The sequence below is a fragment of the Thiohalocapsa halophila genome (assembly GCF_016583825.1).
GTDB classification, from domain to species: Bacteria; Pseudomonadota; Gammaproteobacteria; order Chromatiales; family Chromatiaceae; genus Thiohalocapsa; species Thiohalocapsa halophila.
The window spans coordinates 1-111,859 of record NZ_NRRV01000008.1 but is presented as its reverse complement, the minus strand read 5'-3'; the positions used below and the strand labels follow the sequence as shown (position 1 = coordinate 111,859).

Genomic DNA, 111,859 nt, shown 5'->3' with positions numbered 1-111,859 from the left:
CGCTGTCCCCCGCGAGCCAGCGCCCCACCGCCAGCAGCGCGACGCCCGCCAGCGGCAGCGCCACCAGCACCAAGGCCTTGGTGCCCGGCTCCGCCAGCCGGTCGCCGGCGTCCGTCGGCTGGCGCTGCACGACGCGATTGACGGCGATGCTCAGTGGAAACAGCGGCAGACACAAGCCCGCCAGCAAGAAGAAAGGCAGCGCCAGCATCGACCCCAGGACCCCGCCCATGGCTCAGACCCAGCGCAGCCAGGCATTCAGCCGCCGGGAGGCCGCGAGCAATTGCTCGGCCAGGCGACTGTAGAAGTCCGCGACATAGAGCTCCCGCGACAGCAGCGCATAGAGGCGCAGATGCAGCTCCCGGAAGCGGCGGGTGAGCGGCTGCTGCGCCGCCTCCGAACGGAACACCACCAGCCAGCCGGCGGAGATCAGCACCATCAGCAGCACCAGCACCAGTGCGAAGGTCGTGGCATTGACCGAGGCCGCGCGGTACAGCGCCTCGCGGAAGGCGGGGTCCGGGAACAGCAGGGCATCGAAGGCATGGCCGACGACGACATAGGTGAGAATCACGGCGGTGAAGGACAGCGCCACATAGAGCAGTACCGTGAAGGGCCGCTCGCCGCCGATCTTGTAGACGAAGAACAGGGTCTGCGCGCCGGTGATCCAGCCGAACAGGAGCAGGATCAAGGCCCCCTGGTGGTGCAGAAAGCCCTCGTCCACCAGCTGGTGCGCCCCGAACACGATGATCAGCGGCACGGTGATGGTGATGGCCGCGAACACCACCCAGGACAGGGGCGGATGCGGCACCTTGCGCTCCACCATGAACTTGTAGATCTCGCCCTCGGGGATGTTCGGGTCCTTGCGGGCGTTGGCGATGATGGCGCCCGAGCCCAGGAACAGCGTCGCCTTGAACACACCGTGGGCGATGAGGTGGTAGATGGCGAGCGAGAAGGCCCCGAGCCCGCACTCCATGACCATGTAGCCCATCTGTCCCATGGTGGAGTAGCCGAGCGCCTTTTTGATGTCGCTTTGCATCAGCATCATCAGCGAGCCCATGATGGTCGTGATGAGACCCACCGCAAAGGCCAGCAGCAGCACCGACTGGGTCTCTACGAACAGCGGCGCGAAGCGGTTGATGAGAAACCCGCCCGCGTTGACGATACCCGCGTGCATCAGCGCCGACACCGGCGTCGGGCCGTCCATGGTGTAGGGCAGCCAGGTATGCAGCGGAAACTGGGCGGACTTCGCGAAGGCCGCCAGCAGCACCAGCAGCCCGAGCGTCTCCGCCAGGGGCAGCCCAAGCAGCGTCGTCTTGTCCGGCGCGGCGGCGACGGCCTCGAACACCGCCGGCAGGCTCAGCGTGCCATAGGCGTGGTAGATCAGCGCAATGGCGGCGAGCAGCGGCAGGTCCCCCACCCGGTGCGTGAACAGCGTCCAGAAGGCGTAACGGTTCGCCGCCGGGCGGCGCATGTCGTGGTTCAGCAGGAAATAGAGACACACGCCCAGCAGGTGCCAGCCGAGCAGCAGCGTCAGCAGGTCCCCGGCCAGCACCATCAGCAAAATCACGCCGATGATGGCGTCCAGCAGCACGAAGAAGCGGGTGTAGGCCGGGTCGTCCTGCATGTAGCGCACGCTGAACACGTGCACCACCAAGCCCACCGCGCTCACCAGCACGGCCATCAGGGTGCTGAGCGCATCCACGTAGAGCGTGAACAGCCCAAGGCCGATGCCGAACAGCTGGGCGTCCCCGGTGCCGAGCCGCCAGGCGAACAGCACCACGGCCAGGGCGAAGGTCACGGCGCTGGCGGCTACGCTGATGCGGGCGATGCCCTCACCGAGCCGCGGCGCGCTCAGCTGCACCGCCAGTGCGGAGCACAGCATCAGCAGCACGAGGACATAGGCGAGCAGGGCCATAGTGGGAAATCAGTCCTCGACGATGCTGCCTATCACGGGCCAAGCGGCGCGCAGGGCATTTTTCCCCAGCGCCAGGGAGGATATGGGAGCGCGGAGCAGTCTAGCAGGAAGCCTGCGGCGCTTGACGAGTAGGGCGCCGTCGAGGACTCGATCAAGATCTGGATGCCGGAGCGCTTGCCGGCATCGCCAGCACGGACGAGGGCTCAATCCCGGCCACGCTCCCGCCGCAATCGCGCGAGCGACTCTTCCGCGGCCCGCGCCCTTGCCTCGGCTGCGAGGCGTGCACGCTGCTCTTCGGCGGCCCGCTCTGCCTCCGCGGCAGCACGCTGTTCCGCGGCGCGCCAGCCGGGCAGCACGAAGTCGGCATAGACCGGGTCATCGCGCAGATCGCTCGGCGAGGGTTGGGTGAGCAAGTCTGCGATGCGGAAGCGAAAGCCCGGCAGCACGCGGGAGGCGATGACGTCGTCCACGGGCTCCATGGGCTGGTATAGGCCATCATCGCCGCGTGCGAAGAAGGCCATCCGCCCCCGCTCGCGATGCACAATGTAGTACTCGGGCACGCCGCCGGCGGCATACTCTTGCTTCTTGGTGACCGCGTCGCGCTCGATGCCCTTGCGCTCCAGGTCCGAGAGTGCCTCGATGCAGAGATCGAAGACGCCCGGATAAGTGTTGTCCCGCGGCTGCAACGGGCGTGCATTGTCGAGCCGCACTACGCCGAAGTCCGGCTTGCGGATCACGACCTTCTCCGGCAGCGCCAACCGAAAGCCCATCTCCAGCGCGATGGTGGCAGCAATGGGCTTGACCTCCAGGAAGTGCCCCAACAGCGCGATGAGCCACCGGTACACCAGGTAGGTCGCGTAGTCCGACACCGGCTTCTCCTCCAGGCGGCCGTTGTTCCATTCGTAATGGATGTCCGAGAGGTCGTAGTAGTCGCGCCAATAGACATCCTCCGACACCGGGCGGCCGTCCTCCGAGACCGGCTCCACCACCGGTGCATCGTGCGCCGACGAGTGCGAGTCGGCCGAGGGCCGGTGCTCCTCGGCGACGGCATCGCGAGACATGCTCATGATTCGCCTCGAAAGTCGCTGATCGACAACAGGTTAACCCACAAACGCCTCGGGTGTCGGGCTCAGGACGCCGACGTCGGACCAAAGATGGCGGCGTCTGGAGGGTGGGCTGCCGAAGCCACCGGAAACAGTGCTGCCTGTGGCAGACGCGCGTCAGCGAGCTGCGCTTCCTGGCGCCGCTGCCGCCGCCCCCGGTTGCAGGCCTGGAGACGTTCGGTATACCGTCACCATTGATTGCAGTTCAGTCGCGCATGCAGCGCCGCCGAGGTGCCGGCGGTGAGCGCCGGCGGCGCGCAGTCTTCCCCGGCGTCGGCAGCGCGGCCGGCGGCCGAGATGATCAGCAGCAGCGCGGCGGCCGCCAGTCGCGTCAGACCTTGGCTGGTTGTGCTTGGGTCAAGGGCAGCAGACAGGGGAGCAGGATGCGCGGTCGGCCACATGGGCTATTCTATATACTGTCACCGTATCTTTGTGCTGCGGGCGCTGACGGCTGTGCACTAGTTGCTCGGCACCGGCTCGGCCTTGCCGCCGAGGCGCTGGATCAGACCGTGCGCGCTCTCGTGCATGGACAACAGCGACGGGATGACCAGCAGCACCAGTACGGTCGCGAAGGCGAGGCCGAAGGCGATAGAGGTAGCCATCGGGATCAGGAACTGGGCCTGGTAGGACTGCTCGAAGAGCAATGGTGTCAGACCCGCGATGGTGGTGAGGGATGTCAGCAGCACGGCCCGCAGGCGTTGGCAGGCGGCCTCCACCAGGGCGTCCTTGGTGGACATGCCGGCGGCGCGCAGGTGCTTGTAGAAAGTCACCAGGATGATGCTGTCGTTCACGACGATGCCGGAGAGCCCGAACATGCCGAACAGCGACAGGATGGTGAGGTCGATGCCCATGGCCCAGTGGCCGATCAAGGCGCCGGTGAGCCCGAAGGGAATCACGGCCATCACCACCAGGGGCCAGCCGTAAGACGAAAACACCCAGGCCAGGATCAGATAAATCAGGATCAGGCCCAGCACCAGGCCCTTGCGCATGTCAGAGAGCGTGTCGCGCTGGTCTGCCGAGCGTCCCTCGAAGGAGTAATCAATGCCGTACTCGCGGGCCAGTGCCGGCAGGGGCCCCTCTTCCAGCGACTCGATAACGCGGTTGGCGTTATTGACCTCGGCATTGACGTCGGCCGTCACCTCGACGGCCAGCTGCCCGTCGGCGTGGCGCAGCACCTCGAAGCCGCGCCGCGAGCGCCATTCTGCCACGGCTGTCAGCGGCACCGACTCGCCGGCCGGGGTACGAATATTGACTCGGTAGAGGCTGGCCAGGCTCGCGCGCTCGGCATCCGGCAGGCGCACGCGGACCTCCACCTCGTCCGCCCCGTCCTGGAAGATCTGCACCAACTGGCCGTCGAAGGCGGTGCGCAGCTGCCGGCCGAGGTCGGCCACGGTGAGTCCGAGGGCTTCGCCGGCGGGCGTCAGCGAGTAGATGAGCTGCTCGCGGCCGTAGGCCATGTCGTCTTCCACCTCGCGCACCCCGTCGATGCCGGAGATAGTCTCCGCCAAGTCCACGGCGGCGGCCTTCAGCTGCTGTGCATCGCCGCCGCTCAGCCGAATGGTGAGGTCGCGCCCCGGGGGGCCGACACGGCGGGAGGCGATGTTCAGGTTCTCGAGCCCCGCCGGCAGCTCGATGCGCTCGCGCCAGGCGCGGATGAGCTCGGTGTTGCGCACATCGCGCAGGTCGCCGTCGATGAGCTCCACCGTCAGCCCGCCGAGCTGATCCGCGTTGCCGCCCCCACCCGTCTTGGTGCCTTGGTAGGCGACGACGGCGTTGATCAGCTCGCCGTCGGTTGGCCGATGATCCAGCGCCTCTTCGGTGGCATAGAGGGTGTCCTCCAGGTGTAGCAGGAAGCGGTCCACGATCGCCCTGGGCGTGCCGGCGACGAAGGTGACATTGGCGTTGATGATCTGCGACTCGGGGGTCGGGAAGAAGGTGAAGCCGATGCGCCCGCCCGCCATGAGACCCAGCGCGAACAGGAGCATGGCGACGGCGGCCGCCACGGTGGTGAAGCGGTTGACGATGGCGACACTGGCGAAAGGCCGGAACACGCGGTCGCGGAAGATCTCGAAGCCGCGGTCCAAGCGCGCACGGATGGAGCTCGGCTTGATCTTGTGCGTATGGACGAAGGCGTTACGCAGGTGCCCCGGCAGCACCAGAAAGCTCTCCACCAAGGAGGCCAGGATCACGCAAATGATCACCAGCGGAATGGCGCCCAGAATATTGCCGATGCGACCGCCGACGAGCATCAACGGCAGAAAAGCCGCGATGGTGGTGAGCGAGGAGGCGATGACCGGCGCCAGCATGCGTCTGGCACCGCCTTCGGCCGCCAATAGCGGGTCCTCGCCCATCTGGTAGTGGGCCATGGCGTCCTCGCCGACGACGATGGCGTCATCGACGATGATGCCGAGCGCCATGATCAACGCGAACAACGTGATCATGTTGATGCTGCCGCCGGTGAGATACAGGATGAACAGAGTCGCGGCGAAGGACACCGGGATGCCCCAGGCCACCCAGAAGGCCACCCGGCCGGTCAAGAACAGGTACAGGATCATCACCACCAGCACCAGGCCGCCCAGGCCGTTTCGCACCAGCAGCATAATGCGCTCGCGCACCAGCTCCCAGGAGGCATCGTACACGCTTATTTCGACACCCGGCGGCAAGGTCGGCCGAGTCTCGGCGAGCCAATCGGCCAGCGCGCGGGCGGCCTCCAGGGTGTCTCCGCTCTCCGCCCGCCGCACGATCATCTCCACCGCCGGCTCGCCGTCGACAGTGACCTCGACGGTGTTATCACTGGGGCCGCGGTCGATCTCGGCGACATCGCCCAGGTTGATCCGCAGTTGCTCTTCGGTCTTCACCGGCAGGTCGCGGAAGGCGAGCGGGTCGCGGCGCTTGTCCAGGCTGCGCAGCTCACGGGCCCCTTCGCCCCGGCCCACAGACCCCGCCGGCAGGTCGCGACTGAAGGCGCCGACGCGCTCGCCCAGGTCCTGCAAGCCGAGCTCCAGCTGCTGCAGGCGCTCAGTGGGCACCTGGATGGCGATTTCTTCCTCCGGCAGACCCTTGATGTCCACCTTGTCGAGGCCGCGGTCCAAGAGCTCGGACTCGAAGCGGCGCGCGAGCTTGCGCATCTCGTCGGGGTCGCCGAGGCCGGTGATCAACAACCGCGCCACCTGTTCGTAGCGGCTCAGCAGCGACACCTCCGGCTTTTCTGCATCCTGCGGTAGGTTGCGGAACTCGTCCACGAAGCGGCGCACCTGATCCAGCGCCAGCAGCGGGTCGGTGCCCTCATCGAGCTCCAGGGTGATCGCCGAGACACCTTGACTCGACGTGCTGGTCATCTTGTCCAGGTTGTCGACGGTGCGCAGCCGCTGCTCCAGGGGCTCGGTGATGCCGTCTTCGATATCCTCGGCACTGGCGCCGGTCCAGATCACCCGTACCTGGACGATGTCCAGCTCGAAGCTCGGAAAGAACTGCACATTGAGCCTGTCCAGCGCGAAGGCGCCCGCCAGGATCATGATGATCATCAGCAGATTGGCCGCCACCTTGTGGTGCGCAAAGAGGCCGATCAGGTCGCCCCGATGCTGCGTCTGCGGCTGCTGACGGTTGAAGGTCTTGGGCGCATCACCGCTGTGGTCCGCACCCCCCACCGACCCTGTCTCCGGCTCGCTCATTGCACCGCCTGCGTCTGTGCCGAGCCCTTCGCGCTCGCGGCGCCAGCTCCTTGCGCGCCGCCGCCGGGCGCCTTCGCCATCCGGCCCTCGTCCAAGGTCTCCACGCGCAGCCCGTCCATGGCATTGGGCATGTGGGTGGTGACGATGAGGTCCCCGGCTTTGATCTGCGGTGAGCGCACCAGCAAACGCTCCACCTCGTCCTTGCCGCCGCGGTGCTCGCCGAGGGTCTCCACATCGACGCCTACCATGCGCCCGTCTTCGAGCTTGTAAATACGCCCGCCGCCATAGACCGCGCGGAAGGGCACCGCGATCACGCCGTCGCGTGCCGGGCGCTCCAGGCGCACGGTCAACATCTGACCGAGGCGCAGGGCGGCGGGATCGCTCGCCACGTGGAACAGCCCGTCGACGCCGCTGGGGCCGGCCTCGCCGGCGATGCGATCGAGGGTTAGCGCCACCGCGGTATCGCCGATCTCGGCCGCGGCCGGCAGTGTGCCCGCCTGGCGCAGCGCCGTGAGCAGCTCGGCCTGATAGGGTGCCGGGATGCGTGCGCGAACCTGGAGACTGTCGAGCGCGAACATACGCGCAAGCACTTGGCCCTTGGCGACCTGATCACCTGGGGTCACCTCCACGCCGGTGACGATGCCGTCGTAGGGCGCGCGCAGCGTGGCCCGCTCGTACTCCAGCTGCAGCTCTTGCAGGCGCGCCTGGTTACTGGCGAGCCGGGCCTCCAGCGCGCGCACGCGGGTTGGATGGTCGGCCAGGCTCATTTCGCGGTTCGACACCGCCAGGGCCTGCTGCACGGCGGCCCGCTCGGCCTCGTCGAGGGCCTGCTCGGCGCCCACCTGCTGGGTCTTGAGCCGCTCCTGGCGGGCCACGGCGTCGCGGGCGAGGTCCAGCAAGCGCTTTTCTTTCTCCAGCGCAAGCTTGTCGGTCTCGTAGCGATTGCGCTCGCTCTCGATCTCTGCCTCCAGCTCCGCGATCTGCGCCTTGGCTTGCTCGATGCGTGGCAGGAAGTCCCGCTCATCCAGCCGCACCAGGACATCGCCTTCTGCCACCAGCTCGCCGTCACGCACGGCCACGTCGGTGACCCAGGCGCTCGCCGAGGCCGTAGCCCGCAGCAAGTCCGGGGTCTCCACCCGGCCGTACAGCGTCAGCTCCGGCGCCAAGCGTTGCGGGACGGCGCGCTCCACGTCGACGCGCCAGACGCGCTCTTGGACTTCCGGCGGCGTCTGCTCGGGCTTTGTGGACTTGAGCACCCGGAAGGCGCCGATGCCGATGGCGACCACCAGGATAGGGAGTAGGATTTTGAAGGCTGTACGCACGGACGGGTTCTGCTTCGTTTGCGGTCACTGCGGTTGCGGTCACTGCGGTTTCGATAACTGCGGCTGCGGTGACTGCGTTTGACGTGGCTTGACTTGGGGCGGGTCGCTGCTCGCGGTGCGCGATCAGGGTGGGCGAAGGACGGCCACCAGCGCCCGCCGCCGCCAGAGGGAGAAGGTCGGGGTGAGCGGCGCGAAGAACAACGCGCGCCGGCAACGAGGCAGCGGATAGCTAGTGAAAGGCGACTTATCAGCGGCACCAAACAACCGACATGACGTGTTCAAAAAGACTCAGCAATGTCACTGAGGCAGAGTACAATTCCCGGACCTGTGCAACGATGCGCCGAGACGTCTCTCGCGTGCCCCGGAGTGGCCGCGTGCGATGCGTCGCGGACTCGGCGACTCGTCCAACCCCTCAGGCAAGGTGAGCACGCATGTTCGGAAAGACCGGCTCCATCCTAGTATCCATCGGCAATTTGCCCCCGCAGGTATCCCGCAAGGACCTAAAATCACACGTTCGCTCCGTCATCGACGGCCTCGGCGACAGCAGTTTTCGGCTTTCGCCCGCCATCTGTAGCTGCAGTATCCTTCGTCTCACCAACACCAAGACGGGTGTGGTATTTCACCGAGGGCTCGTCTCCATCCAGCCCGCTCGGCTCGCCTTCCGGGTCATGGAGGCCCTCGAGCAAAAGCCGCTCAGGGGTCTGAACCTCCAGGTGAGCCGCTATCGCCACGGCAGCTTCCCGGTCAGCTCGTGTGGACCGGTCGTCTCCATGAGCGATCTCCTCGGCAACGCCGACCCTGCCGGAGAGGCGGATCACGCCGGCTATACGCTGGAGCTGGTCGCCGACACAGGCCTGCACAAGGGCGCCGCTCAGCACAAGGTCCAGGGGCAAACGGACGAGCTCTTCGCCCGCTCCATCGCTACCGCACAGCGCTAGCCGAAGCACAGCTCGGCAGGACGCACCGAAGCCTCAGTCGGCACCATCCGTCTGCGCTCCCGAGGCGGCCTCGGCCCGGGGCGGAGGCGGTGCCAGCGAGCCGACGCGCAGATGAAGCGCGGTCTTGGCCAGCAGATGGGCGCTCACGGGCGCGGTGATGAACAGGAACACCGTGACCAGCACCTCGTGCAGGCTCACGCCCTCACCCCGGGTGCTGAAGTGAATCACCGACGCGATCAGCAGCGCACCGACCCCCAAGGTGGTGGCCTTGGTGGGCCCGTGCAGTCGGGTGTAGAAATCCCCGAACCGGGCCAAGCCCAGGGAGCCGATGAAGGTGAAGGCGGCGCCGATGACGATCAGCACCGAGATAGCGATCTCCAGCATGCTCGCACCTATTCGATGATGTCGCCGCGCAGCAGATACTTGCACAGCGCGACGGTGCCCACGAAGCCCATCATGGCGATCAGCAGCGCCGCCTCGAAGTACAGTGCACTGCCGAGCAGGATGCCGAGCAGCACCAAGAGCGCAATGGTGTTCACGTAGAGCGTATCCAGCGCCAAGATCCGGTCCGGGTGGTCCGGGCCCGCCAGCAGCCGCCATAGGCTCATAGCCAGGGCCGCGCAGACGAGCGTGAAGGCGATGATCAGGGCGGTGCTCAACATAGTGGGCTCAGCGTAGTGGGGTCGGGGTCATGGCGCCAGGGGCCCGGACTCAGCCCGAACTCAGCAGGGCGGCTCGAAGATATAGATCAGGGGACGCTCGTAGCGCGTCTTGATCTCCTGCACCAGGGCCTCGGGGTCGCTCACCCGCAGGCCATGCACCATCAGGGTTTTGCGGTCCGGGCTCAGCCATGCCGAGACGGTGCCCGGTGTTAGCGAGATGGTATTGGCCAGGATGCTGATGGCCAGCTCGGTGCGCAGCTCCAGGGGCACGGGCACGAACGCCGGACGAGCAAAGCGCCGACCGCCCAGGATCAGCGCCGCCACGGCCACATTGGCGACGAGGATGTCCCACAACACCTTGATCAGGAAAAACACGAGCCACCAGGGCCGGGCAATGCGCACGCGGTCCGGCCAGAAGCGTCGCGTGAACACCGGAATGGCCCAGCCGAGCAGCAGACCCACCAACGCCTGCCCCGTGGTGACGCTGTTCACCAGCAACAGCCAAGTGAGCGCGAGCGCAACGGTGAGCAGCGGATGCGGCAGCAGTCGACGCAGCATGCTCAGCGTCCTCCAACCACGCCGCCGAGCACGGCCTCGATATAGCGCTCGGGCGCGAGCAGGGCATCCGCCGTGGCGGCGGTGAACGCCGTCACCGGCCCGGCGGCGGCCACCAATACCAGGCACAGACCCGTCAAGGCCAGCACGGGCGCAAGCCGCTTCCAATCCGGACCGGCGCGCATCGCCGGCGCGCCGATGTCGCAGCGCCAGCCGTCGCTGCGCTGGCTCGGATCATCCCGCCCGACGGCGGACGCGAGGCCCGAGACCAAGGCCAAAGCGCTGGCGTCCCCGCCGCCCGCCGCCGCCCGATAGAACAGCATGCTGCCCGTGCGTGCCAGTGCCACGATGGTGAGCAGGCCCGCAGTCAGCACCAGCGCGAATATCCAGGGCATCGCCGGGCGCTCCAGGGCCGCCTGCAGCAGCATCCACTTGCCGAGGAAGCCGGACAAGGGCGGCAGACCGGCGATCAGCACCGCCGCCAGGAAGAAGAGCCCGCCCACCAGCGGCGCCGCCGGCACCGCAGGACCGGGCTCCAGGCGATCGCCCATAGCGCCGCGCCCGCGGGCAATGACGTCAGCCAGTAAAAACAGCGCCGCGGCGGCGAAGGTGCTATGCGGCAGGTAGTAGAGTCCGGCGGCGATGCCGTCCCGGGTGCCGAGGGCGAAGGCGGTGAGCAGCGTGCCGACCGAGAGTACAACCAAATAGGCGGTCTGCCGGCGCAGGCCTTGGGCCGCCAGCACGCCCAGCACGGCGACCCCCAGGGTCGCCAGGGCCAACGGCAGCAGCACCGGCTCGATGAGATGGGCCAGGGGGCCGGCGGTATCGCCGAAAATCAAGGTCTCCACCCGCAGAATGGCGTAGGCGCCCACCTTGGTCATGATGGCGAAGAGCGCGGCCACCGGCGCCGAGGTCCCGGCATAGGCGGCCGGCAGCCATAGATACAGCGGGACCAGGGCCGCTTTCAGCGCGAACACGGTGAACAACAGCAGCCCGGCGGCGCGCACGATGCCGACATCCGCCGGCGCCGTATCCGCCACCCGGCTGGCGAGATCGGCCATGCTCAGCGTGCCCAGAACGCCATAGAGCGTTCCCACCGCAAACAGAAACAGCGTGGAGCCCGCCAGGTTCAGCACCACGAAATGCAAACCGGCGCGGACCCGTGCGCGGCCGCCGCCGTGCAGCAGCAGCCCATAGGACGCCAGCAGCAGCACCTCGAAGAACACGAACAGGTTGAACAGATCGCCGGTGAGAAAGGCCCCGTTCAGCCCGAAGAGCTGCAGCTGGAACAGCGGATGGAAGTGGCGGCTGCCGCGGTCGGTGCCCTGCACGGCGTAGTAGAGGGCACAACAGGCCAGCAAGGCGGTGATCAGCAGCATCCAGACGCTGAGCCGATCGGCCACCAAGGAGATGCCGTAGGGCGCCGGCCAGTCGCCCACCTGATAAACCAGGATGCCCTCGCCGCTGACCAGCACCAGCAGCCAGAGCACCGCGAGCAGCTCCAGCACGGAGACGCCCAGGTTGAGCCCTCGGCGCACCCGCAGCGAGATCCGCCGCCGGGTCAGCAGCAGCAGGATCGCCGCCGCCAGCGGCAGCAGCAGCGGCAAGATCACGGCTTGGCTCACGCCTCCTCCTTGCCGGCGTGGTCCCGGTGGGGCAGCGGGCGGTCTGCGCCGCCGTCGTCCGGGCGACCGTCCACATGATCGTTGCCCAGCGCCGCGCGCGCCTTCAGTGCGAGCATGATCACAAAGGCGGTCATGCCAAAAGCGATAACGATTGCGGTCAGCACCAATGCCTGCGGCAGCGGATCGGCATAGCCGGGGGCATCGGCGCTGATGACCGCCGGTTGGCCGACAGTGAGCCGGCCGGTAGCGAACAGAAAGAGATTCACGGCATAGGACAACAGCGTCAGCCCCAGTACCACCGGAAAGGTGTAGGCACGCAACAACAGGTACACACCACAACCGGTGAGACTAGCGATGATGCCGGCAAGAAGGGCTTCCACGGCGTTGCAGCTCCGTCAGTCGGCGGGCTCGAGCGTCGGCTCAGGCGCCGGTGCGCGCGCTGGATCACGAACTGTGGCCGCGTCTGCTCCCGAGTGCGAGCCGGGGCTCCCGGCGGGCCCGGACACCGCGCCGGCACCGGCGGCGGCCGGTGCGTGGCTCGCGCCGTGCAGTAGGCCCATGTGTACCAGGATCAGCAGCGTTGCCCCCACCACCACCAGGTACACCCCCAGGTCGAAGGCGATGGCCGACGCCAGCTCGAAGTCGGCGAAGGGCCAGTGCACATGGGTATACGCCGAGGTCAGGAAAGGATGGCCTAACAACATGCTGACGGCGCCCGTGGCCACGGCGATGAGCAGCCCGATGCCGATGACGGGGTGCAGATTCCGCGGCATGCGCTCGTGGGTCCAAACCACGCCGTTGGCGAGGTACTGCATGATCAAGGCCACCGCCGTCACCAGCCCGGCGATGAAGCCGCCGCCGGGGAGGTTGTGACCGCGCAGAAAAATGAACACGGCCACCAGCAAAGCCAGGGGCAGCAGCAGGCGCACCAGCGCCGCCATGATGGGCGGATGGATGTCCCAGTTCCAGAGCCGGCCCGCGATGTCATGGGTGGGCCCGTCCAAGCGCAGGTCCTTGAGCAGGGCATAGATGCCGAGCGCCGCGAGCGCCAGCACCGTGATCTCGCCCAGGGTGTCGAAGCCGCGAAAGTCCACCAGGATGACGTTCACCACATTGGTGCCGCCGCCGCCGGAGACGCTGTTGTCCAGAAAGTATCCGGAGATTGGATCGTGCGGGCGCGTCAGCATGGCCCAGGACAGGATGCCGGCGCCGCTGCCGGCCCCAAGCGCGATGAGAAAATGCCGCAGCCGCCGGCCGGTGTCGGTCTCCACCGGCGTGCGCCGCGGCAGAAAATACATGGCCAGCAGCAGCAGGACGATGGTCACGATCTCCACCGACAGCTGCGTCAGGGCCAGGTCCGGCGCCGAGAACTTCACGAAGATCAACGACACCAGAAGCCCCACCGCGCCGAGCACGATGAGCGCCGTGAGCCGGCGCTGGTGGATCAGCGCGGCCGCCAGCGCCACCGCCACCAGGGCCGCAGCCACCAGCACACTGGCGGCGTCCGGCATGCTGATGGGCACGGAGCCCGTAATGGGCACATGCGGCGGGATGATGCCCATGGCACCCGCCGCCAGCGCCGTAACGATGAGCACGGCGAGCAGGCGCTGCAGGGAGCCCACATCCAGCAGCCGGGTGACGGCGCGCGCCAGCGCCAGTATGCCCCGCAGCAGCCACTGGTAGAGCGCGGGCGCATCCAGCACACCATGCCAGCGCTGAGCGAGCTTGAACAACGGCCGCCGCCCGAGGTAGACCAGCACCCCCCCAACCAGGGCGACGATGCTCATGACCAGCGCGGCGTTCACGCCGTGCCAGATGGCCAGGCTGTAGTAAGGCGGCTCCGCCTGGAGCACACCGGCCACGGCAACCTTCAGCAAGGGCCCGACGGTGTAGGCCGGCAAGATGCCCACCAGCAGGCAGAGGGCCACCAGCACCTCCACCGGCACTTTCATCCAGCGCGGCGGCTCGTGCGGCTCGCGCGGCAGGTTCACCGGCTCGCCGTTGAAGAAGACGTCGTGGATGAAGCGCAGCGAATAGGCCACCGCGAACACGCCCGCCGCCACCGCGGCGACCGTGAGCGTCCAGTCCCAGGTGGTGTACTTGGCGAAGTTCACCGCTTCATGGAAGAACATCTCCTTGGACAGGAAACCGTTGAACAGCGGCACGCCCGCCATGGACGCCGCCGCGACCATGGCCAGCGTGGCGGTGTAGGGCATGTAGCGCCACAGGCCGTTGATGAGCCGCATATCGCGGGTGCCGCACTCATGGTCGATGATGCCCGCGGCCATGAACAGCGATGCCTTGAAGGTGGCATGGTTGATGATGTGAAACACGCCGGCCACCGCCGCCAGCGGCGTGCCGATGCCAAACAGCAGGGTGATCAGCCCGAGATGGCTGATGGTGGAGTAGGCCAGAAGGCCCTTCAGATCGTGCTTGAACAGCGCGAAGTAGGCACCGATCACCAGCGTGATCAAGCCCGCCCCCATCACCAGGACGGACCAGGCGTCGGTGCCCGAGAGCACCGGGAACAGCCGCGCCAGCAGGAAGACGCCTGCCTTCACCATGGTCGCCGAGTGCAGATAGGCCGACACCGGCGTCGGCGCCGCCATGGCCTGCGGCAGCCAGAAGTGGAACGGGAACTGGGCGGACTTGGTGAACACCCCGAGCAGGATCAGCACCAAGGTAGGCGTATAGAGCTGATGCGCGCGGATGGCATCGCCCTGGGTCAGGATGTCAGAGAGCGCGTAGCTGCCGGCCATGTGCCCCAGCAGCAGAAAGCCGCCCAGCATGGCGAGCCCGCCGAGTCCGGTGACGGCCAGCGCCATGCGGGCGCCGTTGCGCGCATCGCTGCGGTGCTGCCAATAGCTGATGAGCAGGAAGGACGACAGGCTGGTCATCTCCCAGAACATCAGCAGCAGCAGGATGTTCTCGGCCAGCACGATGCCGAGCATCGAGCCCATGAACAGCATCAGATAGGCGAAGAAGCGCCCGGTGCTGTCGGAGTCGCTCAGGTAGTACCTGGCGTAGAGGATCACCAGCAGGCCGATAACCAGAATCAGGATCGCGAACAGCATCGCGAAGCCGTCCAGCCGAAAGGCCAGACTCAGCCCCAGGGCGGGCAGCCAGGGGATGCTGGTCACCAGAGTCTCGCCGGCGAACACCGCCGGCATGGAGGGCACCACCACGGCGAGCGCCAGCGCGGTCAGCAAGCCCGCCGCCCAGGCGGCGTGATAGCGGCCGAAGTGGGCGGCCCAGGCGACCAAGGGCGCACCGAGCAGCGGAATCAGGACAGCGACGAGAAGATTCATGGGCAGGCAGGCTACTGCGAGCTGCGCAGTCTACCGCAAGCGAGGCTCGCTCGGCAGGGGCGTGTCCACGCTCATGTCCAGATCTGGTGCGGCGGGGCCGGCTTGGCTGGCGGGGGTCGTTGGCGCTGACCGGCTACCCGGCGTCGGCAGCATCCTGCCCGCTACACAGCAGATGCCTGAGCAATGCCGAGGTCGCGGCCCCGATGCCGGGCACCTGCGATCACAGCTCACGCAGGCTCCGCGATCGGCCGCCGCCCCCATATCCGAATGGGCAGCCCCTTCAAGAGATAGCGCAGCTCGATGAGCCGGCGCCGCAGACGATAGCGCCAGCGCGGATGCAGCCTGTTGTTGTGCCATTCCACCAGCAACCGCTCGACGCGCCGGCAGCTGTCGTGGCGGGCCAGCCTCTCCAGCACGTCGAACTCCGCACCCTCGATGTCCATTTTGACGGTCAGCCGATCCTCCGGCTGGGTGTTGCGCTCGATCCAGCCCGCGAAATCCACGGCCGGCACCATGGCCGAGCGTTCCCGCGAGAGGTTGCCGGTGCGCTTGTTCTCCAGCACGGAGGACTGCTCGTCGAGCTCGCCGAAGAAGAAGCGCAGCCGGGTGTTGCCGTCCCAAACGGCCGCGCGCCAGACCTCGACGGCGCCATCGAAGGCGTCCGGCTCGGCCACCGGCAGATCCGCGTTGGCCTCGAAGCAGACGATGCGCTCGAAGGGACCGAAGGCCCGCAGCAGCGCTGGCAGGCTGTCGCCGGTGTAGGCACCGCAATCGATGAGGACTCGCAAGGCAGCCTCCCGCGCGTGGGCACCGCCGCAGGCGCGCCGGCGCGCACGCAGCCACCCGATGGATATCGTTGACGTACACGATGGAATCATAGGAGCGCGACTGGTGTCTAGTGCAGCGTTGCAGCCGGCGTTGATGTCGCTGTCGCTTTGACCGAGGCGGGGGATCAGCGCTGTCACTGAGCCTGATCTCCCTGCGCCCGCTCGCCCATCCGGGGCGCGCCCGGCCGCCCCCTGCGAGCTGACCCGCGCACCGGCTCGGCAGCGCTAGGTGCAAGCGTTTGCGTTAGACTGCGCAGCGGGTGCCCGACCGGCCGGTTCCGGGGCCCACGATGGCGTACGCAAGCGGAGTCTCGGACATGCCCCAACTCAGCAGCCTGGGCAAAAGCAAGGCCGTTCGGAACACGGCCATCGGCATCGGCGTGGCGGTGCTGGTCCCTGTAGCGGTCACCGTCCTCGCGCCCTATGTGCGACCGGCGGCGCGATCTGCGGTGAAGGCGGGTCTCCTGGCCTACGAGAAGAGCCGGGAGGCCGCGGCCGAGCTCGGCGAGCTGATGGAAGACCTGGTGGCGGAGGTGCGCGATGAGCTGCGTGAGGAGCGCGAGGCCACGTTGTCGAGCGTTCGAAGCGATACTGAGCCAGGTGCCGACAAGGACGCCTGAGGAGACCGACGCATCGACCCAGCCGACGCCAGCACCGTGACGCCCGAGACCGCGCGCATTGTCCACCGCAGCACTGGCCGCCTGCGCCTGCGCCTGCCGCAGCGCCGCCACGACCTGCCCTTCTTCCTCTCGCTGTACGAGTCCCTGCGCGCACAGCCGGAGATCGACGAGGTCAGCATCAATCCCGCCACCGCCAGCGTGCTGATCTGGCTCGACCCGGCACGCGAGGACGCCCTGGCGGGCGCACTGACCCGCAGCGGGCTGGCGCCGCTGGAGGACCATCAGCTCCATCCGGAGCACGCCGAGCGTCACCTGTTTCACGTCTCCGTCAACGACATGCGCATCGTCGTCTTCCTGATCATGACGACCCTCTCCATCCACCAGCTGCTGAAGGGCCAGCTGCTGGCGCCGGCACTGACCATGCTGCTCTACGTCGTCGATCTCGCTGTGGGCATGCGCATGGAGCGCGACGCCGCCGCCGGGCACGAGCATCAACCCGCGCCGACGGGTCCCACGGGCAACATCTGATTCCGCGCCTGTGCATGTGCCTGCGCTGGCGCATGCAGTCGCCTGCGCGCCCTGGGCTCACGCAATCCCTGTGCTATCTTTTCAGGCACCATCCCTGCAACCAGGAGCCAACCGCCCCGTGGGCAACCTCATCGTCACCGGCATCACCTTCGGCGTCTTCATGACCGAGGCGCTCATCCACTACAACATGGGCCAGGCCACGGCCAAGGGCGAGTTCAAGCTCAGGATGCCGCCCGCCCAGGAGCTGGCCAAGATCGCCGCCGTCACCGCCACCTTCTCCGTCGTCACCGGTTTGCTGGTGAAGGCACTCCCCAAGAGCGTGCAGTCCCAGATCTAAGCGCTTGCGCCGGCATGGGCCGGCGTTCGGACGCTGCCCGACGGCGGCGCCCGTCAGCGGCTGCGAAACCAGCCCGTGATGCTGAGGCGCTCCCGGCGCGCGGGCAGCACCTCGTGCAGAAAGCGGGCGCTGAGGAAGCTCACCAGACGCCCGCCGACGGGCAGCACGTCGGCGGCCACGACCGCGTCGGTCGTGTCCACATACATGCGCAGGGCGCCGCCGTCCGCGGCCTGCCAGTCCTCCCCCAGGTAGAGCACGCAGCTCAGCTGGCGCCGGCCCATGCCGTGGAACTGGTCCAGGTGCTTGCGATAATAGGCACCCGCCGGATACACCGCGAAGTGGGCTTCCAGCTCCTGCAGCCCCAGGAACATCTGCCGGTTCACGGCGAGGCGCACAGCTTCCAGCCGCTCCCACAAGCACTGCTGCGCGCCCGACAAGGCCGCGGGCTCCAGCCATAGGATGCGGTCGGTACGGACTTCCGGGCGCAGCTCGCGATCGGCACCACGGCCGACACCGGCGCGGCGGAAGGCGCCCGCATCCCAGCGCTCGCGCGCTTCGTGGCGCAGCTGACCGACGAGCAGAGGCGGTACGAAGGCGTCCGTGACACACCAGCCCTGCTCGGCGAGCGTGGCGGCGATCTGCTCGGGGGACTCGGGTGGCTCCTGCGGGGACTCCTGCTGGGGCTCCTGCGGCGGCGCCGGGGGCGGCCCCTGCGGGGACGGCGGGATGGGCGGAAGAGAGCTGGCTGTGGTGCTCAAGCGCGTCGGCTCATGGAGAGGGCCGATCAGTTTGCGCCGGATGCGTTACCCCGTCTAGCACCTGGGCGAAGCTTCAGCTCCGGCTTGGCAACCGATACGCGTAAAGATATGTATACCGTCACCGTTTCTTGCACCGCTCACGCCACTCGCTGCCGCGAATTCACGCTCAATGCGGTAACCGTCACCAGAATCAGGCCCATGCCGAGGACCTGCACCGCGACCAGGGTCTCGTGCAGCACCACGACGCCGAACAGTGAGGCGGTGACCGGCTCCACCATGGCCACAATGGATGCGACCGCCGGCGCGGTGTGGCTCAGCCCCACGACGTAGAGGATGAAAGACAAGCCCGCGCCCAGCACCCCGAGCACCGCGAACAGCCGCCAGCTCGGCGACCCCAGCGCGGCCAGGGTCTGCTCGGTGTCGCCCGGCCAGATGAGGATGGCGCCGAGCACCGCGAACGCGATCACCAAGATCGCTTGCGGCGAGCCGTGGGGGGCTGCGTACTTGAAGCCGAAAATGAAGATCGCGTAGGAGAGTCCGGCGAGCAGTCCGGCCCCGGCCCCGATGAGCGTGACGCCGCCGGCGCCCGTCTCATACACCCGCGTCAGCAGCACGATGCCCACCATGACCATGGCGATCGCCGCCCACTTGAGCAGCGTGGGACGCTCCAGCTTCAATACGAAGGACACCAGATACACGAACACCGGCGCGCAATACATCAGCGTGGCCGCAACCGCGACACTGCCCTCCGCAATGCTCACGAAATAGAACGCGAAATTCCCGGCGACGCCGAGCCCCGCCACCACCGACCAGAGCCACAGCCGGCGACTCGACAGCCCGCTGCCGCGCGGGACCAGCGCCAGCCAGCCGAGCACGAACAAGAAGCCAATGGCGCCGCGATAGAAGGACACCACATACGGGTCCCAGCCGTCCGCCATCAATATGCCGCCGATCCCGCCCGACAGGCCCCAGCAGAGCGCCGCCAGGATCACGAACAGCGTGCTCATGGCTGCTGCGCCTCGTTATTCGGCTGGGTCACCCCACCTCCATCCGCACTGGCGTGCTTAACGACGCGGGGCGGGTGTCGTGCCCTACTCCGCCGCCTTCGCCTCGTCCTCGGCGACGGCCTTCATGCTGAGGCGGATGCGGCCCTGCTTGTCCACCTCCAGCACCTTCACACGAACGACGTCGCCTTCCTTCAGCTTGTCGGAGACCTTCTGCACGCGCTCGTCCGAAATCTGGCTGATGTGCACCAGCCCATCGCGGCCGGGGAGGATGGTGACGAAGGCGCCGAAGTCCATCAGGCGCACCACCTTGCCCTCGTAGATCTTGCCGACCTCCACGTCCGCCGTGATGAGCCGGATGCGCTTTTTGGCCTCCTCGCCGGCGCTGCGCTGCACCGAGAAGATCTTGACCACGCCGTCATCGTTGATGTCCACGGTGGCGCCGGTCTCTTCGGTGATGGCGCGAATGGTGGCGCCGCCCTTGCCGATGACGTCGCGGATCTTCTCCGGATGGATCTTGAACTCGATGATGCGCGGGGCGTAGTCGGACATCTCGGCGCGGTGCTCGGAGATGACCTTGTTCATCTCGTCCAGGATGTGCAGCCGCCCGGCCTTCGCCTGCTCCAGGGCCGTCTCCATGATCTCCTTAGTGATGCCCTCGATCTTGATGTCCATCTGCAGGGCATTGATGCCGTCGGCGGCACCCGCGACCTTGAAGTCCATGTCGCCCAGGTGGTCCTCGTCGCCCATGATGTCCGTCAGCACGGCAAACTCATCGCCCTCTTTGATGAGACCCATGGCGACACCAGCCACCGGCGCCTTCACGGGCACGCCCGCGTCCATCAGGGAGAGACTGGTGCCGCAGACGCTGGCCATGGAGCTGGAGCCGTTGGACTCGGTGATCTCGGAGACCACGCGCACCGAGTACGGGAACTCATCGGGCGCGGGCATGGCGGCGAGGATACCGCGCTTGGCGAGCCGGCCGTGGCCGATCTCCCGGCGCTTGGGGCTGCCGACGCGGCCTTGCTCGCCGACGCAGAAGGGCGGGAAGTTGTAGTGCAGCATGAAGGGCTCGCGACGCTCGCCCTCCAGCGCATCGATGATCTGGCTGTCGCGCTCCGTGCCCAAGGTGGTGACCACCATGGCCTGGGTCTCGCCGCGGGTGAAGAGCGCCGAGCCGTGGGTGCGCGGCAGCACGCCGGTGCGGATGTAAATCGGCCGCACGGTCTTGGTGTCGCGGCCGTCGATGCGCGGCTTGCCCTGAATGATGGCGCCGCGCACGAGCTTTTTCTCCAGCTTCTCGATGGCGCCGTAGACCTTGGGCTGGGGCCACTGGCCCGCGTGGTCGCCGGCGAGCTTTTCGAAGGCCTCGTTGCGCACGGCGTCCAGCGCGGCGTAGCGCTCCATCTTGTCCTTGATGGTGTAGGCCTCGGCGAGGCGGTCCGTATAGGCGCTCACGGCGTCTTCCAGCGCCGGGTCGGCCGCCGGCGGCTCGAAGGGCAGCGGCGGCTTGTTGACCTCCGCGGCCAGCTCCTGGATGGCCCGGATGGCCACCTGCATCTGCTCGTGGCCGTAGAGCACGGCGCCGAGCATGACGTCTTCGGGCAGGCCGCGGGCCTCGGACTCCACCATGAGCACGGCGTTCTCGGTGCCGGCCACCACCAGATCCAGGTCGCTGTCGGGGCCCAAGCCCGTCACTGCCGGGTTCAGTATGTACTCACCATTCTTGTAGCCGACGCGAACGGCGGCGATGGGGCCGTTGAAGGGCGCGCCGGAAATGGCCAGCGCCGCCGAGACGCCGATCAGCGCCGGCACCTCGGGGTTCACCGCCGGGTTCAGCGACTTCACCGTGGCGATGACCTGGACCTCGCGGCCGAAGCCGTCGGCGAACAGCGGCCGGATGGGCCGGTCGATGAGGCGCGAGGTGAGGATCTCGGCCTCGCTGGGCCGGCCCTCACGCCGAAAAAAGCCGCCGGGAATACGGCCGGCGGCATAGGTCTTTTCTTGATAGTCGACGGTGAGCGGCAGGAAGTCCTTGAGCTCCGTGGCGCGCTTGTCTACCACCACGGTACAGAGCACCACTGTGTCTTCGACGTTGATCAGCACGGCGCCGTCCGCCTGGCGGGCGATCTCGCCGGTCTCGAGCGTGACCGTCTGGTCGCCATACTGGAAGGTCTTGCGGATGGGGGTCACTGGGTTGGGTCCTCTGGATGGGTCCTCAGGATGTCCTGACGGGGTGCGGGCGGCGGCTTGGCTGCCGCGACGGGCCGGCTCAGCGGCCACCGCCGGCGTAAGGACGCGAAGTTACCGGCGCAGTCCGAGCTTCTGGATCAGCGCCCGGTAGCGATCGAGGTCCTTGCGCTTGAGATAATCGAGCAGCTTGCGCCGCGAGTTGACCATCCGCACCAGCCCGCGGCGGGAGTGGTGGTCTTTCTTGTGCTGGCTGAAGTGCCCGGTAAGGTCCTTGATGCGCGCGGTGAGCAGCGCGACCTGCACCTCGGTGCTGCCGGTGTCGTTGCCGTCTTTGCCGTGCTCCTCGACAATGCGGCGCTTGTCTTCTGCGGTGACTGTCATTGCTAAGCTCCTGATGCATGGGCGCCGGCTGCGGCCCCCGGGTTGACGGCAGCCCATGCGTGCCCCGGCAATGACTCCAGGGTACAGCATGGCGATGCCGATGCCCCGGCGGCAGACGCTGCCGTCGGGGCTTGTAAAAGCGCGGCTATGGTAACGACCTTTCCGACGCAGTTGAACCGATTGTGACAGCGGTGCTGCGGGCAGCTGGCCTGAGGCAACCAGGGCACCGCCGATTAATCTGCACTTCCCGTGCCGGGGGCGGGATGTCGCCCCAATTGCAGCGACCCTTCCCTAGAGCGGCGCACTTTGGATGCACTCGGCGTCAAATCAGCCGCTTCGGCTGGACACGGCCGTCATCGAGGATGACGCCCACGCCGAGAAACGCATCACTGCCGGTGTACAGCCGCACCATGCCCTCGGTGGGCGCTTGGGGCACCAGCACCGGCTGCCCCTGGCGCAGATAGAAGGCCGCATCCGCCGACAGTCGCACCGCAGGGCAATGCCCCAGGACGCTGTCCAGCGGCAGCAGCAGCGCATCCATCGCCTCCAATCCCTGCTCGGCGGCGGTCTCCACGTCCGCCATGGTGACGAAGCGCGTCTCGCCCTCCACATAGGGCCCGACGCCGGTGCGCCGCAGCGCCGACACATGGGCGCCGCAGCCGAGCGCCTCGCCGATCTCCTCCGCCAGGGTGCGCACATAGGTGCCCTTGGAGCAGTGTACGAGCAGCTCCAGCGTCGGCGGCGTGAAGGCCAGCAGCTCCAGCGCGAAGATCTGCACCGTGCGCGGCGTGCGCTCCACCTCCTTGCCCTCGCGGGCGAGCTTGTAGAGCCGCTGCCCCTGGTGCTTCACCGCGGAGTACATGGGCGGCAGCTGCTCGATGCTGCCGGTAAAGCGCGGCAGCACGGCCTGCACGGCATCGGCTTCCACGCCGTCGATGGGCCGGGTTTGCAGCACCTCGCCGTCGGCATCGGCGCTGTCGGTGGTCACCCCGAGGGTCACGCCCACCCGATAGCGCTTGTCCGCATCCAGCAGGAAGGACGAGAACTTGGTGGTCTGTCCCAGACACAGCGGCAGCAGCCCCGTCGCCAGCGGGTCCAGACTGCCGGTGTGCCCGGCCTTGGCCGCCTTGTACAGGCGCTTGACCTGCTGCAGCGCCTGGTTCGACGACAGCCCGCTCGGCTTATCCAGCAGCAGGATGCCGTCCACGGGCCGGCCTTTGTTGCGTCTTCTCGCCATGATGGGCGTCTGCCGACCCGCCACGCGGGTGGTAGCTCCGTGTTCGTAAGCCTGTGGGAAGCCGCGGTCGCCGGGCTTCAGGAATCCCCGTCGCCCTGCTCCCGCGGGGGCGCAACGCTGTCGATGAGCGCGCTGAGGCGCTCGCCGTCGCGTACCGAGGTGTCGTGGACGAAGCGCAGCTCCGGGACGGAGCGCAAGCGCACCCGCTGTGACAGTGCGCGCCGCAGGAAGGCTGCCAGCGAGCCGTTCAGCACCTGCTCCTGCGCCTCACCGCACTCGTCCAGCGGAAAGCAGGTGAAATAGACCTTGGCATGGGCGAGGTCCCGGCTCACCCTGACTTCCTGCAGGGTGACCGGGCCGACCCGCGGGTCCCGCACCTCGGTGCGCAGTAGGGTCGCGAGCTCGCGCAGCAGCTCGGCCCCGACGCGCTCGGCCCGAGCGCCCTCGCTCACAGCTCGCGCGCCCGCTCGGTGCGCTCGAACACCTCGATCTGGTCACCGGGCTGCACGTCGTTGTAGTTCTTGACGCCGATGCCGCACTCGGTGCCGGCCTTGACCTCGGCGACGTCGTCCTTGTAGCGGCGCAGGGACTCCAGCGCCCCCTCATAGACGACGACATTGTTGCGCAGCACGCGGATGGGGTTGTTCCGCTTGATGGTGCCGTCCACTACCATGCAGCCGGCGATGGCGCCGAACTTGGACGAGCGGAACACATCGCGCACCTCGGCCAGGCCGATGATCTCTTCCGTGACGATGGGGCTCAGCATGCCGGAGATGGCCTGCTTCACGTCGTCGATCAGCTCGTAGATGATCGAGTAGTAGCGCAGATCCAGGCCGTGGCTCTCCACCACTCGGCGGGCGGCGGCATCGGCACGCACATTGAAGCCGAGCAGGATGGCGTTGGATGTCACCGCCAGGTTGGCGTCGGACTCGGTGATGCCGCCGACGCCGGAGGCCACCACGGCGACCTTCACCTCGTCGTTGGAGAGCTTCATCAACGCCTCGCGCAGGGCCTCTACACTGCCCTGCACGTCCGCCTTCAGGATGATGTTGACGGACTTGGTCTCGCCCTCCTTGAACTGCGAGAACAGCTGCTCCAGGTTGGCCGCGCCCTGCTGGTCGATGCGCAATTGGCGGTCGCGCTCGGCGCGGAGCTCCGCCACCTCACGGGCCTTGCGCTCGTCGGTGACGGCGATGACGTCGTCGCCGGCATTGGGCGCCGCCGACAGCCCCAGCACCTGCACCGGGATCGAGGGCCCTGCGTCCTGCACCGGCTGGCCGGTCTCATTGAACATGGCGCGCACGCGGCCGTACTCCGAGCCGCTGACGATGGTATCGCCCTGGCGCAGCGTGCCCGATTGCACCAGCACCGTGGCCACCGGGCCGCGGCCCTTCTCGACGCTGGACTCGACGATGGTGCCGTGCGCGGGGCTGTCCGCCGGCGCGCGCAGCTCCAGCACCTCGGCCTGCAGCAGCACGGCGTCCAGCAGGTCGTCGATACCCTCGCCGCTCTTGGCCGAGACCTTCACCATAATGGTATCACCGCCCCACTCCTCGGCGACCACCTCGTGCTGAGTCAGCTCTTGCAGCACCCGGTCCGGATTCGCCTCCGGCTTGTCCATCTTGTTGATGGCCACCACCACCGGGACACCCGACGCCTTGGCATGCTGGATGGCCTCGATGGTCTGCGGCATGACGCCGTCGTCGGCGGCCACCACCAGGATGACGATGTCCGTTACCTTGGCACCGCGCGCGCGCATGGCCGAGAAGGCCGCGTGTCCGGGGGTATCCAGGAAGGAGATGATCCCCTTGTCCGTCTCCACGTGATAGGCGCCGATGTGCTGGGTGATGCCGCCCGCTTCGCCGGCGGTGACCCGCGTGCGGCGGATGTAATCCAGCAGGGAGGTCTTGCCGTGGTCGACATGGCCCATGATGGTCACCACCGGCGGCCGCGGCAGGCTTTCGGCCTGCTCGGTCTCTTCGCCGAGGAGCTCCATCAGGCTGTCCTCGGCGTCCTTCTCCTTCGCTTCGACGGCCCTGTGACCCATTTCTTCCACCAGCAGCATCGCCGTGTCGCGGTCCAGCATCTGGTTGATGGTGACCATCATCCCCTGCTTGAACAGAATCTTGACCAAATCCGCGGCCTTCACCGACATGCGCTGGGCGAGATCGGCGACGGAGATGGACTCCGGCACCTCCACCTCGCGCACCACGGGTGCCGTGGGCCTCTGGAACTGGTGCTTCTCGGCAAGCTGAGGCTTGCCGGGCTTCTTGCGCCGGCGCACCGACGGCCGGCTGATGACACCGAGCGCGGCGGCATCGTCGTCGTCCACGCCGCCGCCGGCGCGGCGGGCTTTGCCGGCATCCTTCTTGCCTGCCTTCTTCGCCGGCTTGTCCTTCTCGCGGTCGGTGCGCTCCTCGTGCTTCTTGACGTGCTTGCGGTGGCGCTCCTGCGTCTCCGCTTCCGTCGACGCCGGCGCTTGTGCTTCGGCCTCGGCTGCGGTCTCGGCTTCGGCGGCAGCCGGCTGCTCGCCCACCGCGGCAGTGACCTCGGCGGCCGCTTCTTCCGTTGGCATGCCCTGCGGGTGTGCAGCCACGTCGGCCTCGCGGCGCTTGCGCGCTTCGTCTTCGGCGCGGCGGCGCGCCTCTTCCTCGGCGCGCAGGCGCTCCTGCTCCTCCTGCTCGGCCAGACGGCGTGCGTCTTCTTCGGCTCGGCGCGCTTCCAGCTCGGCGCGGCGGCGCTGCTCGTCGGAGACGCCGCGCTGCGGCGCCTGCTTGGCCGCCGCCGGCTCCGGCGCCGGCTGCTCCGGCGCCTCGGCAGCCGCCGTGGGCAGCGGCTCCGATATCGCCGGCGCTTTGGGCTCTTCGCGCCGCAGCTGGGTGCGCTTGCGGCGCACTTCCACCGACACGGTTTTCTGTCCGCGCTGGGTGCCGCCGCCGCGTGTGCTCAGCGACGGGCGCGACGGGCGCGACTGCGGCCCGCGGCTGCGCGGATCGGTCGGCGCGTCGCGACGCTGCGTCGGCGCAGCCCGCTTGGCCGGCTCCTCACCACCCTCTTTCTTCGCGCTGCTGCGGCGCAGGTAGTTCAGGAGCTGAAGCTTCTCCTGCTCCGTGATGGTGGCCTCGGCGGCGTCGGCTTGAATCCCGGCCTCGTTCAGCTGGGCGAGCAGGCGCTCCACCGGGATGTTCACCGTGGTGGCAAGTTGTTTGACCGTTACATCGCTGCTCATAGACACCTCCGCAAGCTAGGCCTGTTCCGACTCGGCGAACCAGGGCTCGCGCGCGGTCATGATGAGTTGGGCGGCCCGTTCTTCGTCCATGCCTTCGATCTCCATCAGCTCATCCACCGACTGCTCGGCGAGCTCCTCCATCGACGCGATGCCGCGCCGCGCGAGGGCATAGGCCAGCTCGTCGTCCATGCCCGGCATACTGAGCAGGTCGGTCGCCGGTTGACCCTCGTCGCTCTCGGTGCCGGTGACAGCGCGCGTCAGCAGCACGTCCTTGGCGCGCTGGCGCAGGATATCGATGATCTCGTCGTCGAACTCGGCGATGGACTGGAGCTCCGCCGTGGGCACATAGGCCACTTCCTCGATGCTCGTGAAGCCCTCCTCCACGAGCACGAAGGCGACGTTCTCGTCCACCTGCAGCTGCTCCATGAACAGCGAGGCGATGCGCCGGGCCTCTTCCTCGCCCTTGGCGGCAGCGTCCTCTTCGCTCATGACGTTGAGCTCCCAGCCAGTGAGCTGGCTCGCCAGGCGCACGTTCTGGCCGCCACGGCCGATGGCTTGGGATAGATTATCCTCCTTCACGGCGACGTCCATGCTGCGGGCGTCTTCGTCGATGACGATGGACATCACGTCCGCCGGCGACATGGCGTTGATGACGAACTGCGCCGGGTTCTCGTCCCACTGGATGATGTCCACGCGCTCGCCGTTGAGCTCGTTGGAGACGGCCTGCACACGCGAGCCGCGCATGCCGACGCAGGCACCGACGGGGTCGATGCGAGGGTCTTTGGTGCGCACGGCAATCTTGGCACGCAGGCCGGGGTCGCGGGCGGCAGCTAGGATCTCGATGGTGCCCTCGCCCACCTCCGGCACCTCCAGCTTGAACAGCTCGATGAGTAGCTGGGGCGCGGTGCGGCTCACGAACAGCTGCGGCCCCTTGAGCTCGGAGCGGACCTCGTAGAGCAGCCCGCGCAGGCGGTCGTTGGGGCGCACGTTCTCGCGCGGGATCATTTGATCGCGCGGCACCAGAGCCTCGGCAGTGCCGCCCAAATCCAGCACGATCGTGCCGCGCTCGGCCTTTTTGACGATGCCCGTCACCAGCTCGCCCTCGCGGTGCTGGAACATCTCCACCACTTTGGCGCGCTCGGCTTCGCGCACCTTCTGCACGATGACCTGCTTGGCGGTCTGGGCGGCGATGCGCCCGAAGAGCACGGACTCCATGGGCTCTTCGACATAGCCGCCAAGGTCCAGAGCAGGATCCAGCTCCTTGGCCGCGGACAGCGTGATCTGGCGCTCTGGCGCCTCCAGCGGCTCGCCCTCGGTATCGGGGACGACTTCCCAGCGCCGGAAGGTCTCGTAGTCGCCGCTCTCGCGGTCGATGGCCACGCGCGCCTCGATGTCGCCGCCGTGCTTCTTGCGGGTGGCCGAGGCCAGCGCGGCCTCCATGGCCTCGAAGATGATCTCCTTGGGTACGTCCTTTTCGTTGGAGACCGCCTCCACCACCAGCAAAATGTCTTTACTCATAGTGTCAACCAGTATTCAGAATTCGGGCACCAGCCGCGCCGACTCGATGCGCGCGAAGGGCAGCGCCATGCGCTCGCCGTCCACGTCCAGCAATACGGTCTCGCCGTCGACACCGACGATCCGGCCGTCGAAGCGCCGCCGCCCGTCCAGCTTCTCCGCCAACCGCACGCGGGCCCGTGCGCCGGTGAAGCGCCGGAAGTGCGCAAGCTCCAGCAATGGCCGGTCGAGACCCGGGGACGAGACCTCGAGGTCGTAGTGACCGGCGATGGGGTCCGCCACATCCAGCGCGCCGCTTAGCTGGTGACTGACGGCCTCGCAATCGTCGAGGCCGATGCCGTCGGCATGGTCGATGTAGACCCGCAGCACGGCGCCGCCACCGGCGCTGCTGTCGTGCTCCACGCCGACGCATTCATAGCCCATGGGCTCCACCACGGAGCGGACGAGATCGAGGAGCTGCGGTTGGACACCTTTCATGTCGTACCCGGCACGGCCGGGTGATGCGTCATTGCTGCTCTGCGAACGGCTGGCCGCCTGCGGATCACGGCGCTCTCGCGGCCTGCCCCTGGGCGCGAGCCCGCGCCTCGACGCAGTCGTGGCAGCGCGGTCATCCGCGCCGTGCCCGCCGGGCGCTGCCCGCGACCGAGCGCTGCGGACGGCGCTTGCGATCGTTATCGCCAGAAATAAAAAATGGGCCAGCGGCCCAGTCGTCTACGCCCGATTCCGCCAAGCGGGTGGCGACACACTCATTGGCAGCCCCGATGGGCGGCGCCGAGCCGTAGCTCGATGCGCCGCAACGGCAGTGCTGCCATACATCAGCAACCTCAACGCGCCGATGCCCAAGCCGCGGAATAGTACCCCGAATGCTGACTTTCCGCAAGGCGCAGACCAGCTCGCGCGGGCGTCCTGGGGGATTGACGTCGAGCCGCAAGCGGGCATCAATCGCCCTGCGCACGGCCCGGGCGCGGCGGGCGCTAAGCCTGGACAGGAGGCGCCGATTCCCTTGTAATCCGCGCCATGGCGACACCCGGCGTGCCAACTCCCGACGCTGGTCATGACCCGAGCCCGCACTCAGGCCCTCGCTCGAGTGCGGACACCGGCGGCGACCATGCCGCGCGCACGCGCGCGCTGGCACGCACGTCCGAGCTACTGGCCGCCGGCAGCGCGCTCATCCAAGAGCCCGTGCCGCGGCCGCGGATCGCCTTCGACCTGCGCGGTCGCTCGGCCGGGCAGTTTCGGGTGGACAGCCGCGGGTATGCCAGCATTCGCTACAACCCGGCGCTGCTCGCACGCCACGAGGCCGACTTCCTGGCCCAGACCGTGCCGCACGAGGTCGCCCACTACCTGGCCTTCCTGCGCTTCGGGCGGCGGATTCGCCCGCATGGACCGCAATGGCAGCAGCTTATGCGCGACTTGGGCGCCGACCCGCGCCGCTGCCACGATTTCGATGTCTCGGGGCTGACGGCGAGGCGCGTGCGCCGCCATCCCTACCACTGCCGCTGCGGTGAGCACGCCCTCACCAGCATCCGCCACCACCGCGTGCTGCGCGGGGTCAGTTATGTCTGCCGCGCCTGCGGCCAGGCCTTGCGCCCGGGCCGCCCACCCGCGGCGGAGCAGGAAAGCTGACGGCGCCGCCCCCATCTTCCCATCCCCGGGGCCGACCAGGCCCGTCGCAGCGCCGAGATGCCGAGGCGCAAACAGGACCCAAGCCACCATGCTGAGCAGCATTCGTACCTTCTTCAACACCCACTTGTCCCGTCCCGGCGAGCGCGCCCCCGAAGCCGCCGAGCAGGCGGTACGCCGCGCCGCCGCAGCGCTGTTGCTGGAGATGACGCACATGGAAGAGGCGCCGGAGACCATTGAGCGCGATACGGTCATGGCCCTGGTCCGCGAATGCTTCGGCATGACCTACTCGCAGGCCGAGGCCCTGCTGGGCTGCGCCGATGCCGAGCGTAAGGCGGCGACGGACTATTTCCAGTTCACATCGCTGATCAACGAGCACTACGGACCCGAGGACAAGGTCCGGCTGGTAGCGGCCTTGTGGCAGGTCGCCTACGCCGATGCGCGCCTCGGCCGCCACGAAGAGTACCTGGTCCGCAAGCTCTCGGAGCTACTCCATGTTCCGCAGGACGTGTTCATTCATGCCAAGCTCCAAGCCGAGCAGGCCGCGGCAGCCGGCGGCGGCTGAGCGGCCCGACCCCACCGGACCCGGCCTGCTCTGACCCGACGCGCATCGCACCGATGCCCATGCCCACCGACAGGAGACCGACATGCGCCTCGACACCAACGCACCGCTGCCACCGACACCGAGCATCTTCGGCGAGCTGGAGCGCAACTGGGGCTGGCTCCTGCTGTTTGGCCTGGTCTCCATTGTGCTAGGCACCCTGGGTCTCGGCATGACCTTCCTGCTGACCGAGTTCTCCGTGGTGTTCTTCGGCGTGCTGCTAGTGGCGGGCGGCGTCTTCCAGCTCCTGGATGCGATCAAGTGTCGCGGCTGGAAGAGCATCGCCTGGCATGTGCTCATCGCGCTGCTCTACGTGGTCACGGGTCTGCTCATGCTGCTGCAGACCGAGCTGGCCGCGCTGTCGCTCACCCTGATCATCGCCTACGCCCTCATCGCCGTCGGTATTCTGCGGACGATCATGGCCTTCCAGGTGCGCCCGTCGAAGGGCTGGTGGTGGCCGCTGCTGTCCGGCGTCGTCTCGGTGCTGTTGGGCGCGCTGATCCTGCTGGAGTGGCCGCAGTCCGGACTCTGGGTCATCGGACTGTTCATCGCCATCGAGCTCATCTTCAACGGCTGGGCCTATGTCTTCGTCGCGCTGGCGGCGCGTGCCGCAGCCAAGGAGCGCAAGGCCCGGGGGTCGGTGAGCGCCTGACGCGATTACGGCCTGCACGGCGGCAAAGGCCTGCGGATTGTCGACCATCGGCCTGCCGCGCCTGCCGCGCCTGCCGGCGGAATGGGAGCCGCAGGCCGCGGTGCTGCTCACCTGGCCGCATCCGGCGACGGACTGGGCAGCACAGATCGAAGCCGTCGAGGCGGTGTATCTGCGCATCGCCGCCGCGGTCACAGCCCGCCAGCGACTGCTCGTGGTCTGCAACGACGCCGGCCACCGCGCGCATGTGCGCGGGCGTCTTGCGGCCGCCGACATCCCCCTGGGGGCGGTCGCGCTGGCCATCGCGGCCAGCAACGACACCTGGACACGCGACCATGGCCCGCTGATTGTGCTCGACAGTGCCGCGCGGGCGCAGGCGGTGGACTTCCGCTTCAACGGTTGGGGCGGAAAGTTTCCGGCCGACCTGGATGACCGCATCACCGCGCGCCTGCATGCCGCGGGCTGGCTCGGCGACACGGCACTGACGGCGAGCCCGCTGGTGCTGGAGGGCGGTGCCATCGACACCGACGGGGCCGGCAACCTGCTGGCCGTGCGCCGGACCCTGCTGGACCCGGCGCGCAACCCGGGCTGGAATCAGGCGGCCATCGAGCAGGAGCTCGCGCGCACGCTGGGCATCCGGCGCTGTCTGTGGCTGGAGCAGGGCCAGCTCGACGGCGACGACACCGACGGCCACATCGACACCCTGGCGCGCTTGTGTGCCCCCGGCATCATTTGCCATGCCACGCCCCACCCGGCGGCATCCAAGGCCGAGCGCACTGCGCTCGCGGGGCTCCGGCGGGAGCTCGCCGCACTCCGGCGCACCGACGGCCGGCCCTACACGCTGGTGCCACTGCCGGCCCCCGCCCCGCTGACGGCGACAGACGGCAGCCCCCTGGCCGCGAGCTATGCCAACTTCTTGATCATCAACGACGCAGTGCTGATGCCTGGCTATGGCGATCCGGCGGATGCCGTCGCGGCCGAGCGTCTGGCCGCTTGCTTTCCCGGGCGCAGCGTCGAGATCATCGACTGCCGGGCGCTGATCCGCCAGGGCGGCAGCCTGCATTGCATCACCATGCAGCTGCCCGCCGCCGGCGCATGGCGCTAACCGCCGTCACGCGCCCCGCGCAGGTCCTGTGCCCGGGCCCCGCCGCTCAGGTCAGACCGACGTCAGCAGGCCCGACAGTCAGATGCTTACGGCCGGCATGGTGTGGGGCGTCGCTCCTCAGCCCGACCCACGGCAGATTCTTGCCCGCTGCGGGGCGCATCGACGCCCCAGTCCCCGGGGGCCATCAGTCGATGTTGCTGACCTTGGCGGCGTCGGTGGAGCCCTGCCCCTGCGCCCGAGTCCAGACGGGATGAGCGGCGAGCCGACGCCCTATGTCGGGCGTCGGGGCGGCGCCGGGAAGCTGCGCAGCGGCCCCGGCTGCCGGCGGGCGGGCAGAGGTAACGCTGATTCCGCCCTCGGCCGCCACCTGATTGCCGGCGGCGAGCACCAGCGTCAAACCGCTCGCGACAAGGGAAGGGAACATGACAACCTCCTGCAAATACAACCACCTTTGCGCCGGGCAGCGAGCCCGGCGACCTTTGGGTCATGACATTAGCATTCGCTTATATTTATGCCATGACAAAAGTGCAGCAAATTGCAACCCGAGCCCCCGCGAGCGCCGTCGCGCCCGAGGCCGACACCGCCGCCCGTGCATCGCGGATGCGCTCGGGCACCGTCACCGCGCTGCGCCTCGACCTGCGCTGGCAAAGCGACGCCGTACAGCACTGCGACAGCCTCTTTCTGCCCCAGGTGGATCTGGCGCGGTCGACCTTGCCTCGGCCAATCATGGCGGCGGTGATGGACAAGCCCGCCGGCCATCGCGCCACTTGCCGGTTCGAGCCCGGAGTGCTGCCGGCGAATCAGCATCCAGCGGAGCTGTTGACGCTGCAGCCGAATCAGTTCAACAAGCACTGTCTCGGCAGAGGCTCGGTGGAGCCGCGGCGCGGGCGCTTCTACCCCGGCGACATCCTGGTGGATGTGCCTAGCCGCCGCGGCAGCCAGGGCGCGCCGGTTCGCGTCACGGAGGTTTCGGCCGGCGGACTGCGACTGGACCCGAGCCACCCGTTGGCCGGCAAAGCACTGGAGGTGACCACCACCGTCGTCTCCGTGGCCGACGCGCCCCCCGCCGGCGCCGGTAGCGCCCGGGTTGCCGACCTGCTCGCAGTCCTCCCCGCCAACGGCCCCGGCATGCAGGGACGCTGGCGGGGCCGTCCCACGGATTTCTTCGCCGATGAGCCTTTCCTGCGCCTGGATGACAACGATCCGGCCTGGAGCCTGCGGGGACTGCCGCGACCCGCCGCGGACCAATACGCCGCCAGACTCGGCCACGCGGATCCGGTGTATGCGGTCTGGGCGCGACGCGCCAAGCCGGTGTGGCTCCGGCTCTGAGCCGCAGCGCCGGCGCTCGCGGCGCGTGGGTGGCCTGCGGTCAGGGCTCGATTTCGATGGGCGTGCCGTCGCCGACATAGCGCCAGATCTCGTCCACGGCGAGATTGGAGACGGCAATGCAGCCCTGGGTCCAGTCCTCGTCGCGCACTAGATCGCGCAGCTCGGCGAAGCGCGCGCCCCGAGGCTCGCCGTGGATCATGATGGCGCCGCCCGGATCCCAGCCCTCGGCGGCCGCACGCAGACGATCGTCGAGGCTCGGGTAGGAGATGTGCAGTGCCTTATAGAATTTGCTGCGGGCGTTGCGCCCGCTGATGGTATAGCGGCCTTCGGGGGTGCGATTGTCCCCCTGGCGCTGCTTGTGCCCCACCGGCTCGATACCGAGGCTGATGCGATAGGTCCGAAACGGCTCGCCATCGCGCATGAGATAGAGCCGGCGCTGGCGCTTCTTCACCAGAATCTTGTCCGCGACCATGGGGCTCTGTGCCTGCGCCTCTACAGGCTCCTGGGCACGCTTGACAGTACAGCCAGGCAGCACCGACATGGCCGCCACGGAGCCGGAGAGGCAGACAGCCAAGCCGAGGCCGGCGGAGCGAAGGAAGGCAGAAACCATGGCAACAAGCCTATTTGGGGTGGGAGCTTCGCATCCATTCCGCGCACCTTATTGGTGCACAGGAGCGGCAGCTCATACACGTATAGAGCCCAATATCTCCCTGAAGCGGCGATCTTACCAGGCTCCGGCGCAACCGGCCTGCCTCGGCGACGCCTTTGCCGCCGGGCGCATGCAGGCGCGCGGCGAGGCCGGCCCCATCCACGAAAACCCCAACGCCACCAATCATTAAAGCCACGTCAGAGTTGATCTGTGTCTTTGTCGGGCGCTGGCCGAGCGGAGTAGCTTAGGCGGCAAATCATCCGAGGAGGTCACCCATGGCACGCGTTCTGATTCTGGGCGCCGGCATTTCCGGACACACCACCGCCCGTTATCTCGGCAAGTGGATCGGCAACGAGCACGAGGTCATCGTCGTGTCGCCGAACGCCAAATGGAACTGGATTCCATCCAACATCTGGGTCGGCGTCGGCGAGATGACCGAGAAGCAGGTCACCTTCGAGCTCGAGCCCATCTACCGCAAGATCAACGTCAAGTTCCATCAGGCCCGGGCACTGTCCATCTATCCCGACGGCGGCGGCGCCATGCAGGAGCCGCACGTCATGATCGAGTACACCGACCCCGCCCGCAGCGGCGAGAGCGCGGCCATCCCCTACGACTACCTGGTCAACGCCACCGGGCCGAAGCTCAACTTCGGCGCCACGCCGGGCCTAGGGCCCGACGAAGGCTACACCACCTCCGTGTGCACGCCCCAGCACGCCCTGCACGCCAACGAGCAGCTGCAGGCGGCCATCACCGCGATGAAGCAAGGGCAGCAAAAGACCTTCGTCATCGGCACCGGCCATGGCATGTGCACCTGCCAGGGGGCCGCCTTCGAGTACATCTACAACGTCGACCACCTGCTGCGCCAGGCCGGCGTGCGCGACCGGGCACGGCTGGTGTGGATCAGCAACGAGTACGAGCTCGGCGACTTCGGCATGGGCGGCGTGCACATCAAGCGCGGCGGCTACATCACCAACGGCAAGGTGTTCGCCGAGTCCCTGATGGTGGAGCGCGGCATGGAGTGGATCGTGCGCGCGGCGGTCAAGCAGGTCGAGCCGGGCAAGCTCACCTACGAGCTCCTCGACGGCAGCGAGCACGAGCTGGAGTTCGACTTCGCAATGCTGATCCCGCCCTTTGCCGGCCAGCCGCTGAAGGCCTTCGACGCCACGGGCACCGACATCACCGCGGAGCTGTTCGCCCCCAACGGCTTCATGAAGGTGGACGGCGACTACACCCCCAAGCCCTACGAGGACTGGAGCAAGGAAGACTGGCCGCGCACCTACCAGACGCCGAAGTACAAGAACATCTTCGCCATCGGCATCGCCTTCGCACCGCCGCATCCCATCAGCAAGCCCATGAAAAGCACCAATGGCACGCCCATCAGCCCGACGCCGCCGCGCACCGGCATGCCGTCGGCGGCCATCGGCAAGGCGGTGGCGGAGAATATCCGCGACCTGCTACAGGGCGACGTAGAGCTCACCCACACCGCCTCCATGGCGGAGATGGGCGCCGCCTGTGTCGCCTCCACGGGCTTTCACATCTTCAAGGGCACGGCGGCCACCATGACGGTGTTCCCGGTGGTGCCGGACTACGAGACCTACCCGGAATACGGCCGGGACATGCATCTGACCTTCGGCGAGATCGGCCTCGCCGGCCACTGGATGAAGTACATCCTGCACCACGTGTTCATGTATCAAGCCAAGCTGCGCCCGGGCTGGTCCGTGCTGCCGGACTGAGCCGCATCCCCGAGCGGCGCAGCGGGGGCGCGTCTGTCCGCCTGCGTCGGCTCGGCACCTCCCGGCTTCAGGTCATCCAGTCATTCATCCAGAGGTTGCTCCATGTCCACCGACACCATACCCGCAAAGCCGAAGAACAAAGAGCCCTATCAACAGGCTTACTATCCACCGGTGCCCACTAAATTCGTTCGCTGGCTGCGCACCAGCGTCGTCTGGCAGTTCGTCCGGTTCTGGATCATCAACTTCAAGATCCTGCGGCTGCTGCTGAAGTCGCACCACTGACACAGCCCATCAACGCGCGGGGCGCCTGCCCCGCGCGCGCGCCAAGTTCATGGCGGTGGCCAAGGACGGCCCCATTCCGGTATCCGCCGAGCCTCGCGGACATTGGTTTCGCGACATTCACACAACCTAGCCGCTGCGCTCGGCATCGCCGTCGTCGAGCCCGGCGTCGCCCACCGCGAGCTCGCGCAGTGCCCGGGCGTCGGCGAGGTGGAGATGCACGTCCCGCTGCGGCTTGCTCTCAATCTGTGCCGCCGCCATCGCCTCCGACTTGGCCTGCACCAGGTCCTGCCAGGCAGCCGCCTCAACCAGTAGCTGCGCCTTCGGCAGCGGCTCCAGCTCCCCCGCCGGGATTTAGGGGTCGCCCCTACTGACGGGTTGGGGCGCATTGTCGGCCTCCTCGGCGACCAGCGACGCAGTGGGCAAGACCATGCACAACCCGAGCAATACGGCTAGCAGCAAAGGACGCACGACAATCTACCTAGGGGGCAAAAAGACGGTGCGGGCGGCGCCGAGTCGAGCGCCCCCATGCCGCAGACTCGCAAAAAAGCGTACCGGGCGGTGCAGGACCACCGCGCCAGGCGCACGCCCGGATGCAGCGCTCGGACAAGCGGCGCGATCTTCCCGCATGGCCTCGGAGCTTTGCATCCCGCCGTGGCTAACATTGCCCCTGATACACGACAAGCGGGCTCACGGATTGAGCCACCGTGTCGCCTATGCTGATATTGAGTGCACAGTCGTTAGAGTCCGCAACCCGTTTGCAATGGTGTTGACCAAGCGGGATCGGTGTCGGAATCGGTACCGCGTTGCACTAGATCGGAGCCAGGCAGTGTCGCAACACGCGCAGGAGACCCACCATGCCACGAGCCTCCCGCCTCGCCCAGCAGCCGCAGCTCGCCCTGGAGCCTGCCGGACACCCACGCCAGGCCCGGCCCATCGCGCTTCAGCACACCCAGCTCGCCGGCTTCCGCCACCACGAGGCCCCGCAGCTGTGGCCGGCATTGGCCCGACGCACGCAATTGACCCTGGAGCGCGAGCGCGACAATCCGCACGACCCGAATGCCGTCGCGCTGCGCTGGCGCGGGCGCAAGCTCGGCTATTTGCCGCGGGGCGAGAACCTCGTCGCCGCCCGACTGCTGGACCGCCAGCGCCGCTTGAGCGCCCGCATCGAGCGCCTGGACCCGACGGCGGAGCACAATGCGCGCATCGGCATCGAGGTGCTGATGTGCTAGTCGCGCATCCGCAACGCCGGGAGACGGCTCAGTCGCCCCCAGCAGGATCTGCGGCTGGACTCGAGGTCTCGCTCGCCATCTCGGCGCGATACTCGGCGCCGGGCGGCGCGACCTCGGCGAGCCAGGCGAGGAACAGCTCATAGCCCAGTGCCAGGATCACGGCGCCGACGAAGAGGCCGATGATGCCGGCGGCGATGAAGCCGCCAATGGCGCCGATGAAGATCACCGGCATGGGCACCGAGGCCCCGCGGCCCAGGAGCATGGGCTTTAGCACATTGTCGATGGAGCCGACGAAGAGCGCCCACAGCGCGAAGAGCACCGCCGTGGTGAGGTCCGCGGTGTAGAACAGATAGATCATCACCGGCAGCAGCACCGGAAAGGCGCCGATCTGCACCACGGCGAACAGCAGCGCCACCAGCGCCCAAAGCCCCGCCATGGGCACGCCGGCGGCGAGCATGCCGAGCCCCGCCAGCACCGCCTGGATGAGCGCCACGCCCAGGATGCCGCGGGAGACACTGCGCACCACACCCTCCGACAGGCGCACGAAGCGCAGGCCCCGCGTCCCGGCCAGGCGCCAGCCGATGGCATCGGCGGCGCGGCGGCCGGTGTCGCTCTTGGCCAGCAGCACCCCGGCGATGACGATGGCCATGACGAAATGCAGCAGGCCCATGCCGGCGCTGGTGGCCAGATGCAGGAGCCAGCCACCCAGCGCCTTCAGCTGCGGCTCCAGTGCGCGCAGGGTGTCTTGGATGTTGGTGGAGGCGTCGCGCCAGAGGGATTCGAGCTCAGGCCCGAACAGCGGCACACCGCTCAGGTCCGGCGGGGGCGGCACCTTGAGATCGCCGGTCTCGAACCCCTGGGCGAGCCACTCCGCCCCGTGCACCACGGTACCGCTCAGCATGGCCACGGGCACCAGCAGCACCAACAGCGCGATGACCACGAACGCCACCGAGGCGGGCACACTGCGCCCGCGCAGTAGGCCCAGCAGGCGCCGATAGCCCGGCCAGGTCGCCACTGCCAGGATGATGCCCCAGGCGATGGGCACCACGAAGGGCTCGATGATGCGGTAGCAAAGCAGTAGCAAGGCAGCGAGGAGGCCGATGCGGATGGCGGCCTCCACGGCCGGGTCGGGCTTTGCGCGGGGTCGTTGGGACTGCCTGAGGTGTGCCTGGGTATCGGTGGTGGCGGCGTCGCTCATGGCGTCACGGGCTCCCTGTTCAGTGTTCGTATGCGGGCGCCGGGCGGCGGCGCGTCGCGCTCAGCGCCGGGACGGGTCGGAAGGATCGGCATCGGCGGCCGTGTCGGCACCGCTCGCGGCATCTGCGGATCGATGCTCCCCACAGGCCGGCGGCACTGGATCGTAGCCCGAGTCGCCCCAGGGATGACAGCGGGCGATGCGCCGCAGCGCCAGCCAGCCGCCGCGGGCCGGCCCATGCCGCGCCAGCGCCTCCAGCGCATAGTCCGAGCAGGTGGGCAGAAAGCGGCAGCGCGGGCCGATCATCGGCGAGATGACGTATTTGTAGACCTTGATCAGCACCACCAGCGGTGCAATGGCGAGCCGCCGCCACTTAGGCCGCTCTACACTGGCCTCGGCCATGCTCCGCTCAGCCCGCCGCGGCCGGCGTCAGCAGCCCTTCGCGGCGCACGAAGTCCGCCACCGCCTCCAAGCCGTCGCCGGCGCGCAGGTTGGTGAGCACGAAGGGCCGCTCGCCGCGCATGCGCTTGGCGTCGCGCTCCATGACCTCCAAGGATGCGCCGACGTGGGGCGCCAGATCGATCTTGTTGATCACCAGCAGATTCGATCGGGTGATGCCGGGGCCGCCCTTGCGGGGGATCTTCTCCCCTTCCGAGACGTCGATGACATAGATGGTGAGATCGGCCAGCTCCGGGCTGAAGGTGGCCGCCAGGTTGTCGCCGCCACTCTCGATGAAGATCAGGTCCAGGTCCGGAAACCGGGTCTGGAGGTCTTCCACCGCGGCGAGATTCATGGAGGCATCCTCGCGGATGGCCGTGTGCGGGCAGCCGCCGGTCTCGACCCCCATGATGCGTGCCTCCGGCAGGGCCTCGGAGCGGATCAGGAGCTCCGCGTCCTCGCGGGTGTAGATGTCGTTGGTGACCACGGCGATCTCGTAGTCGCCGCGCAGGCGCTTGCAGAGCGCGTCCAGCAGCGCCGTCTTGCCGGAGCCGACGGGGCCGCCGACGCCGACGCGCAGGGGGGTCTTGTCAGTCATGGGTCGGGACCGAAAGCAGGAACAGTCAGGGACACTAGGACCGGAACAGCCGCGTGTATTGGCGCTCGTGGCAGGCGCTCGCAATAGCCAGCGCCGGGCTGGATGCACCGATGTCATCGTCCCCCAAGCCGCACGCCAGGTCCACCGCGGCCGGAATCTCCGCGGCGATGCGCATCAGCACCCGCTGCCCGTCGCTCTGCCCCAGCGGCACCAGCTTCACCGCCGCGAGCACCAGGTTCTCGGCCCAGGCGAAGGCGAGCCCGCCGAGGGCGTCGGCCACCGGGATCTGCCAGCGCACGGCGGCGAAGGCGAAGCCCGCGGTCTGGCTCTGCGCCAGCAGGTCCCGCCAGTCGGCGCTGCCCGGCAGGTCCCAGGCGCGCAGCAGATCGGCCATGGCCCGCCCGCGCTGGCGCTCCTCGGCGCGCAGCTCGCTGGTCTCCCGGGCCGCCAGCAGCAGGTGCGTCCACTGCGCGAGGCCATCTTGATCGTCGGCCGCCACCGCCGCCATCATGCGTGCGGCGATGGGCAGGTCCAGCCATGCCAGCGTAGCCTTGAGCTCGCCGGTGAGCCAGCGCTCGGCGTCCTTGGCATCGCCGAGCCAGCCGGACTCCACCGCCCATTCCAGACCCTGCGAATAGGTGAAGCCGCCCACCGGCAGCGACGGGCTCACCAGGTGCATGAGCCGCAGCGATGCAGTCTGCACCCCCGGCGCGGTGTCAGTCGTGCTCGTGCCCATCATGCCCGTGCCCGTGACCATGCCGGTGGCCGCCGCCGTAGGCGCCGGGCTCCGGCTCAAAGGGCGCCTGCGCATGGCTCACATCGAGGCCCAGGCCCCGCACCAGATCATCGAGGACGTGATCGCGCAGCCAGCACAGGCGCCCCGCGGCGATCTGCAGGGCGACGTGGCGGTTGCCCAGGTGATAGCAGGCGCGGGCCAGCAGCAGCGGATCAGTGCTCTCGGCGCAGGACAGCGGCTCGGCTGCGGCGACGATGCGCACCACCAGGCCGCCGTCGGCGCCCAGCAGGTCGCCGTCGCGCAGCACCTCGCCGCGCGGCACCAGGATGCCCGCCTCGCGGCCGTCGTCCAATCGGATGCGCTGGCGGGAGCGCTGGCGCTGATCCAGCGTCAAGTGCGCGGTGGCGCGCTCCCCGACGGCTTCGGGCAGACGCCGCGTGAGCATCGGTACGCCCGCATCAGGCATCGCCCGCCTTCCCCAAGCGTGCGCGGATCGCGGCAACATAACCGAGCAGGTCGTCCAGGTGATACTCAACGACATCCCACACGGCTGCGGGGTCGACGGCCTGGTACCCGTTCACCAGGATGTTGCGAAAACCAACCATATCGCTGAGCACGGGCCCGAGCTGCGCAGGCACCCAGCCCGCGCGCGCCAGCAGCTCGAACAGGGCGCGATTGTGCTCCGGCTCACCGAGCCGATCATCGGAGACGATATGCGACGCCACATCCAGTGCCGCCTGGATCGCGACCTGGAGCGTGTGCTCGACGAAGCGCTCTTCGCGAATGTCCTGCTCGATGCGCGCCGGCTCGGCGAAGCGGCGCAGATCCCCGACGCAGGTCTCGATGAAGGCGAGCTTCTTGCGGACGAGATCCGCGTCGGTCATCGGCCGGCCTCATCGCGCCCACGGCGATAGCGCTCCAGGTGCGGCAGCAGGTCGAAGTACTCGTTGCGGGCGCGCACCTCGAAGCGGATGCGCGCCGAGCGGTCGCGCTCCAAGAGCAAGACACCATCGCGCAGCACCCGGTGCACCAGGTCGACCGGCGCCCGATTCAGCACCACCAAATCGACCCGCCGCCCGCCCAGCGCACCGGTCAACCGATCTGCCAGATCCAGATGCAGCCCGGCCAGCGTCCGCGGCGGATCGTCACGGAACAGCACGGCCAGATCCACGTCGCTGTCCGGCCGATCCTCACCGCGCGCAACGCTCCCGAAGAGATAGGCACAAAGGAGATCGCCATCCTCGCCGCGGAGCGCGTCGGTCAACTTTTCCACAAACGGCATGGCTATCTCTCGGACGCCGTGCAATGGCGCCAGGCGCGCAGTCGCGGCACACGAAGCCTTGCGAGCCGTGACACCGAGCAGAGACTGGGCATGTATGGCCATAACCTCCGCAGCTTCAGTGCGCTATAGCTCGGGTCGGCGACAGCGTAACCCAACAATCAAAGGGTTAGGCGAGCACCTTGTCCGCAGCCAACCTGTGGCTCTGCCGCGGGCTCGGTCAGGGCGCAGAGCGCCCGGCGACTCGTGACACCGCGCAGCGGTGTCACGAGCCCTCAGCCCCTCGAGCCTAAAAAAGAAAATACCGCTGCGCCATCGGCAGCACATCCGCCGGCTCACAGGTGAGCAGCTGCCCGTCGGCGCGCACCTGGTAGGTCTGCGGGTCCACCTCGAGCTTGGGCTGCCAGGCGTTGTGGATCATGTCCGCCTTGGTGACTTGACGCACGTCGCGGGCGACGCCGATGAGCCGCTTCAGGTCGAGCTTCTGTGCCACGGCGTCCTGCATGGCCCAGGCGGAGACGAAGGTCATGCTGGTCTCGCCCACCGCACGCCCCACAGCCGCGAACATGGGCCGGTAGTGCACCGGCTGCGGCGTCGGGATGGAGGCGTTCGGATCGCCCATGACGGCGGTGGCGATCATGCCGCCCTTGAGCACCAGGCTCGGCTTGGTACCGAAGAAGGCCGGGCGCCAGAGCACCAGGTCCGCAAGCTTGCCCACCTCGACGCTGCCCACCTCGTGGGCGATGCCGTGGGTGATGGCCGGGTTGACGGTGTACTTGGCGACATAGCGCTTGGCGCGGGCGTTGTCGTGCTCGGCCGGGTCGCTCAGGCCATCGGGCGATGACAGGCTGCCGAGCTGCACCTTCATCTTGTGCGCCGTCTGCCAGGTGCGGGTGATGGACTCCCCGACCCGACCCATAGCCTGGCTGTCGGAGGCGATCATGCTGAAGGCGCCGAGATCATGCAGGATGTCTTCGGCGGCGATGGTCTCTTTGCGGATGCGCGACTCCGCGAAGGCCACGTCCTCCGGGATGGACGGCGAGAGGTGATGGCAGACCATCAGCATGTCGAGATGCTCGTCCACGGTATTCACCGTGTAGGGCCGCGTCGGGTTGGTAGACGACGGCAGCACATTGGCCAGGCCCGCGGCCTTGATGATGTCCGGCGCATGGCCGCCGCCGGCGCCCTCGGTGTGGTAGGTGTGGATGCAGCGGTCCTTGAAGGCGGCGATGGTGTCCTCGACGAAGCCGGACTCGTTCAGGGTGTCGGTGTGGATGGCCACCTGCACGTCCATCTTCTCGGCGACGCCCAGGCAGCAGTCGATGGCCGCCGGCGTGGTACCCCAGTCCTCGTGCAGCTTGAGGCCCATGGCCCCGGCGCGGATCTGCTCCTCCAGCGGGTTCGGCAGGCTGCCGTTGCCCTTACCGAGAAAGCCCAGATTCATCGGCAGGTACTCGGCGGCCTGGAGCATGCGCTGAATGTTCCAGGGGCCGGGTGTGCAGGTGGTGGCATTGGTGCCCGTGGCCGGACCGGTGCCGCCGCCCAGCATCGTGGTGACGCCGGAGGTCAGGGCCTCGTCCACCTGCTGCGGGCAGATGAAGTGGATGTGGGCGTCGATGCCGCCGGCGGTGACGATCATGCCCTCGCCGGCGATGGCCTCGGTGCCGGGCCCGACCAGGATCTCCACGCCGGCCTGGGTGTCCGGATTGCCGGCCTTGCCGATGCCGGCAATGCGCCCGTTCTTGATGCCGATGTCGGCCTTGACGATGCCCCAGTGGTCCAGGATCAGGGCATTGGTGATGACGGTGTCCACCACCTCGTCCGCCTGGCGCTGACATTGGCCCATGCCGTCGCGGATGACCTTGCCGCCGCCGAACTTGACCTCGTCGCCGTAGACCGTGTGGTCGCGCTCCACCTGGATGATGAGCTCGGAGTCGCCGAGCCTGACCCGATCACCTGTGGTCGGGCCGAACATGGACGCATAGGCGTCGCGGCCGATCCTGCTCATGGCGTGTCACCTCCGTCGGCACCGGTAGCCGGTGCGTCGCTGCTCGGGTCGAGCGGGCCCATCACCTGGGCGTTGAAGCCATAGACCGCTCGCGCGCCGGCATAGGGCACTAGCTCGACGGTGCGGCTCTGTCCGGGCTCGAAGCGCACGGCGGTGCCGGCCGGAATATCCAGCCGGTGGCCGCGGGTGGGCTCGCGCTCGAAGCTGAGCGCCGAGTTGGTCTCGTAGAAATGGTAGTGGGAGCCCACCTGGATAGGCCGGTCACCGGTGTTGGCCACAGCGACCCTGAGCACCGGGCGGCCGGCGTTGAGCTCGATGTCACCGGGGGCGGTGAAGACTTCGCCTGGAATCATAGTTCGCTGCGCTCCAAGTAACGAGTTTCGAGGGGCTAGTATGGAGGGGCGATTATCGAGGGGCGAGTACCGAGGCTTCGCGGATCTACCTGGAACGGCCCGCCCCTCGCGACTCGTCACTCGTCACTCGTCATTCGACACTCGTCACTCGTCATTCGACACTCGTCACTCCCTACACAATCGGATCGTGCACGGTCACCAGCTTGGTGCCGTCCGGGAAGGTGGCCTCCACCTGCACGTCGGGAATCATCTCGGGCACCCCCTCCATGACGTCGTCTCGGGTCAGCAGCGTTCGGCCGTAGTCCATCAGCTCGGCAACGGTGCGCCCGTCGCGGGCGCCTTCGAGGATGGCGCAGCTGATGTAGGCGACGGCCTCCGGGTAGTTGAGCTTCAGGCCCCGGTCCCGGCGGCGCTCCGCCAGCAGCCCGGCCGTGAACAGCAGCAGCTTGTCTTTCTCGCGCGGTGTCAGGTCCATGGCGCCCTCTCAGGGATGAACGGCTGTGCGGGCGGCCTGCTCGGTCGGCCAAGCGGCATCAGGTAGCCCAGATGCGCGGCGGCGCCGGGGCGAGGCCCAGCAGACGCGGCCGCAGCGCCGCCCACAGCGCACAGAATACCCGTTGCACGGGCTCTGTTGTATCCGCCAGTGCCCGCGCCACCAGCAGATCGTCGAGGCGGCTGACCCCGGTCAGTGTCCCGGGCGCGTCGCTGCAGACGGCCACCGCCGCATCCAAATCCGCCTGCTCGGCACCGGTGGCAATGAAGGTGCCGGACACCGCCCGCCCGCGCAGGCCGCCCGGGCGCACCAAATCAGCTGCGTCGCACAGGCGCAGGCGATCGGCCAGCAGCGCGCGGCCGTCCCGCGACACCCGTAGCGCCGCATCCAGGCTGCCGGCGGTGAAGCGCTCGCCGATCACCGGCCGGCCGAGGGCGAGCACCTCCCAGCCGAGAAACCGCGCATTGCCGCGGAGCTGGATTTCGGTTCGGCTCGCCACCTGCGCCCCCGGGAAGAGGATCGCCGGCTGCGGCAGCCACTCCAGCACGCCGCCCGGCGCGACCGCGAGCACTTGGGCTTGATGGGCCCAATCGCCGGCGCTGCGATAGAACTTCGCCGCCCCCGGGGTGGTGGCCAGAGCGTGGGCGCCGGCGGCGATGTCGAGACGCACATCCAGCACATCGCCGCCGACGACGCCGCCCGGCGGGTGCAGCGGGTAGAGATGGCAGGGCGCACCCTCGGGGTGGAAGGCGCGCTGCAGCGTCAACGGGCCCAGCTGGTGCTTGTGGGCCAGCACTGTGCGCGGGCCGCTCGGGCCGGGGCGCCGCTCGCAGTGCAGGTGGAGCTCGGCGCGCCAGCCCACGGGCGGGACCTCCTCCGACGCAGAGACCGCGGCCGCGGGCCGAGGGCTCACATCGGGAAGCCGCCGCCGGGCGGGAAGCCACCGGGCGGCATACCGCCGCCGGGTCCACCCATTCCCCCCATGCCGGGCGGCAGCCGGCCCTGCATCTGGCGCATCGCCTTGGCCATGTTGCCGCCTTTCATCTTTTTCATCATCTTCTGCATTTGCGTGAACTGTTTCAGCAGCTTGTTCACGTCCTGCACCTGGGTGCCGGAGCCCATGGCGATGCGCTTGCGCCGGCTGCCCTTGATAATCTGCGGATGGGCCCGCTCCATGGGTGTCATGGAGTCGACGATGGCAATGAGCTTGACGACTTCTTTGTCGTTCACCTGGTTCTTGACCTGGTCCGGCACCTGGCCCATGCCCGGGAGCTTGTCCATGAGGCCGGCCATGCCGCCGAACTGGCTCATCTGCTTCAGCTGGTCGCGGAAGTCCGTCAGGTCGAAGCCCTTGCCCTTTTTGAGCTTCTTCGCGAGCTTCTCGGCCTGCTGGTGGTCCACCTTCTGCTGGACCTCTTCCACCAGGGAGACCACGTCGCCCATGCCGAGGATGCGCGAGGCCACCCGGTCCGGGTGGAAGGGCTCCAGCGCCGTGCTGCGCTCACCGGTGCCGAGGAACTTGATGGGCTTGCCGGTAACCTCGCGGATTGACAGCGCCGCACCGCCGCGGGCGTCGCCGTCCGCCTTGGTCAGGATGACGCCCGTCAGCGGCAGCGCGTCGTGGAAGGCCTTGGCGGTCTTGGCCGCGTCCTGACCCGTCATGCTGTCCACGACGAACAGGGTCTCCGCCGGCGACAGCGACGCCTCCAGCGCTTGGATCTCGGCCATCATCGCCTCGTCGATGGCCAGCCGACCGGCGGTGTCGACGATCAGCACGTCCTTGAACTGCTTCTTGGCCGCAGCCACGGCACCCTCGGCGATGGCCGTCGGCTGCTGGTCCGAGGTGCTCGGGAAGCAATCGACGCCGACGTCCTTGGCGACGCTCTCCAGCTGGTCGATAGCCGCCGGGCGGTAGACGTCGGTGCTGACCACCATGACCTTCTTGCCCTGGCGCTCCTTCAGAAAGCGCGCGAGCTTGCCCGTGGTCGTGGTCTTACCCGACCCCTGTAGGCCCGCCATCAGGATCACCGCCGGCGGCTGCACGTTCAGCGCCAGTCCCTCGTTGGACTCGCCCATCAGCGCCGTCAGCTCGTCGTTGACGATCTTGATCAGCACCTGGCCCGGCGTCAGGCTCTTCGTGACGTCCGCGCCCAGGGCGCGCTCGCGCACCCGCTCCACGAAGCCGCGCACCACCGGCAGGGCGACGTCGGCCTCCAGCAGTGCCATGCGCACCTCGCGCAGGGTATCCTTGATGTTGTCCTCGGTAAGCCGGGCCTGGCCACGCAGGCCCTTGAGCACCTCGCCGAAGCGCTCCTGCAAGCTGTCGAACATGGTGTGTACTTTCGCTAACGGGGTGGGACAAACGGGATGACACCGGCCGGGTAGCCTGACAGCGTCGGCATCGATCTCCCAGGGTTATCAGATGGGGACACCGTACCGGCGTTGCCGCCGACGGCAAGCGCAGTCGTTAACCTAAATCAAGGCAGCCGCAAAGAACAGCCCGCCGGCCGGTTTGTCCAGGCTCTGCCGCGTTCCGGCAAGGGCACAGTTATGCGATGATCCGCGGCCATGAGCAGTGCCCCAATCGCCCTCTTCAGCATCGCTTTGTATCTGGCTAGCGCGAGCCTCATCGGCTGGCGCTTGTTCAACCGCGAGCTGGGCTCAGTGCAGGCGCTACGCCAGGCCACCCTCGGGCTCGGCTTCCTCGGCCTCATCCTGCACACCTGGCTGCTGTATCAGGCCATTTTCAGCCACGCCGGCTTGAATCTCGCCTTCTTCAATGCCCTGTCGCTGGCGTCCTGGACGGTGGTGGCGTCGCTGCTGATCTCCAGTCTCAGCAAGCCCATCGAGAATCTCGGGCTGGTCATCCTACCGCTGGCGGCCATCACGGTGCTGCTGGACCTGATCTACCCCGGCGTCGGCTTCATGAGCGAGGACGCCAGCTGGATCCTGAAGCTGCACGTGCTGCTGTCCATGCTCGCCTACAGCCTGCTGACCCTCGCCGCGGTGCAATCGGTGCTGCTGGCGGTGCAGGACAGCTATCTGCGCCGGCGCAAGCCCAACACCTTCATCCGCGCGCTGCCGCCGCTGATGACCATGGAAGCCCTGCTGTTCGAGATGATCGGCATCGGCTTCGCACTGCTGACCCTGGCGCTGCTGTCCGGCTTCGCCTTCCTGGAGAACATGTTCGCCCAGCACCTGGTGCACAAAACCGTACTCTCGGTGCTGGCCTGGATGGTGTTCGGCGGCCTGCTGCTCGGCCGCCGCGTCTGGGGCTGGCGCGGCCAGAAGGCCATCCGCTGGACGCTGAGCGGCTTCCTGCTGCTGATCCTCGCCTACTTCGGCTCCAAATTCGTGCTGGAGCTGATCCTGCACCGCTGAGGCGCCGGGACGGGGGGCGGGCTGTCCGCAGCGCCGCCCAAGAGCCAGCCCGAAGCCGGTCTCCAGCGCAGCGTCGGGCCTCCTACCGTCGGCACCGACCTACGCGCGGCACACCTGTAGGTCGGCGCTGAGCGCAGCGAAGCCCGACACCGACGCGCGCCGTGAGCCACCCTCAGCCCGTAATCACCTGCCTATACCACAACAGGTCCTCGGGCCTATCGAGATCCGGCAATGACGCGAGCTCCTGCCACCGCCAGCCGAGCCCGGCCATGCGCGCCCGGGTGGCGGCGGCCACCCGATCGCCGCCCCAGGGGATGTCGGTGAACAGCTCGGGCGCCGCCCGCCGCAGCCCGAGCAGCACGTAACCGCCGTCGTCCGCCGGCCCGAGCACGGCATCCTGTTGCGGCGACTCCAACAGCGCGGCCAAGGCTGACGTGACCTGCGCCGGCCCGAGCCCCGGACAATCGCAGCCGATCAGCACCACGGCCTCGGCCTGCGCCAAGGCATCCGTCGCTGCATACAGCAGCCGCTCGCCGAGGTCGCCGCCCTGCTGGATGTGCAGGGACAGCCCGAAGCGCCGGGCCGAAGCGCGGAAGACCGGGTGCTGCGCATCCGGTGCACACCACAGCGCCAGCGGTGCGATGCCCGCCGGCGCCAGCCGCGCAAGGGTCCCTTCCAGCAGCTCCCGATGCAACGCCGCTGCGCCCTCGGCGCCCAGCGCCGGAATCAGCCGTGTCTTGCAGGCGCCCGCCACCGGCGCCTTCGCGAGCACCAGAATCCGCGCCCGCGGAAAGCGATATCCGCCGCCGGCGTCCAAGGCCCGAACCGCCGTCAGCTGAGCGCCCCGCCGCAGCTGCTCCCCTGCCCGGCCGTGCAGCCGAAGCAGTGCTCGCCGACACGGATGCCGACTCCGGTCAGGCCCGAGGCGTCCGACAGCTCACTGATGTGTCGGCGCTCGCCGGCGGCTGCACCCAAGGGCAGCCCCAGCATCTGATTGAAATCGCAGTCGTAGACATAGCCCTGCCAGTCGATGCTGATCAGGTCCCGGCACATCACGGCGTCCAGGTTCTCGTCCCGGTGGGCGCCCTTGAGCAGGCGCATGTAGTCATCGAAGCGGCCGGTGGACAACAGCCAGCCGCCGAAGCGCTGGATCGGCATGTTGGCCAGGGTCAGCAGCCGGCTGAAGCGGATGCCGTAGCGCTCGTGCAGCTCGCGCTTGTAGTCCGCCTCCAGCGCGCACTGCGGCGGCGGCAGTACCGCATCCACCGGGTTGTAGACCAGATTCAGCAACAGCCCGGTGGATTCCGCGTCATCGGCGCCGTAGCCCAGGGCGTTGAGCTGTCGGAGCCCGTGAATGCTCCCGTCGAACACGCCCTTGCCGCGCTGGCCGTCCACATTGTCTTCCAGATAGCAGGGCAGCGAGGCAATGATCTCCACCCGATGTGCCGCCAGAAACTCCGCCAGATCCTCCTGTCCCGGCTCCGTCAGGATGGTCAGATTGCAGCGGTCCATCACGTGTACGCCGAGCGCGCGCGCCGCCTCCACCAGTGGCCGGAACACGGCGTTCAGCTCCGGCGCGCCGCCGGTGATGTCCAAGGTCTCGGCGCCGCTGTGCTTCAGAAAGGCCAGCACCTGCTCCATGGTCTCGGCATTCATCTCTTCCCGCCGCTTGGGCCCGGCATCAACGTGACAATGCACACAGGACTGATTGCAGCGATAGCCCAGATTGACCTGAACCGTGCTCAGGTGCCGACGGGCGATGGGCGGGAAATCGGTCTCCAGCAACAAGGGTTTCGAGTCCAGCACGACACAACTCCAGGGCGGCTTGCGGGGTCAGGGCCGCGTGCGCGGCCTACTGCCCAGCAAGTGGCGGCAGCGAAGCAATTGTCAAAACCGACAACGGTGATACAATTGCGGATTCGGACCGCGCTCGCCCACACCTGAGCGCGCGCCGATCCCCGCGCACCGGGGCCGTAGCTCAGCTGGGAGAGCGTCGCGTTCGCAATGCGAAGGTCAGGGGTTCGATCCCCCTCGGCTCCACCAATCTTTTCAGTGGCTTAGCCTATGCCGGCCCGCTCGCAGGCTTTCGCGAAGCTGCGCTTGAGGTCACCGAGGCGTCGCCCGTCTTCGTGGCAGAATACCCTTCCGCTCTGCGGGCAATACTTCGCCCGAGAACCAGTCCCTTCTAGCATCACCTTGCGTGCGGTGGCGTGCATCGGCACGCTTCGCCGGCGTCGTGTCGGCGATCCATACTCTAAGAAGGTGCTCGCGCAGGTGCTCAACGGCATTCGGGTCGCGACGGCAGATTCAGGGGTGCTTGTCTGCGCGACCGGCATGCAGATACCCAACCATCAGCTCTTCGCTCTTGCGGCTCGGCTGCTGGCCCATCGATTCTTCTGGTGCGCCTCGGTTGCCACTTGGCGAGGAGCGCATCGGCTTCCTTGCACACCGAACGATTAGGCATCCACTGCCCCCAGCGGTCAGCTCAGCGGTCCACCCGCCCCGCGCCGCCCGAGTGGTCGGAGTTATGATCAAGGCCTATAGATAATAGATCTTTTGCTTCTCTACCAAGGCCAATGACGCGATTACGGTTTTGGGCGCGTCATATTGTTCGCGCCCCGCTATGCCGTCTAATGCCATCGGGTGCAAATATTCCGGCGAGCCCTTGATGACTCTTTTGCTTTGAGTAGGCCTTGTGCAGCTCGTCGAGCGACTGATTCCGCACCCAAGCTCTCCCGACCCAGAGCTGTCGGCCCAACTGCCCACATGCACGCCGGCTCTGCACGGGGTAGCGGATATTCGCGGTATCCGCGCGGTGCACCCCGTCACCGCGAGCGCCGCGTCTGCAGGCGTGGCATCTCCGCCGCGACTGCCCGCCGTCGTTGAATCGGGCATTTCCACGGCACCGCTGCCGACGCAATATCCAGCCGCCATGATGACGCCGATCAGCACTCGCTGCCTGAGCCAGCAGCTCACCATTGGAAGCGGCATGCTTTGACACCCATTGGTCATTTAACGTATCGTCACATCCGCTTCATAAGTCAGCGGCCGCTGACGCTGTGCAGGCGCCGGAATACCCTCGCTACATCCGCGTCGAACCGCAAGCCTCCGGTGCAACCCGTGACCACAGCGCAACAGGAAAGCCTGCGCGCACAGACCTCACTGCGTCGGCGTCGACGGCCGCAACAGCACACCGAGCGCACAGCCTCCGCAGGCGCGCAAAAGCGCCATCGCCTGAGCTGCCGTTCGTCGAACCCTTGCGCGAGCTACTCCATTTTCAGAAAGCACCATTGAGGAGATCAACAATGCCGAAGAGACAAGCATCTGCGCCCCAGTCCGTTGAAGAGATCCAGGCCCAGCTCGCGCAGCTCGAAGCCAACGAGAATGCCTTGCGAGAGGCGTTGCGCGCGCAACAGGCCGCCGAGCTCGCTGCCTTCATCGACGAGCTCCGTGAGCAGATCCAGGCTCGCGGCTATAGCTTGGATGACGTGGTGGCGCAGCTGAGCAAGGGTCGTCGCGGTCGGTCCGCAAGACGTGCCTCGGGTGACGCGACGCGCTATGTCGATCCCGAGAATCCAGCGCAGAGCTACTCACGCGGACCCCTGCCAACCTGGCTGCGTGAGAAAATGGAAGCCGCCGGCTACGACCCGGCAGACAAAGCACAACGTGACGAGTTCAAGGCGACCTACCTGCAATTGGCAGCGTGATCGGATCAATTGCCAGGTTGGCGGTACCCACCCCCTCCCCTTCAGCCGCCGGCGCCCGCCGCACCAGCCTCTCCAGGATGCGCTCGTGGCGCGCGGCACGCAGCCGGCGGCCGATCTCGCGGGTCAGCTCAAGCTCTGAGTCGAGCTCGTTGAGAAAGAAGAAAACGAAAACGGTCAGATATCGAAGATGTCGAGCTTCAAATCTCTGCGCCGACGCTCGCTGCGTAGCGCAGGGGCGCCTAGCTCACTGCCGCTTCCCGAGCGCTGCTGGTAGCGCCTGACAATGATCTGACGACCGCACAGCTCTTGACCGCTCAGGGCTTCGATCACGTCCATGGCCGCCTTGGCAGGTTTGACTTGAACAAGGCCGTGGTATTCGCGCCGGCCATTGGCGGGGTCCGTGACGGTCAAAACCGTACATCGTGTCACTGCGAGCAGTCGAGCGAGGCTGCCGTATCCGCAGTCCGCCAATCCATCGCGCACCAAACGCCTGATTGTCTTGCAATTGACTGACGCTGGCAGGGAGGGGAGGATCAGCAGGAGGGACGCTTTATTGGTGGCCATGCCCCAACTCATGTTTTGAGAATGCACACTGCAACGGCATGCCCCGACCCGTTGTCAACGGAGCCGGTCGCCATCTCGGGAAACCCAAGCCAGCAGGGGCAAGCCAGCAGGGGATGGAACTATGTCAGCTCGGCCGGCATGGTGGAGTTTACCGGCTCTCCGCTTCCGCTACCGTGCGCCAATCCACTGATTCCAACCCCAGAAATACTAAGGCGTAACGCCATAGGCGTGCAGGCAAGTCTCTGGCATGCTCCGGCGCTGGTGCTTGACCGCCGTCATCCTGGCGCGCGCGGTCGTTGGCATCCGGGTCCGTGAGGAGACAAAAACACTGACATGGCCGTACCGCAGAGCACCCGCAGCCGCATTGTCCTCGTGGATGACCATCCGGTGGCCCGGGCAGGCCTGCGGCGCCTCATCGAGGAGGAGCCGGATCTCACCGTCTGTGCCGAGACGGGCAGCGTCCGCGACGCCGTCGCAGTGATCGAGGACGCCAGCCCGGATCTTGCCATCATCGACCTGTCGCTTGAAGACGGCAGCGGCATCGAGCTCATCAAGCGACTGAAGACGCACGTACCCGGGCTCAAGATGCTGGTATTTTCCATGCACGACGAGGCGCTGTTCGCCGAGCGTGCCGTCAATGCCGGCGCCCTGGGCTATGCCAACAAGCACCAGCGTATCGAGCAGATTCTGGACGCCATCCGCACAGTGCTAGGCGGACGCGTCTACCTCAGCGAGACCATGGTAGAGCGCCTCGTCAACGGCTTCGCCAAGAAAAAGGATGCCGGCAGCTCCAGCATCGAAGACCTGAGCGACCGCGAGCTCGAGGTCTTCGGGCTCATCGGCCAAGGGCTCTCCACGTCCCAGATCGCCACGCGCCTGCACCTGAGCGTGAAAACCGTCGAGACGCACCGCGACAAGATCAAGCGCAAGCTGCAGCTCGCCAGTGGCGGCGAGCTGGTGCGCCATGCCGTGGAATGGCAGATGAGCCAGGCCTGAGGCCGTTGCGGACCGCCCAGACACCGGCAGCGACCCCGCCCTTTTGTTCGACGGCGCCCTTGCCTGACCCCTTTGCCAGATCGAGTACCCGCCCATGCACAAGCCCGCCCACCTTGCCCCGACCTTGCCGCTCCTGCCCGCAGTGCTTTCCGCGGCCCTGCTGTTGCCGGGCTGCGGCGATGGCAACAGCGAGCAGGCCGGGCAGCCCATCGAAATGCCGGCTACCCCCGATCAGCTCCAGAAGCTGGACCGGGTCGTCGAGCGCTTCCCGGAGGTAGCGCCCCTCGCCGAGCAGGCCAGAGCCGATGGCACGGTCACCGAGCAGGAGATCATCGACGTCCTCGCGGAGGCGGAGCGGGTGAAGGCCGCCCGGGACGACGACTAGCGCCCGTCAAGCCGCGAGCCGCCGTCATGGCGAGCGCCGCGGCGCCGGCGTCGCTGCGGGCGGCCGACGGCGCCAACGCCGACCGCGGGACCCGTCAGGGCAGAACGGCAAGGACTTGGGCGAGGAAGATCATCAGCAGCAAGGCGCCGGCGACGCGCCATTCCCGTAGGTCGCCCTCGATGCCAGCCAGCTCGCGCCCCGCGGCGCCGATGCCCCGCTGCCAGGCCGAGTCGCCGCCGATGTGGAACAGCATTACGGCCAGCGCCACCACGAGCACCGGCCCGGTGCTGCTCCAGAAGACGGCGGGCGTGAGCGCGGTCCGCATAACCTCGGCAACCGCGGTTGCAGAGCCCATATCGGCCCGGCCGATGTCCAACAGCGCGAACAGCGACGGCGGCAGCAGCCCGAGCAGCAGAGCCCCGAGCGCCAACAGCCCGGGCACCAGCAGGCCCAGGGTGCCGACGCGGGAGCCGGCCTTCGGCGTTGTCCCCGGCGCTGCGGGCGCCGGCGGCCGCAGGGCCACCGCCAGAATCCGCGCCAGATAGGCGGCCGACAACAGCCCGCCCAGGTCCAGCACCAGCCGCCACCACCAGGCGTCGGCGCCCGCCGCCTGTCCGTAGAGCGTCTTCACGAGATAGCCTCCGCTCGGCGGCAGCCCCACCAGCGCAAGACCCGCCAGCAGCAGCACCAGCAGGGTCCCCGGCAGCGCCCGACCGAAGCCGTCGAGCCGCGGCAGCCGGTCATGCCCGAAGGCCGCCAGCACCCGCCCGGCGAGCAGGAACAAAGCGGCTTTGGCCAGGGCATGGGAGACCACCTGCACCAACGCCGCCGTCACCGCCGGCCCGCCGGCACCGGCCAGCGGGAAGAGCAGGAACAGATAGCCAAGCTGGGCCAGCGTCGAGTAGGCCACCAAGAGCTTGAGCCGCTCCTGCATCAGCGCCATCGCATTGCCGAGCAGGATCGCGAAGGCGCCCAGCACCCCCAACAGCAGGCCCACGTCCAACGCCCGCAGATCCGGCACCAGGTCCAGCCACAGTCGGAACAGCAGAAAGAAGGATCCCTTCACCACCAGGGCCGAGAGCACCGCGCTCGCCGGCGCCGGCGCACCGCCGTGGGCCGGCGGCAGCCACAGATGCAGCGGCATCAGCGCGGTCTTGGCAAGCAGCCCGGTGCTCATCAGGGCCACCGCCACCAGCGAGGCCATGCGGACGGACTCATCGGCGGCCGCCGGGTCAACGCCCTCCGCCATCATAAGCCCGCCGAGCCGCTCCGCAATCTGCCCGATATCCAGGGTGCCGTGCAGGCCCAGCATCAGCCCTGCCCCCAGCAGATACAGCGCGGAGCCCAGCAGTGCGAACAGCAGGTAGCGGAAGGCCGCCGTGAGCTGCCCCGCCCCGCCCTTGAGGCACACCAGGGGCACGGCGGAGAAGGTGAGCACCTCGATGGCCACATAGAGGTTGAACAGATCGCGACCGAGGAACAGGCCGTTCAGCCCCGCCCAGACGCCGAGCAGCAGCATCCAGAACGCGAGGGTCGCCCGCCGCCCGACGGCGGCGACGCCGAAGTCCCGCGCCGCATGCAGGCCCACGGCCGAGAGCACGAAGGCCGTCAGCAGCAGCATCAGCGCCGCCGGCCCGTCCAACTGCAGCACCACGCCCAGCGGTGCGGCCCAGCCGCCCAGGGCATAGACCAGGGGTGCATCGGCCGCGGTCAGCGCCGCCGCGGCGGCCAGCGCCAGCCCCAAGCCAAGCAGGAGAGTCGCCAGCGTCAGCAGCCGGGCGCCGCGAGCGCCGAGCAACGGCGCGAGCAGCAGCGCGAGCACCGGCAGCGCCAGCAGCGGGAACAACAGCTCGGCGGCGCGTGGACCGTCGAGCCACGGCGCAAGGACCTCCGGCAGGCTCATGTTCAGGCCTTGCCGCCCCCCCAAGGGTCGAAGGCGTCGTAGCGACGCTTTGCCAGCTCTGCGAGGGGGCTCGACCGCGCCGTCTTCGGCTGCAGCGCCGCCAGACGAATCAGCAGTGCCACCGCAAGCGCCGTCGCCGCGAAGGCCACCACCAGCCCGGTGATCACCAGCGCCTGAGGCACCGGATCGCTCGCCGCGCCGCCGGCGAGCCCGCCGCGCCTGGCGATGGCACCGAAGACGATGAACACGCCGCTGCTGATGAGGTTGAAGGCGAGCAGCCGCCGCAGGGCGCTGGGCCCGAGGATGGCGCCGTAGAGCCCGATGCCGATGAGACCGGCGCCGCAGAGCCCGTAGAGCTGGGCCTCGGTCACAGAGAGGGTCATGAAGCCGCGCGCGATGGCAGATGGTTGCCGGGCAACGCCGGCGGGCCGGCGACGAGCAGGGCCAGAGCCACGGCCACCGACAGCGTCTTGACCGCCTCGATGATCAGGATCAGGGGCTTGGTCAGGCCCTCCGGATAGCCGAGAAAGGCGTCCGCGGCGACCACGCCAGCGAGGCCGATGAGCAGGAACACCAACGGACCGACGACGAGGCCGACGCGCGTGAGCCGGCTCTGCACCGGCGGCGGCGCCCCGAGCCGCGCCAGCCACATCAGCGTCGCCATGGCGGCGAGCACCGCACCGGCCTGAAACGGACCGCCCGGGTCGTCGGCGCCGGCCCAGAACAGGTGCACGCCCACCACCAGCCCCAGCGGCGGCAGCAGCCGTGCCAGCAGCACCAGCGCCGGGCCCGGGGTGCCGAGCTCCAGGGTGCGCGGGCGCTCGCCCCAGGCGGCATCGGGCGCGAAGGACCAGAGCACGATCACCGCCAGCGCCAGCACCACGGACTCCAGCAGGGTGTCCACAGCGCGAAAGGCCACCAGCACCGCGGCCACCGGATTGCCCAGCTCGGTGGTGTGCTGATGCTCGGCCACCGCCGCCACCAGGTTGGGCGCCGGCGTCGGCAGCGACAGCACCACGACCGCCAGCACGCCAGTCACGCCGACGCAGAGCAGGCCCACCAGCAGGCGCATGAACATCGGCGGCGCCGGCTGCCCCCGGGGCTCGCCGAGCCGGGCCGCGGCGGTGAGCAGCAAGAGCCCCATGAGACCGCCGCCGAGGGCGGCCTCCGTTAGGGCGACGTCAATGGCCCCGAGCCGCACCCAGACCACCGCCACCAGCAGGCCATAGGCGGTGAAGCCGATCACGGCCGAGCGGTCGCGCCGGGTCGCGATCAGCCACAGGGCCAGCACCAGGAGCGCGAGTCCCAGGGGAATGTCCGCAAAGCGCGCGTCCGGCAGCGGCAAGTCGGGCATCAGCCGGCACTCCGACGGCTGTTGCCGGGCTTGGACCCGGCGCTCGCCGCGTCGTCGTTGTCGCCGATACCGGCGTGGATCGCTCCGGCCAGCATCTGGCCGGTGGTGCCGCCGGCGAGCAACACCACCAGCCACAGTGCGATCAGCTTGAGCATCCCGAAGGGCCAGCTCGCCTGGGGCAGCAGGCCGAGAATCACCAGTCCGAGGCCGACGGTGTCCACCTCGCTCAGGGCGTGCATGCGGCTCAAGGCATTCGGAAAACGCGCGAGACCGACGTAGCCCGCCACGAAGAAAAGGGCGCCCAGGCTCACCAGAGTCAGGGTCAAGACATCCCGCCAGTCCATCAGTCGCCCGCCCGCGGCTGCCGTCGGGGCGGCTCGGCAGCGGCTGCGCCGGGGCCTTCGTCGGTTGATCGATCCGCGGCGTCGGCCGGCGGCGTCCGCCCCGAGGCTGCGCCGAGCCCGGCGACGAAGGCCACGCCGGCGAAGGCCGCCAACAACACCAGCACCAGCGCCAGGTCCGTCGCCGCGGCCAGGTCCGCGGCGCTGCCGAGCAGCAGCAGCGCCGCCACCCCGCCGGTGCCGAGCAGATTGACGGCCATGATGCGCTCGGCATCGCCGGGCCCGCGCAGGATATGCAGCAGCCCGAGCAGCACCGTCAGCAAAATGAGCACCCCGGCGCCGACCAGGAAGGCGGTCATGCCGGCGGCTCCCCGCCGCGCGCACTGCCCTGCCCCAGCAGCTTGCGGAACAGGGCCTCGTCCGCGGCCAAGCCGCGCCCCGCAGCATCGGGCCGATACAGGCAGTGATACAACAACCGACCCGGGTCGTCGAGATCCACCGCCAGCGTCCCCGGTATCTGGCTGGAGAGCGCGCCGAAGAGCGTTCGGCTCGTGCCGGGGGGCAGCGCCGTTCGGTGTTGCAACAGGGTAGATCTGACCGGCAGGCGCGGGTCCAGGGCCCGACGCGCCACATCCAGCCCCGCCACCAGGGACTGCACCGGGAAGCGCACCAGGAAGCGCAACAGCGGCCAAAGGCGCGGCGCACGCCGCGCAGGGGGGAGCAGCCGCAGACTCAGCGCCGCTGCCGCGAGCGCCGCGACGGCGCCGACGGCCCAGTCCACGCCCATCACCGCAAGCGCCAGGGATTCCGGCTCCAGCAGCAACAGCCAAAAACCGAACAACAGCAGCGTACGCACGACGAAGGCGCGCAGGCGATGCGGTGGCGCCGATCCAGGGGACATGACCGCTCCAGCAAAGGGTGACGTGCGAGGCCGGCGGCAGCCGGGGCTCAACGACGGCGCATGTTACTCGGCGCGCGGGCTCGTGTCGTGCGCGTCCTTGCGCGCCGCGGCGGCCTCCGGCTGCGCCGCCACGCCCCGGCTCTTGAAGGACAAGCCGTCGTCGCCGACCATCACCGCCTCGATCAGCGGCATGCTCACGGACTCCCGCGCCGACCAATCCACTAGGAAATTGGCCCCGGAGCCGCCGCTCGGGTCTTGCGCCTTCACCAGGAAGGACGCGGTGGCCATCGGCGCCAGCACCAGGGGCGCCTCGGACTGCTCCCGCACCAGCTGACCGTCGCCGTCGAAGTAGCGCACCCGGTCGATGCGGATGGGCTCGGCGGCGTCGGTGTTGCGCACACTCAAGGTGATGGCCAGCGGCACCGTCTCGCCGGTGTTGCGATAGATGTGGGAGTAGGCCGGTACATAGACGCTGCGGCCCTGGGCCGCCAGGCGCTCGGGCAGCCGCGGCAGGCTGGACGTCGGCGGCTGAAACACCGGACGCTCGTCCAGTACCTGCCAGCGCCCGGCGAGGAAGCCGAGGGCCAGGATCAGCACCACGGCGACAGCCGCCGCGAGCGCCGACACCGCCAGCTCCCGGCGCGAGGCGCCCGCGGAGTCCGGTATGCGCGATGACATCTGCGCTGGCCTGCCCGAACGATACCCGGGCTTATGCCGCCGCTTTCGCCGTCTTGGTGCTAGCCGGCGTCGCCGTGCTGTAGAGCAGCCACATCGACAGCCCCAGCACCACCAGCTCCGCCGTCAGCAGAATCAGCAGCGTCAGCAGGCTGATGCCGTCAAGCGCCGATAACGACAGGTTGGGATCCCCGCCGATGTTGGGGGAGACCATGAGGCCGGTCTGCGGGTTCGCCAGCATCACGAACAGGATGCGGCTGGACTCCGTAAACAGCATCAGCATGGAGAACACAATGCCGATGGCACCGGCCCAGATACCGATCCAAACGGTCTTGAGCACGCCTGCACCGCTCAGCTTCGGGTCACCGTCTGCAATGCGCCGCCCCAGCCGCGGGTAGCGAAAGAACCAGATGGCGGTGAAGATGGTCACGATCAGGCTGCCCCAGGACAGGTAGTTGCTGAGGTCGATGCCTCGGCGGGCTGGGGAATCCGGCGCGAAGCCGAAGAGCATGTAGAGCGCGAGCAACAGCGGCACGGTCAGCAACGCGAGCTGAACAAAGAAGCCGATCCAGCCGAGCTTGGTGAAACTCCCCCCGAGTTGTTCTGGATTTGCCGGGGGCCAGGGTGCAACGGGCATAAATGAGTCTCCTTAATCGATGTGTGACCGAAAGTGGACGCGGCTGCGGAATACTAACACCGCCCAAATGGCTTTTGGCGCAAGAAACCGTGACGACGGCCGCCGACGGTGCACGCAGGCGCTCCAGCCGCGCCGGCCGCTCAAGACGCGGCCGGGTCCCTGGCGCCCGCCCGCTCGAGCCGCGGCAGCAGGAACCCACAACACTGGTGACGGGACCGGGAAGGTGGGCAGCGCGATGCCGAGCAGATAGGCGTTGCAGCCGTAGAGACCGACTCCTCGCAGAGCCGCCGCCAAGGCGTCGGAGCACCGTTCATGCCAAGTTCCTCCCCGCGTTGTGATCGGCCACGGCGGACGGCGTTTGCCGTCGGCCACCCCGCAGCAAAGCCAAGGCTCGCCGTTGCGGTCCATAGAGCCAAGCGCAAAGCACCGCCCATGCACAGTTTTAGAGCGCATCGGCTAAGCGCCCGCACGCCGCCGATCCTGCGCCCAAGCGCCCGCTCGGCCCCGGCCGTCAAGCAGAGGGAATGGCCGTCGCCGGCCCATTCGCCACCCTGCTACCATCTGCCGATTCGGTGGCCCTGCCCGATTGCCCGGGCCGAGAGACCTTATGTCCGCAAACGACGCCAGCCGCGCGTCCGCACCATCGGCCACTGCGCAACGCAGCCACCAAGATCATCTCATACTGGCCATCGTCGGCGGCTATGCGGCGGCTTTCGTCGCCTTCGGCGTCGTCCTGGACGGCCCCGCCGACGTGGCACGCGGCCTGGTCGCCATCCTGACCTCGCGCGACACCCTGCTCACGGACTATTTCGGCGTCGGCGGTATCGGCGGCGGTTTGACGAGCGCCGGGCTGCTGACGCTCGCGGTGTGCGGCGTCTACTACCTGGCCCGGGCGCGGATGACCGGCGCCGCCGTGGCCTGTCTGTTCCTGGTGCTCGGCTTCGGGCTGTTCGGCAAGAATCTGCTCAATGTCTGGTTCATCGCCGCCGGTGTCTGGCTCTATGCCCGCTTCCGCGGCGAGCCGTTCGCACAGCATATCAACACCGCCTTCTTCGGGGTGGCGCTGGCGCCCGTCGTCTCGGAGATCCTCTTCAGCAGCGCGCTGACGCTCACCGTCAGCATTCCGCTCGCCACGGTCACCGGGGTCGGGATCGGCTTCATCCTCGCGCCCGCCGCCGCGCAGCTGTTCAAGGCCCACATGGGCTTCGCGCTCTACAACATAGGCTTCACTGCCGGCCTGGTGGGGACGCTGGTGGTGGCGCTGTACAAGTCCTATGGCTTCGTGCCGGACCCGGTGTTCGTCTGGACCACCGGCAACAACCTGCTGCTCGGCAGCTTCATCGGCGTGCTGTTCGCGTCGCTGGCCGTCCTGGGGCTGGCACTGGACCGCTCCGCGCCGCGCCGGCTGAAGGAGCTGCTGCGCGCCTCCGGACAGGCGCCGAGCGACTTCATCGCCCTGGCCGGCCTGGGGGCGACGCTGATCAACATGGGGCTGAGCGGTCTGCTGGCCACGGGCTACATCCTCGCCGTCGGCGGCGACCTCAACGGCCCGGTCATCGGCGCCCTGCTCTCCGTCGCGGGCTTCGCGGCCTTCGGCAAGCACATCCTGAACATCCTGCCCATCATGGCCGGCGTCTTTCTCGGCACCCTGCTCAAGCCCTTGGGCGCCGCCGATCCGTCCTTGCAGCTCGCCGCCCTCTTCGCCACCAACCTGGCACCCATCGCCGGGCACTTCGGCTGGCAGTGGGGCATCGTGGCCGGCTTCATCCACTCCTCTGCGGCGCTCACCGTCGGCGGCGTGCACGGCGGGCTCAATCTGTACAACAACGGCTTCGCCGCCGGCATTGTCGCGTCGATACTCGCGCCGGTTGCTTTCGCCATTCGCGAAGGTCGGCAGCGTCGTGCCGACACGAGGGCGGGTAGCCCGGATTGACCGACAACTACCGGCAATGCGGAGCATCGGTCTGGCGCGCGCTGTCGTCATGTGCGGCCCCGGACTTACTGCCGGTTGCCTGTAACTGGATGCGAGGTTCGACGCACGAGCCGCGACCGGTGTTTGCGGGTATGCTCGATACCATTGCGGCCATCGAGCGCCGCAAGCCGCCGAACCGCTACTTCTCCCGCAACTCGGCCCGGATCGTTTCCCGCACCACTTCGGCCAACGTATATCCCAGCGCCACTTGGCGCAGGGCTTCGTTCATCAGGGTTTGGTAATTTCCGCCCGTCATCTCCGCATGAGCCTTGAAGACTGACAGGGTGGCGTTATCGACACGAATCGTGATCCGCGACTTTCCGCCTTGTTCGGCTTGCAGTCGGGCAAGGGCAGGGATCTCCGACACGGGTTTCGCATCGTCAAAGTCCAGATCGGCGTAACGCGCGTATTCAGGATCGGAATTGGCGTTCATAACGTTGACGTTGGCGCTGGTTGGCCTTCCAGGAGGAAATTAGGCGGATGCGATCCTCGCGCGGAGTCCACACCACGATCAAAATCCGCCCCTTGGCACCCATCCCGAGCGTCACGAACCGAGGCTCCCCATCTGCGTGCACGTCTTCCCGGGTCAGCGCGTAGGGATCGAGCAACGCCGCCTGCGCCTCGGAAAAAGTCACGCCATCATGGTTCAGGGGGTTGGCCGCGGCCTTCTCGGGGTCGAATTCGATCTGCACGGGCTCAAGTGTATGTACAAAAGAATGTACGAACAAGGGGCAGGTGGCTATTGCAACCCAAATCGCGGTTCGCGAACGAGCCACCGAATGTTGACCAAGCAGACCGCCGCAGCTAGCCTCTCGGCCCCTAGCCCGCGCTCAAGGGGGCTGCACGTCCTCTCCTTGTGGCCGCGTCCGAGGGTTGGCGCCAGCAGACCGTAGCGGCGCTTCCGCTGCGGCGATTAGGAAAACCGTTTCGTCTGATGATCGTCCCCATCCGCCCGCCGCTTTCCGGCATCAGCGCCCAGCGCTACCTCGCACTTGCCCGCACCCTCGGGCGCACCTCGCTCGAGGATGAGCCGCAGCGCCGCAGACTCCTACGCGACGAGGTCCACTGGTGCCGCACCCAGCCGGGACTGGACCAAGCGCGCCGGCTGACCTACGCGGCAGTGGCCCATCTGCTGGTCGACCTGCACCGAATGGGTTGGGAGATACGCGAAGCCGGCTACGGCATCGAGCTGGTGGCCCAGCCGGTCCGGTTACATGGGCTGACGCCAGACGAGGTTCAGGCGCAGAAGGCCCAGACCCGCGCCATGTTCCGGCCCGCGGTTGCCGCCCAATTGGGCGATCCCGCCGTGCGGCAGTTCGTGCGGCGCATGGAGCACCCGGACGCCAGGTCCGGCAAGCAGCCGGTCACCTTGCTGATCGCGGACGGCACGGAGCTGCACGCCCGTTTGCGGGCGCTCCAGCCCAGTCCGGAATCAGTCAGCGAGGCTGACTCCATCCCCGTGCGCCCCTACCTGCAGCTCGTCAGGGCGGACGCAACCGATCCCTGGAGCGGCCATGGCCTGCGGGAGATCTGGCGGTATTTTCGCTACACCTGGTCCATCCCGCAGACCACCACCCCCGGCCGCCAGCTACTCTATCTGGTGCGGGACGCCGCACACCCCTGCCATGCGGTGATGGGACTGATCGGGCTCAACAACTCCGCCTTGCAGATGGGCGCTCTGCGTGAGCGCGACCTCGGCTGGAGTCGGGAAGCCCTGATCGAGTCGCTGCACAACGCGGCCGCCGCAGGCGACGGCGAGCGCCTCCGCAGCGAATACGCATGGATGGAGGCGCGCATCGCCGACGCGCTGGCCGATGTCGCCACTGAAGGACTGCTCACCGACGAGGAGCAGACCGCGCCGACGCCGGCGGTCATTGCCAGACTCCGGCACGCCGCCCGCGACTTCGACCAGAGCCGCGACGCGACCCTGCGCCGGATCAAGCAGCCGCGGGTCGCTGACGTCATCGAGAACCCATCTTCGCCCCTCATCCCCCCGTCGCTGACGCGATGCTCAACCTGGAGCCCAAGCCCGCCTCCGACCCGATCATGCAGCAGGCGCGCCGCTATCTCGTGGCGCGAAAGCGGGCGACACTGCTGGCGGAACTGCTCCAGGCCCGGATGACGCTGCGCGAGGCCCGCGAGAACCTCTGCGACCCGTCCGCCTATCCCGCGGTGGTCACCCGGGAGTCTATCGTCATCGCCCTGCAAACCATCCTGGACACACTCAAGAGCCGTTACGCCGGGATCAACCTCATGGAGGTCAGCACCTGCGGTGCCATCGCGCCCTACAACCACATCCTGGGCGGCAAACTGGCCGCGCTCCTGCTGTTCTCCCCGGAGATCGCCGACGACTACCGCAGACTGTACAGCGGCCCGTCCATCATCGCCTCCCAGCTCAAGAACGCCGAGGTGCGGCGCGACGTAGCGCTGCGTTTCCTGCGCTATCTGAAGCGGCAGGGGACCGCTTCCGAGCCGACGCTGCGCCAGGCCTTGGGGCTTGCTCATCAGCGGGACTTCGTCGAGGTCGCGGAGTACCTGATGCGGCTCGGGCTGATCGAGACCTCGTCGGCCGGGCGCCGGCTAACGCGAGCCGGTGACAGCTATCTGCGGGCGCCGGTGCCGCCGGATTTGCGCAGCCGCATCGCGCGGGGTGGGTAGCGTGGCGGGTCACTTGGTTCCCGCTTCAGGCGCGTACGGGCGGCGACCACCGGATGCTGCCGTAAACCCCTGCGGCAGGCGACGCGAGGACTGCATAGGGAAACTCAGCCTTTTGCCGCCGGCGCTTTGGCCTTGGAGCGATCCGCGCCATGCCGCCGGAGCGGGGTAGCCTTGATCCGAATGAGACGATGTGGCGAGGTGTCGAGGTGTCGAGGTGTCGAGCAGATGTGTGTCGTGGTGGATCTTCCCGCCTTCAAAAACTGCTCACCATCACGGCAAATGAGTGAAGGAGCCTTGACATCACTTCGACCATCCGCGCTCTCACCACTCGTAACCCAGCTTGATGCGTACCGTCTCGTCGGTGGTCTGGGCCTCCACGGCCGGGCGGCTGTCGTGGTCGATTTCGTACTCGATGCTGCCGACGAAGCCTCCGACCAACGGCACTCGGAATCCGGTCCATGAGACCCACACATCCTTGTCGTCGTCGCCGAGGGCGGTAAAGCCCATGCCGTGCAGGTAGAATTCCAGATGCTCCCCCAGCAACGGCTGGGCGAAGTTCACGAAGACGCCCGGCCCCCAGAACCCTTGGTCTGGCTGGTCGTAGAAGTCCTCATGCAAGTGTATCGGCCCCACCTCGGCGCTGTAGCTGCCCCCGCCCTCGGGCTGGAGCCTGTAGCCCAAGGCGGGCCCGACAATGGAGCGCAGGCGGGTGTCGGCGAAGAAATCATGCTTCAAGCGCAGCCATGCCGCACCATACCAGGCGGTGTTCGGGAAGCGTCGGATGTACTTGGTGTTCAGGCTCCATTGGTCCGTCGAGCGCTCGCCGTCATCGGTGTCGTATTCCAGTAGCCCGAAGATCTCGACCTCGCTCCAGCGACGTTGATAGCTCAGCGTGGCATCCACATCCAGCTCGGTGCTATCGGTGTTGCCGGTGTCGTCCTGAAAGGCCAGATTGACAAGGCCGCTGAAGCGCCCGCCGTCGCCCGTCTCCCAGGGCTCGGGTTGAATCACGCGCACCTGCTCCGCCGGCACAGACATGGGCTCACGCGCCGCCGGCGATTCCATGCGCAGGGTGTCCTCCTGCCGTGCAAGTGCGCCAACCGAGACGACCGACTCGTCCTCCAGCAGCACAGGCACAGGGGCATCCAGTTGGACCTCCCGGACCTCCGTCCAATCGAGCGCGAGGGTGCCGGCGTAGTGGGTGCGCACCAGCAGCTCTCCGCCCTCCTTGCGTACCACCTCGCCAGTGAGACGGTCACCGTTGCGCATGATGATAGTGTCCGCCGCCACGGGCTGTATCAAAAGAGCCAAAGCCAGTGTGCCACTTGGGATCACCAGCCTGTCGCCGGGACGATCCAAACGTCCCGCCGACCATCGCCGGCGACAGCGATTGCCAAGGCAGCCCATGCCGGGACGGTCACTTGCCCGCGGCAGTTTAAAAGAAGAGGATTCAATGGTCTTTGGCGCTTGATACAGCATGGCATCCGAATGACTTTTGTGTTGGAGCTTGTGAGTGGGTAGCGACCGCTGCGGGACAAGCGGGTCGAAGCGACTCGCCTAAAGAGATACCGAGTTATGGGCTGTGCCTTGCAAAATCTCCTAGCAATCTTGGCGGTGAGCCGAAAGCCTCTGCTCCGGCCTGGACCGGATGCTCATTCTGCCTGCATTAAGGCTAAAAACGCACCACTAAGGGCTGCTGCGGATACCTATAATCTCCCACGTGATAAGCACCATTGCCTTGCCATGTCCGCGTCCAGCACGTCTCCTTTCCCGAAGGATCCAGCAACGATCGCAGTACAAAATGACCGCAGCACAACATGAGCTTCACGTCAGCAACCTCGCGCGCCGGTTTGGCCTGCAGCTCGCCAGCATGACGGATCGGGCAGGCGCACACCGCTACGTCTTGGTCGAGCCACGCTCGGCATTTCCGGTGTGGCCGGGAGGCGCCGACCAAGGCAGTTCCCTCCGAGACTTGGAGGATTGGCTCGGTTTTCCCTGGGAGTGATCCATGGAGTCCGCGCCGCACGCTGAGCAGGCCGCACTGCTACTGGCTCGAGACATCGAGGCACGAAGGCTCCCGCTGGTCCGGCTGCTGCTCGAAGAGGTCCGTACCGGCGAACCCTTTATGGACGATGACCAAGCGCTGCTGGCAGACTTGCTCCAGGCCATCGCCCGGTTGCAGTTGCTCTCGCAACAGGGCCTGCGGATCGCTATCAATACACACGAGCTGTGCAGAGACGCTGAGCGCAGAAGTCTTTGCAGCCGCGCGCGCCAACGCCCTCGACCCCCACAGCCGGCGGCCGTCTCGCGTCCGCAGAAGCGGGGCGGTATCGCATGACCCTTACTGACAGCGACACCACCGACCTCTGAAGCCGCTAGTGCATAGCAATCACGGCGGTAACGCCATCGTCATGACCGATTGCTACGCTCTGAACCATCGTGGAAGGCCGATTTGCTTGCTATTGCGGTCCAGAACAGGATGCTCTGCCCCGGAGCGGCTACTAATACGCAGCACTACCAGCCGGAGCGAGTGTTGAAGACCCATGCGTGACCAGACTATGGAAGCATCGCAAGAATCCCAGACGGGCCAGCACCCCGCTGGCGAATCGGCAGCGGCCGGGCCAGTGCCGGTGGACATGGCGCTGCAAGGCGGCGGCGCCCATGGTGCCTTCGCTTGGGGTGTGCTGGACCGCCTGCTTCAGGAGCAGCGCATCCGCATCGATGGCCTCTCCGGTACCTCCGCCGGGGCCATGAACGCTGCGGTGCTGGCGAGCGGCTTTGCGACGGGTGGCGCCGAGGGCGCACGAGAGGCGCTGGCGAGCTTCTGGCGCCGGGTCTCGGACGGTGCCTTCTGGAGTCCGCTGAAGCGCGGCCCGCTGGACGTGCTGCTGGGGCGCTGGACGCTGGACTACTCCCCCGCGTTCGTCGCCCTGGACCTCACCTCCCGGCTCTATTCCCCCTATGACCTCAACCCCAGCGGCCTGAACCCGCTGCGCGACATCCTCGCCGAGTCCATCGATTTCGAGCGCCTCGCCGCCTCGCCGGTGAAGGTGTTCATCACGGCCACCTGCGTGCGCACCGGGCGCCCGCGCATCTTCCGCAATCCGGACGCGAGCCCGGAAGCCCTGCTCGCCTCCGCTTGTCTGCCGCAGATGTTCCAGGCGGTGGAGATCGACGGCGAGGCGTATTGGGACGGCGGCTACTCGGGTAACCCCACCATCTCACCGCTGGTGCGCGAGTGCAGCGCCGACGACACCATCCTGGTGCAGATCAATCCGGTGGAGCGACCGGGCACGCCGCGGGCGGCTCGGGAGATCCTGAGCCGCGTCAACGAGATCGCCTTCAACGCGCCACTGCTGAAAGAGCTGCGCATGATCGCGCTGCTGCGCCAGGTCGCCGATCCCGGCCATACCGAAGGCGCGCTCTGGGCGCAGATGCGCATGCACCGCATCACCTCCGAGCGCATGGTGGAGCTCGGCTACTCCTCCAAGCTCAATGCCGAGTGGGCCTTTCTCGTCATGCTGCGGGACGAGGGCCGGCGGGCGGCGAGCGAGTTCCTGGAGCGCCACGGGGATGACCTGGGCAAGCGCCCGACGCTCGACATCGACTATCTGTTGGAGGGCATCTGAATGGGCCTTCTCGGCATCCTGCTCGGCCTCGGGCTGCTCATCTGGCTCGCCTATCGCGGCTGGAGCGTGCTGCTGCTGACCCCGCTGGCGGCGATGCTGGCGGCGGCCTTCGCCTTTGAGCCGCTGCTCGCGAACTGGACCCAGACCTTCATGACCGGCGCCGCCGGCTTCATCGCCCAGTTCTTCCCGATCTTTCTGCTGGGCGCCCTGTTCGGCAAGCTGATGGAGGACTCGGGCTCGGTGCGGACGGTCGCCGGCTTCATCGGCGACAAGCTCGGGCCGCGCCGCGGCATCCTCGCCGTGGTGCTCGCCGGGGCGCTGGTGACTTATGGGGGCGTCAGTCTGTTCGTGGCCTTCTTCGTGCTGGTGCCCATGGCCACCGCGCTGTTCCGCGATGCCGGCATCCCGCGGCGCCTGATGCCGGCGGCCATTGCGCTCGGCACGTCCACCTTCACCATGTCCATGCTGCCCGGCACGCCCGCGGTGCAGAATGCCATTCCAATGCCCTTTTTCGGCACTACCCCGTTCGCGGCCCCGGTGCTCGGGCTCATCGCGACCGCGATCACCCTGGTGTTCGGGCTCTGGTGGCTCGGGCTCATGGAGGCCGCGGCGCGCAAGCGGGGCGAAGGCTTCGAAGCGGAGGCCGGCGGCACGGCCAGCGCCGAGCAGGCAGCAGAGGATCTGGTGGTGCGCGAGCGCGCCACGGTGACCCGCGAGTTCGACCCGGCGGAGGTGCAGCGCGGCGGCGCCTGTACAGACCGGCCGGGGGTGCTGGTCGCCGCCCTGCCGCTGGTGGTGGTGCTGGCGGTAAACCTGACCATGACCGCGCTGGTGCTGCCGAATCTGGATCTCGGCTTCCTCGCCGAGGAGCGCTTCGGGCCGACCACGCCGGCGGCCGTGAGCGGCATCTGGTCCGTCAGCGTCGCCCTGGCCACGGCCATCCTGGTGCTCATCGCGCTGAACCGCCGCCGGCTCACCGACCTGCGGGCCAGCGTGGATGCCGGCGTCAACGCCTCGGTGCTCCCCATCGTCAGCGTCGCGAGCCTGGTGGGCTTCGGCACCGTGGTGGCCGCCCTGCCCGCCTTCGAGCTGGTGCGCGACTGGGTACTCGGCATCGAGGGTGGTCCGCTGGTGTCCCTCGCCGTCTCCACCAATGTGCTGGCCGCCCTCACCGGCTCGGCCTCCGGCGGCCTCACCATCGCGCTTGAGGCCCTGGGCGAGACCTACATGGCGCTGGCCGCGGACCTCGGGATAGACCCGGCGCTGATGCACCGCGTTGCGGTAATCGGCGCCGGCACGCTGGACATGCTGCCGCACAACGGCGCCGTGGTGACCCTGCTCGCGGTTTGCGGCACCACCCACCGCGAGAGTTATCGCGACATCGTGATGGTGGCCATCGTCGGCGCGCTTTTCGCCCTCGCCGCCGTCATCGTGCTCGGGACCCTGCTCGGGTCGTTCTGATCGCGCCCGCCGCGGCGGCGGCAAGCGGGCAGATACGAAGGCGTGCCTTTCGCGACGACCATGAATCACGCCGCCTGCTCTGCGCCCTCTTCTGCGGTAAGCTCTGGCGCCAAGCACGGCGACCGGGCACAACTCAAGCAGACCTCAGCGATGCCGAACCTCAAAGCGATCCCCTTCTGCCTCGCCCTTGCGGTCGCAACGCCTGCGCCAGCGCAGTTCAGCGGCCCGAGCATTCGGGGCGGAGAGGCCACGGTCGCCGCGGCGCTGGACGCGCGGCTCGGGACCTACCACACGCTGGAGGGCACCATCGTGTCGCATCTGCGCGAGGACTACTACATGTTCCGCGATTCGACCGGAGAGATACGGGTCGAGATCGCGCCCGGGCGGTTCGGTGGCCGGCAGATCGGCCCGGAGGACACCGTCCGCATCATGGGTGAGGTTGATCGCGGCATGGCGGGCCGGTACGTGTGGGTGAAGTCGCTGAAGGTCGTCAACTGACCTGGCGGGACCACCCCGCGAGCATGCGCCTCCGGTCGGCGCTCTTTTTCGCACAGTCTGAGCGCCCGATCCGGCCATGACGACAATGCCGGCGTGTCGATGCAGAGCGTCCGCCTGTGCTCCGACGCCGCCCGGACTGGGCAGGAATCCCGCGTAGATCGGGTCAGTGCAGCGTAACCCGACGCGGCGCTCGCGTAACCCGTCGATTGTCGGGTTACGCTATCGCCAACCGGCCCTGGGGCAGCTCATTCTGAGCCGACCCAATGCCAACATTGAGCATGCACGCCATTTCACCGGCGGGCCTGCTTTTTGTGCAGCCGTAAATGCCTTAGGCTGCGCGGCGCGTCTGCACGGCGAGCGCAGTAACTGTCGGGTAGCGCACCATTTCCACAACATCACCATCTCGCATGAGGAGAGACAAGGATGCAAGCAATATTGAGTCAGCGCGTCGCCGAGCTCGTCGGGAACGGATGGGAGCCCATGACGGCGACGGAGACAACCGCATCCCTGGCAGGGCGCCGGCCGTTCGCGTGGTGGCTGTTCCTGATCGTGATCTTCCTGTTCCCACTATTCGGCGGACTTCTGTATTTGATCTTCTGGCTTGCGACGTCGAAAGCGACCGTGTTCCTGCACGTCGAGGGCGACGAAATTGCAGTGGCCGGAGACCAATGGCTGCTAGAGCTGCAGCGGGCACAGCGCGAGGCCTATGTCGAACGCCAGCAAAAGATCAAAGAGAAGGGCTTCCTGCGGGTGATGTGGCCGCAGCTCCTGGTATCCCTGCTCCTGATCGCCGCGTGGATCTATCTACTGAAGACCTATTGGTGACGCAAAGAGAGTGAGCCCACTGTGCCCACCCGAGAGCGGCCGTGATCAGGTAGTGACAACTGACGCGGCGTCGGGCTTCGTGCCTCAGCCCGACCTACAGCGAAGACTTGCCCAAGCTCCGGAGTTCGGGAGCCAGGGCCTTGCTGCTGGTGCCCTTCGTGGTGAAATCCGCTTTCTGGAGCAACGGCACCGACTGACGCCGCGCTTGCTCGCCAGGACTCACCCCGGACGCTGCCAGAGCCGGCGGCAGTCGTTGCTGGGTCAGGTGGCAGCGTTACCCCCGGCCGGCGCCTCCCAGGCGAAGGCCGGCAGCGACTCGAAGGCACGACGCTGCCCTGTTTCCCAGCTCTCCGTCAGTGCCACCAGATCGGGATCACGCTCATCCAGCCGCAACCGCTGGCTCGGGCCCATCCAATCCTTCGGACAGAGCACGACCTCATAGGGCGGAGCAACAGTCAGATTGGCCCGGGCCGTGCTCTCTAGTGAGACTAGACACAGCCGTGCGCCGTCTTCCAGAGACAGGCTGCGGCGGGCGAAGCGGTCCAAGGAGGACTTGCCGAACTTGCTTTCACCGATCTGCAAATAGGGTGTCTCCGGTGTCGCGGCGATGGCATTGCCCTGGGGATAGATCAGAAGCAGCGCGGGGGGCTCGTGGCCGATGCGCCCGCCGAGAATGAAGGTCGCCTCCGGCGCCGCACCCACCTCGCGCAGCGCCGGCCCGTGCAGGAGCTGGACTTCCCGGCTCACACGACCGACATAGCGCGCTGCCTCGAACAAGTAGTGAACCGTGGCCAGGGTCTCCGCCGGCGCGCCGCCGGCATCGAAGCCCGTGGTGCGATCGAGATCACGGCGGATGCGGTCCACCACCTCGCGGGTCGTGGCAAGATTGCCGGCCGCCAGCAGCACGAAATACCGATCCGGCCCCGGCTGAAAGAGATGCAGCTTGCTATAGGACGAGATGTGGTCCACACCCGCGTTGGTGCGCGAGTCGCTGGCCATCACAAGCCCATCGTCCAGCAGCAGGCCGACACAATAGGTCATATGGAGCCCCCTTTTGCTGACAGGAAACGAAGCTCGAAGCGGACGCGGCATCGCCCGGGCGGCACTCATGACCGCCATTGCTGCCATCCGCAGCCACTGATAGCCTAGTGGATTATGCGATCATAGGATGTTCGCAGGGTTTCAATCCTAAATCCAATCAAGGGACACTCCGAAGTATTCGGCGTTTCCCAGGCGCACAGCCATGGCTACCGAGCCCCAGAGATTAGGGAAGTATTGCCTGCTGCCTGCCTGCACGTGCCTCGGCGCAGGTCGGGCCGACGCAAGGAGGCCCGACAATCGCGCTGCTGTGAATACCCGGCGGGCGCTCAGACGAGGCCGTTCGGGCATCGCCGCACCGCGGCACATTTGACCGGGAGTACCATCACTGTGGAGATACAAGACGGCCTGCTTCGGGTCGAGTCTTTCCTTGCCGTCACCATCGGTATCCTGGTGCTTTTTGTCGGCAAACGCCTCAATGAGCGCGTGCGCCTGCTGCGGGAGCTGAGCATTCCCGAGCCTGTCACCGGCGGGCTGCTGTTTTCCGTGCTGTTTGCGCTGCTCTATGCCGCATCCGGCACCGTGGTGGAGTTCGAGCTGCGCGCCCGCGACGTGCTGCTGGTCTATTTCTTCACCACCATCGGCATCAATGCACGAGCGGGGGATCTGCTCGCCGGCGGCCGGCCGTTCATCATTTTGCTGGTGCTCACCATCGGCTTCATGTTCGCGCAGAACCTGACCGGCATCTCGGTGGCGGCGCTGTTCGACCTGCCGGCGGCCGTGGGCATGCTGGGCGGCACCGTGTCGCTCATCGGCGGGCACGGTACGACCATTGCCTGGGCACCCACCATCGGTGAGGAATACGGCATCGCCAATGCCATGGAGATCGGCATCGCCAGCGCAACCTTCGGCCTGATCCTGGCGAGCCTGATGGGCGGCCCCATCGCGCGATTCCTGATCACTCGGCACCGCCTCGGGCCGACCCGGGCTGCCGCGCAGGACGAGATCCAGGAAATCGGCCTGAGCCACCAACAGGAGGCCACCGGCATCGACCACATGGACTTCCTCGCGGCGGTCCTGGCCATCCATGTCGCCATCATCTTCGGTTACGGGCTGAACCAAGGCCTGGCAGGGCTCGGGCTCAAGCTGCCCTTGTTCGTCACCTGCCTGTTCGCCGGTATCCTGCTCACCAACCTGGTGCCGGGCAAGCTCTACGGAGCCCTCAGGATCACCTGGCCGAGCCGCACCCCCGCCATCGCCCTCATCGCCGATATTGCACTCGGGAGCTTTCTCGCCATGTCGCTGATGAGCATGCAGCTTTGGACCCTCGTCGACCTGGCCGCACCCATCTTCAGCATTCTTGCCGCCCAGTTCGCGCTGGCGGTGCTGGTGACCATCTTCGTGCTCTATCCGCTGCTCGGGCGCAGTTACGACGCCGCCGTGGTGGCCGCGGGCTTCGGCGGCGTCACCCTGGGCTCGACACCGACGGCCATGGCCAACATGGCCGCGGTGACCCAGCGCTATGGTGCCTCGCACCGAGCCTTCATCATCGTACCCCTGGTGTCGGCGTTCTTCATCGACATCGCCAATGCGCTGATCATCCCGTTCTTTCTGCACAACTTCGGCTGACTGGGTGGACTGCGCTGCGCTTGTCCACCCTACGCACTGGTTCGGTGGACTACGCTGCGCTTGTCCACCCTACGCGCCCCACGTCCCATCAACGAGGAGACCCATGATGACCAAGCACACCACCGCTGCAGCCCTGTTCCTGTCCCTGAGCCTGGCCCTGCCCGCCGCCGTTCAAGCACAGCCGGACTTGAGAAGCCAGCCCATCAAGGCCGTCGCCGTCCAGAGCACCCTCGAAGGCGAGGTCATGGTAGTCAACACCGACACCCGCCTCATGACCATCCGCCTGCCCGACGGCAGCTTCGAGGTCTTGCGCATTCCGCCGGAGGTCTCGCGGCTAGACCGCGTGCGCATCGGCAATCAGGTGCGGCTCACCGAGACCACCACCGCGGTCCTGGAGGTTCAGCGGGGCCGCGACGCCGGCGCCATGGGCAGAATCGCCTTCGGTGGCGTCGAGCGCGCTCCAGGCGGCAACCGACCGGCCGGCACCATGCGCAATACCATCCGCCTGTACGGTCAGATCACCGGCATCGATCAGTCCGCCGGCACGGTCCAAGTGCGGGGCGCCGATGAGACCCGCACCTTCGAGATCGCCGACAAGAGCCTGCTCGGCCAGCTCAAGGTCGGCGACGGCGTGGTGGTGACCATCCGCGACACCATCACCGGTGAGATCACCGTCCGCTAAGGGAAGCCTGCCGAGAGGCCGCACCAACGTCGACCCCGCCAGGCCAAGCGCGCCCGGCAGGGTCGGATGCAGCCGCAAGCCTGGAAACCGCCTCCGTTTCCAGACCGGGGGCTCGTCCGGTTAATGGTCGGGCTAGGCCAATCGATCGGCATCTGCCTAGAGGGCACCTCGAAAAATTCGAGGTGCCCGTGCGGGGCAGGATGCCCCGCCATTTCTCAAGCGCCTAAGCGCTTGAGAAATGGAGCGAAGCGGAAACCGCGTTTTCGCTTCGCGTCTCGAAAAATGCCATGGAAGGCATTTTTCGAGGTCCCCTAGAGCTGCGCGACAAGCCGATGAATCGGCATGTCGAACCGGCCCAGCCCATCGCTGCCGGCATCGGCCGAGAGGACTCTCGCGACCTCCGCCAACGCCCGTGCTCGCGCGTGCGCAGACAGCACGAAGGACGCGTAGAAAAAGCCCGTGGCCTCTTCCGCGAGTGTCTGCGGCGCACCATCGAGACTGACCATTCCGGGCTCGATGCGAACCTCGGCGTCGCGAAAGGTTTGGCGAATCAGTGCGGCGAGTGACTCCGGGGCGCGCACCCTGGCGTCACCGAGATCCGCGTTGGCGTAACTAGGATACTCATGCTGCGCCGCCGAGTAGATCACGTCGTGCACTGCGGCATAGCTGGGGGAGCTCGCGATGTCACCGTCGATGATCGCGGCCAGGGTGCCCTGCGGACGCAATATCCGCCGGATCTCGGCGAGCACCGGCTCGATCGGGTCCATTAGGGTCAGGGCCCAATGACAGAGCACCAGGTCGACGCCGGCGTCCGGGATGCACTCCATGCTCTGGGCGAGGGCCTGGTGCAATCTGCAGCCGGGGTCCGGGATGCGGCGGCGCGCCAACGCGAGCTCGTCGGCGCTCATGTCGATGCCGATCAGCTCGATGGCATCTCCGTGGCGTTGCAGACAGATCTCGGCAAGGACACCGCTGCCGCAGGCAAGATCCAGGATGGTCCGATGCCGGGCTGGGTCGATGACCTCGGCGAGCCACTCGTAGCTGTTGCGCCCGGCGGCGTCGCGACAGCCTCGGGCGACGCCCTCGGTGAAGCCTGCGTGTCGCTGGTGCACAGCCAACAGGTGCTCACGCACCTCCGCTGCGTCCGGCTGCTCGCCGCGTCGCAGGCGTTGCGCCCAGCGGCTGTCGATGTGGATCGGTTCATGCATGGCAGTCAGCTGGGCCTTGGTGGTGGTTGGGATGAGAAGCTTGGTCTTGGCTCGGGGCTGCCCGCGCCTCCAGCAGGCGCGGCAGCAGCGGTAGGGTGGCAACAGCGCAGAGCAGGGCGCAGCCGGCCAGCCAGAGCAGCAGCTGCCGCGGCTCGGTCCCCTGGTCCAGCAGCCAGCCCAGGGCGCCGGGCGCCAACGCAGTGGCAAAGACCATGTAGGCCGCGACAAGCCCGCGAATGGCGCCCAGGTGGCGGGTGCCATAGACCTCCGCCCAAAGGGCGCCGAACAGCACCGTCGCGCTGCCGGCGGTGGCGCCGATCAGGGCCATGAAGCCCGCGGCGACCGTGAGCGCGGTGCCGTCGGGCCCGCCGCCGACATCACCCCCGGCGAGCGCCAAGCCCAGTGCCAGCGGCAGCAAGAAGACGGGCAGCAGTCGGATCGCGCCGACGCGGTCGATGAGCCAGCCGCAGGCAAGTGCCGCCCCGGTGGAGGCGAGCGCGTATACCGGATAGCAGGCCGCCAGCTCCGTCAGTGTCCAGCCCTTGGCCTGCGCGAGGTGCACCTGATGGAACAGCACGCCGGTGACGATAAAGGGCGTCGCGGCCAGTGTCGGCAGCAGCGCATAGAAGCGACCGTCGCGCAGGACCTGCAATCGGCTCCAGCCGGCGGCTTGCGGACCCGCGGCGGTGCCCGCGACCGCACGCTGACCCTGCGACGTCCGGCGCATGACTTGCTCCAGCCGCAGGACGAGCGGGATCATGAGCAGCATCACCAACGCCGTGCCGAGCCAGATGGCACGCCAGCCGAAGGCTGCGAGCGCAAGGGCAACGAGTAGGGGCAGCAGGGCCTCGCCGATGGGATAGCCCAGCATCGCGATGCCGAGGGCGCGACCGCGACCGGCGGCGAAGCGCCGCGCCAGCATGGTGACGGCGATGTGGCCCAGCATCCCTTGGCCGAGAAAGCGCAGCCCGACTAGGGCAAGTACCAACAGCCAGATCGAATCGGCGCGGGCCATCCCAAGCGCTGCCACTGCCAGCAGCAGCATCACCGCCGTCGCCAGCGGGGCCGGCTCGTACCGGTCCGCGGCCTTGCCCAGCCACAGCAACAGCGCGGCGCTAGCCGCGGTGGCGAGGGTATACAGACCGCCGAAGCCGGCGTGGCTCAGGCCCAGATCCTCCCGCACAGCGCCCGCGAACAGGCCGATGAAGTAGGTCTGACCGACACTGGAGCCGAAGGTCAATAGTAGGCCGAGCGCCAGCGTCGGACCCGCCTCTCGCAGCGGCACGTCGCCTCCTTGGAACCTTGGTGGTTGTGGAGCACGCGCGCGCTATAGCGCGCGGACTGGGGGTAGCGGTGGATCAGTGACGTCAGGTCTCGCAGAAGATCAGCAGCACGTGCTGGGCGAAGCGCCACTCGCCCCCTTGCCGGCAGGTCTCCAGATAGGCGCCGGTGAGTGGATGGGCAAGCATCTGCGGCAGATCCAGGGTGTCATCGAAGAGGCAGCGCTGGAGGTAGCCCTGGACCTGCGCCGCCTGTGCTTCGGGGGCGCCATTGGTGTAGTGGATCTCGTGCACCCGCGGTCTCGCCCCGAGGCGCTCCAGCGCCGCCACGATCTGCTCGGCGCTGACATAGGGGGTGCCGCCGCCGTCGTGAAAGGCGTCCAGGTAGGCGCGATAGAAGCGCAGGTAATGGGAGTCGCTCGCGGCATGGGCAATGCAAGCCGTGTCGCCGACGGCATCCAGCAGGCGTTGCAGCCCGGCCTCCAGCTGCTCGGTTGGCAGTGCATAAAGCGCATGCGTGGCCCAGGCGACGTCAAAGTGATGGCGTGGACACTCGAGCGCCTGCAGCGTGGTCTCGTATTCGGCCCCGGCCACAAAGGGCGGAGACAGTGTGCTTCGGGCCTCGGCGATGGAGAAGGCGGATGGATCCAGCAGTGCATAATCGATGGGAGCGACGCTGCTCGGCGATACGCCGGCGTAGCCTTGCAGCGCAGACGGGAACTTGCCCGAGCCGCAGGCGACATCGAGCAGCCGCAGCGGTCTCTGGCCGGCACGGGCTTGGCGGGCCCGGAGCCAATCGACCCAGTCCAGGGCCTCGGCCAGATGGCGGTAGTCCACCGACGCCAGGGCATAGAAGTCCTCCATCTCCCGGCGCCCGGTCTCGCTCCAGTGCGCGCAGCTGCGCTCGAAGGTGTCGGTCATGGCTTTGCCTGCTCGCCTGAAGTGGGTTGAAAAATCTCGGTTCAAAATGGGCCGCAGGATTAGAGCGGCAGCGGTTTAGGAGCCTGGACGTAGACGAGCCGCGCTCGCTCGCTACGCGACAAGGCGCTCGGCAGTGCAGGTGCCGTACCGGCAGCGTCAGACCGGTTGGCGCGAAGGGGTTGACGCGACGGGGTTGACGCGACGGGCTTGACGCGACGGGCTTGACGCGACGGGCTTATGTCTGCGGCGGCCAGCAGACCGGATTCAGGGGACTGGCGGCGACGTCACCGGGCGCCACACCCGGAATGAACTTCTCCCAGTCGCCCGAGACCATGGTCGGGCGGTCCAGCACCCGCGCGCCGTCCGCGAAGAAGGTGTTCGCCAGCACCACGCGACTCTGACCGGTGCGGTTGGCACCGGCGGAGTGAAAGCAGAGATTGTGATGGAAACTGACCTCCCCGGCATCGAAAGCGCCGTCGTCCACGGCGACGGCATTGCGGCGGAAGACGTCCGCGACGCCGCGGTCATAGCTTGTATCGAATTTGTTGAAGGCCACGCCCTCGACGAGCTTGTAGACATCGATGGGCCACGCGAAGCGCAGTGGCCCCATAGCCCGCGGGATCGGCTGCGCCGGAATCCAGGCGGTCACCACATCGTTTGTGGCAAGCGGAAAATGGTGGGCGTCGTAGTGCCAGGGTGTGCGTCCGCAACCGGGCTCTTTAGACATCAGGTTGTCGTGATAGAGCCGGACCCCGCGGACGCCGAGCAGATCTGCGCAGATCTTGGCGATGCGCGGGCTCAGCACGTAGGCGCGCAGCAGCGGGTGCTCGCGCCAGGCCATCTCGGCGCTGAGAAAGCGCCCCTGGGTACCGCCGTCGAGGCGCGTGTCGAAAGCATCGCCCAAGAGCCCAACGATTTCCCGCCGAAGCAGCCGTGTCGCGCTCGGGGACAGCACCCCCGGCAGCTTGATATAACCGTTGGTGCGGAAGGCATCGATCTGCTCAGCCGTCAGGACGTAAGGGACCGACAGCTCGACGCGCACGGCCGCCTCGTCGACGCCCAGGTCCACATCGGTTATGCCATCGAGCCCGTCAGCCGGAGGCCCCTGAGGCTCCTGTGCCTGCTGCTCGGCTGCAGGCTCGTCGCTGTTGTCGGCGAGGGTCATGTACCAATCCCACCAGGCCTGGTTGTCCTGCTCCCAGGCTTGGTCCACGTCATCCCGGCGCGCATTCTCGCCCACCAGCACCGACTGGCCGCCAGGGTTCTGATGCTTGGGATTGTCGATGGGCGACTGGCTCATAGGGAGGCACGAAAGCTGGTTGGTATCCGCAGTGTCGGCGAAGCCGCTCGCGGCTTCGCTGGTGTCAGCCCACCATCTTACCGGCTTCGGGCGAGCCAACAAGGTCACCGCAAGACTTGTAGGCGTCTCACTGGCAGGCGTCTCACTGGGAATCGGCTCGGAATAACCGGCCCGTGGGTGGTGGACCGCCGGACGGACGAACGGTTCCGCGCCCGGCTCGACGCCCGCGCATGCCAGCACCGACCGCGGCCGGGCTCCCGCAAGCCCCGCCAACCTCACCCCGGCTTCAGCCCGATTTCAGCCCTCGGGGCACAACCGCACGCTCGGCCCGCTCGAAGCCCCATTGCACCCCCAGCGCAAACAACGCCGCCGGCACGGCGCCTTCGAGAATCAGCGCCGTGTCGTCCAGCCGGATGCCGGTGAGGATGGGCTGGCCATAGCCGCCGGCGCCGATCAGCGCACCCAGGGTCGCGGCGCCCACGTTGATCACAGCGGCGGTCTTGATGCCGGCCAGGATCATCGGCAGGGCCAACGGCAGCTCGATGCGCCAGAGCCGGGCCCGGGGCGGCAGCCCAATGGCCTCGGCGGCCTCTTTGAGCGCCGGCGCGATGCCGGTGATACCCGCATGGGTATTGCGCACAATGGGCAGCAGGCTATAGAGAAAGAGCGCCACCAGCGCCGAGCCGGTGCCGATGCCGAACACCGGGATCATGAACACCAGCAAGGCAAGAGCGGGAATGGTCTGTGCGATGCCCACCGCCGCGAGCACCGCCTGCCCGAGGCGCCGCCGGTGGGCGGCAAGGATGCCCAGCGGCACAGCGACGAGCACCGCCGCCGACAGCGACACGCCCACCAGCAGGGCATGCACCGCGGTGTTCTTCGCCAGTCGCGCCGGCAGACCCTCGGCATCCGTCGCGATGACGATGCCGCGGGCCTGGGCCAACAGGTCCGCCGCCGCCTCCTGCTCCGAGGCCCCGTCCAGCTGCACGGCGGCGTTGAGGGCGGTCATGCGCTCGCCGTCGATGAGCCCGATGCTGCGGCGCATGGCCTTCAGGGCGCGGGGCGCACGCTGCGCGAGATCCGCCCGCGCCAGCAGCAGGGCGTCGTAGCTAGGAAAAAAGCCCTGGTCATCGGCCAGAATCGCGAGGTCGTAGTAAGCGATCTCGGCGTCGGTGGTATAGAGCGCCGTGACATCGGCGCTGCCCGCGGCCAGGGCCCGGTAGGCCAGTGCGTGCTCGACCCCCCGCACGTTCTGCTGCGGCAGCGCATAGGCGGCCTTCAGGGCCGGCCAGCCGTCCTTGCGCTCCATGGACTCGTTGGGGAAGCGCAGCCGCAGGTCCGGATATCGCCGAAGATCGGAAATGCGCTTGATGCCGAGCTCAGCCGCCCGCGGCTTGGTCATCCCGAGCGCATAGTTGTTTTGGAAGCCGATCGCACCGCCGAGCAGGATGCCGTCGCGCCGCAGGCGCTCGCCGAGCAGACGCCGCCGCTCGGCGGGGTCTTGGACCCGGTCCAGGCCCGCATCACGGAGCAGCTCGTGGATCAGGGTGCCCGAGTACTCCACATAGGCATCGATCTCGCCGCTGACCAGCGCGTTGTAGACGATGCGCGTGCCGCCGAGCGCCTGGCGATGCCGCGCGGGCAGCCCCGCATCCGCCACCAGGCCCGCCAGCACCTCACCCAGGATCACGGACTCGGTGAACTTCTTACTCCCGATCAGGACTTCCCGATCGCTGCCCGAGCAGCCTGCAAGCGCCAGAGCGGCGAGCACGAGGAGCAGGCCGACGCGCCATGGACTCGCCAGAGTCCGCCGCCACGCCTGTGCGAGCGGCTGGCGCAGTTCAGAACATGCCCGCCGAGACCCCTTCGGCGTCGGAGGATCGGCGGTCACGGATGGTGTCGCGGCACTCATGGGTCGCCGTCCGCCGCGGGCGAGGCTCCGGCGAGGTGCTCCAAGGGGCTGCGCTGGGCTTGGACGAAACGCTCTACGAAGGGCTCCGCCGGGCGCTGCACCATATCCGCCAGCAGGCCCGTTTGCACCGCCCGCCCGGCGCGCATCAGCACGATGCGATCGGCAAGAAAAGCGGCCTCGGGGAGGTCGTGGGTCACGAGTACGACGGTGCGCTTCAAGGCGGCGAAGATCTGCTTGAGCTCGTCCTGCAGCTCGCTGCGCACCATGGGGTCCAGCGCGCCCAGCGGCTCATCCAGAAGCAGAATCTCCGGGTCCAGCATCAGCGCGCGCATCAGGGCCACGCGCTGATTCTGACCCCCGGACAGCTCGCCCGGATAACGGTCCAACACGTCCGCCGGCAAGTGCGTCAGCGTCACCAGCTCGTCCAGGCGCGCCGAGATGCGCTCCCGCGGCCAACCAAGGTGCGCGGCCATCAGCGTCGCGTTGTCGCGGGCCGTCAAATGGGGGAACAGACCCCCCTGCTGGATGACATAGCCCATGCGCAGCCGGGCGTCGGGGAGCCGTGCCGGCGTCAGCGGCGCGCCATCGAGCAGGACCTCGCCGGCATCGGCGCCGACCAGACCGATCAGCACCCGCAGCAGCGTCGATTTGCCGCAGCCCGAGGGCCCGATCAAGGCCGTCGTGGCCGCAGGCTCGATGCGCAGCGACAGGCCATCCAGCGCCCGCTGCTCGCCATAGGCTTTGGTGATTTGACGCAGCTCGAACAAGTAGTGGACTGCCCTCAGCCACAGGCGCCGCTGCAGCGCACCATCACACGCGCGCAGCTCAAGGTCTCGATCACGTCAGGCGAGCGTCCCACGACACCCTCGCCGCTGTGGATGACAGTGGCATTGTTGCACTGTCGGCGTGACGGCAGAAACTCGGCGTCCGTTTGCCAGTCGACGTCGCCGCAGTCGGCATCACCGCTGCCGAAGCGCACACCCACGGCATAGGTCGCGCAGCGCAGGCGCGGATGCATGATCTCAGCGCGGACGCGCCAAGCGCCGTCAGCGCTCAGCGCACCCCGGGCGAAACCGTCTTGGAAGACGCGCTCGCCGTCGGCGGCCGCCGGCCGCAGCGGCCGATCGATTTGACGAAGGATGCGCGGCTCGCCCGACTGAGCCGCGCCGGCCTCGGTCTCCTGCTGCGCGCAGCCCGAAAGAGAGAGCACCAAGGCGGCGGCCAGGCCCGCCAGCGCGGCGCGCCGGCTTCCCAAGCCGCCAGGACGGAATGACTCGATCATGCTTGCTCCTGTCACGGTTGTCGGCACGCCCTTCCCGGCGCGGGAATGACCTGGGGTTTCGACCCTGCTCTCGGCGGTTAGCGCACATCCTGAGGTAGCGGCTGCCGTCGCGCCGAGGACGGCGCTCCCACAGACGGATCCAGAGGGCGGATCAGGATGCGCCCGCAACGGTCAGGCGCTGCCTTGCGCCCGATGCTTGGCCGCGATGAAGGCGCTGTGAGGGACGTAGAGCAGCTCGGAGATCTTGCGCACCAGATGCTCCTCATACCGGTGCAGCTCCTGATCGGCCAGGGCCACGGCCCAAAGCTGCTCGATGATGGCTTCCTTCTCCCGCGGCGTGAAGTCGGCGTTGATCAGCTGCGTGAACTGGAAGTAATCGGTCGCGTCGTCCCGCTCGGCCTCGGCGAGGCGAATCAGCTCCGCGGTTTCCGCGTCGGTCAGATCGAACTGCTGGCGGATGGCGGCCTCCACCCGGTCGCATTGCTCGGGGCGGATCTCGCCGTCCACCCGGGTCATCTCCAGCAACAGCGCGCCCACGGCGAGCTGCAGCCGATGCTCCGTGTCGGCCGCGGTGTCCGCGCGGCTCGGTGCGAGGTTCTCGCGAAAGAAGTTTTTGATCTGGTTCAGCATGGAATGGTGCTCCGCGTTGGGCGCCGGATTCAATCGTCCGCGTTGCCGGTGGGCGCATTGGCCTGATCGATCCAGTCCAGCACGCGCCGCTCTTGGTAGTCGTAGAAGGGATTGTGCCGCAGGCGCAGCAGCCATTGGGCCGGTATCTTCAGCACGCCGCGCTCGCCGCGGATGGCCAGCTGCCCCAGGAACACCTGTCCCGGCTCCTGCGGTGGGTAGCGCCCGTAGAGCGGATCATCCGGCGGGAAGGGCAGATCCACATGCGACAGCGAGATGGTATCGTCCGGCCAGGTGCCCGATAGGTTGTCACTGCGCACCACCTCCGCCGTACCTGGTGCCTTGTAGCGGGCGATAACGCGCCGGTCCGCGGCGGATTCGTTACCCACCATGGTGATGGCGAAGGGCAGGCTCGCATCGGCCATCAGCTGCTTGGTCAGCGCGGCGGTGTCGGTGACGATCAGCGGCGAGGTCACGGCCTCGCGGTTGATGTCATAGAGCAGCAGCTCGTGGCGGCCCGATGCCAGATGCCCGAGCAGATTGTCGACGGCGGCCCGCGGCGATACCGTGGCGTCCACGACGCTCAACAGCACCAAGGTCGCGGGAAAGTCCTCGATGGGGCCCTCGGCAGCGAGCCGGCGGACCCGCCGCGTCGTCGCCCGAGTCATGCGATGGACCTGAAGGCTCGCATTGGCGCTGAAGGCATTGTAATTGAAGGGGTCGAACTCCGGCACCAGGGTCGTCCACGCGAGCTGCTCCAGCCCCGGCAGATGCGACATCAGGGCAAACCACCGGGTGAGCGTGGCCGCCGGCGTGATACCGATGGCGGGTGAGACCAGCACCAGGCTCGCGGGGACGGGCAGCTCGGCAGCCGCACCGGAATCCGCACCGGAATCCGCACCGGAATCGGCCCCGGAAGCCGCCCCGGAATCTCCCATGGCATCCAGCGAATAGTCGAGCGCCAGCGCGGCACCGGTGGAATAGCCGATGATGTGGATGGGCTTGCCGTCCAGGGAGTCGGCGAGATGGCGCGCACCGAGCTGCGTCGCCGCCGCCATGTCCTCCCAGGTCACGTCCAGGAGTCCGGCCGGTGCCGTGCCATGGCCGGGCATGCGCAGCCCGAGGACCCGATAGCCCTGCGCGTGCAGCGCCTGACCGAGCGCGCGCAGACTGTAGGGCCCGTCGGACATGCCGTGCAGCAACAGCACGCCGCCCCGCGGGCGCTCGGGGATCAGCTCGAAGGTGCGGTTCCAGTTGGGCTCGCGCCGGCGCGGGTCGGAGGCGCTGCCCGGACTGAAGCGATTCAGCCGCTGCGCCGGGCCGGTGGGGACCTGGGCATAGACCTCGGCATCCAGCTCCGCGAAGACCCGGTCCTCCAGCGCGCGGTAGGCGTCCAGGGTCGCGATCTCCTCGGCCTTCGCCGCCGTGAATTCCTGCTCGAGCGCCACCTGATGCCACAGCTGCAGTGGCGGCTGCGCGCGCGCCCAGAGCACATAGACGAGCACAGCGGCCACCAAGGCACCGAAGAGCGCGATGCCGAGGTTGCCCAGCAGGCGTCCGAGGAAGCGCACCAGCGGCATCATCGGCCACACCTGGATTGGTGCCGCCGACCGGGTGCGTCTGCGCTCAACACGGCCGTCTGCCCCGCGCCGGACTCGCCGGTGCGTATGGGAATAAAGCCAAGCCAAGTACCTGCGTCATGGGGAATTTTGGGGATCGGGGCGGTGCGTGCTGAATTTCAGTCGACGGCGCGGCAGCGCCACCGCGGGGAGTCCGGCAGCTTAACGGCGGCCCGGAGCAGCGACAACACTCGGCGCGATCGAGCATCGCAGCATGGACGCCGGCATTCAGGCGGCTACAATCCCCGTTGCGGTCCAGCCGGCCGCAGCCGCACCAACCAAAGCACCGAGCATCCATGTCCACAGCCGCCGGCACAGCCCCGCCGATCACCCTGCCTCACCGCGGCCGCATCCATGGCGCAAGCCGCGCTTGGGCGGTGCTGCGGGCATCGCGGTAACAGCACCATGGTCGACGCATCTGCGCCGGCCGGCAGCGCCCGGGCACTGCTCGGAACACTGCCGGCGGAGCTGGCCTGGGCGGCCAATGCGGCGGCGCTGCTGCTGCTGCTCGGCTATCACCTTTATCTGCGGCGCCTGCTCGCCAGACACCCGGAGGCGACTTACCGCGGTCGCTCCGACCGGCTCCGGCGCGCCTGGATCGAGACCGTGCGGGCCGCGCACAACGACATTCTGGCGGTCCAGACCCTGCGCAACTGGGTCATGTCGGCGACCCTGTTCGCGTCCACCGCCATTCTGATCGGTCTGGGCGTGATCAGCGTCGCCCTGGAGGGGCTGGATCTCGGCGCCCTGTCGCAGGCGCTGAGCCTCGCGCCGACGCGCGCGCCGCTGGTGCGCGTCAAGCTGCTCTTCATCGCAGCGCTGTTTTTCATTGCCTTTCTGCACTTCGCCCTGTCGCTGCGCTATTACAACCACACGGGCTTTCTGATCAACCTGCCGGACAGCCATTTCTCCGCGGACGATGCGGGCTTGATCGCCGAGACCCTGAACCGCGCCGGCGGCCATTACAACCGGGGCACACGCAGCTTCCTGCTCGCCGTGCCGCTCGTGCTCTGGCTCATCGGGCCCGACTGGTTCCTGCTGGGCACCATCGCGATCCTGTTCTTCCTCTACCGCTTCGACATCCACGCCGATCGCCGCCCCCGGCCCCACCGCAGGGACTGAGCCGACGCCCCGGCAGCGTGACGCCGCCGTTCCCCGGTGATCCGGCGTCGTCGATACAGCCGACGGGCGAGCACGGCCGCCCCCGAGGCCCGTCAATCCAGCCACCCGAGCACATCCCGGGCGATGGACCAACGCGGCGGGCGGGTCGCATCGATCTCGCCGAGCATCCAGTAGCGGTACAGGCCATCGACGATGCGGGCGCTGCGGGCGTTGTTGAGCCAGGCGTCGATGAAGGCCAACAGCTGCGGGTCGCCCGGGGCGACGGCATAACCGAAGGGCGCCAGCAGCACGGGTGAAGGTGTGACCTGCGTGTAGCGCGGGAAGCGAATGCTCCAGGCGGCGCCCTCCTCCGCAGACATCATCAGCGCGTCGAATGGGGGTGGTGCCACGGACAGCAACGCATTCAGCTCGCTCTGGTCCTCGAAGGTAATAGTGCTCGCCTTCGGGAGCACCTGCGAGAGAAAGCGCAGCTGCGCGCGCTCGTTCGACACCGCGATACGCAGCTCGCCCAGCTCGCGGATGCCGGCCCAGGTGCGGAAGCTGCGCCGGCGCCAGTCCTCCACCACCATCCCGACGGCGCCATTCAGCACCGGTTGTGTCAACGTGAACGACAGGGTCGTCTCCGGGGCGATGGGCAGCAGCGACATGAAGATGTCGCAGGCGCCGTCATCCAGGCGCTCGCGCGCGTCGGCAATCGAGCTCACCGGCAGAAACTCGATGCGGGCGTACAGCTGGCGCGCGAAGCGATGCGCCATGTCGATGTCGAAGCCCACCAGATCGCCGGCATTGTTGAAGAAGGCCGACGGATAATCGCTGCCGCGATAGCACACCCGCGCCACACCGCTGTCCTGGATGCGAGCAAGCGCAGTGCCGCCGCGCCGCGGCGTGAGCGTGTCGGGCCACTCCCGGTGCACCTGGTGGGGCTGCGGCTCGCCCTTGAGCACCAAACCAGTCAGCACCTTGTCCTTGGTGAAGGGAGCGACGAACACGTAGGTGTAGAAGGCCCGCACGCCGATCAGCACCGCCGCCAGCAGTATCAGGGTAATGGCCGCGAAGCCGAGCACGCGACGCGGCTCAACCCGCAGACGTCCCTGCATGGCGAAGGCGCCGATCAGCGCCAGCGCGATGATGTGCATACCGGCTGCCAAGGTGCCGAAGCGCGCCGTGACCACGTCCATGGTCACGAACACCTGAAAGAGATCCGCTGGCATGCGCAGCAGGTCGAGCAGGAAGGGCAACGCCAACACGGTGCCGCCGAAGAGGCTGGCGAGGCCGACACCGGCGATGATCGGATAGTCCGCGACATCCACAGCGGCACCGATGAACCAGCCCGCGAACAGCACGAACAGCAGGGCCAGGATCAGACCCATGTTCGGGAACGGGAAAGCGGCCGGTACCAGGATGTCGATGGCTGACTTGGCCTCGGGATCCGGGTCCTGGGCTTGCGCCTTTGCGAGCAACCGCTTGCCATCGGCGGCCAGCACCGGCAGCACGATGAGCAGGCTGGCGGTGGCGAAGGCCGTCACCAGCGGCCCACGGAAGGCGCTCAGCACATCGCCGTAGCGCAGCGGCGTCAACAGCGCCACCAGCCCCGGCAACACCCACAGGCTCAGCAGCAGCGCAAGCGCCGAGTGCAGCACCAGGTAGACCTGCAGCCGCGCAAGCTCCTCCACGTCGATGGTGCCGGCCGCGGCGCCGGTGATGGCGAAGACGCCATAGGGCGCCAGCCGCCCGATGAAGCCGGTGACCCGCATCAGCGCCTCGCCGATGGTGGATAGCCCGTCGAGCAGCCGGTCCTTGCCCGGCACTTGGATGAGTGCGACGCCCAGCAGGATGCTGAACACCACCACCGCCGGCACGATGGCGTTGGACAATGCGTAGAAGACGTTGGAGGGGATGTACAGCCGCAGAAAATCGACGGGCGGCTGGTCCTCGATCTGACTGGTGCTGAAGAACGAGGCCGACGGCCAATCCGGAAAGGCCAGCGGCGCCAGAAAGACGAAGGTCAGCCCGATGACCCAAAGCAGCAGCAGGACGCTGCCCGCCTTCAGTGCCAGATTCCTGGCGTCGCGCAGATTGAGCCGCCCGAGGGAGGTGATCAGGGCAATCACCACATAGGGGATCACCGTAATCTGCAGGGCAGCGATGAAGATGTCGCCGCCGATACGCAAAAAGGCGACGCGCTCGCCGAAAAAGAGGCCGGTCAGCAGGCCGAGCCCTAGCCCGATGAAGACCTGTGTCGCGACGGACATACGCCGACGCGAGCTCGGTGATTGACTGCTCATGGTCTTCCAGGAAAGGTGACAAGGGATGACAGGCTTGCTGCGGCAAGGGGAGGCCGCCGTGTTGGCAGGAATCGCGCGGGCCGACATGCCGCCACTGCCTTAACCGCCCCCGCGCGGCGCCGATACTTACCTAGTCGCCGTTGCTTGGCAAGCCCCGAGGCCGCGGGGGAAGCTGGCCAGACCCGTCAGGACGGACGACGGGCGTCATCGCCGGGAGGCCATCTCCGACCTCTGTCCTTTTCAACGCTTTAGCGCCTCGATGATTACCGGACATCGCGCCCGCCGCGAACGCGTCGGCTCATTGATACCGACCGGCATGTCGCGACGGACCGGCGGTGAAGCCGCCCCAGAAGCTCATTATTCTGGTGTATCCGCTAAGAACCGACCCGGGCCACAATGGCCGTGGGCGAGCATACTCGGGAGTCCCGCGGGCAAATTGCCAGATACGCCGGGCTCGCGTACCCTCCCGCTCGCTCGCGGTCATCAAGGGTTTCATCCTGGGCACTACCTTTCGGAGCGCGGATGCCGCGGACACAATCCTTATCTGTTATGGGAGTCACTATTTCGATGCGACATCGCAACGTCTTGGCACGCATTGCCGGAACCCTGCTGCTCGCGCTGCCCTTTGCCGCGCCGGTACTTGCCGTGGAGTCGGAAGACCTCCGCTTCGAGACCACCGAGGACTTGGTCGCCGTCTGCTCGGCGCCCGCCGAGAGCCCTGCCCAGCTCGCCTGCACCGGCTTCATCGAGGCCGCGGTGCAGTATCATGACGCGGTGTCGGACCGCCAGAACCTCAAGCGGCTCATCTGCTATGCCAGTGGGACAAGCATCGAGGACGGGCGCACCGCCTTCCTGAGCTGGGCGGCGGCCAACAAGGACGATGCCGATCTGATGGGGGAGCTGCCCGTCATCGGCCTGGTGCGCGCGCTGGCGGAGGCCTACCCCTGTCCCTAGTGCCGCCGGCAAAGACTCTTGGACCCGGGCGCCCATCCCCATCGGCGCAAAGCGTTGGTCATCACTCCGCCCGTGCGTCCGGAGAGAAACCGATTCGTTGGCCATCCCGGCCAAAAATCGCAGAGAGCCCGAGAGAGCCCGGTGGACTGACAATGGCGGATCATGCTGCCGCGCACCGCAAACGCCGCCAATAAATCGGCGTTTCGCTAACCGCAACCTGGGTGGACAAGCGAAGCGCAGTCCACCCTCCCCCGAACGGCGCCCGCTCTCTTGCCGCCGAAGCCATCCGGAGCCAGCGCGCCGGCCGCCGGGCCGCCGGCACCAAACCCTCAACCAACATCCCCTTACTCAATACCCCGGAGCAACCCAAACCATGAAGCTGAGCCTGCTGCCCCTGCTCGTCGTCGCCGCGCTCGCCCTAACGGCCTGTGGCGAGACCACCACCAGCCGCGCCGGCAGCGGCGCGATGATGGGCGCCGCCACCGGCGCCGCCATCGGCTCGCTGAGCGGCAATGCCGGCCGCGGCGCCGCCATTGGTGCCGGCACCGGCGCCGTCGGCGGCTTCCTGTTCGATCAGCACCGCCGCGGCAATATCGACTGAGTCGCCCGCGCCGCGGGCCTGCCGCCCGCGGCGCCGGCTAGGATCAAGGCTCTGCCGGCGCTTCGCGAAGCGAAGCCTCGGCCTAAAAATCCAGCTCAAACGCCGCACCGGCACCGACACTGCCACCCCCGCCCACATCGCTCTCCAACCGGATCTGCGGCGCCAGCTGCAGCCTGAGCACCGCCCGCGGCTCACCGCCCTCGGCCCCCTGGCGGGCCCCCAGATAAACGCGCTCGGTTACCTTCCGGCCGCCCTCGACGACCGTCTCGCCACGCCGGTCGCTGCCGATACGCAGCCGCTCCAGGCCCAGCCCGGCGCGCGCCTGCTCCAGCAGGGCGCGGCCGTCGCCGCCGATACCCGCGACCGATGCCGCCGCCAGCCCGAGCCGGGTCAGCTGGAGCGCCGACAGGCGCCTGGGCGGCACGCCGAACAGCAGCCGCGAAAGCACTTCGTCGTCCGTCATCGGCGGCTCGCCGCGCAGCACCAGCTGCGGCGCCAGCGCGCGGCCTTCGACGGCCAGAATCGCGGTGCCGCCCGGGCCCTGCCTGCGCGCCTGAAGCTCGAGCCGCGGGTCGAGCAGGTCGCCGCCGTCGAAGCCGATGCGCCCGCGCGTGAAGCGCAGGGACTCACCGAGGAGCGCATACTCGCCCCGCAGCAAGGTGAAGCCGCCGTCGGCGCGCGGGGCCGCCGCCGTCCCGCGAAGACGCACCTCCCCGCCCAGCTGCGCGTCGATGTTCCGCCCCGTCACCGCAATGGCGCCGGGGGCGTCGAGTCGAAGGTCCAGCGCGAGCCGCTCGCGCCAGGCGCCGTCGCGTCCCGTGCGCTGCGCCGGACGCGGCTGCCGCCGCTCGCCCACCTCCACCACCGCCAGGGTCGGGATATCCGCCGGCAGGCGCGCCGGGATGCGAACATTCACGCGCTCGAAGCGCGCGTCGCCGCCGAGGGCCAGGTCCGCCGCGAGGGCGCCGCGCAGGGCCAGGTCGGCATCGCCCCTCAGCCACAGGGCGTCGTGCTGGAGCGGCTCGGCATTGCGCGCGCGCAGGCGCAGATCCACGGGCTGCCCCGATGCCAGCCAGCCGATGCCGCCCTCGAGCCTGAGCGTCCCGGCACCGGCCGTGGCCGTGAGGCGCTCGATGTCCAGGCGCTCGCCGAGCAGCCGCACACTGCCCTCGATATCGTCCAGCCAGAGGCCGAGCCGGGCGTCGCGCCAGGCCCCGCCGTCGATGCGCAGGCGCCCGTCCAACCGCGGGGCGCCCCGGGTGCCGGTCACACCGAGGTCCAGCTCGATGCGCCCCTCCGCCCGACGCCCGCCGGCACCGAGCCAGGCATCGAGCAGCGCGAGATCCGCGTCACCCTCCCCGCGCAGGTCCAGCGGCGCCGCCGCCGACCAGGGCGCCCCACCGACGCGCCCGTTCAGCGTCAGCCTGGCGCGCTCCTCGACCCAAGCCTCCAAGCCGATCTGCGCCGCGGCCTGCTCCAAGGTCAGCGTCAGCCGGCCCGCCGCCGGCGGCAAACCGCGCCGCGCAGCGCCCGGCAGCGTGAGGCCGCTCGCGTCGACGCGCACGCTGCCGGTGGGCGCCCGCAGCTTGCCGGCGAGGCTCGCCTGGGCATCGATCTCGCCGTCGAGGTCGGCGGGCAGCCCGGGCAGCCAGGGCTTCAGTGCGGCCACGGCAAGATCCACGACACGGGCATCGACGCCGAGCGCCGGGGTGATCCGCCCGTCCAGCCGGAGCTCGCCGGCGTCGGCTGCGCTGGTGCCGGAATCAGCGCCGGCGTCGGCGCCGGCGTCGGGCCGTGCAGACACGCCGAGCCGCACCGCCTCCAGGCTCACGCCCGCGGCAAAGTCGACGGCGGCCGGCGCCAGCAGCTGCACGCGCTGATTGCGCCCATCCAAGGTCAGGCGCTCCAGGGTCAAGCGCCCTGCCCCGACGTCGAGCCGCCCTGCCCCGGCGATGCGGGCGCCGCCGCCTTCGGCAGTGGGCACTCGCGCGTCGGCATCCAGCACCCAGTCGCCGCGCGAGCCCTCGGCGCGGACGTCAAGATCGGCCGGTACCCCCGCCAGCGTCAGCCCGGTAAGCCGCAGTTGCGCCGCACCCAGGGCGCTGCCCAGCGGGTCGCGCAGCTCGCCGTCCAAATCCAGCCGCGTCAGGCGTGCGCCCCGGCGCACATCCCCCGAGAGCAATGCCAGGGCGACGCCCTTGGCCGCCAGACGCATACCGTCCGCACCGCCGAGGGTCAGCCGCGCTTCCAGCCCGCCGCCGATGCCGCGCGCCCAATCCAGGCCGGTGTCCCTCGGCAGCGTCGCAGCCAGCAGCGGCTCGATGTCCTCCAGCCGCGGGACGCGCAGCTCGACCACCCCCGTCGGCAGCGGCGTCTCGGACGCCACCCGGAGCCGCCCGTCCACTGCGATCCCCGGCAGTCTACCCTCCGCCAGGCGCAGGTCGAGGGCCCAGTCGGGCTCGGCCCCCCCAACGCCGACATGGCCGTCGAGCTCGATGTCGAGCAGCGCCGTCTCGAGGCGCCCGTCGCTGATCGTCCAGGTCGCCCCGTCGCGCGCCGCCGACAGCGACAGGCGCGGCGCCGGGCCAAGGAGCCTGCCCCAGGGCTGCGGCATCTGCGTCGGCTCGGCGCGGAGCCGCGCCGAGAGCCCGGGTCCAGACGCCAGGTCGATGCGCCCGTCCAGCGCCAACCCACCGGCGAAGAGGACCGCACCCTCTCCGCCGGGCACGCCGCTGCCGCCTGGAGCCTGCCGCCAGCGCCCGGCCGGCGCGTCGGCCTCGGGCGCCCGTCCTGAGGCGCGTTGCCAGAGCAGGCCCTCGGTGCTCAGCCGAAAACCGCCGCGCGGCGCCCGCAGCGGGCCGGTCAACTCGGCCCGAGCGGTCAGGTGGTCCCAGCCAAGCGTTGCAGACCGGTCCGCCAGCGGGATTCGCATGGCGGCGATCCGAAGCCTCGCATCCAGCGCCTCGAGCCAGCGCCCGGGCAAATCGACGACGCCGCGCAGGCTCCCCTGGTGCGCGCCGACCGCGATCTCCGCATCAACCGCCAGCGCCGCCAATGGCCCCTGCGCCTCGGCAGTCAGCGTCCAGTGGCCGAGATCCGGCGGCACCGGCACACCCGCCGCGCGCGCCAACTCCGCAAGCGGCCCGCCGGCCTGCTCGCCGACGCCGACGGCGAGGCGATGGTCCTGGGGTGCGGTGGCGAGACGCAGCTCGTAGTGATGTCCCGGCCCCGGCGCCGTCAGCAGCAGATCGGCTTCGATCCGGGCATCCACGGCCACAGCGCTGCCGGTGACCGCCAAGGGCGGCACGAAGCCCCCCAGCGCCGTCGGCACCAGCTGCGCGATGACCAGCCGCTCCAGGCGCACCGGCAGCGGCATGCCCCCGCGGCCCGGGTCACCGGCGCCGCCCCGGGGGGCGCGCTTCACCTCGAGGCGGTCGATGGTCAGGGCATCCAGGCCCAGCTCGCTCCGCAGCAGCGCTGATGGGCGCACCACAAGGGCCAGGTCGGCGGCGCGCAGCCAGGTGCCGTCAGCGTCGCTCAGCGCCAGGGCCTGGATGCGCGGTCGAAACGGGAGCTCACCGCCGATGCCCTGCACGAGCACCTGCCCGCCCGTCGCCGCCGTGACCACCCGCGCGAGCAGACCCCGGCCCGCCTCGGTCTCGATGGCCAGCAGCAGCACCAGCAGCAGCCCGGTTGTCATCCACGGCAGCAAGGCCAGCCGCAGGAGCAAGCGCCCCGGCCGCAGGGGCTGCGGCTTGGACGCAAGCCGGCTGCGCAGCGGCCGCATGGAGCCGGGATGCGCCATCAGAAGGCCTCGCCAATGCCCAGGTAGAGCTGCACCGGCGCATCGCCGGGATAGGGGTCCAGCGGGACGGCGACATCGGCCCGCAGGGGGCCGATGACCGTATGAAAGCGCACGCCCAGACCCACGCCCACGCGCACCGCGCCGAGATCCGACAGGCCGTCGGCGGTGACGCTGCCGGCGTCGGCGAAGGCGACCATCCCCCAAGGGCCGCGCAGCCGCCGGCGCAGCTCCAGGCTGCCCTCCAGCAGCGAATCGCCGCCCGCCGGGGCGTTGCTTGCCCGGCGCGGCCCAATGGACTGGTAGGGGTAGCCGCGCACCGAGCCCGCTCCGCCGGCGTAGAGGCGCCAGTCCGCCGGCACCGCACGGGCATCCGCACCGATGATGCGCCCGAGCGCCAGGCGGCCGGCGATGACCGTGCTGGAGCGCGGCGCGGCGGGTGCGAGCTCGCCTTGCGCACGGGCATCGTCGGCGGCGGCCGCGGCATCCTGTGTCTCGCCCGCGGCGCCGAGCCGGGTCAGATCCAGATACGCCGAGGCCGAGAGGTCCGCGCGCACGAACGCCTGTCCGTCGCCGGGCCCATCCGCCTGCACCCAGGGCACGGGCACGAGCTGCGCCTCGACACGCAGACCCCGGCGCGGGTCCTGCGGCGCATCGGTGCCGTCCCACCCCAGCGTCAGCGGCAGCGACAGCAGCCGGAAGTCCTCCGCCGGTCCATCCTGGGCGATGCGTGCACGCTCGACGGCGGCACCGACGGCGACGGCGAGCCGCGGCGACAGGCGCAGCTCCAGGCCCGCGCCGGCGGTGACGGCATCGCGGTCGTAGGCGTCCAGGGACTCGCTGACGGCGTCCAGATCGAAGGCGAGATCCAGGTCGCGGCGGCCGCGGTCCGGCAAGCGCAGAGAGGCGCCGGCCGCGTAATTCAGGCTGTCCCGGGAGGTGCCGTCGATGGCGCCGATCTCGCCATGGACCGACAAGCGCTCGGCGCCGCCGAAGAGATTGCGGTGGGTCCAGCCCAGCAGCAGACTCCCGCCCTCGTCGCTGGCGAAGGCGCCGCTCACGCGCAGCGTCCGGCGCTTGCGCTCCACCACCTCGACGGCGAGCGGCAGGCGTCCGTCGGCATCCAAGGCCGTGGCCGGTATGACCCGAGCGGCGGCGACGGCCTCGCTCGCCAGCAGGTCCCGTCGGGCCAGTTCCAGGCGGCTCGGGCTGTAGGGCTCGCCGGGGGCGAGCCCGAGGCGCCGGCGCACGAAGCCCTCGCGCAGGCGCTCGAGCCCGGTGATCTCGATGCCGCCAATCGCGACCCGCGGGCCCGTGTCCACGCTGTAGCGCACAGCCATGCCGCGGGTGCGATGATCCACCGTCGCCTGCGGCGGCGGCACCTGGGCAACGGCGAAGCCGTCCTCGCGCAGCGCCTCCAGCATGGCGGTGCCGGCAGAGAGTACCCGGCGCGCCTCGGCGGGCTCGCCGACGCGCAGATCGACGGCGGATTGCACGGCCTCGGGCACGGCGTCATCGACCCGAATCTCGGCCAAGCGATACAAAGGCCCGGTGTCGATCCGGATCTTCACGGGCAGGTCCGCCAACCCCGCTCCTGCCGCCAAGGTTTCGGCCAGCAGAGGATCCGCCGGATCGCGCCCGTCCAGCTGCACGTCGACCACCGCGTCGTAATAGCCGAAGCTGCGCAGCACGTCGTCGATGCGCCAGCGATCCGCCTGCGCACGCGCGATCAGCGCCAAGGGCACCAGGGTCTCGTCATCGCCCAGCGACGCCAGCAGGGATGCGCGCTCGATGGCCGCGTCCATCGCGGCATGGCCCGTGGGGGCGATCTCGATCTCATAGCGCAAACCGGCGACGTCGGCCCAAGCCGACCATGGGAGCCAAAGGCCAAGCAGCAACAGGGCGAGCACAACGCCGACGCCCGCCCTGCCCCTGCGATGACCGCCGGGCGCCATGCGGCCGATTGCAAGCCGTGCCGAATCGCCACGACCACGAAAGCATACCGAAGCAGGGGCCGCCGTCATCGCGTCCCGAGACACTGCGCTGAGACCCAGGCTCAATGGGCGTCCCCGTCAACGGGCAGGAGGCTCCGACGTGCTCGAAGCCGCGCGATCGCTTCAACCTGTCCATTCGCCGTACAAGCGCTAGCGCAGGGTCATGGTACCGGCCAAAGCGCTCGAATGATCCGCCCCTAGTGACTGACAGGTCAAACAACCGCCCGCCGCCCGACACAACGCGTGCGGGAAGCCCAGTTTTTTCTTCATCTCGGCTCATTGCCATGGGGGCGCCTCCAGGGCAAGCTAACGGGTTGACGCCGGCTCGGGCGATACAGCCCGGGCGACCCAGCTCGCAACTCCGCCGTCCTCAGCAGTCATGAGCGAATCAGACCCCCATTCCAGCGCCCATTGCGGCGCCCGCACCAGTATCCGCGCAAGCTCGAGCGCCCGGGAGAGCGGGCAAGTCTTGCTTGCCGCCGGGCCGCAGGGGCGTGACCGTAGGTCGGGCCGACGCCAGGAGGCCCGACACTCGGGCGGTGACTGCCAGCTCGGCGTCGGGCTTCGTACCTCAGCCCGACCTACCCAGCCTGGGACCCACCATGCGAACCGGCACGCTCGCGCGATCTCGCTGGCCTTGGGCCCGGCTGCGATTCTGCTCCTGGCCAGCGCCGGCGCAACCGCGCAGGCCGGCAGCGGCATGCAGGCATGCGCGGGCATCGACGCCGATGCCGAGCGGCTCGCGTGTTATGACCGCGTCAGCGGCCGCGCAGCCACGGCACCGCAAGCGGCCGATATCCCCGCAACGGCGCTAACAGCACAACCGGCGGCACAACCGGCCGCCGCGCCGGCAGACCGCGCAGCGGCCGGCGCCGGCGCGCCCATGACCGCACCGGCAGCCACCGACGAGCCCATCACCGCGCCGGCGGTCGGCACCGGCGAGTCCAGGACCGCATCCCTGTTGACGAACGCCTGGAGCTTCGAGCCGGACAGCGAGCGCTATCTGATCAAGCTCTACCGCCCCAACTATCTCAACCCGGTGCGGTACCAGAGCCGCACCAACGAGCAGCCCTTGGAGCCCCTGTTCACGGCGCTGAACGCCGAGGACAACGAGGTGGACAACCTGGAAGCCGCCTTCCAGATCAGCTTCAAGACGCGGTTCTGGGCCAGCAATGACCGCCGTTGGGGCGGCTGGTTCGCCTATACGCAGCAGAGCTTCTGGCAGATCTACAACAGCGAGAAATCCAGCCCCTTCCGCGATACCAACTATGAGCCGGAGCTCAAGCTCGCGTGGCAGCCGGACCTCAGCTTCGCCGGCTTCGACTTGCAGCTGCTGAGCATCGGCTACAACCACCAATCCAACGGCCGCGCAGACCCCATCTCGCGCAGCTGGGACCGCCTGGTGGCCGAGATCGGCCTGGAGAAGGGCAACTTCGCCCTGCTGCTGCGGCCCTGGATTCGCATCGACGACGCCGGCGAAGACAACCCGGACATCACCGACTACTACGGCTACGGCGACCTGACCGCCGTCTACAAATGGCGCGGCCATAGCTTCGCACTGATGGGTCGCGGCAACCCGGTGGAGAAAAAGGGCGCCCTGCGCGTCAGCTGGATGACCCCGCCGCTCGTCGGGCCGCTGCGGGGCTATCTCGTTGGCTTCACCGGCTACGGCGACACGCTGCTGGATTACAACTTCAAGCAGAACGCCGTGTCCGCCGGCGTCGCGCTGAACGACATCCTGGACCGCTGAGGCCTGATCGGGTGCGCGGCCCGCCTACGACGCGATGCCACTGATCGCCGCCCGGCCCGTCGTCTCGCGGCGACCGCCCGCCAGCGAGCGGAGCAGCACGGCGAGCCTGCGGCGCCGCGGTCATAGCCCGGCGCTATCTTCGCACCATCGCCCCGGTTACCATCAACGTCCCTTCCATGCCTCCAAAGTGCATCGAAGCCCGATTGGCGCCTCGGCCTTTCTACCCCTCCAATCTTCACGGAGTCCACATGCGGCGATCCCTTGGCTTGATTCTGTTGTCTACCATGATCGCGCTGGTGGGCTGCGAGCCCGGCGAGCAGGCAGCTGGCCCTGCTGTCGCCGCACCGCCGCCCGCCGTAGGCGTCGCGACGGTGCGCGAGCGCGAGATCACGCCGTCCATGGAATTCGTCGGCCGGGTCGAGGCCATCGACGCCGTCGACCTGGTGGCGCGGGTGCAGGGCTTCCTTGAGGAGCGCGCCTTCGAGGAGGGCGCCATGGTGGAGTCCGGCGACCTGCTGTTTCGCATCGAGCGCGAGCCCTTCCAGGCCAGTGTCACCGCGCGCCAGGCCGACGTGGAGCGCGCCACGGCGACCCTGACCAACGCCCGCCTGCAGCGCGAGCGCCTGGAGCCCCTGATCGAGCGCGGCGGTGCCACCCAGGCACAGCTCGATGCCGCCGTCGCCGCCGAGCAGGAAGCCAGCGCCGCAGTGGATGCCGCGCGAGCGGCCCTACAGCGTGCCGAAATCGAGCTCAGCTACACCGAGATCCGGGCGCCCTTCACCGGCCGCATAGGCCGGGTCGAGTTCGCCGAGGGCGCAGTGGTGGGGCCGGGCTCGGGTCCGCTGGCACGGCTGGTGCGCATCGATCCCATTTTCGTGAACATTCCGGTGAATGACCGCACCATGCTCGCCGTGCGGCGCATGCAGGACGGCAGCGATCAATTCCGGCCCTATGTCCGACTCGCGGACAACTCCATGCTGGATGAGCCCGGGCGCTTCGAGTTCTTCGATCCCGAGGTCGACCCCACCACGGACACGGTGCGGGTGCGGGCCAGCTTCGACAACGACCAGGAGCTGCTGCTGCCGGGACAGTTCGTCACCGTCGTCTCCCGCGCCACCGAGCCGGAGCGGGCCATGGTGGTGCCGCAGATCGCCGTGCAGCAGGACCAGGCCGGGCGCTTCGTGCTGGTGGTGACGCCCGACAACGAGGTGCAGCTCGCCCGCGTGGAGCTCGGCGCCCGGGTGGATACCGACTGGATCGTCGAGTCCGGGCTGCAGACGGGACAGCACGTCATCGTGGAAGGAGTGCAGAAGGCGCGTCCCGGCATGGTGGTGCAGCCCAATCCAGCGACGCTGTACGACGAGGGCTGAGCCATCATGTTCTCCGCCTTCTTCATCAATCGCGCGCGCTTCGCGATGGTCATCTCCGTGGTGATCATCATCGCCGGCGCCATCGGCATCCGCGTCCTGCCCGTGGCGCAGTTCCCGGACATCGTCCCGCCGCAGGTCTCGGTGCAGGGCTTCTACCCCGGCGCCAATGCCGAGGTGGTCGCCGAGACCGTCGCCGCGCCCATCGAGGCGGAGGTCAACGGCGTCGACGACATGCTGTACATGACCTCAACCAGCGACAACACGGGCAGCTATCGGCTGGATGTGACCTTCGCGGTGGGCACGGACCCCGACATCGCGGCAGTCAATGTACAGAACCGCGTCGCGCTGGCGCTGCCGACGCTGCCGACGGAGGTCACTCAGCAGGGCGTGTCGGTGCGCAAGCAGTCCACCAGCATGCTGCTGACGGTGAATCTGCTCTCACCGAATGGCAGCTTCGACCGGCTGTTCCTCTCCAATTACATGGAGATCAACATCCGCGATGCCCTGGCGCGGCTGCCCGGCGTCGGCGAGGCGAGCCAGTTCGGGCCACTGGACTATGCCATGCGCGTCTGGCTGGACCCGCAGGAGATGACCGCGCTCGGCGTCAGCGAGGCCGAGGTGGTGAGCGCCATCCGCCGGCAGAATCTGCAGGCCGCCGTCGGCCGCCTGGGCGCCCCGCCCGGCAACGAGGCGCGTGCCTTCACCTACAGCCTGCAGGCGAAGGGCCGGCTCACCGAGGTGTCCGAATTCGAGCAGATCCTGGTGCGCACCAACCCGGACGGCTCCACCATCCGCCTCGGCGATATCGCGCGCATCGAGCTCGGCGCCCAAACCTACGACGCCAATGCGTGGATCGACGGCGCGCCCACCGCGGCGCTGGGCATCTATCTGTCACCGGGCGCCAACGCACTGGAGACCGCGGACCTGGTCTACCAGACCCTGGACCAGCTCGCCGAGCGCTTCCCGGACGACCTGGAATACGCCATCTACTACGACACCACGGACTTCGTGCGCATCAGCATGCGCAACGTGGTCATCACCCTGCTCCAGGCCCTGGGGCTCGTGATCCTGGTGACCTATGTCTTCCTCGGCGACTGGCGCGCCACCCTGGTGCCGGTGCTGGCCATTCCGGTGTCCATCGTCGGCACCTTCGCGATCCTGCTCGCCGCGGGCCTGTCCATCAACACGGTGTCGATGTTCGCGGTGATCCTTGCCATCGGCATCGTCGTGGATGATGCCATCGTCGTGGTGGAGAACACCCAGCGCCTCATCGACGAGGAGGGCCTCGGCGCCAAGGCGGCCGCCAAGCGCGCCATGGAGCAGGTCACGGGCCCTGTCGTCGCCACCACCCTGGTGCTCTACGCCGTATTCGTGCCCACCGCCTTCCTGCCCGGCATCACGGGCCAGCTCTATCTGCAGTTCGCGGTGACCATTTCGGTGGCGGTGACGATCTCGTCGCTGGTAGCCCTGACCCTGAGCCCGGCCCTGTGCGGCCTGCTGCTGCGACCGTCGCGCACGCCGCGCGGCCCGCTGCGCTGGTTCAACAAGGGGCTGGACAAGACGCGCAAGGGCTACACCGCCCTGGTGGCCGGCATCGGCAAGGTCTCCATCGTCGCGGTGCTGATCATCGTCGCCAGCGGCGTCGCCGCCGGCTGGCTGTTCGACAGGGTGCCCACGGGCTTCATCCCGAGCGAGGACACGGGCTATTTCTTCATCGATGTCGCCCTGCCCGATGCCGCGTCGGTGGCCCGCACCGGCGCGGTGCTGGACCAGGTGCAGCAGACGCTGGCGGCCGAGCCCGAGATCGACCATGTGCTGACGGTGGCCGGCTTCAGCCTGCTCGCCGGCGTGCGCTCCAGCGGCGGCCTGGCCATCGCGATACTCAAGCACTGGGACGACCGGCCGGGGCCGGCGTCCACGTCGGACGCCGTGCTGGCGCGGGTCCAGCCGAAGCTGCTGTCCATTCCGCAGGCGACGGTGTTCGCCTTCGCGGCGCCGCCCATCCAGGGCCTCGGCACCGCCGGCGGCATCGAGGCGGAGCTGCTGGACCTCGCCGGTCGCTCGCCGGAAGAATTGGCCCAATCGCTGCAGGGCCTACTTATCAACGCCAACCAGAATCCAGAGATCCAGCGCGCCTTCTCCACCTTCAGCGCCCGCACGCCGCAGCTGTTCCTGGACATCGACCGCAGGCGCGCGGAGACCATGGGCGTGCCCGTCTCTGACCTCTTTCTGACCCTGCAGGCGAATCTGGGCTCGCTCTACGTCAACGACTTCAACCTGTTCGGGCGCACCTTCCGTGTCTTCATGCAGGCCGACGCACCCTTCCGGATGAGCCCGGAGGACCTGTCCAAGCTGCATGTGCGCAACAACCGGGGACAGATGGTGCCGCTCGCATCGCTGGTGACGGTGGAGCCGGTGCTCGGCCCGGAGAGCACGCGGCGCTTCAACATGTTCCGTGCCGCCAGCGTCAATGTGACGCCCACCGGCAGCACCGGCGAGGGCATCGCGGCCCTGCGCGAGATCGAGCGCAACAACCTGCCCGCCGGCTATGCCATCGACTGGAGCGGAACGACCTTCCAGGAGGTGCAGGCGGGCGGCGAGGCGGCCGTGGTGCTGGCCCTGGCGCTGTTGTTCGTCTATCTGTTCCTGGTGGCGCAGTACGAGAGCTGGACCGTGCCCACGTCGGTCATCCTGTCGGTGGTCATCGCCGGCGCCGGCGGCCTCGCCGCCACCTGGGCCGTGGGGCTGGACAACAATGTCTACACGCAAATCGGGCTGGTGATGCTGATCGGCCTTGCGAGCAAGAACGCGATCCTCATCGTCGAGTTCGCCAAGCAGCTGCGCGAGGAAGGACGCCCCATCCAGCAGGCGGCGGCCGACGCGGCGAGCATCCGCTTCCGCGCCGTGCTCATGACCGCGTTCAGCTTCATCCTCGGCATGCTGCCGCTGCTTTTGGCAACCGGTGCCGGTGCAGCGAGCCAGGTCTCGCTCGGTGTGGTGGTCTTTGGCGGCATGCTGGCGGCGACCATCCTCGGCATCGTCGTCATCCCGCCGCTGTACGTCTTCGTGCAGTCACTGCGCGAGCGGGTCAAGGGCGGCGGGTCCGCCGCCCCGGCCGCATCGAGCCCGGCGGAGACCTGATCCGGCGCCGGCGGGCGGGGGCATCCGCCGCAGATCGGGCTGAGGGACCGAGCCCGACACTGCGGTTGCTGTAACCGCCTGATCCTGCATCCTCCCACGGCTACGCTCGGACGTGGGAGCGGCATCCTTGCCGCGACGTGCTGCTGAGGGCGCCCTGGAAGTCATCGCGGCCAGAGGCCGCTCCCACGGACGCGCTCGGATGTGGGAGCGGCATCCCTGCCGCGACACGCCGCTGCGGGTGCTCTGGAAGCCATCGCGGCCAGAGGCCGCTCCCACGGCTACGCTCGGACGTGGGAGCGGCATCCTTGCCGCGACACGCTGCTGCCGGCGCTCTGGAAATCATCGCGGCCAGAGGCCGCTCCCACAGCTACGCTCGGACGTGGGAGCGGCATCCTTGCCGCGACGCGCCGCTGCCGTCGCTCTGGAAGTCATCGCGGCCAGAGGCCGCTCCCACGGCTACGCTCGGATGTGGGAGCGACATCCTTGCCGCGACGCGCCGCTGCCGGCGCTCTGGAAGTCATCGCGGCCAGAGGCCGCTCCCACGGCTACGCTCGGATGTGGGAGCGGCATCCTTGCTGCGACACGCCGTTGCGGGTGCTCTGGAAGTCATCGCGGCCAGAGGCCGCTCCCACGGCTACGCTCGGACGTGGGAGCGGCATCCTTGCCGCGACGTGCTGCTGTCGGTGCTCTGGGAGCCGTCGCGGCCAGAGGCCGCTCCCACGGCTACGCTCGGATGTGGGAGCGGCATCCTTGCCGCGACGTGCTGCTGACGGCGCTCTGGAAGCCATCGCGGCCAGAGGCCGCTCCCACAGCTACGCTCGGATGTGGGAGCGGCATCCTTGCCGCGACACGCCGCTGCCGTCGCTCTGGAAGTCATCGCGGCCAGAGGCCGCTCCCACGGCTACGCTCGGACGTGGGAGCGGCATCCTTGCCGCGACACGCCGCTGCCGGTGCTCTGGAAGTCATCGCGGCCAGAGGCCGCTCCCACGGCTACGCTCGGATGTGGGAGCGGCATCCTTGCCGCGACGTGCCGCTGCCGGCGCTCTGGAAGTCGTCGCGGCCAGAGGCCGCTCCCACGACCACTCCGAGCTGTGGGAGCGGCATCCTTGCCGCGACGACTTCCAGAGCAATGCAATGACCACCGCAGCAGGGATGCCGCTCCTATGGCCATCAGCCGCTGTCGCTGGCCGATCCAGACAACGGACAAGCGGCCCGCCGCGCCGCCAGTCCGGCCCCAGTGCTAGGCTGGAGCGATCTTCGAGCTCGGAGTTGCCGATGAGATCCCCAATCACCTGGCTGGTCGTGTTGTTTGTAGTCTGCGGGTCCAGCCCGCTCGGTGCCCAGCCAGAGGGCAGCGATGCGGGGGCGGCCGCGGGCGCAGCCGAGCCGGCTCCCACAGAGCCGATGACCATCGCCACCCGCCACGCACCGCCGTTTGCGATCAAGACGGACGACGGCCAGTGGTCGGGCATCGCCATCGAGCTCTGGAATCGGATCAGCGAGCGCACCGGCTACGACTTCCGTTATACCGAGCTGGGGCTCAATGAGATGCTCGACGCGGTGATTGGCGGGCGCATCGACGCCGCCGCGGCGGCGCTCACCATCACCAGCGACCGCGAGCAGGTCATGGACTTCTCGCATCCCTTTCACACCTCGGGACTCGCCGTGGCCGTACCGCTGCGCAGCACCAGCCTGTTTCGGGTCATCAAGCGCTTCCTGTCCCCTGCCTTCCTGGCCGTGGTTGCCGCGTTGCTGGCACTGCTGGTCGCCGTCGGGGTGCTGATCTGGCTCGCCGAGCGCCGGGCCAACACGCAGTTCCAGCGCACGCCCGTCTCCGGCATTGGCTCCGGCCTCTGGTGGTCCGCCGTGACCATGACCACCGTCGGCTACGGCGACAAGGCGCCGACGACCCTCTGGGGCCGGTTCATCGCCCTGGTTTGGATGTTCGCCGGACTCATTGCCATCTCCTCCTTCACCGCCGCCATCACCACCACATTGACGGTCAATGAGCTGGACGCGTCGGTCAGCGGCGTCGACGACCTGCGCGTGAAGCGCGTGCTGACGCTGGGCGGCAGCACCAGCGACCAATTCCTCACCGACGAAGGCATTCGCCACCGCACCGCAGACACCCTTACCGAGGCCCTCGAGCAGCTCGCCGGCGGTGCGGCCGATGCCGTCGTCCATGACGCGCCGATCCTGCGCTACCAGGTCAAGGAAGCCTTCGCGCATCGGCTACAGGTCTTGCCGTTGATTCTGCGGCGACAGGACTACGGCATCGCCCTCCCACACGGCAGCCCCGCACGCGAGCCCGTCAATGTCGCTTTGTTGGATGTGATCCGCTCCGAAGAGTGGTTTACGATCCTCGATCAGTATCTCGGCGCCGAATACTGAGCCCTTACCCATCAAGGGGACCTCGAAAAATGCCTTCCAAGGCATTTTTCGAGACGCCCTCAACCGGCCGCCGGGTGCGCAGCAGGCGCTTTCTGCCGGACGGCGAGATCGCGCAGCCCGATGACGTCTACACCGCCTGCAAGGCGCCCGCAAGCCACCCGCTCCAGCACAATGTGCTTGGCGTCGTCGCGACTGGGCTCAAGGCCAGCGTCGATTCAGCTCCGACGAAAGAATGCTGTGCCGATACGCTGGGCGCAGCCATCGCAGCGGGACGCAAGCGCACCAGTAAGGGCAAACTGCCAGGGATGTAGATGTTTTTGCAGGAATCCGGTGATGCCCGACTTCATCGCCCGCGTCCTCGTGGTGGACGATCAACCCTCGTCGGTCGCCTTGTTGATGGCCTACCTCAAGGATCGCGACATCGACCTCTTGGCGGCACAGAACGGTGAGGATGCGCTGCGGATCGCCATCGACGGCAGACCCGACCTGATCATGCTGGATGTCATGATGCCAGGCACCGACGGCTTCAGCGTCTGTGCCCGCCTCAAGGCCGATGCGCGCACGGCCGACATCCCGGTGGTTTTCCTCTCGGCCGCCATGGAGACGGAAGACAAGCTGCGCGGCTTCGCAGCCGGCGCCGCCGACTACATCACCAAACCCTTCTCGGAGCAGGAGGTCCTCGCGCGGGTCTTCGTGCAGCTCGGCGAGCGGACGCGACTCCGGGCGCTCACCAACCAAACGCTGGATGGTGCACTGGGTGGCTCGCCGTCCGCCTCCGCTGCGCAACGCGATCGGCGCATGTTCAACCAGGCGGTGGCCATTCTCACGCGGCAGCTCACCGCGCCGCCGAGCTGCGTGGACCTCGCGCACAAGGTCGGCACCAACCAGCAGCGACTCACCCGCATCTTTCGCGACCAGGTCGGCATGAGCGCTTATGAGTATCTGCAGCAGCTGCGCCTGGAGCGCGGCCGCGGTCTGCTCCACGACACCGACCTGCAGGTGCAGCTGATCGCGGACCGGGTTGGATATCGCAACGCCGGCGACTTCACGCGAGCCTTCCGGCGCCACTTCGGCGTCACGCCGCGGCAATATCGGCGCGGCCAGCTGGAGACCGGCATCGACGCGCCGACTGCAATATGATTGGACGGCCGCGTGCGACGATGCAGGCACGGGCCTGCGCGTCGGCCAAAGCCCGGCGGCCCGCTGGTCCGAATCGGCCACTGGCATCCTGCTGTCACACAGAAGCCAGAGCACCATCACCGAAGGACTGACGCATGTCCATCCAGGCCCAATTCTCGCCGCCCGCCCGGGGGCTCATTATCGCCGGCGCCGTCGCGCTGATTATCACCCTCCTGCACATGGCGAATCCGATCCTGTCGCCGTTGCTGCTGGCGGTGTTCCTCGCCATCGTCGCAACGCCTCCGCTGCGCTGGATGCGCCGTAAAGGCGTGCCGAAGTGGGGGGCGCTCGCGCTTATCGCCTTCGTCCTGCTGGACGCCGGCAGCCTCCTGGCGCTGCTCACCACGGGGGCCCTGGAGGGCTTCCGCGACAGCTTCCCGACCTACCAGGAGCGCTTCATGCTGCTCAGCCAGCAAGCGGGCGGCTTCCTGGAGCGCTTCGGCATGGAGCACTCCCAGGAAGCCATTCCCGACCTGTTCGCCCCCCAGAAAATCGTCGGACTCGTACGCCTCATGCTCTCCAATGCCAGCGGCGCGCTGGCAATGGGGTTCCTGGTGCTGCTCGCGGTGATGTTCATCCTGCTGGAGGCGCCGAGCATGCAGACCAAGCTCAAGGTGGCCTTCAAGCCGTCGCCGGAGGCGGAGGCGCGCATCAACCAGCTCCTCGCGCGCCTCAACCGCTACATGGCCATCAAGGCCCTCACCAGCCTGGCGACCGGTGTCGTCATCTGGGCCTGGCTCACCTTCTTGGGCGTCGATTTCGCACCTCTCTGGGGCGTGCTCGCGTTTCTGCTCAACTTCGTCCCCACCGTCGGCTCCATTATCGCCGCCGTCCCGCCGGTGCTGATGGCCCTGGTGCAGCTGGGGCTTACGGAGGCGGTTCTTGCCGCACTCGGGTTCCTGGTGGTCAACATCGGCGTCGGCAACTTCGTCGAGCCGCGGATCATGGGCCGCGGGCTCGGCATTTCGACACTGGCGGTGTTCATTTCGCTGCTGTTCTGGGGCTGGCTGTTCGGCCTGGTGGGCATGTTCCTCGCCGTGCCCCTCACGGCGACGCTGATCGCAGCCCTGGATGCGAGCCCGCACACCCGGGCGCTGGCGATTATGCTGGGGCCGGAGCTCAAGGCGTCGAATGGCTCACCGGCCGCCCCCGGCGAGGCGACGGAGAGCGACGATTGAGCAGCCTCGCCGCCATCGCGCACGGACTGCGACCAACCACGCCAAGAGGTCCCTTATGACCAAACACTTGCTTGCCACTGCGCTGGCCGCTTCACTCGCATGCTCCGCCAAGGTCGCGGCCGACCCCGCGGAGGGGCTGAACGTGATCGTCACGAGCCCGGAGCGCCAAGCGCAGATGATGGCGATGGTCCTGTCGGTGCAGACCGTGAGCACGCATGATCGGACCGTCAATCTGACCCTGTGCGGTGCTGCCGGCGAGCTGGCACTCAAAGCGACGCAAACCGAGGCGCTCTTGCCGTCCAACAAGTCGCCGACCATGCTGCTGCAGACGCTGATTGACAGCGGCGCCAAGGTTCAGGTGTGCCCGCTCTACCTGCCGAATGCCGGCAAATCGCCCGAGGACCTGCTGCCCGGCATCGGCGTCGCCAAGCCGGCCGCGATGGCCGGCAAGCTGCTCGATCGCGCGTATCAGAATCTAACATTCTGACCTGGATATCGGCATCCTGATCGAAGCCCTTCCCTTGTGGCAAGAAGAGTGGATGCATCCGGAACGCTTCTCGAACCCCGCGCTCATCGAGCACATCCGCCGCGAGGGGATCTATCTGTGACGCCGGCGCGTTATTCGGCAAACATCTGGTCAAGACCGGCCGCATTCCGGCCGATCTCGGCCGCGTCCTAAACCAAGTCTAGGATCAACCAGGCTGCTCAGGACACCTCGTCCGCGCGCGCCGCGGCGGATGTGGTCGGTCGAAGTCGTGCGACAAGCTCTTGCAGCCCGACGAGATCGACGCGGTTGGCGCGGTGCCTGATTTCATCCCAAAGGCCGCCGTGCGCCGGGTAGGCCTCGGCCATCTCGACGGCCCATTGTTCGATCGCGACCACCGCGCCCAGCGCCAGCATCTCTTGGAGCTGGGCGAGCTTTGGCTCGCAGCAGCCCGGCGGTAGGGACAGCGCAGTCGGATCGACGTCTGAGGTCGAGGCGGCGGCGTCCGCCGGGAGGTCCGTGTCGGCGTATTCCCACACCAGGTCGAGGTGGCGCTGCAGCATGTCGGTGAGCGCCGTTGCCGAAATGGGTTTCAAGGCCACTTCGTCGAACTCGACGCCGGCGGGAAAATCGTCGGGTCGCTGCAAGGGCGCCGCCGAAATGAGGACAACAGGCAGTTCCCGGAACTGCTCGGCTGCGCGCACGCGGCGCAGAAACCCCCAGCCGTCCAGCTCCGGCATGAACTGATCGACGAGGGCGAGATCGGGCTTCCGAGCGACCATGAGGAGCTGGTCCAAGGCGTCCCGGCCAGTGGCCGCTTCCAGCACCTCCAAGCCCAGGAGCTCACAACGCTCGGCGAGCAGCCGGCGACTGCTGGCCCTGTCATCGACAATCAGAACCGTCCGTGGCCGCCCACAATAGCCGACGATGGCGCGCGGGCTTTCGCTGCCCTCGGCCTCCCTTCCGGTTTCGGCCATCCGCAACCTCAGATCGAAGCTGAATAGACTGCCGGAATCCTGCCCTTGCCGGCTCTGCACCCGAATCCGCCCGCCCTTGGCCGCGACGATTTGTTGGCAGATAGCCAGACCCAGCCCCAACCCGGGCGCACGGTCATAGCGGTCGAGCCGCTTGAAGGGCTCGAAGATCGCCTCCTGCTGGTCAGCCGGAATCCCGACACCGGTATCCCGAACCGAGAAACGCACCAGCGGCTCGTCGGTGTCCTCGGGCTCGCCGGCCGTGCCAGCGGCGTCAACCGTTTCGATACCGAGCTCGATGAGACCGTTGCGGGTGTACTTGCAGGCATTGTCGATCAGGTTGCGCAGAACCTGGGTGAGCTTGCGCTCGTCGGCGATCACCCAATCGCTCGATCCCGGCTCGACGCGCGTCTCGAACCGATTGCCGCCCCGTGCGGCCGCCGGCGCACAGGTCGCCTCGAGGTGCGCAGCCAGGTTGGACAGCGACAATGGTGCTCGATCAATGAGCAGAGGCTTCACGTCGCCGCGGCTGAACTCCAGGATATCGTCGATCAGGTGCAGCAGCTGGCTACCGCTTTTCTGAATCACCGCGAGATGCGCCTGCGCCCCGGGCGGGATCTCGCGCGAGAGCAGCTGTGCATAGCCGAGCAGGTCGTGCAAGGGTGCGCGCAGCTCATGGCTGGCGCTGGACAGGAACTTGGACTTGGCCTCACTGCTCGCCTGCGCCTGCGCAGTCGCCTCGCGCAGCGCTTCGGTCTGCTTGGCCACCTCCGCCGTCAGTCGGGCGTTCTCTTCCCGCTGCATCGCCGTCAGTCGTGTCTGTTGCCGGCGGATCTGATCCTGCATGGCCCGCCGTGCGGAAATGTCCATGATCACCCCCATCAGCGTCCTCGGCGCCGCCTCGGTCTCGGCCACGCTGCCACCCACACCGACGAGCCAACGAACCCCGCTCTGGGGGTCGATGATCCGGAACTCGGTGCGATAGCGTTCTTCCGAGTGCTGTGCGCGGGTGATGAGCTGCTCCAGCCCCGGGCGATCGCGCGCAGCCACACGCTGCATGATATCCGCAAGCCGCAGACCCCCATCCGCGCTCACCCCGAGCAGCTCGCGCGTCTTGGGCGTCGCCCAAATGGCCCCGGTTTGCCCATCCAGACTCCAAAAACCGGCCGCCGCGGCCTCGGCTGCGAGGCTCAAGCGCTGCTCGCTGAGTCCCAAGGCAGCGTCCTTGGCTACCACCTCACGCTCCGCACGCTCGGCGCGCAGCAGGCCGGAGCTCAGCTCGTGCGCCATTGCGATCGCGGTCAGCAGAAACAGCGGCGAGCCCATCATCGGCAAAGCGACACCGCCCCAGAACACGAGTACCGCCTGGGCGACGCCGAGCGCGACCAGCGCGAACAGACTGATCACCAGCCACAGCGGCCGTTCACGGCCGCCCCGTCGCCACGCGCTGACACCGCCGTCGGTGATGAACAACAGCGCCAGCAGCAGGCTCGCTTGGCCGAGCAGCATCCAGGGGTTTGGCTCCCCGGTGGCCAGGGTCACGGATTCGCCGAGGACGCGGACGTGACTGATCCCCGTGATCTGCGTGTAGTTGAGATTCGTCGGGGACAGAAAATTCGGCACCAGCGACGCCGTTCTCAGCACAACGGCGAGCCAGCCGATCCAAACGACGCGCGGTCGCAAGCGCAGGTAAACGAGGGCCGCGAGGGAACAGACCCCGGACCAGATCGGGATTTGAAACCAACGCAGGGCCTCGCCGAGCTCGTGCGCTGTCTGGGCCTTCATCATCCACAGCTCCGTCCCGGCGAGACCCACGACGCTCGCGGCCAGGACGACAAAGGCGAGGTAGGACAGATCCTTGCGCGCCCGGAGCCAGGCGATCAGATAGAGGCCGGCCAGCGTCGCCGCCACGCCCGCCATCATGGCCCAGATGATCGTTACCCAACCCATTCGCTAGCTGGTCCCAAGATATCCCGAGTGCGCTGCGCATACGCCGCCAGCTCGCCGCCGTTCCAAGAGCCTATGTCGCAGTCTGGTGCGCCGAAGCATCGCAGCAGCCGGCTTGGGCCGCAACGCCACCCATAGCGCCATCATCCTAGAAACGGCAGTTGACCGCTTTGTCGCAGCTACAAGTGCTTGCGCAATTTGAGAATTCGTACCGATTTCAAGGTCACCTCCCGGGTGCGGGCCGCTACGACCCCCATGGCACGCCCCGCGCGGCGCCCAGCTGCGTTACAACTCGTTGGAATAGGTCGGCTATTCCGCCTCGTTGTGCCTTGCTGGACGCCACGCGGGACGCACCCTGGGGGCCGTTCAACTACCGTTCCTAGGATCATGCCTGGTGCTCGGTTTGGGTGCTGGAGGTGGTGCGGCCGCTGGCGGAGGCGGCGGCGCCGCGGTGTCGGCGACGACGACATCGCCGCCGACAGTCGCGGCGGAAGACGAAGCGCCCGGTCAGCCGCCGAGGTTGTCTTCGAGGTGGACGCCCGCCGCATCCGTGATCCGGATGTGCGCTTGGGGCAGGGAGATGCCGGCCTCGCGCAGGGACGCGATGGCATTGTTTCGGAAGATGCGGCCGGCGTGCCAGATCATGCCTGTGCCGATGAGCAGGGCGCGGAACTCGAAGCTGTTGTTGTCGGGCAAGATGTCGTTGACGCCCGGCTCCACCCAGATGTCGTGGATCTCGTGCTCGTAGTCCGGGTGGGCGCGCAGCTCCGCCGCGGTGCGGCGCATGATGTTCACCACCACCTCCGGGTCGGCGTCGTTGGTGATGTAGACCTTGACCATGATGTGGCCGGTGAAGGAATTGCGCTTCTGGCCGCGGGCAAAGCTATTGGCCTTGGAGCCGCGATTGTAGTTGGTCACCGAACTGATCTCGCCGTTCCTGATATAAGTGAGGCCGCCGTCGGCCCAGCCGCGCACCGTGGTCAGGCGCAGTCCGATGCTCTCGACCACACCATAGCTGCTGTTCACGGCGACCCAGTCGCCCACGTTCAACCGCTTCTGGCCAGGGCCCAGTCGGGCCGCAGACTGCGCATGAGCTCGTTCTGGGCGCTGCGCCGCCCCGAGGCGCTGCCGGCCTGGGGCAGCTCGGGGATGTCGGCAGCATCGAGGGCGACGCCCGTGGCCTCGGTCGCGTCCGCCAGCAGCTGCCGAGCGGCGCCGGGCTCCAAAGCGGCGCGAGCCAGCGCCGTGGCGACCGTCAGGCGCCGCTCGGCCGCCTCGGCGGCCGCGGCCACCTCGTCCCGCAGGCCGCGCAGCGTCTCCCGGCTCGCCTCCGCCTCGGCCATCAGCTGCACGAGAATGGCTTGGCGCGCTTCTAGATTGGCCATCTGTCCCCGGCTGACGAGGAGATGGCGATACTGGCGCTCGAGCAGCTCGTTGAGGGTCTCCTCCTCGGCGGTGGTGAAGTAGTCGGCAAGGTTCCAGTAGGTGCCGAAATCCGCGGCGACCCGCCGGTGGACCTCCGCCTCCAGCTTCTGCGCCGCCAGGGCGTCCATCTCGTCGGCGTCGCCGATGACGTCATACTTGCGGCGCAGGTCGATGTAGCTCGACAGCTTGCGGGCCTTGCCGCTGAGGGTGGCCTGCCAGGCGTCCAGCGGCGGGATCAGGGCATCCGCGTCGCCCAGCTCATCCAGGGCCGCCAGGCGCTCGGCCACCGCATCCCGGGCTTGGGCCACGGCGGCACCCACTGCTGCCACAGGGTTCAGTCCTCGGCGCTCGCGCCAGTCCGCGACCCGCTCGGGCAAGTCCGCCTCCGGCATGTCCCCGGCGTTGGCGCGGATGCGCAGGATGCTCGCCGCCGCCCAGGCCCGACGGGCGTCGTCCCAGATGTCCTTGTAGGCGGAGTCCAGAGTGGCCAGCCCCTCGGCGGCGGCGCTCATGTCGGCTCGGATCTCGTCGCGCAGGGCTTGGCCTTCTTCCAGGAAGGTGCGACGGCGCACTACGGTACTGCCGCGCAGCTCGCGGATCGCATCCAGCCAGGAGTCGGTGATGGCCGTCGACTCCGTAGTGCCCCCGGCGGGTGCCTGAGGCTCAGCGGGTGTGGCTTTGGCGACAGCTTCGGCCGGGAGACCATCGGCGGCCGGCGGCTTGTCCAGCGCAAGGCCCTGACTGCGTAGCCAGTCCTGAAACGCTTGGGCCTGCTCTACGCCACGCCCGGACACGCTGACCGGATTGACCCGGGCATCCAGGGCAGTCCCGGCCTCCCGCGCGGCTTCGACATAGCCAGCCGCCTGCCGCTTGATGTCGCGGAGCCGGTTGCGCTCGTCCCGGTAGCGCTGATCGGCTTCCTGGAAGGCGGTGACCAAGGCTGCATTGGCCAGGCCTTGCAGCTCTTCCACGTCGGCGGTCCAGACCTCTTCGCGCCTGAGGTCGGCGCGGTGTTGGGCCTCACTGGCGCGGGCCTCCAGGAGCGCCGCATGGTTGCTGCGTATGGCTTCCTCGACGGCCGCCAGACGCTCGCCAGCGGCGGCTGCGCGCTGGGAGAGCTTGGCATCGGCCCGGAACAGGCGCTGGACCCGATCGTCGAAAAAGCCGGGCGCGGTCGCCGCCGGCGGATCGGCGTCTTCGAGACGCTCACGCAGCAGCCCTGAGAGCACCTGGAGCGCCAGGCCCTGATCCCGGACTGGCCCCACGACGGGCTTGAGGCTCACGGCGGCCTCATCGGCAGCGCGCAGGGCCGCGCGGAGCTCGGCCAGCGCCTGCCGCCGCGCTTGCCGATAAGCGACCACGGATTCGGCCAGGGCGACCGCCCGGCGGGTGGTTTCGAGCCGGGCGAGCAGACCGACACCAGGCTCGGCATCGGCCGCCATCGACGGCGCCGGCGGGGTCAGGTCAGCCAGGGCCTGCTCGGCGTCGCGGACTGGGCGCTTGCGCTGCTCCAGCCCTCCGAGGCGCTGGGACAGGTCGCGAAAGGCGAGCTCGAAGGCGGCGAGCCGGGTGTTGAAGTCCGCCAGCAGCTCGCCGACCGGCTGTGCGGCCAGCGCGGTCTCCAGGCGTGCGCGGGTGGTCGCGGCACGATGCCAGCGGCGGGCGCGACTCTCGAAGGGCTCGTCGTCGGCGACGGCGGCGGCGACTTCGGCGAGACGCTCCTGGCCCATCTTTGACATTTTCCAGCGCGGATTTTCGGTAAGTCATTGATCGAAAGTACACGAGCGGGAAGCGGCCATCAGTAAAGTCAAAGACTTGCGGTTTTGGCGCTGAAAGTAGTGCCATATTCGTC

105 protein-coding genes and 1 tRNA gene are annotated in these 111,859 nt (G+C 68.2%); 38 read left to right on the top strand and 68 right to left on the bottom strand.

Annotation, left to right across the window (positions count from 1 at the left end):
* The 6 genes from CKO31_RS05340 to CKO31_RS05315 form a co-directional block, all read right to left on the bottom strand.
* Positions 1 to 229, bottom strand: a 229-nt coding sequence (locus CKO31_RS05340; protein WP_200234716.1) for a hypothetical protein, incomplete at its 3' end; no start/stop codon positions are given.
* Between the two features lie 3 nt (positions 230 to 232).
* On the bottom strand, positions 233 to 1,912 hold the full coding sequence (locus CKO31_RS05335; protein WP_200234714.1) for an NADH-quinone oxidoreductase subunit 5 family protein: 1,680 nt from the start codon (positions 1,910 to 1,912) through the stop codon (positions 233 to 235).
* Between the two features lie 203 nt (positions 1,913 to 2,115).
* Positions 2,116 to 2,979 carry a Uma2 family endonuclease gene (locus CKO31_RS05330; RefSeq protein ID WP_242475161.1) on the bottom strand — a complete coding sequence of 288 codons (864 nt, stop codon included), beginning with the start codon at positions 2,977 to 2,979 and terminating at the stop codon, positions 2,116 to 2,118.
* A 224-nt stretch (positions 2,980 to 3,203) separates the two neighbouring features.
* On the bottom strand, positions 3,204 to 3,416 hold the full coding sequence (locus CKO31_RS05325; protein WP_200234712.1) for a hypothetical protein: 213 nt from the start codon (positions 3,414 to 3,416) through the stop codon (positions 3,204 to 3,206).
* 57 nt (positions 3,417 to 3,473) lie between these two features.
* Positions 3,474 to 6,686, bottom strand: coding sequence for an efflux RND transporter permease subunit (locus CKO31_RS05320; protein WP_200234710.1), 3,213 nt, complete (start codon positions 6,684 to 6,686; stop codon positions 3,474 to 3,476).
* Complete coding sequence (locus CKO31_RS05315; RefSeq protein WP_200234708.1) at positions 6,683 to 8,008, bottom strand: efflux RND transporter periplasmic adaptor subunit; 1,326 nt, start codon at positions 8,006 to 8,008, stop codon at positions 6,683 to 6,685. The genes CKO31_RS05320 and CKO31_RS05315 overlap by 4 nt, the downstream gene beginning before the upstream one ends.
* Before the next feature lie 431 nt (positions 8,009 to 8,439).
* Here CKO31_RS05315 and CKO31_RS05310 point away from each other — a divergent pair, with 431 nt between their 5' ends.
* Positions 8,440 to 8,946, top strand: a complete 507-nt coding sequence (locus tag CKO31_RS05310; protein ID WP_200234706.1) for a hypothetical protein — start codon at positions 8,440 to 8,442, stop codon at positions 8,944 to 8,946.
* A gap of 33 nt (positions 8,947 to 8,979) precedes the next feature.
* Here the strand turns inward: CKO31_RS05310 and CKO31_RS05305 are convergent, their stop codons facing one another.
* The 7 genes from CKO31_RS05305 to CKO31_RS05275 form a co-directional block, all read right to left on the bottom strand.
* A complete protein-coding gene (locus tag CKO31_RS05305) occupies positions 8,980 to 9,330 on the bottom strand; it encodes a Na+/H+ antiporter subunit G (protein WP_200234704.1) in 351 nt (116 codons plus the stop codon).
* An 8-nt stretch (positions 9,331 to 9,338) separates the two neighbouring features.
* Positions 9,339 to 9,608, bottom strand: a complete 270-nt coding sequence (locus CKO31_RS05300) for a K+/H+ antiporter subunit F (RefSeq protein WP_200234702.1) — start codon at positions 9,606 to 9,608, stop codon at positions 9,339 to 9,341.
* Positions 9,609 to 9,668: 60 nt separating this feature from the next.
* Positions 9,669 to 10,166 carry a Na+/H+ antiporter subunit E gene (locus CKO31_RS05295; RefSeq protein ID WP_200234700.1) on the bottom strand — a complete coding sequence of 166 codons (498 nt, stop codon included), beginning with the start codon at positions 10,164 to 10,166 and terminating at the stop codon, positions 9,669 to 9,671.
* A 2-nt stretch (positions 10,167 to 10,168) separates the two neighbouring features.
* Positions 10,169 to 11,788, bottom strand: coding sequence for a monovalent cation/H+ antiporter subunit D (locus CKO31_RS05290; protein ID WP_200234698.1), 1,620 nt, complete (start codon positions 11,786 to 11,788; stop codon positions 10,169 to 10,171).
* Positions 11,785 to 12,168, bottom strand: coding sequence for a Na+/H+ antiporter subunit C (locus CKO31_RS05285; protein WP_200234696.1), 384 nt, complete (start codon positions 12,166 to 12,168; stop codon positions 11,785 to 11,787). The genes CKO31_RS05290 and CKO31_RS05285 overlap by 4 nt, the downstream gene beginning before the upstream one ends.
* Before the next feature lie 15 nt (positions 12,169 to 12,183).
* The gene (locus CKO31_RS05280) at positions 12,184 to 15,096 is read right to left on the bottom strand and encodes a monovalent cation/H+ antiporter subunit A (RefSeq protein ID WP_200234694.1); all 2,913 of its coding nucleotides are present in this window, start codon (positions 15,094 to 15,096) and stop codon (positions 12,184 to 12,186) included.
* Positions 15,097 to 15,323: 227 nt separating this feature from the next.
* Positions 15,324 to 15,884: an FkbM family methyltransferase gene (locus CKO31_RS05275; RefSeq protein ID WP_200234693.1), complete on the bottom strand. Its 561-nt coding sequence runs from the start codon at positions 15,882 to 15,884 to the stop codon at positions 15,324 to 15,326.
* A 356-nt stretch (positions 15,885 to 16,240) separates the two neighbouring features.
* Between CKO31_RS05275 and CKO31_RS05270 the strand changes: the two genes are divergently transcribed.
* The 3 genes from CKO31_RS05270 to CKO31_RS05260 all read left to right on the top strand — a co-directional run bounded on the left by CKO31_RS05270 (position 16,241) and on the right by CKO31_RS05260 (position 17,408).
* The gene (locus CKO31_RS05270; protein WP_200234691.1) at positions 16,241 to 16,543 is read left to right on the top strand and encodes a DUF5132 domain-containing protein; all 303 of its coding nucleotides are present in this window, start codon (positions 16,241 to 16,243) and stop codon (positions 16,541 to 16,543) included.
* A 36-nt stretch (positions 16,544 to 16,579) separates the two neighbouring features.
* A complete protein-coding gene (locus tag CKO31_RS05265; RefSeq protein WP_200234689.1) occupies positions 16,580 to 17,071 on the top strand; it encodes a hypothetical protein in 492 nt (163 codons plus the stop codon).
* Between the two features lie 118 nt (positions 17,072 to 17,189).
* Positions 17,190 to 17,408: a hypothetical protein gene (locus tag CKO31_RS05260; RefSeq protein ID WP_200234687.1), complete on the top strand. Its 219-nt coding sequence runs from the start codon at positions 17,190 to 17,192 to the stop codon at positions 17,406 to 17,408.
* 53 nt (positions 17,409 to 17,461) lie between these two features.
* Here CKO31_RS05260 and CKO31_RS05255 read toward each other — a convergent pair whose 3' ends face one another.
* From CKO31_RS05255 to rimP, 9 genes are all read right to left on the bottom strand, one after another.
* Complete coding sequence (locus CKO31_RS05255) at positions 17,462 to 18,166, bottom strand: 2OG-Fe(II) oxygenase (protein ID WP_200234685.1); 705 nt, start codon at positions 18,164 to 18,166, stop codon at positions 17,462 to 17,464.
* A gap of 137 nt (positions 18,167 to 18,303) precedes the next feature.
* Entirely contained in the window at positions 18,304 to 19,173 is an 870-nt protein-coding gene (locus tag CKO31_RS05250; protein ID WP_200234683.1) for a DMT family transporter, read from the bottom strand.
* 84 nt (positions 19,174 to 19,257) lie between these two features.
* Positions 19,258 to 21,363 carry a polyribonucleotide nucleotidyltransferase gene (gene pnp / locus CKO31_RS05245; protein ID WP_200234681.1) on the bottom strand — a complete coding sequence of 702 codons (2,106 nt, stop codon included), beginning with the start codon at positions 21,361 to 21,363 and terminating at the stop codon, positions 19,258 to 19,260.
* A gap of 111 nt (positions 21,364 to 21,474) precedes the next feature.
* Entirely contained in the window at positions 21,475 to 21,744 is a 270-nt protein-coding gene (gene rpsO / locus CKO31_RS05240; RefSeq protein WP_200234679.1) for a 30S ribosomal protein S15, read from the bottom strand.
* A gap of 322 nt (positions 21,745 to 22,066) precedes the next feature.
* A complete protein-coding gene (gene truB / locus CKO31_RS05235) occupies positions 22,067 to 22,981 on the bottom strand; it encodes a tRNA pseudouridine(55) synthase TruB (protein WP_200234676.1) in 915 nt (304 codons plus the stop codon).
* A 77-nt stretch (positions 22,982 to 23,058) separates the two neighbouring features.
* Entirely contained in the window at positions 23,059 to 23,433 is a 375-nt protein-coding gene (gene rbfA / locus CKO31_RS05230; RefSeq protein WP_200234674.1) for a 30S ribosome-binding factor RbfA, read from the bottom strand.
* A complete protein-coding gene (gene infB, locus CKO31_RS05225) occupies positions 23,430 to 26,210 on the bottom strand; it encodes a translation initiation factor IF-2 (RefSeq protein ID WP_200234672.1) in 2,781 nt (926 codons plus the stop codon). Before infB ends, rbfA begins: the two co-directional genes overlap by 4 nt.
* Positions 26,211 to 26,225: 15 nt before the next feature.
* On the bottom strand, positions 26,226 to 27,728 hold the full coding sequence (nusA, locus tag CKO31_RS05220) for a transcription termination factor NusA (RefSeq protein ID WP_200234670.1): 1,503 nt from the start codon (positions 27,726 to 27,728) through the stop codon (positions 26,226 to 26,228).
* A 15-nt stretch (positions 27,729 to 27,743) separates the two neighbouring features.
* Positions 27,744 to 28,202: a ribosome maturation factor RimP gene (rimP, locus tag CKO31_RS05215; protein WP_200234668.1), complete on the bottom strand. Its 459-nt coding sequence runs from the start codon at positions 28,200 to 28,202 to the stop codon at positions 27,744 to 27,746.
* 555 nt (positions 28,203 to 28,757) lie between these two features.
* On the opposite strand from rimP, the gene CKO31_RS05210 reads away from it, so the two are divergent.
* The 4 genes from CKO31_RS05210 to CKO31_RS05195 all read left to right on the top strand — a co-directional run bounded on the left by CKO31_RS05210 (position 28,758) and on the right by CKO31_RS05195 (position 31,703).
* A complete protein-coding gene (locus tag CKO31_RS05210) occupies positions 28,758 to 29,351 on the top strand; it encodes a SprT family zinc-dependent metalloprotease (RefSeq protein WP_200234666.1) in 594 nt (197 codons plus the stop codon).
* Positions 29,352 to 29,439: 88 nt separating this feature from the next.
* Positions 29,440 to 29,913: a tellurite resistance TerB family protein gene (locus CKO31_RS05205; protein ID WP_200234664.1), complete on the top strand. Its 474-nt coding sequence runs from the start codon at positions 29,440 to 29,442 to the stop codon at positions 29,911 to 29,913.
* A gap of 82 nt (positions 29,914 to 29,995) precedes the next feature.
* Complete coding sequence (locus tag CKO31_RS05200; protein WP_200234662.1) at positions 29,996 to 30,601, top strand: HdeD family acid-resistance protein; 606 nt, start codon at positions 29,996 to 29,998, stop codon at positions 30,599 to 30,601.
* Positions 30,602 to 30,638: 37 nt separating this feature from the next.
* A complete protein-coding gene (locus CKO31_RS05195) occupies positions 30,639 to 31,703 on the top strand; it encodes an agmatine deiminase family protein (RefSeq protein WP_306341709.1) in 1,065 nt (354 codons plus the stop codon).
* A 184-nt stretch (positions 31,704 to 31,887) separates the two neighbouring features.
* On the opposite strand, the gene CKO31_RS05190 is transcribed toward CKO31_RS05195, so the two are convergent.
* Positions 31,888 to 32,127, bottom strand: a complete 240-nt coding sequence (locus CKO31_RS05190; protein WP_200234661.1) for a hypothetical protein — start codon at positions 32,125 to 32,127, stop codon at positions 31,888 to 31,890.
* Positions 32,128 to 32,219: 92 nt separating this feature from the next.
* On the opposite strand from CKO31_RS05190, the gene CKO31_RS05185 reads away from it, so the two are divergent.
* Positions 32,220 to 33,032, top strand: a complete 813-nt coding sequence (locus CKO31_RS05185) for a peptidylprolyl isomerase (protein ID WP_200234659.1) — start codon at positions 32,220 to 32,222, stop codon at positions 33,030 to 33,032.
* A 40-nt stretch (positions 33,033 to 33,072) separates the two neighbouring features.
* Here the strand turns inward: CKO31_RS05185 and CKO31_RS05180 are convergent, their stop codons facing one another.
* On the bottom strand, positions 33,073 to 33,642 hold the full coding sequence (locus CKO31_RS05180) for a L,D-transpeptidase family protein (RefSeq protein WP_242475159.1): 570 nt from the start codon (positions 33,640 to 33,642) through the stop codon (positions 33,073 to 33,075).
* A gap of 314 nt (positions 33,643 to 33,956) precedes the next feature.
* On the opposite strand from CKO31_RS05180, the gene CKO31_RS05175 reads away from it, so the two are divergent.
* Together CKO31_RS05175 and CKO31_RS05170 are read left to right on the top strand one after the other, a co-directional pair.
* Positions 33,957 to 35,414 (top strand): NAD(P)/FAD-dependent oxidoreductase, encoded by a 1,458-nt coding sequence (locus CKO31_RS05175; protein ID WP_200234657.1) that lies wholly within the window; start codon positions 33,957 to 33,959, stop codon positions 35,412 to 35,414.
* Between the two features lie 102 nt (positions 35,415 to 35,516).
* Positions 35,517 to 35,696: a hypothetical protein gene (locus CKO31_RS05170; RefSeq protein WP_200234655.1), complete on the top strand. Its 180-nt coding sequence runs from the start codon at positions 35,517 to 35,519 to the stop codon at positions 35,694 to 35,696.
* A gap of 126 nt (positions 35,697 to 35,822) precedes the next feature.
* On the opposite strand, the gene CKO31_RS05165 is transcribed toward CKO31_RS05170, so the two are convergent.
* Positions 35,823 to 35,975, bottom strand: coding sequence for a hypothetical protein (locus CKO31_RS05165; RefSeq protein WP_200234653.1), 153 nt, complete (start codon positions 35,973 to 35,975; stop codon positions 35,823 to 35,825).
* A 575-nt stretch (positions 35,976 to 36,550) separates the two neighbouring features.
* Between CKO31_RS05165 and CKO31_RS05160 the strand changes: the two genes are divergently transcribed.
* Positions 36,551 to 36,925 carry an HIRAN domain-containing protein gene (locus tag CKO31_RS05160; RefSeq protein ID WP_200234651.1) on the top strand — a complete coding sequence of 125 codons (375 nt, stop codon included), beginning with the start codon at positions 36,551 to 36,553 and terminating at the stop codon, positions 36,923 to 36,925.
* A 28-nt stretch (positions 36,926 to 36,953) separates the two neighbouring features.
* Here CKO31_RS05160 and CKO31_RS05155 read toward each other — a convergent pair whose 3' ends face one another.
* The 12 genes from CKO31_RS05155 to ffh form a co-directional block, all read right to left on the bottom strand.
* Positions 36,954 to 38,123: an AI-2E family transporter gene (locus tag CKO31_RS05155; protein WP_200234649.1), complete on the bottom strand. Its 1,170-nt coding sequence runs from the start codon at positions 38,121 to 38,123 to the stop codon at positions 36,954 to 36,956.
* Positions 38,124 to 38,183: 60 nt separating this feature from the next.
* Positions 38,184 to 38,522: a membrane protein insertion efficiency factor YidD gene (yidD, locus tag CKO31_RS05150; RefSeq protein ID WP_200234647.1), complete on the bottom strand. Its 339-nt coding sequence runs from the start codon at positions 38,520 to 38,522 to the stop codon at positions 38,184 to 38,186.
* A 7-nt stretch (positions 38,523 to 38,529) separates the two neighbouring features.
* Positions 38,530 to 39,156, bottom strand: coding sequence for an urease accessory protein UreG (ureG, locus tag CKO31_RS05145; protein ID WP_200234645.1), 627 nt, complete (start codon positions 39,154 to 39,156; stop codon positions 38,530 to 38,532).
* 34 nt (positions 39,157 to 39,190) lie between these two features.
* On the bottom strand, positions 39,191 to 39,913 hold the full coding sequence (locus CKO31_RS05140; RefSeq protein WP_242475158.1) for an urease accessory protein UreF: 723 nt from the start codon (positions 39,911 to 39,913) through the stop codon (positions 39,191 to 39,193).
* Entirely contained in the window at positions 39,873 to 40,337 is a 465-nt protein-coding gene (gene ureE, locus CKO31_RS05135; RefSeq protein WP_200234720.1) for an urease accessory protein UreE, read from the bottom strand. The genes CKO31_RS05140 and ureE overlap by 41 nt, the downstream gene beginning before the upstream one ends.
* 13 nt (positions 40,338 to 40,350) lie before the next feature.
* Complete coding sequence (hepT, locus tag CKO31_RS05130) at positions 40,351 to 40,776, bottom strand: type VII toxin-antitoxin system HepT family RNase toxin (protein ID WP_200234644.1); 426 nt, start codon at positions 40,774 to 40,776, stop codon at positions 40,351 to 40,353.
* The gene (gene mntA / locus CKO31_RS05125) at positions 40,773 to 41,174 is read right to left on the bottom strand and encodes a type VII toxin-antitoxin system MntA family adenylyltransferase antitoxin (protein ID WP_200234642.1); all 402 of its coding nucleotides are present in this window, start codon (positions 41,172 to 41,174) and stop codon (positions 40,773 to 40,775) included. Before mntA ends, hepT begins: the two co-directional genes overlap by 4 nt.
* Before the next feature lie 286 nt (positions 41,175 to 41,460).
* Positions 41,461 to 43,179, bottom strand: coding sequence for an urease subunit alpha (ureC, locus tag CKO31_RS05120; RefSeq protein ID WP_200234640.1), 1,719 nt, complete (start codon positions 43,177 to 43,179; stop codon positions 41,461 to 41,463).
* Complete coding sequence (locus CKO31_RS05115; RefSeq protein WP_200234638.1) at positions 43,176 to 43,532, bottom strand: urease subunit beta; 357 nt, start codon at positions 43,530 to 43,532, stop codon at positions 43,176 to 43,178. The genes ureC and CKO31_RS05115 overlap by 4 nt, the downstream gene beginning before the upstream one ends.
* Before the next feature lie 172 nt (positions 43,533 to 43,704).
* Positions 43,705 to 44,007, bottom strand: a complete 303-nt coding sequence (gene ureA / locus CKO31_RS05110; RefSeq protein ID WP_200234636.1) for an urease subunit gamma — start codon at positions 44,005 to 44,007, stop codon at positions 43,705 to 43,707.
* A 58-nt stretch (positions 44,008 to 44,065) separates the two neighbouring features.
* A complete protein-coding gene (locus CKO31_RS05105; protein ID WP_322789095.1) occupies positions 44,066 to 44,887 on the bottom strand; it encodes an urease accessory protein UreD in 822 nt (273 codons plus the stop codon).
* 47 nt (positions 44,888 to 44,934) lie between these two features.
* Positions 44,935 to 46,356: a signal recognition particle protein gene (ffh, locus tag CKO31_RS05100; protein WP_200234632.1), complete on the bottom strand. Its 1,422-nt coding sequence runs from the start codon at positions 46,354 to 46,356 to the stop codon at positions 44,935 to 44,937.
* 237 nt (positions 46,357 to 46,593) lie between these two features.
* Here ffh and CKO31_RS05095 point away from each other — a divergent pair, with 237 nt between their 5' ends.
* Positions 46,594 to 47,406, top strand: a complete 813-nt coding sequence (locus CKO31_RS05095) for a cytochrome C assembly family protein (RefSeq protein WP_200234630.1) — start codon at positions 46,594 to 46,596, stop codon at positions 47,404 to 47,406.
* A 172-nt stretch (positions 47,407 to 47,578) separates the two neighbouring features.
* Here CKO31_RS05095 and CKO31_RS05090 read toward each other — a convergent pair whose 3' ends face one another.
* Positions 47,579 to 48,223, bottom strand: a complete 645-nt coding sequence (locus tag CKO31_RS05090) for a TIGR04282 family arsenosugar biosynthesis glycosyltransferase (protein WP_200234628.1) — start codon at positions 48,221 to 48,223, stop codon at positions 47,579 to 47,581.
* A 14-nt stretch (positions 48,224 to 48,237) separates the two neighbouring features.
* On the bottom strand, positions 48,238 to 49,212 hold the full coding sequence (gene arsS, locus CKO31_RS05085) for an arsenosugar biosynthesis radical SAM (seleno)protein ArsS (protein ID WP_200234626.1): 975 nt from the start codon (positions 49,210 to 49,212) through the stop codon (positions 48,238 to 48,240).
* 161 nt (positions 49,213 to 49,373) lie between these two features.
* Between arsS and CKO31_RS05080 the strand changes: the two genes are divergently transcribed.
* The 3 genes from CKO31_RS05080 to CKO31_RS05070 all read left to right on the top strand — a co-directional run bounded on the left by CKO31_RS05080 (position 49,374) and on the right by CKO31_RS05070 (position 51,113).
* A tRNA-Ala gene (locus CKO31_RS05080) sits at positions 49,374 to 49,449 on the top strand.
* A 652-nt stretch (positions 49,450 to 50,101) separates the two neighbouring features.
* On the top strand, positions 50,102 to 50,404 hold the full coding sequence (locus CKO31_RS05075) for a hypothetical protein (RefSeq protein ID WP_200234624.1): 303 nt from the start codon (positions 50,102 to 50,104) through the stop codon (positions 50,402 to 50,404).
* A 307-nt stretch (positions 50,405 to 50,711) separates the two neighbouring features.
* Complete coding sequence (locus tag CKO31_RS05070; protein WP_200234622.1) at positions 50,712 to 51,113, top strand: H-NS histone family protein; 402 nt, start codon at positions 50,712 to 50,714, stop codon at positions 51,111 to 51,113.
* Positions 51,114 to 51,287: 174 nt separating this feature from the next.
* Here CKO31_RS05070 and CKO31_RS05065 read toward each other — a convergent pair whose 3' ends face one another.
* Complete coding sequence (locus tag CKO31_RS05065) at positions 51,288 to 51,677, bottom strand: RNA-binding protein (protein ID WP_200234620.1); 390 nt, start codon at positions 51,675 to 51,677, stop codon at positions 51,288 to 51,290.
* A 333-nt stretch (positions 51,678 to 52,010) separates the two neighbouring features.
* Between CKO31_RS05065 and CKO31_RS05060 the strand changes: the two genes are divergently transcribed.
* Complete coding sequence (locus tag CKO31_RS05060) at positions 52,011 to 52,673, top strand: response regulator transcription factor (RefSeq protein ID WP_200234618.1); 663 nt, start codon at positions 52,011 to 52,013, stop codon at positions 52,671 to 52,673.
* 94 nt (positions 52,674 to 52,767) lie between these two features.
* Positions 52,768 to 53,058 carry a hypothetical protein gene (locus CKO31_RS05055; RefSeq protein WP_200234616.1) on the top strand — a complete coding sequence of 97 codons (291 nt, stop codon included), beginning with the start codon at positions 52,768 to 52,770 and terminating at the stop codon, positions 53,056 to 53,058.
* Between the two features lie 94 nt (positions 53,059 to 53,152).
* Here CKO31_RS05055 and CKO31_RS05050 read toward each other — a convergent pair whose 3' ends face one another.
* From CKO31_RS05050 to CKO31_RS05015, 8 genes are all read right to left on the bottom strand, one after another.
* Complete coding sequence (locus CKO31_RS05050) at positions 53,153 to 54,961, bottom strand: complex I subunit 5 family protein (RefSeq protein ID WP_200234614.1); 1,809 nt, start codon at positions 54,959 to 54,961, stop codon at positions 53,153 to 53,155.
* A 2-nt stretch (positions 54,962 to 54,963) separates the two neighbouring features.
* Positions 54,964 to 55,344 carry an NADH-quinone oxidoreductase subunit K gene (locus tag CKO31_RS05045; RefSeq protein WP_207147952.1) on the bottom strand — a complete coding sequence of 127 codons (381 nt, stop codon included), beginning with the start codon at positions 55,342 to 55,344 and terminating at the stop codon, positions 54,964 to 54,966.
* The gene (locus CKO31_RS05040; protein WP_200234612.1) at positions 55,341 to 56,315 is read right to left on the bottom strand and encodes a hydrogenase subunit MbhD domain-containing protein; all 975 of its coding nucleotides are present in this window, start codon (positions 56,313 to 56,315) and stop codon (positions 55,341 to 55,343) included. The genes CKO31_RS05045 and CKO31_RS05040 overlap by 4 nt, the downstream gene beginning before the upstream one ends.
* Positions 56,315 to 56,659 carry a cation:proton antiporter gene (locus CKO31_RS05035; RefSeq protein WP_200234610.1) on the bottom strand — a complete coding sequence of 115 codons (345 nt, stop codon included), beginning with the start codon at positions 56,657 to 56,659 and terminating at the stop codon, positions 56,315 to 56,317. Before CKO31_RS05035 ends, CKO31_RS05040 begins: the two co-directional genes overlap by 1 nt.
* Complete coding sequence (locus tag CKO31_RS05030) at positions 56,659 to 57,015, bottom strand: sodium:proton antiporter (RefSeq protein WP_200234608.1); 357 nt, start codon at positions 57,013 to 57,015, stop codon at positions 56,659 to 56,661. The genes CKO31_RS05035 and CKO31_RS05030 overlap by 1 nt, the downstream gene beginning before the upstream one ends.
* Entirely contained in the window at positions 57,012 to 57,557 is a 546-nt protein-coding gene (locus tag CKO31_RS05025; protein WP_200234606.1) for a Na+/H+ antiporter subunit E, read from the bottom strand. Before CKO31_RS05025 ends, CKO31_RS05030 begins: the two co-directional genes overlap by 4 nt.
* Positions 57,558 to 57,620: 63 nt before the next feature.
* Positions 57,621 to 58,235, bottom strand: coding sequence for a DUF3124 domain-containing protein (locus CKO31_RS05020; RefSeq protein WP_200234604.1), 615 nt, complete (start codon positions 58,233 to 58,235; stop codon positions 57,621 to 57,623).
* Between the two features lie 31 nt (positions 58,236 to 58,266).
* On the bottom strand, positions 58,267 to 58,869 hold the full coding sequence (locus tag CKO31_RS05015) for a DUF3611 family protein (RefSeq protein WP_200234603.1): 603 nt from the start codon (positions 58,867 to 58,869) through the stop codon (positions 58,267 to 58,269).
* Positions 58,870 to 59,476: 607 nt separating this feature from the next.
* Between CKO31_RS05015 and CKO31_RS05010 the strand changes: the two genes are divergently transcribed.
* Positions 59,477 to 60,802 (top strand): DUF1576 domain-containing protein, encoded by a 1,326-nt coding sequence (locus CKO31_RS05010; RefSeq protein WP_200234601.1) that lies wholly within the window; start codon positions 59,477 to 59,479, stop codon positions 60,800 to 60,802.
* Positions 60,803 to 60,980: 178 nt separating this feature from the next.
* On the opposite strand, the gene CKO31_RS05005 is transcribed toward CKO31_RS05010, so the two are convergent.
* Positions 60,981 to 61,274: a BrnA antitoxin family protein gene (locus CKO31_RS05005; RefSeq protein WP_200234599.1), complete on the bottom strand. Its 294-nt coding sequence runs from the start codon at positions 61,272 to 61,274 to the stop codon at positions 60,981 to 60,983.
* On the bottom strand, positions 61,252 to 61,533 hold the full coding sequence (locus tag CKO31_RS05000; protein ID WP_322789094.1) for a BrnT family toxin: 282 nt from the start codon (positions 61,531 to 61,533) through the stop codon (positions 61,252 to 61,254). The genes CKO31_RS05005 and CKO31_RS05000 overlap by 23 nt, the downstream gene beginning before the upstream one ends.
* 242 nt (positions 61,534 to 61,775) lie before the next feature.
* Between CKO31_RS05000 and CKO31_RS04995 the strand changes: the two genes are divergently transcribed.
* Both CKO31_RS04995 and CKO31_RS04990 read left to right on the top strand, forming a co-directional pair.
* Positions 61,776 to 62,963 (top strand): Druantia anti-phage system protein DruA, encoded by a 1,188-nt coding sequence (locus CKO31_RS04995; protein WP_200234596.1) that lies wholly within the window; start codon positions 61,776 to 61,778, stop codon positions 62,961 to 62,963.
* On the top strand, positions 62,960 to 63,499 hold the full coding sequence (locus tag CKO31_RS04990) for a Druantia anti-phage system protein DruA (RefSeq protein ID WP_200234594.1): 540 nt from the start codon (positions 62,960 to 62,962) through the stop codon (positions 63,497 to 63,499). Before CKO31_RS04995 ends, CKO31_RS04990 begins: the two co-directional genes overlap by 4 nt.
* Positions 63,500 to 63,820: 321 nt before the next feature.
* On the opposite strand, the gene CKO31_RS04985 is transcribed toward CKO31_RS04990, so the two are convergent.
* Both CKO31_RS04985 and CKO31_RS04980 read right to left on the bottom strand, forming a co-directional pair.
* The gene (locus CKO31_RS04985; protein ID WP_200234592.1) at positions 63,821 to 64,768 is read right to left on the bottom strand and encodes a DUF481 domain-containing protein; all 948 of its coding nucleotides are present in this window, start codon (positions 64,766 to 64,768) and stop codon (positions 63,821 to 63,823) included.
* A 775-nt stretch (positions 64,769 to 65,543) separates the two neighbouring features.
* Entirely contained in the window at positions 65,544 to 65,693 is a 150-nt protein-coding gene (locus CKO31_RS04980; RefSeq protein WP_200234590.1) for a hypothetical protein, read from the bottom strand.
* Positions 65,694 to 66,057: 364 nt separating this feature from the next.
* Between CKO31_RS04980 and CKO31_RS04975 the strand changes: the two genes are divergently transcribed.
* The 4 genes from CKO31_RS04975 (at position 66,058) to CKO31_RS04960 (ending at position 69,912) form a co-directional block, all read left to right on the top strand.
* Complete coding sequence (locus tag CKO31_RS04975) at positions 66,058 to 67,128, top strand: patatin-like phospholipase family protein (RefSeq protein ID WP_200234588.1); 1,071 nt, start codon at positions 66,058 to 66,060, stop codon at positions 67,126 to 67,128.
* Positions 67,129 to 68,589 (top strand): GntP family permease, encoded by a 1,461-nt coding sequence (locus tag CKO31_RS04970; RefSeq protein WP_200234586.1) that lies wholly within the window; start codon positions 67,129 to 67,131, stop codon positions 68,587 to 68,589.
* A 150-nt stretch (positions 68,590 to 68,739) separates the two neighbouring features.
* Complete coding sequence (locus CKO31_RS04965; protein WP_200234584.1) at positions 68,740 to 69,087, top strand: YgiW/YdeI family stress tolerance OB fold protein; 348 nt, start codon at positions 68,740 to 68,742, stop codon at positions 69,085 to 69,087.
* Positions 69,088 to 69,567: 480 nt separating this feature from the next.
* Positions 69,568 to 69,912, top strand: coding sequence for a hypothetical protein (locus CKO31_RS04960; RefSeq protein WP_200234582.1), 345 nt, complete (start codon positions 69,568 to 69,570; stop codon positions 69,910 to 69,912).
* Positions 69,913 to 70,173: 261 nt separating this feature from the next.
* Here CKO31_RS04960 and CKO31_RS04955 read toward each other — a convergent pair whose 3' ends face one another.
* Positions 70,174 to 70,953, bottom strand: coding sequence for a proteasome-type protease (locus tag CKO31_RS04955; protein ID WP_200234580.1), 780 nt, complete (start codon positions 70,951 to 70,953; stop codon positions 70,174 to 70,176).
* A 387-nt stretch (positions 70,954 to 71,340) separates the two neighbouring features.
* Here CKO31_RS04955 and gltS point away from each other — a divergent pair, with 387 nt between their 5' ends.
* Together gltS and CKO31_RS04945 are read left to right on the top strand one after the other, a co-directional pair.
* Positions 71,341 to 72,579 carry a sodium/glutamate symporter gene (gene gltS, locus CKO31_RS04950; protein ID WP_200234578.1) on the top strand — a complete coding sequence of 413 codons (1,239 nt, stop codon included), beginning with the start codon at positions 71,341 to 71,343 and terminating at the stop codon, positions 72,577 to 72,579.
* Between the two features lie 103 nt (positions 72,580 to 72,682).
* Positions 72,683 to 73,261 (top strand): hypothetical protein, encoded by a 579-nt coding sequence (locus CKO31_RS04945; protein ID WP_200234576.1) that lies wholly within the window; start codon positions 72,683 to 72,685, stop codon positions 73,259 to 73,261.
* A 311-nt stretch (positions 73,262 to 73,572) separates the two neighbouring features.
* Here the strand turns inward: CKO31_RS04945 and CKO31_RS04940 are convergent, their stop codons facing one another.
* The 9 genes from CKO31_RS04940 to CKO31_RS04900 all read right to left on the bottom strand — a co-directional run bounded on the left by CKO31_RS04940 (position 73,573) and on the right by CKO31_RS04900 (position 83,374).
* Complete coding sequence (locus CKO31_RS04940; RefSeq protein ID WP_200234574.1) at positions 73,573 to 74,469, bottom strand: class I SAM-dependent methyltransferase; 897 nt, start codon at positions 74,467 to 74,469, stop codon at positions 73,573 to 73,575.
* Positions 74,462 to 75,754, bottom strand: coding sequence for an MFS transporter (locus tag CKO31_RS04935; protein ID WP_200234572.1), 1,293 nt, complete (start codon positions 75,752 to 75,754; stop codon positions 74,462 to 74,464). The genes CKO31_RS04940 and CKO31_RS04935 overlap by 8 nt, the downstream gene beginning before the upstream one ends.
* A gap of 82 nt (positions 75,755 to 75,836) precedes the next feature.
* Positions 75,837 to 76,670, bottom strand: coding sequence for a methyltransferase domain-containing protein (locus CKO31_RS04930; protein WP_200234570.1), 834 nt, complete (start codon positions 76,668 to 76,670; stop codon positions 75,837 to 75,839).
* 235 nt (positions 76,671 to 76,905) lie between these two features.
* Entirely contained in the window at positions 76,906 to 77,970 is a 1,065-nt protein-coding gene (locus CKO31_RS04925; RefSeq protein ID WP_200234568.1) for a phytanoyl-CoA dioxygenase family protein, read from the bottom strand.
* 286 nt (positions 77,971 to 78,256) lie between these two features.
* A complete protein-coding gene (locus CKO31_RS04920) occupies positions 78,257 to 79,741 on the bottom strand; it encodes a glycine betaine ABC transporter substrate-binding protein (RefSeq protein WP_322789093.1) in 1,485 nt (494 codons plus the stop codon).
* A 137-nt stretch (positions 79,742 to 79,878) separates the two neighbouring features.
* Positions 79,879 to 80,649, bottom strand: coding sequence for an ATP-binding cassette domain-containing protein (locus tag CKO31_RS04915; protein ID WP_200234564.1), 771 nt, complete (start codon positions 80,647 to 80,649; stop codon positions 79,879 to 79,881).
* Between the two features lie 14 nt (positions 80,650 to 80,663).
* Entirely contained in the window at positions 80,664 to 81,164 is a 501-nt protein-coding gene (locus CKO31_RS04910; protein WP_200234562.1) for a hypothetical protein, read from the bottom strand.
* A gap of 171 nt (positions 81,165 to 81,335) precedes the next feature.
* Positions 81,336 to 81,794, bottom strand: a complete 459-nt coding sequence (locus tag CKO31_RS04905; RefSeq protein ID WP_200234560.1) for a tellurite resistance TerB family protein — start codon at positions 81,792 to 81,794, stop codon at positions 81,336 to 81,338.
* Between the two features lie 29 nt (positions 81,795 to 81,823).
* Positions 81,824 to 83,374, bottom strand: coding sequence for an alpha/beta hydrolase (locus tag CKO31_RS04900; RefSeq protein ID WP_200234558.1), 1,551 nt, complete (start codon positions 83,372 to 83,374; stop codon positions 81,824 to 81,826).
* Between the two features lie 441 nt (positions 83,375 to 83,815).
* On the opposite strand from CKO31_RS04900, the gene CKO31_RS04895 reads away from it, so the two are divergent.
* Positions 83,816 to 84,532, top strand: a complete 717-nt coding sequence (locus tag CKO31_RS04895; RefSeq protein WP_200234556.1) for a DUF599 domain-containing protein — start codon at positions 83,816 to 83,818, stop codon at positions 84,530 to 84,532.
* Between the two features lie 92 nt (positions 84,533 to 84,624).
* Here the strand turns inward: CKO31_RS04895 and CKO31_RS04890 are convergent, their stop codons facing one another.
* Entirely contained in the window at positions 84,625 to 86,784 is a 2,160-nt protein-coding gene (locus tag CKO31_RS04890; RefSeq protein WP_200234554.1) for a cation:dicarboxylate symporter family transporter, read from the bottom strand.
* A gap of 600 nt (positions 86,785 to 87,384) precedes the next feature.
* Between CKO31_RS04890 and CKO31_RS04885 the strand changes: the two genes are divergently transcribed.
* Positions 87,385 to 87,771, top strand: a complete 387-nt coding sequence (locus tag CKO31_RS04885; protein WP_200234552.1) for a Rap1a/Tai family immunity protein — start codon at positions 87,385 to 87,387, stop codon at positions 87,769 to 87,771.
* Between the two features lie 373 nt (positions 87,772 to 88,144).
* Entirely contained in the window at positions 88,145 to 88,372 is a 228-nt protein-coding gene (locus CKO31_RS04880; protein WP_200234550.1) for a YMGG-like glycine zipper-containing protein, read from the top strand.
* An 82-nt stretch (positions 88,373 to 88,454) separates the two neighbouring features.
* Here CKO31_RS04880 and CKO31_RS04875 read toward each other — a convergent pair whose 3' ends face one another.
* Both CKO31_RS04875 and CKO31_RS04870 read right to left on the bottom strand, forming a co-directional pair.
* The gene (locus CKO31_RS04875) at positions 88,455 to 92,177 is read right to left on the bottom strand and encodes a translocation/assembly module TamB domain-containing protein (protein WP_200234548.1); all 3,723 of its coding nucleotides are present in this window, start codon (positions 92,175 to 92,177) and stop codon (positions 88,455 to 88,457) included.
* Entirely contained in the window at positions 92,177 to 94,021 is a 1,845-nt protein-coding gene (locus CKO31_RS04870; protein WP_200234545.1) for an autotransporter assembly complex protein TamA, read from the bottom strand. The genes CKO31_RS04875 and CKO31_RS04870 overlap by 1 nt, the downstream gene beginning before the upstream one ends.
* 847 nt (positions 94,022 to 94,868) lie before the next feature.
* Between CKO31_RS04870 and CKO31_RS04865 the strand changes: the two genes are divergently transcribed.
* The 8 genes from CKO31_RS04865 to CKO31_RS04830 all read left to right on the top strand — a co-directional run bounded on the left by CKO31_RS04865 (position 94,869) and on the right by CKO31_RS04830 (position 105,664).
* Positions 94,869 to 95,918 carry a phospholipase A gene (locus tag CKO31_RS04865; RefSeq protein WP_200234543.1) on the top strand — a complete coding sequence of 350 codons (1,050 nt, stop codon included), beginning with the start codon at positions 94,869 to 94,871 and terminating at the stop codon, positions 95,916 to 95,918.
* 248 nt (positions 95,919 to 96,166) lie between these two features.
* Entirely contained in the window at positions 96,167 to 97,288 is a 1,122-nt protein-coding gene (locus tag CKO31_RS04860; RefSeq protein WP_200234541.1) for an efflux RND transporter periplasmic adaptor subunit, read from the top strand.
* Positions 97,289 to 97,294: 6 nt separating this feature from the next.
* On the top strand, positions 97,295 to 100,429 hold the full coding sequence (locus CKO31_RS04855; RefSeq protein WP_200234539.1) for an efflux RND transporter permease subunit: 3,135 nt from the start codon (positions 97,295 to 97,297) through the stop codon (positions 100,427 to 100,429).
* A 1,404-nt stretch (positions 100,430 to 101,833) separates the two neighbouring features.
* The gene (locus CKO31_RS04850; protein WP_242475157.1) at positions 101,834 to 102,820 is read left to right on the top strand and encodes a transporter substrate-binding domain-containing protein; all 987 of its coding nucleotides are present in this window, start codon (positions 101,834 to 101,836) and stop codon (positions 102,818 to 102,820) included.
* Positions 102,821 to 102,849: 29 nt separating this feature from the next.
* Positions 102,850 to 103,131 (top strand): hypothetical protein, encoded by a 282-nt coding sequence (locus CKO31_RS04845; protein ID WP_200234535.1) that lies wholly within the window; start codon positions 102,850 to 102,852, stop codon positions 103,129 to 103,131.
* 22 nt (positions 103,132 to 103,153) lie between these two features.
* Positions 103,154 to 103,960: a response regulator transcription factor gene (locus tag CKO31_RS04840; protein ID WP_200234533.1), complete on the top strand. Its 807-nt coding sequence runs from the start codon at positions 103,154 to 103,156 to the stop codon at positions 103,958 to 103,960.
* Positions 103,961 to 104,094: 134 nt separating this feature from the next.
* Entirely contained in the window at positions 104,095 to 105,177 is a 1,083-nt protein-coding gene (locus tag CKO31_RS04835) for an AI-2E family transporter (protein WP_200234531.1), read from the top strand.
* Between the two features lie 55 nt (positions 105,178 to 105,232).
* Positions 105,233 to 105,664, top strand: coding sequence for a DsrE family protein (locus CKO31_RS04830; RefSeq protein ID WP_200234529.1), 432 nt, complete (start codon positions 105,233 to 105,235; stop codon positions 105,662 to 105,664).
* 218 nt (positions 105,665 to 105,882) lie between these two features.
* On the opposite strand, the gene CKO31_RS04825 is transcribed toward CKO31_RS04830, so the two are convergent.
* The 3 genes from CKO31_RS04825 to CKO31_RS04815 form a co-directional block, all read right to left on the bottom strand.
* On the bottom strand, positions 105,883 to 108,558 hold the full coding sequence (locus CKO31_RS04825) for a hybrid sensor histidine kinase/response regulator (RefSeq protein WP_200234527.1): 2,676 nt from the start codon (positions 108,556 to 108,558) through the stop codon (positions 105,883 to 105,885).
* 531 nt (positions 108,559 to 109,089) lie between these two features.
* The gene (locus CKO31_RS04820) at positions 109,090 to 109,626 is read right to left on the bottom strand and encodes a mechanosensitive ion channel domain-containing protein (RefSeq protein WP_200234524.1); all 537 of its coding nucleotides are present in this window, start codon (positions 109,624 to 109,626) and stop codon (positions 109,090 to 109,092) included.
* Between the two features lie 2 nt (positions 109,627 to 109,628).
* Complete coding sequence (locus CKO31_RS04815) at positions 109,629 to 111,737, bottom strand: hypothetical protein (protein ID WP_200234522.1); 2,109 nt, start codon at positions 111,735 to 111,737, stop codon at positions 109,629 to 109,631.
* Between the last annotated feature and the right edge of the window lie 122 nt (positions 111,738 to 111,859).

Coding starts and splice junctions, on each gene's coding strand:
- CKO31_RS05335 (WP_200234714.1), bottom strand. CDS start 1,912: ATGGCCCTGCTCGCCTATGTCCTCGTGCTGCTGATGCTGTGCTCCGCA.
- CKO31_RS05330 (WP_242475161.1), bottom strand. CDS start 2,979: ATGAGCATGTCTCGCGATGCCGTCGCCGAGGAGCACCGGCCCTCGGCC.
- CKO31_RS05325 (WP_200234712.1), bottom strand. CDS start 3,416: ATGTGGCCGACCGCGCATCCTGCTCCCCTGTCTGCTGCCCTTGACCCA.
- CKO31_RS05320 (WP_200234710.1), bottom strand. CDS start 6,686: ATGAGCGAGCCGGAGACAGGGTCGGTGGGGGGTGCGGACCACAGCGGT.
- CKO31_RS05310 (WP_200234706.1), top strand. CDS start 8,440: ATGTTCGGAAAGACCGGCTCCATCCTAGTATCCATCGGCAATTTGCCC.
- CKO31_RS05305 (WP_200234704.1), bottom strand. CDS start 9,330: ATGCTGGAGATCGCTATCTCGGTGCTGATCGTCATCGGCGCCGCCTTC.
- CKO31_RS05300 (WP_200234702.1), bottom strand. CDS start 9,608: ATGTTGAGCACCGCCCTGATCATCGCCTTCACGCTCGTCTGCGCGGCC.
- CKO31_RS05295 (WP_200234700.1), bottom strand. CDS start 10,166: ATGCTGCGTCGACTGCTGCCGCATCCGCTGCTCACCGTTGCGCTCGCG.
- CKO31_RS05280 (WP_200234694.1), bottom strand. CDS start 15,096: ATGAATCTTCTCGTCGCTGTCCTGATTCCGCTGCTCGGTGCGCCCTTG.
- CKO31_RS05270 (WP_200234691.1), top strand. CDS start 16,241: ATGCCCCAACTCAGCAGCCTGGGCAAAAGCAAGGCCGTTCGGAACACG.
- CKO31_RS05250 (WP_200234683.1), bottom strand. CDS start 19,173: ATGAGCACGCTGTTCGTGATCCTGGCGGCGCTCTGCTGGGGCCTGTCG.
- rpsO (WP_200234679.1), bottom strand. CDS start 21,744: ATGACAGTCACCGCAGAAGACAAGCGCCGCATTGTCGAGGAGCACGGC.
- truB (WP_200234676.1), bottom strand. CDS start 22,981: ATGGCGAGAAGACGCAACAAAGGCCGGCCCGTGGACGGCATCCTGCTG.
- infB (WP_200234672.1), bottom strand. CDS start 26,210: ATGAGCAGCGATGTAACGGTCAAACAACTTGCCACCACGGTGAACATC.
- nusA (WP_200234670.1), bottom strand. CDS start 27,728: ATGAGTAAAGACATTTTGCTGGTGGTGGAGGCGGTCTCCAACGAAAAG.
- rimP (WP_200234668.1), bottom strand. CDS start 28,202: ATGAAAGGTGTCCAACCGCAGCTCCTCGATCTCGTCCGCTCCGTGGTG.
- CKO31_RS05205 (WP_200234664.1), top strand. CDS start 29,440: ATGCTGAGCAGCATTCGTACCTTCTTCAACACCCACTTGTCCCGTCCC.
- CKO31_RS05200 (WP_200234662.1), top strand. CDS start 29,996: ATGCGCCTCGACACCAACGCACCGCTGCCACCGACACCGAGCATCTTC.
- CKO31_RS05190 (WP_200234661.1), bottom strand. CDS start 32,127: ATGTTCCCTTCCCTTGTCGCGAGCGGTTTGACGCTGGTGCTCGCCGCC.
- CKO31_RS05185 (WP_200234659.1), top strand. CDS start 32,220: ATGACAAAAGTGCAGCAAATTGCAACCCGAGCCCCCGCGAGCGCCGTC.
- CKO31_RS05180 (WP_242475159.1), bottom strand. CDS start 33,642: ATGGTTTCTGCCTTCCTTCGCTCCGCCGGCCTCGGCTTGGCTGTCTGC.
- CKO31_RS05175 (WP_200234657.1), top strand. CDS start 33,957: ATGGCACGCGTTCTGATTCTGGGCGCCGGCATTTCCGGACACACCACC.
- CKO31_RS05170 (WP_200234655.1), top strand. CDS start 35,517: ATGTCCACCGACACCATACCCGCAAAGCCGAAGAACAAAGAGCCCTAT.
- CKO31_RS05160 (WP_200234651.1), top strand. CDS start 36,551: ATGCCACGAGCCTCCCGCCTCGCCCAGCAGCCGCAGCTCGCCCTGGAG.
- CKO31_RS05155 (WP_200234649.1), bottom strand. CDS start 38,123: ATGAGCGACGCCGCCACCACCGATACCCAGGCACACCTCAGGCAGTCC.
- yidD (WP_200234647.1), bottom strand. CDS start 38,522: ATGGCCGAGGCCAGTGTAGAGCGGCCTAAGTGGCGGCGGCTCGCCATT.
- ureG (WP_200234645.1), bottom strand. CDS start 39,156: ATGACTGACAAGACCCCCCTGCGCGTCGGCGTCGGCGGCCCCGTCGGC.
- CKO31_RS05140 (WP_242475158.1), bottom strand. CDS start 39,913: ATGGTCACGGGCACGGGCATGATGGGCACGAGCACGACTGACACCGCG.
- ureE (WP_200234720.1), bottom strand. CDS start 40,337: ATGCTCACGCGGCGTCTGCCCGAAGCCGTCGGGGAGCGCGCCACCGCG.
- hepT (WP_200234644.1), bottom strand. CDS start 40,776: ATGACCGACGCGGATCTCGTCCGCAAGAAGCTCGCCTTCATCGAGACC.
- mntA (WP_200234642.1), bottom strand. CDS start 41,174: ATGCCGTTTGTGGAAAAGTTGACCGACGCGCTCCGCGGCGAGGATGGC.
- ureC (WP_200234640.1), bottom strand. CDS start 43,179: ATGAGCAGGATCGGCCGCGACGCCTATGCGTCCATGTTCGGCCCGACC.
- CKO31_RS05115 (WP_200234638.1), bottom strand. CDS start 43,532: ATGATTCCAGGCGAAGTCTTCACCGCCCCCGGTGACATCGAGCTCAAC.
- ureA (WP_200234636.1), bottom strand. CDS start 44,007: ATGGACCTGACACCGCGCGAGAAAGACAAGCTGCTGCTGTTCACGGCC.
- ffh (WP_200234632.1), bottom strand. CDS start 46,356: ATGTTCGACAGCTTGCAGGAGCGCTTCGGCGAGGTGCTCAAGGGCCTG.
- CKO31_RS05095 (WP_200234630.1), top strand. CDS start 46,594: ATGAGCAGTGCCCCAATCGCCCTCTTCAGCATCGCTTTGTATCTGGCT.
- CKO31_RS05070 (WP_200234622.1), top strand. CDS start 50,712: ATGCCGAAGAGACAAGCATCTGCGCCCCAGTCCGTTGAAGAGATCCAG.
- CKO31_RS05065 (WP_200234620.1), bottom strand. CDS start 51,677: ATGGCCACCAATAAAGCGTCCCTCCTGCTGATCCTCCCCTCCCTGCCA.
- CKO31_RS05060 (WP_200234618.1), top strand. CDS start 52,011: ATGGCCGTACCGCAGAGCACCCGCAGCCGCATTGTCCTCGTGGATGAC.
- CKO31_RS05055 (WP_200234616.1), top strand. CDS start 52,768: ATGCACAAGCCCGCCCACCTTGCCCCGACCTTGCCGCTCCTGCCCGCA.
- CKO31_RS05050 (WP_200234614.1), bottom strand. CDS start 54,961: ATGAGCCTGCCGGAGGTCCTTGCGCCGTGGCTCGACGGTCCACGCGCC.
- CKO31_RS05045 (WP_207147952.1), bottom strand. CDS start 55,344: ATGACCCTCTCTGTGACCGAGGCCCAGCTCTACGGGCTCTGCGGCGCC.
- CKO31_RS05040 (WP_200234612.1), bottom strand. CDS start 56,315: ATGCCCGACTTGCCGCTGCCGGACGCGCGCTTTGCGGACATTCCCCTG.
- CKO31_RS05035 (WP_200234610.1), bottom strand. CDS start 56,659: ATGGACTGGCGGGATGTCTTGACCCTGACTCTGGTGAGCCTGGGCGCC.
- CKO31_RS05030 (WP_200234608.1), bottom strand. CDS start 57,015: ATGACCGCCTTCCTGGTCGGCGCCGGGGTGCTCATTTTGCTGACGGTG.
- CKO31_RS05025 (WP_200234606.1), bottom strand. CDS start 57,557: ATGTCCCCTGGATCGGCGCCACCGCATCGCCTGCGCGCCTTCGTCGTG.
- CKO31_RS05020 (WP_200234604.1), bottom strand. CDS start 58,235: ATGTCATCGCGCATACCGGACTCCGCGGGCGCCTCGCGCCGGGAGCTG.
- CKO31_RS05015 (WP_200234603.1), bottom strand. CDS start 58,869: ATGCCCGTTGCACCCTGGCCCCCGGCAAATCCAGAACAACTCGGGGGG.
- CKO31_RS05010 (WP_200234601.1), top strand. CDS start 59,477: ATGTCCGCAAACGACGCCAGCCGCGCGTCCGCACCATCGGCCACTGCG.
- CKO31_RS05005 (WP_200234599.1), bottom strand. CDS start 61,274: ATGAACGCCAATTCCGATCCTGAATACGCGCGTTACGCCGATCTGGAC.
- CKO31_RS04995 (WP_200234596.1), top strand. CDS start 61,776: ATGATCGTCCCCATCCGCCCGCCGCTTTCCGGCATCAGCGCCCAGCGC.
- CKO31_RS04990 (WP_200234594.1), top strand. CDS start 62,960: ATGACGCTGCGCGAGGCCCGCGAGAACCTCTGCGACCCGTCCGCCTAT.
- CKO31_RS04985 (WP_200234592.1), bottom strand. CDS start 64,768: ATGCGCAACGGTGACCGTCTCACTGGCGAGGTGGTACGCAAGGAGGGC.
- CKO31_RS04975 (WP_200234588.1), top strand. CDS start 66,058: ATGGAAGCATCGCAAGAATCCCAGACGGGCCAGCACCCCGCTGGCGAA.
- CKO31_RS04970 (WP_200234586.1), top strand. CDS start 67,129: ATGGGCCTTCTCGGCATCCTGCTCGGCCTCGGGCTGCTCATCTGGCTC.
- CKO31_RS04965 (WP_200234584.1), top strand. CDS start 68,740: ATGCCGAACCTCAAAGCGATCCCCTTCTGCCTCGCCCTTGCGGTCGCA.
- CKO31_RS04960 (WP_200234582.1), top strand. CDS start 69,568: ATGACGGCGACGGAGACAACCGCATCCCTGGCAGGGCGCCGGCCGTTC.
- CKO31_RS04955 (WP_200234580.1), bottom strand. CDS start 70,953: ATGACCTATTGTGTCGGCCTGCTGCTGGACGATGGGCTTGTGATGGCC.
- CKO31_RS04945 (WP_200234576.1), top strand. CDS start 72,683: ATGATGACCAAGCACACCACCGCTGCAGCCCTGTTCCTGTCCCTGAGC.
- CKO31_RS04940 (WP_200234574.1), bottom strand. CDS start 74,469: ATGCATGAACCGATCCACATCGACAGCCGCTGGGCGCAACGCCTGCGA.
- CKO31_RS04930 (WP_200234570.1), bottom strand. CDS start 76,670: ATGACCGACACCTTCGAGCGCAGCTGCGCGCACTGGAGCGAGACCGGG.
- CKO31_RS04925 (WP_200234568.1), bottom strand. CDS start 77,970: ATGAGCCAGTCGCCCATCGACAATCCCAAGCATCAGAACCCTGGCGGC.
- CKO31_RS04910 (WP_200234562.1), bottom strand. CDS start 81,164: ATGATCGAGTCATTCCGTCCTGGCGGCTTGGGAAGCCGGCGCGCCGCG.
- CKO31_RS04905 (WP_200234560.1), bottom strand. CDS start 81,794: ATGCTGAACCAGATCAAAAACTTCTTTCGCGAGAACCTCGCACCGAGC.
- CKO31_RS04900 (WP_200234558.1), bottom strand. CDS start 83,374: ATGATGCCGCTGGTGCGCTTCCTCGGACGCCTGCTGGGCAACCTCGGC.
- CKO31_RS04895 (WP_200234556.1), top strand. CDS start 83,816: ATGGTCGACGCATCTGCGCCGGCCGGCAGCGCCCGGGCACTGCTCGGA.
- CKO31_RS04890 (WP_200234554.1), bottom strand. CDS start 86,784: ATGTCCGTCGCGACACAGGTCTTCATCGGGCTAGGGCTCGGCCTGCTG.
- CKO31_RS04885 (WP_200234552.1), top strand. CDS start 87,385: ATGCGACATCGCAACGTCTTGGCACGCATTGCCGGAACCCTGCTGCTC.
- CKO31_RS04880 (WP_200234550.1), top strand. CDS start 88,145: ATGAAGCTGAGCCTGCTGCCCCTGCTCGTCGTCGCCGCGCTCGCCCTA.
- CKO31_RS04875 (WP_200234548.1), bottom strand. CDS start 92,177: ATGGCGCATCCCGGCTCCATGCGGCCGCTGCGCAGCCGGCTTGCGTCC.
- CKO31_RS04865 (WP_200234543.1), top strand. CDS start 94,869: ATGCAGGCATGCGCGGGCATCGACGCCGATGCCGAGCGGCTCGCGTGT.
- CKO31_RS04860 (WP_200234541.1), top strand. CDS start 96,167: ATGCGGCGATCCCTTGGCTTGATTCTGTTGTCTACCATGATCGCGCTG.
- CKO31_RS04855 (WP_200234539.1), top strand. CDS start 97,295: ATGTTCTCCGCCTTCTTCATCAATCGCGCGCGCTTCGCGATGGTCATC.
- CKO31_RS04850 (WP_242475157.1), top strand. CDS start 101,834: ATGACCATCGCCACCCGCCACGCACCGCCGTTTGCGATCAAGACGGAC.
- CKO31_RS04845 (WP_200234535.1), top strand. CDS start 102,850: ATGCCTTCCAAGGCATTTTTCGAGACGCCCTCAACCGGCCGCCGGGTG.
- CKO31_RS04840 (WP_200234533.1), top strand. CDS start 103,154: ATGCCCGACTTCATCGCCCGCGTCCTCGTGGTGGACGATCAACCCTCG.
- CKO31_RS04835 (WP_200234531.1), top strand. CDS start 104,095: ATGTCCATCCAGGCCCAATTCTCGCCGCCCGCCCGGGGGCTCATTATC.
- CKO31_RS04830 (WP_200234529.1), top strand. CDS start 105,233: ATGACCAAACACTTGCTTGCCACTGCGCTGGCCGCTTCACTCGCATGC.
- CKO31_RS04825 (WP_200234527.1), bottom strand. CDS start 108,558: ATGATGGCGGGCGTGGCGGCGACGCTGGCCGGCCTCTATCTGATCGCC.
- CKO31_RS04815 (WP_200234522.1), bottom strand. CDS start 111,737: ATGGGCCAGGAGCGTCTCGCCGAAGTCGCCGCCGCCGTCGCCGACGAC.